The sequence below is a fragment of the Alsobacter sp. P4_H11 genome, from assembly GCF_056400925.1.
In genome coordinates this window covers 1-111,850 of sequence record NZ_JBFUKI010000014.1, presented here as the reverse complement: position 1 = coordinate 111,850, position 111,850 = coordinate 1, and the positions used below count along the sequence as shown (strand labels likewise).

100 protein-coding genes, 2 tRNA genes and 1 pseudogene (1 of these 103 cut by a window edge) are annotated in these 111,850 nt (G+C 68.3%); 51 read left to right on the top strand and 52 right to left on the bottom strand.

Annotated features, from left to right (window positions below; translation table 11 throughout):
• The 5 genes from AC1DSZ_RS21660 to argH all read right to left on the bottom strand — a co-directional run.
• Window positions 1-740: the 5' portion of a DMT family transporter gene (locus AC1DSZ_RS21660; RefSeq protein ID WP_476840403.1), read on the bottom strand. It extends 157 nt beyond the left edge of the window; the window shows 740 of its 897 coding nt (coding positions 1-740); it begins with the start codon at window positions 738-740; the stop codon falls past the left edge of the window.
• Window position 741: 1 nt separating this feature from the next.
• Entirely contained in the window at window positions 742-1,146 is a 405-nt protein-coding gene (locus tag AC1DSZ_RS21655) for a (deoxy)nucleoside triphosphate pyrophosphohydrolase (protein WP_476840402.1), read from the bottom strand.
• 119 nt (window positions 1,147-1,265) lie between these two features.
• A complete protein-coding gene (lysA, locus tag AC1DSZ_RS21650) occupies window positions 1,266-2,534 on the bottom strand; it encodes a diaminopimelate decarboxylase (RefSeq protein WP_476840401.1) in 1,269 nt (422 codons plus the stop codon).
• 44 nt (window positions 2,535-2,578) lie between these two features.
• The gene (gene lptM / locus AC1DSZ_RS21645) at window positions 2,579-2,860 is read right to left on the bottom strand and encodes an LPS translocon maturation chaperone LptM (protein ID WP_476840400.1); all 282 of its coding nucleotides are present in this window, start codon (window positions 2,858-2,860) and stop codon (window positions 2,579-2,581) included.
• 82 nt (window positions 2,861-2,942) lie between these two features.
• Window positions 2,943-4,358, bottom strand: a complete 1,416-nt coding sequence (gene argH / locus AC1DSZ_RS21640) for an argininosuccinate lyase (protein ID WP_476840399.1) — start codon at window positions 4,356-4,358, stop codon at window positions 2,943-2,945.
• 30 nt (window positions 4,359-4,388) lie between these two features.
• On the opposite strand from argH, the gene tlpA reads away from it, so the two are divergent.
• Entirely contained in the window at window positions 4,389-5,042 is a 654-nt protein-coding gene (gene tlpA, locus AC1DSZ_RS21635) for a thiol:disulfide interchange protein TlpA (RefSeq protein WP_476840398.1), read from the top strand.
• A 13-nt stretch (window positions 5,043-5,055) separates the two neighbouring features.
• Here tlpA and AC1DSZ_RS21630 read toward each other — a convergent pair whose 3' ends face one another.
• Window positions 5,056-6,438, bottom strand: a complete 1,383-nt coding sequence (locus AC1DSZ_RS21630; protein ID WP_476840397.1) for an amidase — start codon at window positions 6,436-6,438, stop codon at window positions 5,056-5,058.
• Between the two features lie 277 nt (window positions 6,439-6,715).
• Between AC1DSZ_RS21630 and AC1DSZ_RS21625 the strand changes: the two genes are divergently transcribed.
• The 10 genes from AC1DSZ_RS21625 to AC1DSZ_RS21580 all read left to right on the top strand — a co-directional run bounded on the left by AC1DSZ_RS21625 (window position 6,716) and on the right by AC1DSZ_RS21580 (window position 18,339).
• Entirely contained in the window at window positions 6,716-9,472 is a 2,757-nt protein-coding gene (locus AC1DSZ_RS21625; protein WP_476840396.1) for a TIGR02302 family protein, read from the top strand.
• Window positions 9,473-9,854: 382 nt separating this feature from the next.
• Entirely contained in the window at window positions 9,855-10,043 is a 189-nt protein-coding gene (locus AC1DSZ_RS21620) for a twin transmembrane helix small protein (RefSeq protein WP_476840395.1), read from the top strand.
• 139 nt (window positions 10,044-10,182) lie between these two features.
• On the top strand, window positions 10,183-10,773 hold the full coding sequence (locus AC1DSZ_RS21615; RefSeq protein ID WP_476840394.1) for an acyloxyacyl hydrolase: 591 nt from the start codon (window positions 10,183-10,185) through the stop codon (window positions 10,771-10,773).
• A 45-nt stretch (window positions 10,774-10,818) separates the two neighbouring features.
• Window positions 10,819-11,400 (top strand): cob(I)yrinic acid a,c-diamide adenosyltransferase, encoded by a 582-nt coding sequence (locus tag AC1DSZ_RS21610; protein ID WP_188519793.1) that lies wholly within the window; start codon window positions 10,819-10,821, stop codon window positions 11,398-11,400.
• A 230-nt stretch (window positions 11,401-11,630) separates the two neighbouring features.
• On the top strand, window positions 11,631-12,380 hold the full coding sequence (locus tag AC1DSZ_RS21605; RefSeq protein ID WP_476840393.1) for an electron transfer flavoprotein subunit beta/FixA family protein: 750 nt from the start codon (window positions 11,631-11,633) through the stop codon (window positions 12,378-12,380).
• Window positions 12,380-13,315: an electron transfer flavoprotein subunit alpha/FixB family protein gene (locus AC1DSZ_RS21600; RefSeq protein ID WP_476840392.1), complete on the top strand. Its 936-nt coding sequence runs from the start codon at window positions 12,380-12,382 to the stop codon at window positions 13,313-13,315. The genes AC1DSZ_RS21605 and AC1DSZ_RS21600 overlap by 1 nt, the downstream gene beginning before the upstream one ends.
• 159 nt (window positions 13,316-13,474) lie before the next feature.
• Window positions 13,475-14,356 carry a 3-hydroxybutyryl-CoA dehydrogenase gene (locus tag AC1DSZ_RS21595; protein ID WP_476840391.1) on the top strand — a complete coding sequence of 294 codons (882 nt, stop codon included), beginning with the start codon at window positions 13,475-13,477 and terminating at the stop codon, window positions 14,354-14,356.
• Window positions 14,357-14,474: 118 nt separating this feature from the next.
• On the top strand, window positions 14,475-14,678 hold the full coding sequence (locus AC1DSZ_RS21590) for a putative motility protein (RefSeq protein WP_476840390.1): 204 nt from the start codon (window positions 14,475-14,477) through the stop codon (window positions 14,676-14,678).
• A gap of 141 nt (window positions 14,679-14,819) precedes the next feature.
• Complete coding sequence (locus tag AC1DSZ_RS21585) at window positions 14,820-15,377, top strand: HNH endonuclease (RefSeq protein WP_188520281.1); 558 nt, start codon at window positions 14,820-14,822, stop codon at window positions 15,375-15,377.
• A gap of 580 nt (window positions 15,378-15,957) precedes the next feature.
• Window positions 15,958-18,339 carry a methyl-accepting chemotaxis protein gene (locus AC1DSZ_RS21580; RefSeq protein WP_476840389.1) on the top strand — a complete coding sequence of 794 codons (2,382 nt, stop codon included), beginning with the start codon at window positions 15,958-15,960 and terminating at the stop codon, window positions 18,337-18,339.
• A 51-nt stretch (window positions 18,340-18,390) separates the two neighbouring features.
• Here AC1DSZ_RS21580 and secA read toward each other — a convergent pair whose 3' ends face one another.
• The gene (gene secA, locus AC1DSZ_RS21575; protein WP_476840388.1) at window positions 18,391-21,198 is read right to left on the bottom strand and encodes a preprotein translocase subunit SecA; all 2,808 of its coding nucleotides are present in this window, start codon (window positions 21,196-21,198) and stop codon (window positions 18,391-18,393) included.
• Between the two features lie 328 nt (window positions 21,199-21,526).
• Here secA and AC1DSZ_RS21570 point away from each other — a divergent pair, with 328 nt between their 5' ends.
• The gene (locus AC1DSZ_RS21570) at window positions 21,527-22,429 is read left to right on the top strand and encodes a peptidylprolyl isomerase (RefSeq protein ID WP_476840387.1); all 903 of its coding nucleotides are present in this window, start codon (window positions 21,527-21,529) and stop codon (window positions 22,427-22,429) included.
• Window positions 22,430-22,548: 119 nt separating this feature from the next.
• Window positions 22,549-23,790: a bifunctional glutamate N-acetyltransferase/amino-acid acetyltransferase ArgJ gene (gene argJ, locus AC1DSZ_RS21565; RefSeq protein WP_476840386.1), complete on the top strand. Its 1,242-nt coding sequence runs from the start codon at window positions 22,549-22,551 to the stop codon at window positions 23,788-23,790.
• On the opposite strand, the gene AC1DSZ_RS21560 is transcribed toward argJ, so the two are convergent.
• On the bottom strand, window positions 23,778-24,161 hold the full coding sequence (locus AC1DSZ_RS21560) for a hypothetical protein (RefSeq protein WP_476840385.1): 384 nt from the start codon (window positions 24,159-24,161) through the stop codon (window positions 23,778-23,780). The two genes, argJ and AC1DSZ_RS21560, sit on opposite strands and share 13 nt — an antisense overlap.
• A gap of 159 nt (window positions 24,162-24,320) precedes the next feature.
• Here AC1DSZ_RS21560 and AC1DSZ_RS21555 point away from each other — a divergent pair, with 159 nt between their 5' ends.
• Entirely contained in the window at window positions 24,321-24,839 is a 519-nt protein-coding gene (locus tag AC1DSZ_RS21555) for a carboxypeptidase regulatory-like domain-containing protein (RefSeq protein WP_476840384.1), read from the top strand.
• A 48-nt stretch (window positions 24,840-24,887) separates the two neighbouring features.
• On the opposite strand, the gene AC1DSZ_RS21550 is transcribed toward AC1DSZ_RS21555, so the two are convergent.
• Window positions 24,888-27,398, bottom strand: a complete 2,511-nt coding sequence (locus AC1DSZ_RS21550) for a methyl-accepting chemotaxis protein (RefSeq protein WP_476840383.1) — start codon at window positions 27,396-27,398, stop codon at window positions 24,888-24,890.
• 250 nt (window positions 27,399-27,648) lie between these two features.
• Here AC1DSZ_RS21550 and zapE point away from each other — a divergent pair, with 250 nt between their 5' ends.
• A complete protein-coding gene (gene zapE, locus AC1DSZ_RS21545) occupies window positions 27,649-28,824 on the top strand; it encodes a cell division protein ZapE (RefSeq protein WP_476840382.1) in 1,176 nt (391 codons plus the stop codon).
• Window positions 28,825-28,840: 16 nt separating this feature from the next.
• Here the strand turns inward: zapE and AC1DSZ_RS21540 are convergent, their stop codons facing one another.
• On the bottom strand, window positions 28,841-30,130 hold the full coding sequence (locus tag AC1DSZ_RS21540; protein ID WP_476840381.1) for an Nramp family divalent metal transporter: 1,290 nt from the start codon (window positions 30,128-30,130) through the stop codon (window positions 28,841-28,843).
• Window positions 30,131-30,218: 88 nt separating this feature from the next.
• Between AC1DSZ_RS21540 and AC1DSZ_RS21535 the strand changes: the two genes are divergently transcribed.
• The 8 genes from AC1DSZ_RS21535 (at window position 30,219) to lpdA (ending at window position 40,466) form a co-directional block, all read left to right on the top strand.
• A complete protein-coding gene (locus AC1DSZ_RS21535) occupies window positions 30,219-30,833 on the top strand; it encodes a TetR/AcrR family transcriptional regulator (protein WP_476840380.1) in 615 nt (204 codons plus the stop codon).
• Window positions 30,834-31,110: 277 nt separating this feature from the next.
• On the top strand, window positions 31,111-32,073 hold the full coding sequence (gene mdh / locus AC1DSZ_RS21530) for a malate dehydrogenase (protein ID WP_476840379.1): 963 nt from the start codon (window positions 31,111-31,113) through the stop codon (window positions 32,071-32,073).
• 114 nt (window positions 32,074-32,187) lie between these two features.
• Complete coding sequence (gene sucC / locus AC1DSZ_RS21525) at window positions 32,188-33,381, top strand: ADP-forming succinate--CoA ligase subunit beta (protein WP_476840378.1); 1,194 nt, start codon at window positions 32,188-32,190, stop codon at window positions 33,379-33,381.
• 2 nt (window positions 33,382-33,383) lie between these two features.
• On the top strand, window positions 33,384-33,590 hold the full coding sequence (locus AC1DSZ_RS21520) for a tautomerase family protein (RefSeq protein ID WP_188519807.1): 207 nt from the start codon (window positions 33,384-33,386) through the stop codon (window positions 33,588-33,590).
• Window positions 33,590-34,474 (top strand): succinate--CoA ligase subunit alpha, encoded by an 885-nt coding sequence (sucD, locus tag AC1DSZ_RS21515; protein ID WP_476840377.1) that lies wholly within the window; start codon window positions 33,590-33,592, stop codon window positions 34,472-34,474. Before AC1DSZ_RS21520 ends, sucD begins: the two co-directional genes overlap by 1 nt.
• Window positions 34,475-34,659: 185 nt before the next feature.
• The gene (locus tag AC1DSZ_RS21510) at window positions 34,660-37,632 is read left to right on the top strand and encodes a 2-oxoglutarate dehydrogenase E1 component (protein WP_476840376.1); all 2,973 of its coding nucleotides are present in this window, start codon (window positions 34,660-34,662) and stop codon (window positions 37,630-37,632) included.
• A 69-nt stretch (window positions 37,633-37,701) separates the two neighbouring features.
• Complete coding sequence (gene odhB / locus AC1DSZ_RS21505) at window positions 37,702-38,967, top strand: 2-oxoglutarate dehydrogenase complex dihydrolipoyllysine-residue succinyltransferase (RefSeq protein WP_476840375.1); 1,266 nt, start codon at window positions 37,702-37,704, stop codon at window positions 38,965-38,967.
• Window positions 38,968-39,068: 101 nt separating this feature from the next.
• Window positions 39,069-40,466 (top strand): dihydrolipoyl dehydrogenase, encoded by a 1,398-nt coding sequence (gene lpdA, locus AC1DSZ_RS21500; protein ID WP_476840374.1) that lies wholly within the window; start codon window positions 39,069-39,071, stop codon window positions 40,464-40,466.
• 197 nt (window positions 40,467-40,663) lie between these two features.
• Here the strand turns inward: lpdA and AC1DSZ_RS21495 are convergent, their stop codons facing one another.
• Both AC1DSZ_RS21495 and AC1DSZ_RS21490 read right to left on the bottom strand, forming a co-directional pair.
• On the bottom strand, window positions 40,664-41,230 hold the full coding sequence (locus tag AC1DSZ_RS21495; protein ID WP_476840373.1) for a DUF4337 domain-containing protein: 567 nt from the start codon (window positions 41,228-41,230) through the stop codon (window positions 40,664-40,666).
• A 155-nt stretch (window positions 41,231-41,385) separates the two neighbouring features.
• Window positions 41,386-42,381 (bottom strand): TerC family protein, encoded by a 996-nt coding sequence (locus AC1DSZ_RS21490; protein WP_476840411.1) that lies wholly within the window; start codon window positions 42,379-42,381, stop codon window positions 41,386-41,388.
• Window positions 42,382-42,652: 271 nt separating this feature from the next.
• On the opposite strand from AC1DSZ_RS21490, the gene AC1DSZ_RS21485 reads away from it, so the two are divergent.
• A complete protein-coding gene (locus tag AC1DSZ_RS21485; protein WP_476840372.1) occupies window positions 42,653-43,684 on the top strand; it encodes an ABC transporter substrate-binding protein in 1,032 nt (343 codons plus the stop codon).
• Between the two features lie 25 nt (window positions 43,685-43,709).
• Here the strand turns inward: AC1DSZ_RS21485 and AC1DSZ_RS21480 are convergent, their stop codons facing one another.
• The 5 genes from AC1DSZ_RS21480 to AC1DSZ_RS21460 form a co-directional block, all read right to left on the bottom strand.
• Window positions 43,710-44,741 carry an esterase-like activity of phytase family protein gene (locus AC1DSZ_RS21480; RefSeq protein WP_476840371.1) on the bottom strand — a complete coding sequence of 344 codons (1,032 nt, stop codon included), beginning with the start codon at window positions 44,739-44,741 and terminating at the stop codon, window positions 43,710-43,712.
• A complete protein-coding gene (cobT, locus tag AC1DSZ_RS21475; RefSeq protein WP_476840370.1) occupies window positions 44,738-46,642 on the bottom strand; it encodes a cobaltochelatase subunit CobT in 1,905 nt (634 codons plus the stop codon). The genes AC1DSZ_RS21480 and cobT overlap by 4 nt, the downstream gene beginning before the upstream one ends.
• A gap of 12 nt (window positions 46,643-46,654) precedes the next feature.
• On the bottom strand, window positions 46,655-47,152 hold the full coding sequence (locus AC1DSZ_RS21470) for a DUF29 domain-containing protein (RefSeq protein ID WP_476840369.1): 498 nt from the start codon (window positions 47,150-47,152) through the stop codon (window positions 46,655-46,657).
• An 18-nt stretch (window positions 47,153-47,170) separates the two neighbouring features.
• A complete protein-coding gene (gene cobS / locus AC1DSZ_RS21465) occupies window positions 47,171-48,157 on the bottom strand; it encodes a cobaltochelatase subunit CobS (RefSeq protein WP_476840368.1) in 987 nt (328 codons plus the stop codon).
• Between the two features lie 166 nt (window positions 48,158-48,323).
• Window positions 48,324-48,956, bottom strand: coding sequence for a J domain-containing protein (locus tag AC1DSZ_RS21460; protein ID WP_476840367.1), 633 nt, complete (start codon window positions 48,954-48,956; stop codon window positions 48,324-48,326).
• Between the two features lie 135 nt (window positions 48,957-49,091).
• Between AC1DSZ_RS21460 and AC1DSZ_RS21455 the strand changes: the two genes are divergently transcribed.
• On the top strand, window positions 49,092-49,358 hold the full coding sequence (locus tag AC1DSZ_RS21455; protein WP_476840366.1) for a BolA family protein: 267 nt from the start codon (window positions 49,092-49,094) through the stop codon (window positions 49,356-49,358).
• 34 nt (window positions 49,359-49,392) lie between these two features.
• Here AC1DSZ_RS21455 and AC1DSZ_RS21450 read toward each other — a convergent pair whose 3' ends face one another.
• The gene (locus AC1DSZ_RS21450; protein ID WP_476840365.1) at window positions 49,393-50,559 is read right to left on the bottom strand and encodes an acetyl-CoA acetyltransferase; all 1,167 of its coding nucleotides are present in this window, start codon (window positions 50,557-50,559) and stop codon (window positions 49,393-49,395) included.
• A 212-nt stretch (window positions 50,560-50,771) separates the two neighbouring features.
• Between AC1DSZ_RS21450 and AC1DSZ_RS21445 the strand changes: the two genes are divergently transcribed.
• Window positions 50,772-51,203 (top strand): hypothetical protein, encoded by a 432-nt coding sequence (locus AC1DSZ_RS21445; protein ID WP_476840364.1) that lies wholly within the window; start codon window positions 50,772-50,774, stop codon window positions 51,201-51,203.
• Window positions 51,204-51,257: 54 nt separating this feature from the next.
• Here the strand turns inward: AC1DSZ_RS21445 and AC1DSZ_RS21440 are convergent, their stop codons facing one another.
• Window positions 51,258-52,160: a DMT family transporter gene (locus AC1DSZ_RS21440; RefSeq protein WP_476840363.1), complete on the bottom strand. Its 903-nt coding sequence runs from the start codon at window positions 52,158-52,160 to the stop codon at window positions 51,258-51,260.
• 252 nt (window positions 52,161-52,412) lie between these two features.
• Between AC1DSZ_RS21440 and AC1DSZ_RS21435 the strand changes: the two genes are divergently transcribed.
• The 3 genes from AC1DSZ_RS21435 to AC1DSZ_RS21425 are packed head-to-tail and all read left to right on the top strand — an operon-like array spanning window position 52,413 to window position 56,146.
• A complete protein-coding gene (locus AC1DSZ_RS21435; protein WP_476840362.1) occupies window positions 52,413-54,077 on the top strand; it encodes a D-alanyl-D-alanine carboxypeptidase family protein in 1,665 nt (554 codons plus the stop codon).
• 42 nt (window positions 54,078-54,119) lie between these two features.
• The gene (locus AC1DSZ_RS21430) at window positions 54,120-55,016 is read left to right on the top strand and encodes an EamA family transporter (protein ID WP_476840361.1); all 897 of its coding nucleotides are present in this window, start codon (window positions 54,120-54,122) and stop codon (window positions 55,014-55,016) included.
• 8 nt (window positions 55,017-55,024) lie between these two features.
• Entirely contained in the window at window positions 55,025-56,146 is a 1,122-nt protein-coding gene (locus AC1DSZ_RS21425) for a CobW family GTP-binding protein (RefSeq protein ID WP_476840360.1), read from the top strand.
• 6 nt (window positions 56,147-56,152) lie between these two features.
• Here the strand turns inward: AC1DSZ_RS21425 and AC1DSZ_RS21420 are convergent, their stop codons facing one another.
• Complete coding sequence (locus AC1DSZ_RS21420; RefSeq protein ID WP_476840359.1) at window positions 56,153-56,389, bottom strand: sulfurtransferase TusA family protein; 237 nt, start codon at window positions 56,387-56,389, stop codon at window positions 56,153-56,155.
• A gap of 70 nt (window positions 56,390-56,459) precedes the next feature.
• Here AC1DSZ_RS21420 and AC1DSZ_RS21415 point away from each other — a divergent pair, with 70 nt between their 5' ends.
• The gene (locus AC1DSZ_RS21415) at window positions 56,460-57,557 is read left to right on the top strand and encodes a GNAT family N-acetyltransferase (RefSeq protein WP_476840358.1); all 1,098 of its coding nucleotides are present in this window, start codon (window positions 56,460-56,462) and stop codon (window positions 57,555-57,557) included.
• Here AC1DSZ_RS21415 and AC1DSZ_RS21410 read toward each other — a convergent pair.
• Window positions 57,554-59,173, bottom strand: coding sequence for an acyl-CoA synthetase (locus tag AC1DSZ_RS21410; RefSeq protein ID WP_476840357.1), 1,620 nt, complete (start codon window positions 59,171-59,173; stop codon window positions 57,554-57,556). The genes AC1DSZ_RS21415 and AC1DSZ_RS21410 overlap by 4 nt on opposite strands.
• 296 nt (window positions 59,174-59,469) lie before the next feature.
• On the opposite strand from AC1DSZ_RS21410, the gene AC1DSZ_RS21405 reads away from it, so the two are divergent.
• On the top strand, window positions 59,470-60,402 hold the full coding sequence (locus tag AC1DSZ_RS21405) for a tyrosine recombinase XerC (RefSeq protein ID WP_476840356.1): 933 nt from the start codon (window positions 59,470-59,472) through the stop codon (window positions 60,400-60,402).
• A gap of 31 nt (window positions 60,403-60,433) precedes the next feature.
• Here the strand turns inward: AC1DSZ_RS21405 and AC1DSZ_RS21400 are convergent, their stop codons facing one another.
• Window positions 60,434-60,895: an Lrp/AsnC ligand binding domain-containing protein gene (locus AC1DSZ_RS21400; RefSeq protein ID WP_476840355.1), complete on the bottom strand. Its 462-nt coding sequence runs from the start codon at window positions 60,893-60,895 to the stop codon at window positions 60,434-60,436.
• Between the two features lie 133 nt (window positions 60,896-61,028).
• On the opposite strand from AC1DSZ_RS21400, the gene putA reads away from it, so the two are divergent.
• The gene (gene putA, locus AC1DSZ_RS21395; protein ID WP_476840354.1) at window positions 61,029-64,115 is read left to right on the top strand and encodes a bifunctional proline dehydrogenase/L-glutamate gamma-semialdehyde dehydrogenase PutA; all 3,087 of its coding nucleotides are present in this window, start codon (window positions 61,029-61,031) and stop codon (window positions 64,113-64,115) included.
• Between the two features lie 69 nt (window positions 64,116-64,184).
• On the opposite strand, the gene AC1DSZ_RS21390 is transcribed toward putA, so the two are convergent.
• Genes AC1DSZ_RS21390 through AC1DSZ_RS21370 form a run of 5 tightly spaced genes read right to left on the bottom strand, consistent with a single transcriptional unit; the run spans window position 64,185 to window position 69,138 of the window.
• Window positions 64,185-64,595 (bottom strand): F0F1 ATP synthase subunit epsilon, encoded by a 411-nt coding sequence (locus AC1DSZ_RS21390; RefSeq protein ID WP_188519832.1) that lies wholly within the window; start codon window positions 64,593-64,595, stop codon window positions 64,185-64,187.
• A gap of 60 nt (window positions 64,596-64,655) precedes the next feature.
• Window positions 64,656-66,095 carry a F0F1 ATP synthase subunit beta gene (gene atpD / locus AC1DSZ_RS21385; RefSeq protein WP_188519833.1) on the bottom strand — a complete coding sequence of 480 codons (1,440 nt, stop codon included), beginning with the start codon at window positions 66,093-66,095 and terminating at the stop codon, window positions 64,656-64,658.
• Between the two features lie 48 nt (window positions 66,096-66,143).
• Window positions 66,144-67,013, bottom strand: coding sequence for a F0F1 ATP synthase subunit gamma (locus AC1DSZ_RS21380; RefSeq protein WP_188519834.1), 870 nt, complete (start codon window positions 67,011-67,013; stop codon window positions 66,144-66,146).
• Between the two features lie 35 nt (window positions 67,014-67,048).
• Window positions 67,049-68,578: a F0F1 ATP synthase subunit alpha gene (gene atpA, locus AC1DSZ_RS21375; RefSeq protein WP_188519835.1), complete on the bottom strand. Its 1,530-nt coding sequence runs from the start codon at window positions 68,576-68,578 to the stop codon at window positions 67,049-67,051.
• Window positions 68,578-69,138: a F0F1 ATP synthase subunit delta gene (locus AC1DSZ_RS21370; protein ID WP_476840353.1), complete on the bottom strand. Its 561-nt coding sequence runs from the start codon at window positions 69,136-69,138 to the stop codon at window positions 68,578-68,580. The genes atpA and AC1DSZ_RS21370 overlap by 1 nt, the downstream gene beginning before the upstream one ends.
• Before the next feature lie 338 nt (window positions 69,139-69,476).
• Between AC1DSZ_RS21370 and AC1DSZ_RS21365 the strand changes: the two genes are divergently transcribed.
• Together AC1DSZ_RS21365 and AC1DSZ_RS21360 are read left to right on the top strand one after the other, a co-directional pair.
• Complete coding sequence (locus tag AC1DSZ_RS21365) at window positions 69,477-69,707, top strand: hypothetical protein (RefSeq protein WP_476840352.1); 231 nt, start codon at window positions 69,477-69,479, stop codon at window positions 69,705-69,707.
• Complete coding sequence (locus tag AC1DSZ_RS21360) at window positions 69,694-70,020, top strand: type II toxin-antitoxin system PemK/MazF family toxin (protein ID WP_476840351.1); 327 nt, start codon at window positions 69,694-69,696, stop codon at window positions 70,018-70,020. The genes AC1DSZ_RS21365 and AC1DSZ_RS21360 overlap by 14 nt, the downstream gene beginning before the upstream one ends.
• A gap of 15 nt (window positions 70,021-70,035) precedes the next feature.
• Here the strand turns inward: AC1DSZ_RS21360 and AC1DSZ_RS21355 are convergent, their stop codons facing one another.
• The 3 genes from AC1DSZ_RS21355 to rpmB form a co-directional block, all read right to left on the bottom strand.
• Window positions 70,036-72,243, bottom strand: a complete 2,208-nt coding sequence (locus AC1DSZ_RS21355; protein WP_476840350.1) for a primosomal protein N' — start codon at window positions 72,241-72,243, stop codon at window positions 70,036-70,038.
• A gap of 74 nt (window positions 72,244-72,317) precedes the next feature.
• Window positions 72,318-72,929: a queuosine precursor transporter gene (locus tag AC1DSZ_RS21350; protein ID WP_476840349.1), complete on the bottom strand. Its 612-nt coding sequence runs from the start codon at window positions 72,927-72,929 to the stop codon at window positions 72,318-72,320.
• 95 nt (window positions 72,930-73,024) lie between these two features.
• Window positions 73,025-73,345 carry a 50S ribosomal protein L28 gene (gene rpmB, locus AC1DSZ_RS21345; protein WP_476840348.1) on the bottom strand — a complete coding sequence of 107 codons (321 nt, stop codon included), beginning with the start codon at window positions 73,343-73,345 and terminating at the stop codon, window positions 73,025-73,027.
• Window positions 73,346-73,645: 300 nt separating this feature from the next.
• Between rpmB and AC1DSZ_RS21340 the strand changes: the two genes are divergently transcribed.
• The 5 genes from AC1DSZ_RS21340 to AC1DSZ_RS21320 all read left to right on the top strand — a co-directional run bounded on the left by AC1DSZ_RS21340 (window position 73,646) and on the right by AC1DSZ_RS21320 (window position 81,114).
• Window positions 73,646-74,533, top strand: coding sequence for a DUF3108 domain-containing protein (locus AC1DSZ_RS21340; RefSeq protein WP_476840347.1), 888 nt, complete (start codon window positions 73,646-73,648; stop codon window positions 74,531-74,533).
• Window positions 74,534-75,855: 1,322 nt separating this feature from the next.
• Window positions 75,856-79,332 carry a helicase-related protein gene (locus tag AC1DSZ_RS21335; protein ID WP_476840346.1) on the top strand — a complete coding sequence of 1,159 codons (3,477 nt, stop codon included), beginning with the start codon at window positions 75,856-75,858 and terminating at the stop codon, window positions 79,330-79,332.
• Between the two features lie 7 nt (window positions 79,333-79,339).
• Window positions 79,340-79,657, top strand: coding sequence for an RNA-binding S4 domain-containing protein (locus tag AC1DSZ_RS21330; protein WP_476840345.1), 318 nt, complete (start codon window positions 79,340-79,342; stop codon window positions 79,655-79,657).
• Between the two features lie 179 nt (window positions 79,658-79,836).
• Window positions 79,837-80,175: a ferredoxin FdxA gene (gene fdxA, locus AC1DSZ_RS21325; protein ID WP_188519842.1), complete on the top strand. Its 339-nt coding sequence runs from the start codon at window positions 79,837-79,839 to the stop codon at window positions 80,173-80,175.
• 330 nt (window positions 80,176-80,505) lie between these two features.
• Window positions 80,506-81,114, top strand: a complete 609-nt coding sequence (locus AC1DSZ_RS21320; RefSeq protein ID WP_476840344.1) for a CarD family transcriptional regulator — start codon at window positions 80,506-80,508, stop codon at window positions 81,112-81,114.
• 88 nt (window positions 81,115-81,202) lie between these two features.
• Here the strand turns inward: AC1DSZ_RS21320 and AC1DSZ_RS21315 are convergent, their stop codons facing one another.
• Window positions 81,203-82,069, bottom strand: a complete 867-nt coding sequence (locus tag AC1DSZ_RS21315; RefSeq protein WP_476840343.1) for a dienelactone hydrolase family protein — start codon at window positions 82,067-82,069, stop codon at window positions 81,203-81,205.
• Window positions 82,070-82,234: 165 nt separating this feature from the next.
• On the opposite strand from AC1DSZ_RS21315, the gene AC1DSZ_RS21310 reads away from it, so the two are divergent.
• Window positions 82,235-83,104, top strand: coding sequence for an RNA polymerase factor sigma-32 (locus AC1DSZ_RS21310; protein WP_188519845.1), 870 nt, complete (start codon window positions 82,235-82,237; stop codon window positions 83,102-83,104).
• A gap of 18 nt (window positions 83,105-83,122) precedes the next feature.
• Here the strand turns inward: AC1DSZ_RS21310 and AC1DSZ_RS21305 are convergent, their stop codons facing one another.
• Window positions 83,123-84,607, bottom strand: a complete 1,485-nt coding sequence (locus AC1DSZ_RS21305) for a M48 family metalloprotease (protein WP_476840342.1) — start codon at window positions 84,605-84,607, stop codon at window positions 83,123-83,125.
• Window positions 84,608-84,742: 135 nt separating this feature from the next.
• Window positions 84,743-85,423, bottom strand: a complete 681-nt coding sequence (locus AC1DSZ_RS21300) for a hypothetical protein (protein ID WP_476840341.1) — start codon at window positions 85,421-85,423, stop codon at window positions 84,743-84,745.
• Window positions 85,424-86,025: 602 nt separating this feature from the next.
• Between AC1DSZ_RS21300 and AC1DSZ_RS21295 the strand changes: the two genes are divergently transcribed.
• The 4 genes from AC1DSZ_RS21295 (at window position 86,026) to AC1DSZ_RS21280 (ending at window position 90,029) form a co-directional block, all read left to right on the top strand.
• Entirely contained in the window at window positions 86,026-86,526 is a 501-nt protein-coding gene (locus AC1DSZ_RS21295) for a YciE/YciF ferroxidase family protein (protein WP_188519848.1), read from the top strand.
• Between the two features lie 157 nt (window positions 86,527-86,683).
• On the top strand, window positions 86,684-87,709 hold the full coding sequence (locus tag AC1DSZ_RS21290) for an LLM class flavin-dependent oxidoreductase (RefSeq protein ID WP_476840340.1): 1,026 nt from the start codon (window positions 86,684-86,686) through the stop codon (window positions 87,707-87,709).
• A 186-nt stretch (window positions 87,710-87,895) separates the two neighbouring features.
• Window positions 87,896-88,858 (top strand): DMT family transporter, encoded by a 963-nt coding sequence (locus AC1DSZ_RS21285; protein WP_476840339.1) that lies wholly within the window; start codon window positions 87,896-87,898, stop codon window positions 88,856-88,858.
• A gap of 76 nt (window positions 88,859-88,934) precedes the next feature.
• Window positions 88,935-90,029, top strand: a complete 1,095-nt coding sequence (locus tag AC1DSZ_RS21280; RefSeq protein WP_476840338.1) for a glycosyltransferase family 4 protein — start codon at window positions 88,935-88,937, stop codon at window positions 90,027-90,029.
• A 9-nt stretch (window positions 90,030-90,038) separates the two neighbouring features.
• Here the strand turns inward: AC1DSZ_RS21280 and AC1DSZ_RS21275 are convergent, their stop codons facing one another.
• The 3 genes from AC1DSZ_RS21275 to AC1DSZ_RS21265 form a co-directional block, all read right to left on the bottom strand.
• The gene (locus tag AC1DSZ_RS21275) at window positions 90,039-90,845 is read right to left on the bottom strand and encodes a UDP-2,3-diacylglucosamine diphosphatase (RefSeq protein WP_476840337.1); all 807 of its coding nucleotides are present in this window, start codon (window positions 90,843-90,845) and stop codon (window positions 90,039-90,041) included.
• Window positions 90,846-90,981: 136 nt separating this feature from the next.
• Window positions 90,982-91,066, bottom strand: a tRNA-Leu gene (locus AC1DSZ_RS21270).
• A gap of 63 nt (window positions 91,067-91,129) precedes the next feature.
• A complete protein-coding gene (locus AC1DSZ_RS21265; RefSeq protein WP_476840336.1) occupies window positions 91,130-92,206 on the bottom strand; it encodes an AI-2E family transporter in 1,077 nt (358 codons plus the stop codon).
• Window positions 92,207-92,428: 222 nt separating this feature from the next.
• On the opposite strand from AC1DSZ_RS21265, the gene AC1DSZ_RS21260 reads away from it, so the two are divergent.
• The 3 genes from AC1DSZ_RS21260 to AC1DSZ_RS21250 all read left to right on the top strand — a co-directional run bounded on the left by AC1DSZ_RS21260 (window position 92,429) and on the right by AC1DSZ_RS21250 (window position 94,303).
• Complete coding sequence (locus AC1DSZ_RS21260; protein ID WP_188519853.1) at window positions 92,429-92,758, top strand: hypothetical protein; 330 nt, start codon at window positions 92,429-92,431, stop codon at window positions 92,756-92,758.
• Between the two features lie 150 nt (window positions 92,759-92,908).
• A complete protein-coding gene (locus AC1DSZ_RS21255; RefSeq protein ID WP_476840335.1) occupies window positions 92,909-93,247 on the top strand; it encodes a hypothetical protein in 339 nt (112 codons plus the stop codon).
• A 57-nt stretch (window positions 93,248-93,304) separates the two neighbouring features.
• On the top strand, window positions 93,305-94,303 hold the full coding sequence (locus AC1DSZ_RS21250) for a DMT family transporter (RefSeq protein ID WP_476840334.1): 999 nt from the start codon (window positions 93,305-93,307) through the stop codon (window positions 94,301-94,303).
• Here the strand turns inward: AC1DSZ_RS21250 and AC1DSZ_RS21245 are convergent.
• The 7 genes from AC1DSZ_RS21245 to AC1DSZ_RS21215 all read right to left on the bottom strand — a co-directional run bounded on the left by AC1DSZ_RS21245 (window position 94,245) and on the right by AC1DSZ_RS21215 (window position 100,655).
• A complete protein-coding gene (locus AC1DSZ_RS21245) occupies window positions 94,245-94,751 on the bottom strand; it encodes an RNA pyrophosphohydrolase (protein WP_476840333.1) in 507 nt (168 codons plus the stop codon). The genes AC1DSZ_RS21250 and AC1DSZ_RS21245 overlap by 59 nt on opposite strands.
• Before the next feature lie 37 nt (window positions 94,752-94,788).
• Window positions 94,789-95,988, bottom strand: a complete 1,200-nt coding sequence (locus AC1DSZ_RS21240) for a divergent polysaccharide deacetylase family protein (RefSeq protein ID WP_476840332.1) — start codon at window positions 95,986-95,988, stop codon at window positions 94,789-94,791.
• Window positions 95,989-96,171: 183 nt separating this feature from the next.
• A complete protein-coding gene (locus AC1DSZ_RS21235; RefSeq protein WP_188519858.1) occupies window positions 96,172-97,518 on the bottom strand; it encodes a S41 family peptidase in 1,347 nt (448 codons plus the stop codon).
• Window positions 97,518-98,909 (bottom strand): murein hydrolase activator EnvC family protein, encoded by a 1,392-nt coding sequence (locus AC1DSZ_RS21230; protein ID WP_476840331.1) that lies wholly within the window; start codon window positions 98,907-98,909, stop codon window positions 97,518-97,520. Before AC1DSZ_RS21230 ends, AC1DSZ_RS21235 begins: the two co-directional genes overlap by 1 nt.
• A 78-nt stretch (window positions 98,910-98,987) precedes the next feature.
• Window positions 98,988-99,476, bottom strand: a complete 489-nt coding sequence (gene rlmH / locus AC1DSZ_RS21225; RefSeq protein ID WP_476840330.1) for a 23S rRNA (pseudouridine(1915)-N(3))-methyltransferase RlmH — start codon at window positions 99,474-99,476, stop codon at window positions 98,988-98,990.
• A 21-nt stretch (window positions 99,477-99,497) separates the two neighbouring features.
• Complete coding sequence (gene rsfS / locus AC1DSZ_RS21220) at window positions 99,498-99,905, bottom strand: ribosome silencing factor (protein WP_188519861.1); 408 nt, start codon at window positions 99,903-99,905, stop codon at window positions 99,498-99,500.
• A gap of 102 nt (window positions 99,906-100,007) precedes the next feature.
• On the bottom strand, window positions 100,008-100,655 hold the full coding sequence (locus AC1DSZ_RS21215; RefSeq protein ID WP_476840410.1) for a nicotinate-nucleotide adenylyltransferase: 648 nt from the start codon (window positions 100,653-100,655) through the stop codon (window positions 100,008-100,010).
• Between the two features lie 109 nt (window positions 100,656-100,764).
• Here AC1DSZ_RS21215 and AC1DSZ_RS21210 point away from each other — a divergent pair, with 109 nt between their 5' ends.
• Together AC1DSZ_RS21210 and eutC are read left to right on the top strand one after the other, a co-directional pair.
• Window positions 100,765-102,150, top strand: coding sequence for an ethanolamine ammonia-lyase subunit EutB (locus AC1DSZ_RS21210; RefSeq protein WP_476840329.1), 1,386 nt, complete (start codon window positions 100,765-100,767; stop codon window positions 102,148-102,150).
• Entirely contained in the window at window positions 102,147-102,935 is a 789-nt protein-coding gene (gene eutC / locus AC1DSZ_RS21205) for an ethanolamine ammonia-lyase subunit EutC (protein WP_476840328.1), read from the top strand. Before AC1DSZ_RS21210 ends, eutC begins: the two co-directional genes overlap by 4 nt.
• 15 nt (window positions 102,936-102,950) lie before the next feature.
• Here eutC and AC1DSZ_RS21200 read toward each other — a convergent pair whose 3' ends face one another.
• The 7 genes from AC1DSZ_RS21200 to rplU form a co-directional block, all read right to left on the bottom strand.
• The gene (locus AC1DSZ_RS21200) at window positions 102,951-104,249 is read right to left on the bottom strand and encodes a glutamate-5-semialdehyde dehydrogenase (RefSeq protein WP_476840327.1); all 1,299 of its coding nucleotides are present in this window, start codon (window positions 104,247-104,249) and stop codon (window positions 102,951-102,953) included.
• Window positions 104,250-104,267: 18 nt separating this feature from the next.
• Window positions 104,268-105,431, bottom strand: a complete 1,164-nt coding sequence (gene proB, locus AC1DSZ_RS21195) for a glutamate 5-kinase (RefSeq protein ID WP_476840326.1) — start codon at window positions 105,429-105,431, stop codon at window positions 104,268-104,270.
• Window positions 105,428-106,474, bottom strand: coding sequence for a GTPase ObgE (gene obgE / locus AC1DSZ_RS21190; protein WP_188519867.1), 1,047 nt, complete (start codon window positions 106,472-106,474; stop codon window positions 105,428-105,430). Before obgE ends, proB begins: the two co-directional genes overlap by 4 nt.
• A gap of 324 nt (window positions 106,475-106,798) precedes the next feature.
• Window positions 106,799-107,347 (bottom strand): DUF3833 family protein, encoded by a 549-nt coding sequence (locus AC1DSZ_RS21185; protein ID WP_476840325.1) that lies wholly within the window; start codon window positions 107,345-107,347, stop codon window positions 106,799-106,801.
• Window positions 107,348-107,467: 120 nt separating this feature from the next.
• Window positions 107,468-108,109, bottom strand: coding sequence for a GNAT family N-acetyltransferase (locus AC1DSZ_RS21180; protein WP_476840324.1), 642 nt, complete (start codon window positions 108,107-108,109; stop codon window positions 107,468-107,470).
• A gap of 199 nt (window positions 108,110-108,308) precedes the next feature.
• Complete coding sequence (gene rpmA / locus AC1DSZ_RS21175; protein ID WP_476840323.1) at window positions 108,309-108,575, bottom strand: 50S ribosomal protein L27; 267 nt, start codon at window positions 108,573-108,575, stop codon at window positions 108,309-108,311.
• Window positions 108,576-108,685: 110 nt separating this feature from the next.
• On the bottom strand, window positions 108,686-109,090 hold the full coding sequence (gene rplU, locus AC1DSZ_RS21170) for a 50S ribosomal protein L21 (RefSeq protein ID WP_476840322.1): 405 nt from the start codon (window positions 109,088-109,090) through the stop codon (window positions 108,686-108,688).
• A gap of 394 nt (window positions 109,091-109,484) precedes the next feature.
• Between rplU and AC1DSZ_RS21165 the strand changes: the two genes are divergently transcribed.
• Window positions 109,485-109,574: transfer RNA gene (locus tag AC1DSZ_RS21165), tRNA-Ser, on the top strand.
• Between the two features lie 315 nt (window positions 109,575-109,889).
• Complete coding sequence (locus tag AC1DSZ_RS21160) at window positions 109,890-110,243, top strand: response regulator (protein WP_476840321.1); 354 nt, start codon at window positions 109,890-109,892, stop codon at window positions 110,241-110,243.
• A gap of 123 nt (window positions 110,244-110,366) precedes the next feature.
• On the opposite strand, the gene AC1DSZ_RS21155 is transcribed toward AC1DSZ_RS21160, so the two are convergent.
• Together AC1DSZ_RS21155 and AC1DSZ_RS21150 are read right to left on the bottom strand one after the other, a co-directional pair.
• On the bottom strand, window positions 110,367-110,750 hold the full coding sequence (locus AC1DSZ_RS21155; protein WP_476840320.1) for a response regulator: 384 nt from the start codon (window positions 110,748-110,750) through the stop codon (window positions 110,367-110,369).
• 375 nt (window positions 110,751-111,125) lie between these two features.
• A pseudogene (locus AC1DSZ_RS21150) lies at window positions 111,126-111,850 on the bottom strand (hypothetical protein); the annotation flags it as partial.

Sequence of the window (111,850 nt, the reverse complement as noted above, 5' to 3'; positions counted from 1 at the left end):
TTGGTGGGCCCGGCGGTGCGGATCAGCGTCATGAAGATCGTGATCGGCACGGCAGTCGCCACCAGCCCCAGCGCGGCCAGCACCGGCAGGTTGGCGGCGATCTGCCCCGGCGCCTCGGCGCGCACGAACAGGAGCGTCAGCGTCAGCGAGGCCAGCGCCGAGATGCTCTGCTGGCCCAGCGCCATGCGGGCCGGCTCCACGTGCCGCACCGTCTTGGCGTAAATGTTGCCGACCGCGTAGCTGAACGACACCGCCACCATGGCGAGAACGCCGAGCGCCCCGCCGCTCACGTCCAGAAACGCCGCGGGCCCCACCAGCACCGCCATGCCGACGAAGCCCACCGCGACGCCCAGCACGCGCCGGCGTGTCAGCCTCTCGTCCGCGAAGGCGAAATGCGCCAGCACGGCCACCATCAGCGGGCCGGACGCCTGGATCATAGCGCTGAGCCCGGCCGTGATCTGCGACAGCGCATAGGCGGTGAGCACGTTGGGCAACCAGCCGTTCAGTGTGCCGAGCACCAGCCAGGGCGCGGCCTCGTCGCGCCGCGGCAGCGGATTCTGGCCGCGCAGCAGAAACCACGCCGACAGCGCCACCGCCGCAACTGAGGCCCGGCTCGCCGCCGTTACGAAGGGGTGCACGGTTCCGGCGAGCTTCATGAACAGGAAGCCCGACGCCCACAGGAGCGAGCAGGCCAAAAGGCGCGCAATGACGACGCCGTTGGACGGTTGCGCGGCGATCACCTCAGCCGCCGAGCAGGTCGATCAGCGGCGGGATCAGCGGCTCGTCGGCGGGCGGCATCGGATAGTCGCGCAGCTTGTTCGGCCGCACCCATTTCAGAGCCTGGTGCTCCTTCTGGACCACCAGCCCCTCCCAGCGCTTGCAGATCCACAGCGGCATCAGCAGCTGGAAGGTCTCATAGGTGTGGCTCGCAAAGCTGAGCGGCGCCAGGCAGGCCTCCTTGACGGTGATGCCGAGTTCCTCGTGCAGCTCCCGGATCAGCGCATCCTCGGGCCGCTCGCCGGCCTCCACCTTGCCGCCTGGAAACTCCCAGAGCCCGGCCAACTGCTTTCCCTCCGGCCGCTGCGCGATCAGCACACGGCGATCGGCGTCCACGAGGGCGCATGCGGCGACGAGAACGAGCTTCACGGGATCACTCCGGCGGCAGGGGCCGGCTGCTTATAGCAAGCCTCGCCGCCGATGAAACGGGCGCCGGCGCTGCCGCACGCTCACGGCGCGCGGTGAAGTTGAGCGAGGCGGAAGCTCCCTCAGTCGGCCAGCCACTCCGGCAGGCGGTCGAGGCCGATCAGTTCTTCGTAGGTCTGGCGCGGGCGGACCACCGCGTATTCTGCGCCGGAGACCAGCACCTCGGGGATGAGGCGGCGGGAATTGTACGTGCCGGCCTGGGCGGCGCCATACGCGCCGGCCGTCATGACGGCCAGGAGGTCGCCCGGGCGGGGTTCGGCCATCTCGCGGTCCAGCGCCAGGTAGTCGCCGCTTTCGCAGACTGGCCCGACCAGATCGGCGGTGATGCGGGGGGCGTCCGGGTTCGGGACCACCGGCTTGATGTCGTGGTGGGCCTCGTAGAGCGTCGGCCGGATCAGGTCGTTCATGGCCGCGTCCGCGATCACGAAGAACTTTCCGTCGCCCTGCTTCACGTAGATCACCGACGTCACCAGGATGCCGGCGTTGCCGACGATCAGCCGGCCGGGCTCGAACACGAGCGTGCAATCGAGGTCGCGCGTGTGGCGCTTGACGATGGCGGCGTAGTCCAGCGGCAAGGGCGGGGGGTCGTTGTTCTCGCGATATGGGATGCCAAGGCCGCCGCCGAGGTCTACATGGTCGATGACGTGGCCGTCGGCGCGCAGCTCGCGCACGAAGTCGGCCAGCAGCGCGAAGGCGTCGTCGAAGGGCTGCATGTCGGTGATCTGCGAGCCGATATGCATGTCGACGCCCGACACCTTCAAGCCGGGCAGCTTGGCGGCGCGGGCGTAGACCTCCCGGGCGCGCGAGATCGGGATGCCGAACTTGTCGCCCGACTTGCCGGTCGAGATCTTGTGGTGGGTCTTGGCGTCGACGTCCGGGTTCACGCGCAGGGCGATATGGGCGGTCTTGCCCATCTGCGTGGCGACCGCCGACAGGGCCTCGAGCTCAGGCTCGGACTCGACGTTGAAGCAGAGGATCTCCTGCTCCAGCCCGTACGCCATCTCGCGCGGCGTCTTGCCGACGCCCGAGAAGGTGATGCGCGAGCCCGGCACGCCAGCCGCCCGGGCGCGGCGCAGCTCGCCCTCCGACACCACGTCCATGCCGGCGCCGAGCCGCGCCAGCGTCTTCAGAACCGCCTGGTTGGAATTCGCCTTCATGGCGTAGCAGACGAGCGAGGGCGCATCCGCGAAGGCTTCGGCGAACACGCGATAGTGCCGCTCCAGCGTGGCGGTGGAATAGCAATAGAACGGCGTGCCGACCTCGTCGGCGATGCGGCGGAGGTCCACGCCCTCGGCGTGCATGACGCCGTCGCGGTAATCGAAATGATGCATGACAATGGCCCTGCGGCGGGCCGAGATCGGCCCGGGGACGCGGTTTACAACAGCGGATCCAGGATGAACGGCTCCTTGGGAGCCGTGATCGGTTTGCCCTTGGCCTTCTGGTTGCCCGACGCAACGGGCGAAATGGAGGGCGCGATGGTGCGCGCAGCGTTCGGATCGGCGTCCGGCTGCTCCAACGGATCCGGCTTGGCGTTCACCGCGCCCGGCGGCGGCTCCAGCGGACCCTTGCGCCCGCAGGCGCCGAGTGAAACCAGCAGGACGGCGCCCAGAACCAGCGCGAGCGATCGCGACGCGAGCGAAACTGACGAGACAGGCACGGGCGAAACTCCGAGAAGCTGCGGCACTATAGCGAAAGCCGGGCCGCGCGAAAGCGCAGCCGGGAGACAGTGGCGCGCGATTTCAACGCGCCGGCGCGGCCGCTTCCTTGGCAAGGTCCTTGGCGAGCTTCGTCAGCCAGCGGCGGGCCTGCTTCTTCACCTCGGTCGGAGCCGTGCCGCCGTAGCTGACGCGGCTGCGCACCGAGCGCTCGACGCCCAGCACCGCGAACACGTCCTGCGTGATCGCGGGCTCCACGGCCTGCATCTCGGCCAGCGACAGCTTCTCCAGGCCGACGCCCTTGTCTGACGCGAGCCCGACGATGCGGCCGGTGACGTGGTGCGCCTGGCGGAACGGCATCTTGAGCGTGCGGACCAGCCAGTCGGCGAGGTCGGTCGCGGTGGCGTAGCCGAGGCCGGCGGCCTTTTTCATGGCCTTCAGCTCGGGCTCCATGTCGCGCACCATGCCGGCCATGGCGGCGATGCACAGCGACAGGGTCTGCAGGGCGTCGAAGGCGCCTTCCTTGTCCTCCTGCATGTCCTTGGCGTAGCTCATCGGCAGGCCCTTGATGACGACCAGGAGCGCCGTGAGCGCGCCGATCACGCGGCCCGTCTTGCCGCGAACCAGCTCGGCGGCGTCCGGGTTGCGCTTCTGCGGCATGATCGAGGAGCCGCTCGTGAACTTGTCCGAGAGCCGCACCAGCCCGAACTGGGGCGTAGTCCAGAGCACGATTTCCTCCGCGAACCGCGACAGGTGCACGGCGCAGATGGACGCGGCCGCGAGCGCCTCGAGCGCGAAGTCGCGGTCGGACACGCTGTCGAGCGAGTTCGCGGTGGGCCGGTCGAAGCCCAGCGCCTCGGCGGTCATGCGCCGGTCGATCGGGAACGAGGTGCCGGCCAGCGCCGCGGCCCCGAGCGGGCACTCGTTCATGCGCCGGCGCGCGTCCGCGAAGCGGCCCCGGTCGCGGCCCAGCATCTCCACATAGGCCAGCAGATGGTGCCCGAACGTGGTGGGTTGCGCCGACTGCAGATGCGTGAAGCCGGGCATCACCGCGCCCGCATGCGCGAGCGCCTTTTCGGCCAGGGCGGCCTGCAGGTCGGCCAGCTGGCCGTCGAGCTGGTCGACCGTATCGCGGACCCACAGCCGCATGTCGGTGGCGACCTGGTCGTTGCGCGAGCGCGCCGTGTGCAGCCGACCGGCCGCGGGACCGACGATCTCGGCCAGCCGCGACTCCACGTTCATATGGATGTCCTCGAGGGACCGCGAGAACGTGAAGTCACCTGCCTCGATTTCGGCATGCACGGCGGTTAAACCGTCCGCGATGGCTTTTGCGTCCGCGCTGGTGACGATTCCCTGCTTCGCCAGCATGGCCACATGGGCCTTCGACCCGCGGATGTCCTGGCGCCAGAGGGCCTTGTCAAAATCGATGGAGGCGTTGATCTCCTCCATGATGGCGTCGGGGCCGCTGTTGAAGCGGCCGCCCCACATCGTGTTGCTCATGCTCTCTCGGTTCCCAACGCAGGACGGCTCATGACGGACCAGGCATCTTCAACGGCGCGGCGCCGGCGCCTTTCGGCGGTGGGGGCGATCGCGACCGCGGCGGCGCTCGGGCTGGCGGTGCTATACGGGACGAACCGGGGTTGGGGCAACGCCGCCGACGCCGATTGCGGGCCTGCCGCGACCGTCGCACAGGCCATGCAGCCGCTGGCGCGCGGCGAGGTTGCGGCCGTGCAGGTCAACAAGGCCCCGAAGCTCCTGCCCGCGCTGGCCTTCAACGACGCCGCCGGCAAGCCGATGACGCTCGCGGACCTGCGCGGCAAGACCGTGCTGCTCAACCTCTGGGCGACATGGTGCGCGCCCTGCCGGCACGAAATGCCGGCGCTGGACGCCCTGCAGGGCAAGCTCGGCGGCGACGACTTCCAGGTGGTGGCCGTGAACATCGACACCCGCAACCTGGACAAGCCCCGGCAGTGGCTCGACGAAAACAAGATCACGCGGCTGGCCTACCACGCCGACCCGAGCGCCAAGATCTTCCAGGAGCTGAAATCCATCGGCAAGGCCTTCGGCATGCCCACCACCGTGATCGTGGACCGCAAGGGCTGCGAGCTCGCCAGCCTGGCGGGGCCGGCCGAATGGTCGAGCGAGGACGCCGTGAAGCTGCTGCAGGCGGCGGCCGGGAAGTAGGCGTGGCCACTGCCTAGACCGGCCACTGCATTTCTCCGCCCCGCATCTCCTCCCAGGCCTTGGCCATCGCGAGCACGCCGCGGTCGTCGAAGCGGCGGCCGACGATCTGGAGGCCGATGGGCAGGCCAGAGGACGTGAAGCCGGCGTTGATCGAGAGGGCCGGGTTCTCGGCCATGTTCCACACCACCGTGTAGCCGATGTGCTCGAAGGGGCGTGACGGGTCGTGCAGCGGCGACGCCCATTCGGCCGGGTAGGTCGGAACCGGAGCGGTGGGCGACAGCACGTAATCGAGATCGGCGAACAGCGCCGCCGCGCCCTTGCGCATCTCCATGGTGCGGTTGTAGCCGCGGATCACGTCGAGGCCGCTGCGGTGAGCGCCGGTTTCCGCCCAGTCGCGGATATAGGGCAGCACGCGGTCGCGACGCTCGTCCGGGAAGCGCGAGAGGTCGTCCCAGGCGCGCACGCGCCAGAAATCGTCGAGGCCGTCCAGCATCTCACGGGACAGGATCGCCGGAACGGGGCGCACGACGGCGCCGGCTTCTTCGAACAGGCGCGAAGCGCGCTCCACGGCGGCCGCGACCTCGGGGTCGAGCGGCAGCCCGGCCCCGATGTCGAACATCAGGCCGATCCGAAGGCCTCTCAATGGAATGAAATTGTCCGTCCAGTCGATCGCCTGTTCGGGCAGGCTCGTGCCGTCGCGCCCGTCGGGGCGGCTGAGAACGCTCATCATCAGGGCGGCGTCCGCAACCGTGCGGGTCATCGGGCCGGCGACGCGGCCCAGGAAAGGCGGGTCGATTGGCACGCGCCCGGCGCTGGGTTTGAGGCCGACGAGGCCGCACCAGCCGGCCGGCAGACGCACCGAGCCGCCGATGTCGGTGCCCAGATGCAGCGGGCCGTAGCCGGCCGCCCCGGCCGCCGCCGCGCCCGCGCTGGAGCCGCCGGGGTTGAGGCGCGTGTTCCACGGGTTGCGAGCGGTCTTGTGAAAGCTCGACAGCCCGGAGGAGAGCATGCCGTAGTCCGGCATGGTGGTCTTGGCGAGCAGGATCGCGCCCGCCTCGCGCAGCCGCGCGGCCGGCGGAGCGTCGACGGCGGCCGGCGTGAGTTCGGTCGCGGCGGTGCCGAGCGGAACCGGGATGCCCGCCGTGGCGATGTTCTCCTTGATGGTCACCGGGACGCCGTCCAGCGGACCGAGCGGCTCGCCGCGCATCCAACGGTCCGTGGCGGCGCGCGCCGCTTGCCGGGCCGACGCGGGATCGAAGGCGTAAAGCGCACACAACTCCGGCTCGCGGCGCTCGATCTGCGCGATCACGGCTTCTACGGCCTCGGACGGGCTGAGCGAGCGAGCGCGGTAGAGGTCGAGCAGTTCGCAGGCGGACAGAAGCGGAATGGCGGTCACGAGGCGGTCACCGTTGTTCGGACGTTTGCCCCAGCTTGGTCCATCGCCGCCGCCATTGCGAGCCGCAGGCGAAGCAATCCAGCCCGGCGGTCGACACTTAGGCTGGATTGCGTCGCTGGCGCACGCCATGACGGCGAGGGGCGTTGGCGAACAGCCATGCCCCGGCCCGCGAGATCGTGACCGGACGGAGCGGCCTGCGCCCGGCGGTCGCGGCCCTGGGGGGTAGCGACTTTTCGGGCGCATGTTAAGTTGGGGATCTGGGGCCAGTGGAGCCGCGATGAGCGAAGACGCGCCGGGCCAAGCGCCCGTCTCCAATGTCGACCGGGCCCGCACGGCGGCGGACCGGATCGGCCGTTTGGCCCGCCGGGCGTCCCTGACGCTCGTCTGGGAGCGGACCTGGCCTTGGCTGGCCGGGGCGCTCACCATCCTGGCGCTCTTCATCACCGTGTCTTGGCTCGGCTTATGGCTGGCGGTTCCCGCTTGGGGGCGCATGGCCGGCGTCGCCGTGACCGCGTTGTTGCTGCTGGGCGCGCTGGCGGGAGCCTTGCGCACGCCGCGGCCGAGCTGGCGCGAAAGCCTATCGCGGCTCGATCGGGATTCCGATCTCGCGCACCGGCCCGCCACGGCTCTGACCGACGAACTCGCGATCAACACCAATGACGCCGGAACCCGCGCGCTCTGGGAGGCGCACCGGGCGCGCGTGCTGGACGCCGCCGCGCGGATCCGCGTCGGCGCGCCGGCCCCGCGCCTGGCCGAGCGCGATCCCTGGGCGCTGCGCTTTGCGGGCGCGCTCGCGCTGATAGCGGCGTTCTTCTTTGCGGGCCCCGAGCGCGAGGCGCGGCTGCTGGCCGCCTTCGACTGGTCCGGGCAGACGGCCACCGGGCTGGCTTTCCGGCTGGACGGCTGGGTTGATCCGCCGCCCTACACGCAGTTTCCGCCCGTTTTGCTGGACCTGAAAACCGCCGATGGCTCGGCCGCCGCTCCGCGGGTGCGCGCTCCGGTGGGCTCGACTCTGGTGGTGCGGGCTTCACAGGCCAAGGGGCTGACGCTGACGCCCGCGGGTGGCATTGCGCCGCCCAAGGCGCCGGACGCGCCTGACGGAGCCGCCCAGAAGGCCGCGACTGCGCCGGCCACGGCGCCCAAGACCGACGTCAAGCCTGCCGCGCAGGCCGCGGCCGAACCGCCGCTCGAGAGCCGCTGGACGGTTTCGCGCGACGGCACCCTGACGGTGACGCGCGGCGCCACGACCCTGGCGACGATCGCCGTGACGGCCATTCCGGACCGGGCGCCGACAATCGAGCTCACGGCCGAGCCGCAGCCCGCGGAACGCGGCGGGCTGACGCTGGCCTATGAGGTCAAGGACGACTACGGCGTGGTCTCGGCCGAGGCCCGCTTTGGACGGCTGATCCGCAACGGCCAGCCGGTGGAGCCCCGGCGCGCGCCGTTGGTGCCCGCCCCGCAGGCGACGCTCGGACTCCCGGGCGGCGACAACCGCGACGGCGAAGCCCGCACCACCGTGGACCTCTCGGACCATCCCTGGGCTGGCGCGCGGGTGGAAATGACGCTCGTTGCGCGCGACGAGATTGGCCAGGAAGGGCAGAGCACCACCATCCAGGTGACGCTGCCGCAGCGGCCCTTCTCCAAGCCTCTCGCCAAGGCGCTGGTGGAGCAGCGGCGCGACCTCATCCTCGACCCGGCGAGCCGCCGGCGCGTCAACGAGGCGCTGTATGCGCTGATGATCTCCCCGCAGGTTTTCACGCCCGACACCTCGGTCTATCTCGGCCTGCGCACGGCGGCGACGCGTCTGCGCGGCGCCCGGGCCGACCAGGATCTCGTCAGCGTCGCCGACATGCTGTGGGAGATGGCGCTCAAGATCGAGGATGGCGACCTCAGCGACGCCGAGAAGGCGCTGCAACAGGCGCAGCAGAACCTCAAGGACGCGCTGGAGCGCGGGACTACCGACCAGGAGCTGAAGCGCCTGACGCAGGAGCTGAAGCAGGCGCTGGACCGCTACCTGCGCGAATACGCCGAGCAGATGCTCAAGAACCAGGATCCGAACCAGCAGCAGAGCCGGATGGATCCGAACACCCGCATGGTGACGCCGCGCGACCTGCAGAAGATGCTGGACCGCATGGAGGAGATGGCCCGCAAGGGCGACACCGAGAGCGCCCAGCGCATGCTTGAGCAGCTCAAGAACATGCTCAACAACCTGAAGACCGCCCGCCCGGGCCAGCGCCAGATGGACGGCGGCCAGCAGCAGATGGAGCAGGCGCTCGACGACCTCGACAAGATGACGCGCGAGCAGCAGGAGCTGCGCGACAAGACTTTCCGGGAAGGCCAGAAGCAGCGCCAGCAGGGCCAGCGCGGGCAGCAGCAGCGGCCCCAGCAGGGCCAGCAGCAGGGCCAGCGCGGCCAAAAGGGGCAGCGCGGCCAGCAGGGTCAGCAAGGGCAGCAGGGTGAACCCGGAGATCAGGGCGACGGCCAAGAGATGGGCCAGGGCGAGGGCGGCGAGCAGGAAGGCATGCAGGGGCTCGGCCAGCGCCAGCAGGCTCTGCGCGAGCGGCTACGCGAGTTGCAGCGCCAGATGCGCGAGAACGGCATGAATGGCGAGCAGGGTCTCTCGGAAGCCGAGGACGCCATGCGGCAGGCCGAAGGCGCGCTCGGGCAAGGCGAGGACGGCCAGGCCGTGGACCAGCAAGGCCGCGCGCTGGAAGGGCTACGCCGCGGCGCCCAGGGCCTCGCCCAGCAGATGCAGCAGGGCGACGGCAACCAACAGGCGGACGGCGACCCCAACGGCCCGGGCCAGCCCGGCAACCGGCGGGCGCAATCCTCCGAGCCCAACGACGATCCGCTCGGCAGGCCGACGCCCACCACCGAGGCGGGAGACCGCTCCAAGTTCCGCCAGGGCGGCAAGCGCGGCACGCTGGAAGAGCGCGCCCGCGAGGTGACCGAGGAACTGCGCCGCCGGCTGGGCGACCCCAACCGGCCGCAGGAGGAGCTGGATTATCTGCAGCGGCTGTTGCCGGTGAATTGAGGGGCTGCGGATTCTGCAGCTTTGTCGCCCGATCTCGTCGGGTGGCCCACACCAACGGCCCTCATCCTGAGGAGCGGCGCCTCTTGGCGCTGCGTCTCGAAGGACGAGGGGATCCAGAAGGCTGTAACCGTCGTGCAAGCTGGTATCCCTCGTCCTTCGAGACGCAGGCCGAAGACGGCCTGCTTCTCAGGATGAGGGTGTCGAGAGCGAGCGAACGACTTCTTGGCCAAGCCTCAGGCTGAGCGATTTCATTGCGGCGCGTGCTGAGCTACCGGCGTCCGGCAGGCAGGCGGCGAAACGCCGCCCTTGGCTGGGGCGGCCGTCAGGCCTAAATCACAGGCGAGCCGCGTCGAACGCGGCGGCGCCAGCGCAGGAGCAATTCGTGGCAGCCCTTCTCAACAACGCCGTGCCGTTCGCGATGGGCGGCGTCGTCCTCGTGCTGCTGATGGGCCTCATCAACATGTTCCGGGGCGGCAGCCCGAACACCTCGCAACGCCTGATGCGCTGGCGCGTGGGGCTGCAATTTCTCACGGTCGTGCTGGTGCTGGCTGTGATTTGGATGCGCGGCTGAGCATAAGCCGCAGGCGTGGCGCCAAAGTCATTGATTGCCGCGCCGATTCTCTTCCACCATAAGCGGAGTACGTTGGCGCCGGTTGTTTTTAACCGGTCGTTAACCATGGCAATGCTCCTGCTGGCGGCAGGGAGACAAGATGCGTCACGTTCGATCCACCCTTGCCGCAGCGCTTTTCGCAGGTTCGATGATCGTCTCGCCTTGGTCGCAGGCCGCCGATCTGGCGCAGCCGCAACCTGCAGGGGCGACCCAGAGAGTTTCGTTTCTGTCCGAGTTGCGCCTGGGCGTTTTCGCGCATGATCCCTGGAGCCCCGAGCGCGGGAGCGTGGACGTGAACGCCGAAGCGCTGTTCGCCAAGCCGTTCGACTTCACCGACCAGCTCGCCTCCGCCTTCGTTCCGCGCCCGCATATCGGCGCGACCTTCAACACGCGCGGCGACACGAGCCACGCCTATGTGGGGCTGGCCTGGACCTTCTCGCTCACCGAGCGGATCTTCCTGGAGGGCGCGCTTGGCGGCGCGCTGAACAATGGCGTGGCCGGCCCGGTAACGCCGGTCGGGCGGTCGGCGATGGGCTGCCATCTCGGTTTCCGCGAGGCGGCCTCGCTGGGCTACCGGTTCACGGACGCGATCAGCCTGATGGCCACCGTGGAGCACATCTCCAATGCGGGCGCCTGCAGCGACAATCGCGGGCTAACGAATGTCGGCATGAGGCTGGGCTACAGCTTCTAGGCCGCTATAACGCTTCCCGAACACTGCGCTGACGGGAGGCCCGCGATGGTCCGGCTCAACAAGATCTACACCCGCACGGGCGACGACGGCACGACCGGGCTCGGCACCGGCGAGCGTGTGCCGAAGTTCAGCCTGAGGGTGGACGCCTACGGCACCGTGGACGAGACCAACGCGGCCGTCGGCATGGCGCGCATGCACACCGGCGGCGCGCATCCGCTCGTCGACGAGATGCTGGCGCGCATCCAGAACGACCTGTTCGACCTCGGCGCCGACCTTTGCGCGCCCGACGGCGGCAAGCCCCTGCCCTATGAGCCGTTGCGCATCGTTGACGCGCAGGTGGAGCGGCTGGAGGCCGAGATCGACCAGTTGAACGAGTCGCTGTCGCCGCTCCGCTCCTTCGTGCTGCCCGGCGGATCTCCGGCCGCTGCGGCGCTGCATCTCGCCCGCACGGTGAGCCGGCGCGCAGAGCGGCTCATGGTGCAACTGGCGCAGACGCCCGGTGAGCCCGTGGGCGCGCCGGCCCTGCGCTACGTGAACCGGCTGTCGGATTTCTTTTTCGTCGCCTCCCGCTACGTCAACGATAAGGGCGAGGGCGACGTGCTGTGGATTCCGGGCAAGAACCGCTAGAGCGTCGCCATTCTCATGAGAACGATACTCGCCGAATGACGGAGACGCTCCGCGTTTCGGCGCGTTGACAAGGCTTCCGGCGCGCCTTTACGGTCCCGGCCTTGCAACGGAACGGCGCCAGCCGGGCTGATTGGTCGCTGCCGCGCATCTCTTGTGGCGCGGAGCGGCGTGATACTATTCGCGGCTTTCGAACGAGCGGGATGCGGCCGGCGCTCCCCGGAGGAGAAACGATGAAGATCCTCGTGCCCGTGAAGCGGGTGGTCGATTACAACGTGAAGATCCGCGTCAAGGCGGACGGGTCGGGCGTCGAGCTCGCCAACGTGAAGATGTCGATGAACCCCTTTGACGAGATCGCCGTCGAAGAGGCGCTGCGCCTCAAGGAAGCCGGCAAGGCGACCGAGGTCGTGGTGGTGTCGATCGGGCCCGCGCAGGCGTCCGAGACCATCCGCACCGGCCTCGCGATGGGAGCCGATCGCGGCATCCTGGTGAAGGTGGACGGGATCGTGGAGCCGCTGGCGGTGGCCAAGATCCTGAAGGGCGTGGTGGAAGCCGAGCAGCCCGGCCTCGTGATCCTCGGCAAGCAGGCCATCGACGACGACTGCAACCAGACCGGCCAGATGCTCGCCGCCCTCCTGGGCTGGGCGCAGGGCACCTTCGCGAGCAAGGTTTCGGTGGGCGGCGACGCCATCGAGGTGACCCGCGAGATCGACGGCGGGCTGCAGACCGTGGAGCTGAAGCTCCCCGCGATCGTGACCACCGATCTGCGCCTCAACGAGCCGCGCTACGCGTCGCTCCCCAACATCATGAAGGCCAAGAAAAAGCCGATCGACGAGAAGACCGCCGCGGACTTCGGCGTCGATACCGCGCCGCGCCTCAAGGTTCTCACCACGGCCGAGCCGGCGGGCCGCAAGGCCGGCGTCAAGGTGACGTCGGTGGAAGACCTCGTGGCCAAGCTCAGAAACGAAGCGGGAGTGATCTGATGCCGACCCTGCTCCTCGCAGACCATGACAACGCGTCCCTGAAGGACGTTACCGCCAAGGCGCTCACGGCCGCCAAGGCGCTGGGCGGTCCGGTGCATGTGCTGGTCGCCGGCTCCGGCGCGCAGGCCGCCGCCGATGCGGCCGCCAAGCTCGACGGCGTCGAGAAGGTGCTGCTCGCCGATGCGCCGGCCTACGCCAACGGCCTCGCCGAGCCGCTCGCGGCGCTGATCGTAAGCCTCGCCGGCTCGTATGACGCCATCGTGGGCTCCTCGACCTCCACGTCCAAGAACGTGCTGCCGCGCGTCGCCGCGTTGCTGGACGTCATGCAGGTGTCGGACGTCATCAAGGTGGTGTCGGCCGACACCTTCGAGCGGCCAATCTACGCAGGCAACGCCCTGCAGACCGTGCAGGCCACCGACGCCAAGAAGGTGATCACGGTGCGCACCGCTTCGTTCCAGGCGACGGGCGCGAGCGGCTCGGCTTCGGTCGAGAGCGTGGCGGCCGCCGCTGATCCGGCGCTTTCGACCCACAAGGGCGAGAGCCTGTCGAAGTCGGACCGGCCGGAGCTGACCTCCGCCAAGATCATCATCTCGGGCGGCCGCGCCATGCAGAACGCCGAGAACTTCAAGACCTATATCGAGCCGATCGCCGACAAGCTCGGGGCCGCCATGGGCGCCTCGCGCGCGGCGGTGGACGCCGGCTACGCCCCCAACGACTGGCAGGTCGGCCAGACCGGCAAGGTGGTGGCGCCGGACCTCTACATCGCGGTCGGCATCTCGGGCGCGATCCAGCATCTCGCCGGCATGAAGGACTCCAAGGTCATCGTCGCCATCAACAAGGACGAGGAGGCCCCGATCTTCCAGGTGGCCGACTATGGCCTCGTGGGCGACCTCTTCCAGCTGCTGCCGGCGCTGAAGGACGAATTGTCCAAGTAAGGACCCCGCACGCTCGCGCGCCGCCGGCTTTTGGCTTGCGGCGCGCGGGCGTCATAGACCATTGTCCGCCTCCACGCTGGCGCGCACTGGTCTAGATTGGACCCGGCCGCGCGCGGCGGGTTTCGCACGGTAGAGGACGGCCCCGGCCGCACAGCAAGCATGTCGATCGAAATTCGCAAGGTGGGCATCATCGGCGCCGGCCAGATGGGCAACGGCATCGCGCAGGTTTGCGTGCAGGCCGGCATCGACGTGATGTTGAACGACCTCAGCGAAGACCGGATCACGGCCGGCATCGCGGCCATCGACTCGAATCTCGGCAAGCTGGTGCAGAAAGGCTCGATGGACGACGCCGAGCACCGCACCGCGCTGGAGCGGGTGCAGCCGGCCCGCAGCTTCGACGATCTCGGCTCCTGCGACCTCGTGATCGAGGCCGCGACCGAGAACGAGGAGGTGAAGCGCAAGATCTTCGCCCAGCTCTGCGCCTCGCTGAAGCCGGACGCCATGGTGGCGTCCAACACGTCGTCGATCTCGATCACGCGGCTGGCCTCCGTGACGGACCGGCCCGAGCGCTTCATCGGCATTCATTTCATGAACCCGGTCCCGCGCATGCAGCTCGTGGAGCTGATCCGCGGCATCGCGACCGAGGACCCCACCTTCGAGGCCGCCAAGGACCTCATCGCCAAGCTCGGCAAGACCGTGACGGTGGCGGAGGATTTCCCGGCCTTCATCGTCAATCGCATCCTGCTGCCGATGATCAACGAGGCGATCTACACGCTCTACGAGGGCGTCGGCTCGGTGGACGCCATCGACACAGCCATGCGGCTCGGCGCCAACCACCCGATGGGCCCGCTGCAGCTCGCCGACTTCATCGGCCTCGATACGTGCCTCTCCGTGATGCAGGTGCTGCACGAGGGACTGGCCGACTCCAAGTACCGGCCCTGCCCGCTGCTGGTGAAATATGTCGAAGCCGGCTGGCTCGGCCGCAAGACCCGCCGCGGCTTCTACGACTACCGCGGCGAGAAGCCGATGCCGACCCGCTGAGGATCCGGTGAGCGCCCTTCTCCCCTGGGAGAAGGGGCACGCCAGAGCCCCCGATACCTGCCTGTTTCGCCGATCAGCTTAAAGCTCCGCAAAGAGTCTGCGGGTAAGGTTGCTCTCCATGAGCACGATCGGCCCCGTGGATCCGTTGTCCAGCATCGTCACCATGCAGCAGGACGCCCTGCAGCAGCAGGTCGGCATCGCGGTGATGAAGCAGCAGATCACGGCGGAGCGGTCGCTGCTGTCGATGCTCGACACCGCGTCGCAAAACGTCGAGGCCGCGCCGGCTCCCGGGACCGGAACCAAGGTCGACGTCCGGGCCTGACCCCGCGACCGCGCGTCACGCGACGTCCGCCGCACTTCACAAGAGCGTCACGACAGGCATAGACTATTCGGCAGAGCGGATTCGGTCCGCTCTGCGGAGTAGGAGGCGCTTTCGGTGACGATCCACGTTCACCAGCCCCACATCCATCATCCCGTGTCGCCGGAGGCGTGTCCGGCGCTGGTGCTCAATGCGGACTACAGGCCGCTCAGCTACTACCCGCTATCGTTGTGGAGCTGGCAGGACGCCATCAAGGCGGTGTTCCTGGACCGGGTGAACATCATCTCGCATTACGACAAGACGGTTCGAAGTCCCACCTTCGAGATGCAACTGCCCTCGGTCGTGTGCCTCAAGACCTACGTCAAGCCGTCCCGGCACCCCGCCTTTACACGCTTCAACGTCTTCCTGCGCGACCGCTTCACCTGCCAATATTGCGGCTCGCGCGACGACCTGACCTTCGACCACGTAATTCCCCGCTCCAAGGGCGGGCAGACGACCTGGGAGAACGTGGTCGCGGCCTGCTCCCCCTGCAACCTGCGCAAGGGCGACCGCATGCCCCGCCAGGTGGGCATGATCCCCCACCAAGCCCCCTACGCACCCTCCGTCAGCGACCTGCACCAGAATGGCCGGCTCTTCCCGCCGAACTACCTGCACGAGAGCTGGATGGATTACCTGTATTGGGATTCGGAGCTGGAGCCGTAGAGGCGAGGGTTCGTTCACTCATCGCGGTAGCCAATTCACATTCCGTCATCCCCGGCGGCGCGAAGCGCCGGGAAGGGGATCCAGGGGTGAGCGCCTTTGCCCCTGAATCCCCTTCCCGACCTGCCGCGCAGGTCGCCGGGGATGACGGGGAGGCGGATTGACCACCCTTCCGTCATTGCGAGCGGCAGCGCCGCAATCCAGCCTAACGCCTGGCTGTTAGACTGGATTGCTTCGCCTCCGGCTCGCAATGACGGTGGAGAGAGGCCTCGCTTGTTTGAAGCGCGGTCCCGAAGCCGCGATCAGCGCGACTTCTTGTAGAGCTTCTGGGCGATCTCGAACATTTCCAAAATCGGCCATAACGCCTCAGCGGCTCTGACCGCGTGCGCTTTTTGCGGGCTGCATGCCGTTCGAAGTTCTACGCGCCGGATTTACCGCTCGGACCCGAGGCAGCGCCGGAGTCATCGAACGACAAGAACAAAGCTCGCCAAAGACGTAATAAAACCATTCGTCAACTCGAGGTTGAACAAATTTTTAGAGTTTTCCCTCCTATGGTGTTCCGGCTGATGATTTGGGGTGCGATATGAGCTGGGCTATCGGAACGCTGCGCGTTAAGGCGGCCTTTGGGGCCATGGCGCTATGCGCGACTTTGGCGCTTGGAGGCATGGGACAGGTCTACTGGGACATGTCGCGCCAGAATGAGGCCGACTTGAGCAGCAAGGCCAAGGTCGCGAGCGCCGGCGCGGCTGACGTGCTGGCGAAGATCGGCGATCGTATGGTGACGCACGCGGCGCTGCTGGCCGCCAATCCCGAGTTCGCGGCCGCCGCGACCGGCGGCACCGACGCGGCTCGGGAGACGCTGTTTGTAAGCCAGTTCAAGGCGCTGTCGTCGCTGGACACCGTAGTGTCCACACTCGAGGCCACCGACGCCAAGGGCTTCGTGCTGATCCGGGGCCACAATCCGCAGAAGAAGGGCGACGACAAGAGCAAGGAGCGTACGATTGTGACAGCGCTGGGCGGCGCGCCCGCGCGCGCACTGGCGGTGTCGCCGACCTCAGGTCAGATTGCGGTCGATGCGGTCCGGCCCCTGCTAAAGGACGGAGCGGTTGTCGGAACCCTGAAGGTTGGGACCTATTTCCGCCAGCCGACCGCCGTGGAGATAAAAAGGCTGACGGATGCCGACATCCTGTTCGTTCATGGTGGAAAGGTGCTTGCCTCTACGCTCACCGAGGCCGAGACGCCGATCTTGCCACAGAGCGCGATGGACGAGGCCGCGAGCGGCAAAACCGCGTTGGTCCGCCTGGGCGCCGGGGGGCGCAGCTACCAGGCCGCGGTTAACAGCCTGCCCACCGACGCGGGCGACCGCCTGTTCCAGGTCGCGCTGCTGGACCGTGGACCCCTGGTCGCCGCATTGAACGGGATGATGCTGCGCTTCGCCTTGGAAGCGCTCGCATCGCTGACTTTGCTCGCGCCGTTGATCATGTTCCTGACGGGACGCGGGCTGCGACCGCTTGCCGAACTGGTCGAAGTCTTGCTCGCCCTGCGGCAGGGCGACCGGGCCGTGTCGGTCCCGCACACCGGGCAGATCGACGAAATCGGCGAAATCGCCCGCGCAATCGAGGAGTTCCGCGACAATGCCGCCCGCGTGGCCACCATGGAAGCCGAGGAGCGCCAGGCCGCGAGCGAACGGGCCCGTCGCGCCGACATGATGGTGGAGGTCGTCGGCGAAGTGGGCGAAGTGGTGCGCAGGGCCGCCGAAGGCGACTTCTCGGCCCGCCTGCAGGTCAGCACGGACGACGCCGAAATGCGCAAGCTCGTCGACGGCATCAACGAGATCAACCGCGTGGTGGACGCCGCCACGGCGGAGTTCGCCGACGCGCTGGGCGACATCGCCCGCAACGATCTCACCCGCACGATCTCGTCCCCCTACAGGGGCCGCTTCGGCGAGCTCAAGGACGCGTTGAACGCCACCGTGGAGCAGCTGTCCGGCACGGTGTCGGCCATCCAGGGGTCGGTCGTGGACGTCGAGGCCGCCGCAGCCGAGATCCGGACGGGCGCGACCGACCTTTCCAACCGAACCGAACAGCAGGCCTCCTCGCTGGAGGAGACGGCGGCCACGGCCGAGCAGCTCGCCGCTTCCGTAAAGGCGGCGGCGCTGTCGTCGCGGCAGGCCGTGGACCTCGCCCGCGAGGCGATGGGAGCGGCCTCGGAAGGCGGGACAGTGGTGACCGCGGCGGTGGAAGCCATGGCGCGCATCGAAGACGCTAGCAAGAAGATCTCCGACATCACGGGGGTCATCGACGAGATTGCGTTCCAGACCAACCTGCTCGCCTTGAACGCCGCCGTGGAGGCCGCCCGCGCGGGCGAAGCCGGCAAGGGCTTCGCCGTGGTGGCCGCCGAGGTGCGCACGCTGGCGCAGCGTTCGTCGGAAGCCGCCAAGGACATATCGGGGCTGATCACGTCGTCCAACACGGAGATCGGCCAGGGAGTGAAGCTGGTGCGCAGCACCGGCGTGGTGCTGGAACGCATCGTGACGGCCAGCAGCAAGGTCTGCGACACCGTATCGGACATCTCGTCGGCCACAACCGAGCAGGCCAATGGCATCGAGGAGCTGACCCAGGCGGTGTCGCACATGGATCAGATGACGCAGCAGAACGCCGCCCTGGCCGAACAGAGCGCGGCGTCCGCGACGTCGCTGGCCGAGCAGATCGGTTTGCTGAACGATGTCGCGGCGGCGTTCCACACCCGGGCCGGGGCCAGAGCGGCGCGGAACGATGCGCAGCAACCGCGGCGGGCGGCAGCCCCCGTGCGGGCGGGTGGCCCCACCAAGGCGCCCGTGAACGAAACCGCGAAACTGCGCCGGCTCGCGGCCGAGGCTTTTGCGAAATCCGGCCCGGGCCCGGCCCGGCGAGCGGAACCCGCGCCCCGCAAGGCCGCGTCCGCGGGCGGATGGGACGAGTTCTAGCCCTGAGCTAAACGACCGGGGTCGCGGCGCGAAGGCCGCGGCCCGTTTCGTTCAGGCGAACTGCCCGTGGCAGTGCTTGAACTTCTTGCCCGAGCCGCAGGGGCACGGCTCGTTGCGGCCGACGCGGCCCCAGGTCGAGGGATCGTTGGGATCGCGCTGGGCGGCCGGCACCACCTCGTCTGCCGAGAAGCCGAGCTGCGCGGCCGCACGGGTGGTGGGATCGCCCGCCATCGCCATCTCGTTCTCGCCCGTGAGCGGATCGATGTGGGTGGCGTGCATGGGCGGCAGCTGCGGCTGCTCGGGCTCCTGGAACATCACCTCGACGCGCATGAGCTGCGCAGTGACCTGCTCGCGGAGCTGGCCGATGAGGCCGTCGAAGAGCTCGAAAGCCTCCTGCTTGTACTCGTTCAGCGGGTCGCGCTGCGCCATGGAGCGCCAGCCCACCACCTGCCGCAGATGGTCGAGCGTCACGAGGTGCTCGCGCCAGAGGTGATCGAGCATCTGGAGAAGCACCTGCTTCTCCACATAGGTCATCACGTCCGGCGTGTTCTTCTCGATGCGCTCCGCATAGGCCTCGTCGGCCGCCGCCTTGATGCGCTCGCGGATTTCGTCGTCCGCGATGCCCTCTTCCTTGGCCCATTCGGCCACCGGCAGCTCGAGGTTGAGGAGGCGCAGCACCTCCTCGTCCAGGCCCGCGATGTCCCACTGCTCCGGATAGGCGCCCTCGGGGATGTGCTTGGCGACCAGATCGTCGACCACGCCGTGGCGCATGTCGTCGATGGTGGCGCGCACGCTCTCCTCGCCCATGAAATCGCGACGCTGCTCGAACACCACCTTGCGCTGGTCGTTCATGACGTCGTCGTATTTCAGGATGTTCTTGCGCATGTCGAAGTTGCGGGCTTCGACCTTCTGCTGCGCCTTCTCGATCGCCCGGTTGATCCAGGGATGGATGATCGCCTCATCCTCCTTGAGGCCGAGCTTCTGCAGCATGCCGTCCATGCGCTCGGACCCGAAGATGCGCATCAGGTCGTCCTGCAGGGACAGGTAGAACTTGGAGCGGCCTGGGTCGCCCTGGCGGCCGGAGCGGCCGCGCAACTGGTTGTCGATGCGCCGGCTCTCGTGGCGCTCGGTGCCGACCACGTAGAGGCCGCCGGCGGCCAGCGCCTTCTGCTTCAGCTCGGCCACCTCGGCCTTGATGGCGGCGATCTGGGCGTCGCGCTCCGGGCCTTCGGGAAGATCGGCGAGTTCGTGGCGCACGCGCATGTCGACGTTGCCGCCGAGCTGGATGTCGGTGCCGCGGCCGGCCATGTTGGTCGCGATCGTCACCGCGCCGGGCACGCCCGCCTGCGCGACGATGAAGGCTTCTTGCTCGTGGAAGCGGGCGTTCAGCACCGCGAAGGTCTTGGAAGGCACGCCCGTCTTGGCGGCCTGGTAGAGCGGCTCAAGCGCCTTCGGGCTGGTGAAGTCGATCAACGTGTAGCCCTGCTCGACCATGAAGTCGGCGAGCTGCTCGGACTTCTCGATCGAGGTGGTGCCGACCAGGATGGGCTGGCTCTTCTCGGCCGCCTCCTCGATCTCACGCACGATGCCCTTCAGCTTCTCGGCCTGAGTCCGGTAGACCTCGTCGTCCTCGTCGATGCGGGTGACGCCGATATTGGTCGGGATCTCGACCACCTCGAGCTTATAGATGTCGAGGAACTCGTCCGCCTCGGTGGCGGCCGTGCCGGTCATGCCGGCGAGCTTGCCGTAGAGCCGGAAGTAGTTCTGGAACGTGATGGACGCGAGCGTCTGGTTCTCGGGCTGAACCTGGACGTGTTCCTTGGCCTCCAGCGCCTGATGCAGGCCTTCCGAATAGCGGCGGCCCGGCATCATGCGGCCGGTGAACTCGTCGATGATCACCACTTCGTCGTTGCGGACGATGTAGTCCTTGTCGCGCTGGAACAGCGTGTGGGCGCGCAGCGCCTGGTTGACGTGGTGCACCAGCGTGGCGTTCACGCCGTCATAGAGCGAGCCTTCCTTCAGGAGGCCGGCCTCGGCGAGAAGCTCCTCGATGTGCTCGTTGCCCTGCTCGGTGAGCGACACGGCGCGCTGCTTCTCGTCGACCTCGTAGTCTCCCTTGGCGAGCTTGGGCAGCAGCAGGTCGATGGAGTTGTAGAGGTCGGACCGGTCGTCCAGCGGCCCCGAAATGATGAGCGGGGTGCGCGCTTCGTCGACCAGGATGGAGTCGACCTCGTCCACGATCGCGAAGTTGTGTCCGCGCTGGACCATCTGGCCGAGCTCGTACTTCATGTTGTCGCGCAGGTAATCGAAGCCGTACTCGTTGTTGGTGCCGTAGGTGATGTCGCACGCATAGGCCTCGGCGCGCTGCACGTCGTCGAGGCCGTGCACGATGATGCCGACCGAGAGGCCGAGGAAGCGGTAGACCTGGCCCATCCACTCGGCGTCGCGGCGGGCGAGGTAGTCGTTCACCGTCACGACGTGGACGCCCTTGCCGGCGAGCGCGTTCAGGTAGGTCGGCAGGGTGGCGACGAGCGTCTTGCCTTCGCCGGTCTTCATTTCGGCGATGGAGCCTTCATGCAGCACCATGCCGCCGATGAGCTGCACGTCGAAATGGCGTTGGCCGAGCACGCGTTTGGCGGCCTCGCGCACGGTCGCGAAGGCGGCCGGCAGGATGTCGTCGAGCGTCTTGCCGGCTGCGAGCTCCTGGCGGAACTGGTCGGTGCGGGCGCGCAGCTGATCGTCCGTAAGGGCCGAGACTTCCGGCTCCAGGGCGTTGATGGCCGCGATCTTGGGCTTGTACGTCTTGAGCCGGCGATCGTTGGCCGAACCGAACACCTTCTTGGCAAGTGCGCCGAACATCGAGAACCCTTCTCACGTCGAAAGGCGGCGCAGCAGGCCGAGGCCAGGCGCCGTAGAGGTTTTGTCGGAGGGGCTTATAGCGCCATCCGCGTCGGGACGCACGGCTGTTGTGGGCCTTGCGCGTGAGGAACCGCGACCCTGCCCACGGGGGGCGTTCCGCCCAAACGGGGCCGCGCCCTCGTCAAGATGGTGTCACGATCGGCTTTTTCAAAGGGCGGGCCGCACTGCGCGCCAAAGACGTCTTGCGCGCGGATGCGCGTTGCTCCACTTGTTCGCGCAACACCGCGCTTTGCCCTTGCGCTTCCGGGCGCCGACACGGATCTCGAGAATGACCATCGCTCACGCGTCCCACCTCCGTCCCGCCGCCATTCTGGCGGCCGCCGCCCTGGCGCTCGGCCTCTCCCTCGGCGCGGCCTCGGCCCAGACGGCCGGCGCCGGCGACAAGGTCGTCGCCACCGTCGACGGCATGAAGATCACCGAAAAGGACCTCGACCTCGCGGCCGACGATCTTGGGGCCAACATGCCGCAGATGCCGGAGCCGGCGAAACGCGACTACCTGGTGGGCTATCTGGCCGACCTGAAGCTCGGCGCACGCGCGGCCGCCACCGCCAAGGTGGACGCCAGCCCGGATTTCGCAGCCCGCGCCGCCTACCAGCGCGACAAGCTGATGCTGGATGAATATCTCAGCCAGGAGGCCAAGAAGGCCGTCACGGACGAGAAGATGAAGGCGCTTTACGCCGACACCGTGAAGGACTTGAAGCCCGAGGAGGAGGCGCATGCGCGCCACATCCTGGTGGAGGGTGAAGCCGAAGCCAAAGCGGCGGCCGAGCGGGTGAAGAAGGGCGAGGACTTCGCCAAGGTGGCGACCGAGCTCTCCAAGGATCCGGGGTCGGGCAAGGAGGGCGGCGATCTCGGCTGGTTCTCCAAGGACCGCATGGTGCCGGAATTCGCGGACGCGGCCTTCAAGCTGCAGCCCGGGCAGGTTTCCGAGCCGGTGAAGAGCCAGTTCGGCTGGCACGTCATCAAGCTCGAGGAGAAGCGCACGAAGCCGGTGCCTCCCTATGACGAGGTCAAGGAGCAGATCAGCCAGTATCTGACCCGCAAGGCCCAGACCGACGTCGTGCTGGCGCTGCGCTCCAAGGGCAAGGTCGAGAGGCTCGACAAGCCGGCCGACGCTGGCGCGGCGGCAGCGGCCGGCGCGACCCCGGCGGCCGAGCCCAAGAAGCCCTGATCCACAGGTTACCCACAGCCGGGGGCGGTTTTCTCCCCCGGCTTTTTCTTGCCTCTTCCACAGAAGCTGGCCGCTCCGGCCCTTGCTGACCCGTCCCGCCCGAACCGCCGAGGATCGCCATGGCGACCGCCGTTTCCCCGCTCGCGCCCGCCTCGTTTCCGGACCTGCCGCCCATCGCGGGCGTGAGCTTCGCGACCGCCGCGGCCGGCATCCGCTACAAGGGCCGCACCGACGTGCTGTTGCTGCGGCTGGCCGAGGGAACCACGGCCGCGGGCGTGTTCACGCGCTCGCGCTGCCCCTCCGCCCCGGTGGACTGGTGCCGCAAGGCGCTGCCGGGCGGCAAGGCGCGAGGGCTGGTGGTGAATTCCGGCAACGCCAACGCGTTCACGGGCAAGACCGGCTCTGCCGCCGTAAAGCTCACGGCCGACATCGCCGCCAAGGCGCTCGGCTGCAAGCCGGGCGAGATCTTCCTGGCCTCCACGGGCGTCATCGGCGAGCCGCTGGACGCCACCAAGTTCGAGGGCGTGCTGCAGGATTGCGCCGGCCGCGCCGCCGAGGGCCCCTGGATCGAGCCCGCCAAGGCGATCATGACCACCGACACCTACCCGAAGGGCGCCACCGCCAAGGCGACCATCGGGGGCGTCGAAGTCACCATCAACGGCGTCGCCAAGGGCGCGGGCATGATCGCGCCCGACATGGCGACCATGCTGTCATTCGTGTTCACGGATGCGCCGATCGCCGCCGAGGCCCTGCAGGCCATGCTGTCGCGCTCCGTGAAGGGCTCGTTCAACGCCATCACGGTGGATAGCGACACCTCGACGTCCGATACCCTGATGCTGTTCGCCACTGGCGCCGCCGAGGCGCGCGGCTGCCCGCGCATCACGGAGGCCTCCGACCGCCGGCTCGCGGGCTTCCGCAAGGCGCTGGACGCCGTGCTGCTCGATCTCGCCCACCAGGTGGTGAAGGACGGCGAGGGCGCGCGCCATTTCATCGGCGTCACCGTGGAGGGCGCGGTGAGCGCGACCTCGGCCAAGCGCATCGCCAAGTCGATCGCGGACTCGCCGCTGGTGAAAACCGCCATCGCGGGGCAGGACGCGAACTGGGGCCGCGTCGTGATGGCGGTCGGCAAGGCGGGAGAGCCCGCCGACCGTGACCGTCTGGCCATCTCGTTCGGCCCGCACCGGGTCGCCGTGAACGGCGCGCGGGACGGCGCTTATGACGAGAAGACCGTCTCCGACTACATGAAGGGCCAGGATATCGACATCCGCGTCGATCTTGGCATGGGCTCCGGCAAGGCGACCGTGTGGACGTGTGATCTCACGAAGGAATACGTGGAGATCAACGGGGATTACCGAAGCTGATCCGGAACGACGTCCACATCCATGTTGACCGTGAACTTCCCGTTTCGGCCGTAACGGTCAATGCCGTTGCGCGAGTAAGTGAAGGCATCTTTGCCGACATAGCCGCGCGCGGGTTCATAGAAGATCTTTTCCGTCGGTCCGACCCAAGCCTTGCCATGGCTCGGTTTCACGTCGATTGACGCGCCCGCGATGCCGGACGTCCCGGAATAAGGATTGAGGGCGCAGCGCTTGTCTTTCTGAACGTGCATGTAGCCGCTTGTTGTTTGGCCCATGAGACGCTTGGCATCCGCAACGCAGGTGCGGGCGCTAGCCGGAGATTGGCTCGCCATGAACGTCAACGCGGCAACGGCCAATGCTCGGTAGATCGACATGTTTTGCTCCCTGAAACATTCTGGGCATAATCAAATGCGTGATTTCGACGGGCTACTAACCTCTGGTTGTTTATTCATGCAAGCCAACATCGCAATACTTGCATTGCGCTGGTTAGAAAACTGTGGCTCGATCGTGTAGCGCGCCGTGGAATTGCTGCAATGCAAAATTTTTCTTTTGCGTATCTGTTCTCATTTTCTTTGGCGCTTTCGGCCTGCGTGCAGCATCAGAAGATCGAGTCGTCCTTCGACGACGCCATGGCGGCTCGCGCCAAGGCACAACTCGAGCCGGGCGAGGCCACCGTCAAGGGCAGCGCGTTTCTGCGCAAACCTTCAGGCAACTTCGCAACGGCGGGCGGCGAGTGGGTGTACCTGATCCCGGCCACGCCCTACGCGGAGGAGCGGTTCAGGAAGCTGTTCTCGGACGGTCGCTACAACAGCGCCGTTTTCGGCAACGGCATCGAGCCGGCGGACCCGCGCTACAGCGAATCGATGCGCAAGCTGAAGGCGCACAAGGACGGCTCGTTTCGCTTCGAGGACGTAAAGCCCGGGCGCTACTTCGTGTCCACCACGCTGACCTGGCTGCCCAAGGACGAGTACCTGCCGCACGGCGGAGCCATCTTCGACGAGGTCACCGTGAAGGGCGACGAGACCGCCGAGGTGATCTTGTCGGGCAAGTAGCCTCGGGAGTCTCGCGGGAGTTGCGTGATCGGCGTTGCTCTGCGGCGCTCAGGCCGCGCGGCGGCGGCCGGCGGCAGGACGCTCGGCTTCGATGCGGAAGCCCGAGACGAGGTGTTCCAGGTCCTGGATCTGCGTCGTCAGGGAGGCCGCCGAGGCGGCGCTTTCTTCCGCGAGAGCGGCGTTCTGCTGGGTGGCGGAGTCGAGCGTCGAGATCGCGGAGGCGATTTCGTCGATGCCGGTGGCCTGTTCGGCCGTCGAGGACGAAATCTCCGCGATGGTGTCGGCGACCTCGCGCGACGCCATGACGATCTGCTCCAGCGCGTCGCCGGCGGACTTCACCAGCTTCACGCCGGTCACCACCTCGTTGGTGGATGACGTAATCAGCCCGGTGATGTCCTTGGCGGCCTCGGACGAGCGCTGCGCCAGGGTGCGGACCTCGGAGGCCACCACCGCAAAGCCCTTGCCGGCCTCGCCTGCGCGGGCGGCTTCCACGGCGGCGTTCAGCGCCAGCAGGTTGGTCTGGAACGCGATGTCGTCGATCACCGACGTGATGTCGGCGATGCGGCGCGAGGATTCCTCGATCCGCGAGATGGCCGAAACGGCCTGAACCACGATGGCGCCGCCATCGGACGCGCTCTGCTTGGCCTTCTCGGCCATGGTGGCGGCCAGCCGGGCGGACTGGGCGCTCGCCTTGACGGAGGCAGCCAACTGCTCCGTCGTGGCGGCGTTTTCCTCCAGGCTGGCGGCCTGGTCCTCGGTGCGCTGGGCGAGATCGGTGGAGCCCATCTGGATCTCGGTCGCCGCGGTGGCGACCTCGGCGGCAGTGCGCTGAATGGTGCCCAGCGTTTCGGCCAGGCGCTCGATCGTGTGGTTGATGGATTCCTGCAGGCGCCCGAACACGCCGTCATACTGGTTGGCGACAGGGCGCGTGAGGTCGCCGGCCGCCAGGGCCGTAAGCGACGCCGCGAAGTCCGTGGTGGCGTTCTCGACCAGGTCCGCGAAGGCGTTCAGACCCAGCGCGATTTCGCGCGCCGTGCTCTTCTTACCTTCCAGGGCGACGCGGCGCGAGAAGTCGCCGTGGCCGGCCGACCCGACGATCTCGGCGATCTCGCGTTCGGCGGCGAGCTCGGAGGTGATGTCCGTCCAGGCGAGCACGCTGCCGACGCGGCGGCCGCTGGCGTCCTGCACGTTGCTCATGTCGACGTCGATCACGTGGCCGCCGACCTCGTAGCGCACGCGCCGCCGGCGGCCGTCATCCGAGATGAGCTCGCGCTTCAGGTTAGCGTTCGCGCCGTAATAGTCGATGTGCTCGCCATACATGGCGTTCACCGAGAAGTTTTCCTTGGCGGCGCGGAAATAGGGCTCCAGCTCCATGAACAGCTGCGTCAGGCCGTTGCTGAGGAACATGATCCGGTCCTCGGAATCCGTGATCATCAGCATCATGCCGGAGCCGTTGATGCCCGCCGTGGTCAGCGCCTGCTCGCCGCTCATGCCCTGCAGCTTGCGCAGCGCACGGGCGATTTCGCCGAATTCGTTGTTCAGGTCGGCATGCGGAACGGCGGACAGGAAGTCGCCGGCCTGGAAGCGGCCGATGGCGCCGAGCACGCCCGTGAGCGGTTTGCGGATCGAGCCGATCACCAGCACGAGCACCAAGGCGGCGAGCGCCAGCGCGGCGCCGACGATCGCCATTTTCTGCCAGCGGTCCGCCGCAAAGCCGTCGATGCGGGCCTGCAGGAGGCGCACGAGTTCGGACTCAGACCGCGTCCACAAGCCCCGCGTGGCGTTGGTCACGGACGTCAGCGCCCGCTCGAGATCGGCGGCGGGCGCACGCTCGGCCGATTCGGCCTTCAGCAACGTCGTGTCGATCAATCCGTCGGCATCCGCGGCCGCCTGCTCGAAGGTGGCGGTGGAGGATTTCAACGCTGTGCGGACGGCGCCGTCCGGATTGCCGTCCTGGGCGGCCGACAGGGACGAAACGGCGGCCGCGCGGGCCGCCTGGTAACGCGTGGCGGCGGCCACGAGGGCGCGCAGCGCCTTGCCGTTCGGCTTGGCCCCGGCGGCGCCGTAGGGCTTCAGTGCGTCCTTGAGAACGAAGATGGAGGTCGCCAGCTCGGGCAGCCGCACCGTGCTGGCGTCCATCAGGTAATAGGAGTCGAGATCGGGATCGAGCGTCAGGTTGGAGCCGTCGGCCACCTTGGAAATGGCGGTGCGGCCGGCTTCGGCGAGGTCGATGGCGGACTGGCCGGCTTTCCCGGCCGCCGCCGCGAAGGCGTCCACGGCTTCCTTGCTCTTGAACGCCTCGTCGGCCGACGCCGACCGGCGCCGCAGCTCCGCGCTGCGGGAGGCCTGGTCGCTCTCGGCGTCGACGAGGATGGGCCAAAGCGTCTCGATGTAACGCGATCCGTCTAGCTCCAGCTGTGCAAAGGCTATGTCTTTGCCGATCTGGTTGAGATAGAGCTTCGTCATGAGCGCGAACGGCGCCGCCAAGATCATGATGATCAGAATGATCTTGTTGCCGACCGAAATCTTGGTCCGGCGCAGGAGCGCGAGCGGGTTCATTGAGCCGATCCTTGTCAAACCTGGCGCGTGACCCCGGCCGTGCTGAAGCATCTGAACCGCCACGCCATGAGTGACATAGATCAAGCCAAGGCCCTTAAATTTCAGCTAATACCCAGGATTGTTTCGACGTCTTTCACACTTTTTCGTTCAAATTCGTCGTGCTCCCAAAGGCGTACTCCCGTGTGACGTTGCTCCGGGGCCGCTCTGGGGCTAAACGCTGCCGTCCCGTCCCGCCTGGAGCCCTCCTGTCTTGTCCGCGACCCTCGCAGAGCGCTACGCGGCCCTGCTGTCCTCCGGCGTGATCGAGGCGGACGGGGCCCAGAAGGCCGTAGTCGCCAAACTCGATCGCCTCGCGGCCGCGCTGGCGGAGCGCCATCTCGCCCGCAAGAGCAGCGCGCTCGGCTGGCTGTTCGGCAAGGCGAGCTCGGCCGAGCCGCTGCGCGGGCTCTATGTCTGGGGCTCGGTCGGGCGCGGCAAGACCATGCTGATGGACCTCTTCTACGAGGTCGCGCCCGTGCGGGCGAAGCGTCGCGCGCATTTCCTGTCGTTCATGGCGGACGTGCATGAGCGCATCCACGCGTTCCGCCAGCGGGTGAAGCGCGGCGAGGAGAAGGACGGCGACCCGATCCCGCCCGTGGCCGCCTCCATCGCGGCCGAGGCCTCGCTGCTGTGTTTCGACGAATTCACGGTGACGGACATCGCCGACGCGATGATCCTCGGCCGGCTATTCACGGCGTTGTTCGGCCAGGGCGTGACCGTGGTGGCCACCTCCAACGTGGAGCCCGACCGGCTCTACGAGGGCGGCCTGAACCGGGCCTTGTTCCTGCCCTTCATCGGGCTCCTGCAGGAGCGGATGGAGGTCGTGCGGCTGGACGCACGGACGGACTACCGGCTCGAAAAGCTCGCCGGCGCCGAGGTCTGGCACGTGCCCGCCGATGACGAGAGCCGGCGCTGGCTGGACCGGACCTTCGCGAGCCTGTCGGGCGTCCAGAAGGCGGGCGGCATGCGGCTGACCGTGAAGGGGCACCCTCTGGAGGTTCCGGCCGCCGCGCACGGCGTCGCGCGCTTCGGCTTCGAGGATCTCTGCGCCAAGCCGCTGGGCGGGGCCGATTACCTGGCGATCGCGGAGCGGTTCCACACCGTGCTGATCGACGGCGTGCCGGTGATGGGCATCGACCAGCGCAACGAGGCCAAGCGCTTCATCATGCTGGTCGACGCGCTCTACGACAGCTCCGTGAAGCTGGTCGCGAGCGCGCAGGCGCCCGCGCAGGAGCTCTACACGGCCAAGGAGGGCCGCGAGGCCTTCGAGTTCGACCGCACGGTGTCGCGGCTGATCGAGATGCGGTCCGAGCAGTATCTGGCGGCCCCGCACGGGCGCGGCGACCGCAATGTCAGCGGCAACACGACCGGCCTCGTCGAGACCTGAGCGCCCCCGAGCGCCTTCAGCCGACCGCCCAGGCGGCCAGCATGGCGACCACCACGAGCGCCATCACGCCTGTGGCCGCCCAGCCGCCGATCTTCAGCGCCGGGCCGGCCGCGCCGTCGCCGAGCGCCTTGCGGCTCGACACGATGCGCATCATCACGGCCATCACGGGCACGGCCACGACGCCGTTGATCACCGCCGTCCAGAACAGCATCTTGATGGGATCGAGCGGCGACAGCGCGATCAGGGCGCCGATCAGCGTCGAGCCCGCCACGATGGCGTAGAAGCCGCGCGCTTCAAGCGGCTTCAGCTCCAGCGACGAGCGCCAGCCGAAGGCCTCCGCGACCGCATAGGCGGCCGAGCCCGCCAGCACCGGCACGGCAAGGAGGCCGGTGCCCAGGATGCCGAGCGCGAACAGCAGGAACGCGAACTCGCCCGCCAGCGGCCGCAGCGCCTCGGCGGCCTGCGCGGAGGTCTGGATGTCGACGATGCCGCGCTGGTGCAGGGTCGCGGCCGTGGTGATCATGATGCAGGCCGCGATCGCGATCGAGAACCCCATGCCGAGCGCCGTGTCGATGCCGATCCGGCGCAGGACCGGGGCCGTGTGGGCGTGGTAGTCGCGCAGCGCCCGCACGTGCGGCGTCTGCTTCATCTCCTCGACCTCTTCGGCCGCCTGCCAGAAGAACACGTAGGGGCTGATGGTGGTGCCGAACACCGCCACCACGGTCACGATGGCGTCGGTGTTGAGCGCGAACTGCGGCAGCAGGGCTCCGCGCACGACCTCGCCCCACGACAGGTGGATGCTCAGCACCGTGCCGACATAAAAGAACAGCACCATCGTGAGCCCCTTCAGGAAGGGGGCGTAGCGCCGGTAGGGAACCATCACCTCCAGCACGGCGCAGAATGCGCCGAGCGCCAACGCGTAGAGCGCCGCGTGGCCGCCCACGACCAGCTTCAGCGCAGCCCCCATGGCGGCGAGGTCGGCGGCGATATTGATGGTGTTGGCGGCCAGCACCAGGAGGACGATCCACGCCATCGCCCAGCGCGGGAACACTTGGCGCATGTTGGCCACGATGCCGGCCCCGGTCGCGCGCCCGATGCGGGCGCTCACGACCTGGATCGCCACCATGAACGGGTAGGTAAGCACCACTGTCCACAGCAGGCCATAGCCGAACTGCGCGCCGGCCTGCGAATAGGTCGCGATGCCGGACGGATCGTCGTCCGCCGCGCCGGCAACGAGGCCGGGGCCGAGCAGCCGCAGAAGCGTGCGGCGGGGACGGGGCAGGCGCGCCTTGGCGTGGATCGACATTGACGGCTCCGCTGAAGGCCGGGACGCTAGGCCTTTGCGCTGCGCCGGGCAATGACGCCGCGACCCCGCCGCGCTATGGGTGGAGCCCATGCACGCCGCCTTCGCCCCGCCTGCCGACAGCGTCGACGCCCGCATCCTGGCGATCGCGGCAGACCATGTGCGCCGCTACGGCATGGCGCGCACCACCGTGACGGCGGTGGCGAAGGAAGCCGGCATGACGCACGCCAACGTCTACCGCTACTACGCTTCCAAGGTGGCGCTGGCCGACGCCATCACGGCCGCCTGGCTGCGCCCCATCGAGCAGCTCCTCGCCGAGGTCGTGGACGCGCCGGATCCGGCCGACGACAAGCTCGAGCGCATGATCCTGGCGCTCGCCGGCGCGCTGCGCGACAAGCTGGAGGCCGATCCCAACCTGTTCGAGCTCTATGTGGAGGCTTACGAGGCGGCCCGCGGCGTGGCCCGCAAGCATCGCAGCCGGGTTCGCATGCTCATCGACAGGGTGGTCGAGGAGGGCGTCGGCTCCGGCGTGTTCAACATCCGTCGGCCAGAGAAAGCCGTCACGCTGCTGCTGGACGTGGTGTTCCGCTTCGTTCATCCGGTCGCGATCCGGCTCGACCGGGAGGCGCCGCGTCGGGTGCTGGATGATCGCGTGGGGGTTGCGGTGCGGGTTGCGCTGCGGGCTTTCGCGAGCGGAATGACGTAATCACTTCACCTAAAAACATGTTACGAATGACAAATTTTGTAATTCGTAACGCCTGAAATTCAGGCATTAACCCTTGGCCTGGCCTACGCGTCCGCCGCGCCAGCCTGTTGTAAGTGCTTGGCAATCACGCCGCCAGACAGAACCCGGGGCGTAGGTCGCCGAGCCGATTCTGAGCCTTTCTGTTGACTTGATGCCGCCACGGGATGGGGCTATGGCCAACCCGTTCCCGGGCGGCTCTCGGCGGCCCGTGGCCCCAACTTTGTTCAAGGAACCCACCATGGCGCGCAAGAAGATCGCTCTGATCGGCTCCGGGCAGATCGGCGGCACCCTCGCCCATCTCGTCGGATTGAAGGAACTCGGCGACGTCGTCCTGTTCGACATTGCCGAAGGCGTCCCCCAGGGCAAGGGCCTGGACATCGCCGAATCCTCCCCGGTCGACGGCTTCGACGCCAAGTACACGGGCGCGAACTCGTATGAGGCGATCGCCGGCGCCGACGTGGTGATCGTCACCGCCGGCGTGCCGCGCAAGCCCGGCATGAGCCGCGACGACCTGCTCGGCATCAACCTCAAGGTGATGTCGCAGGTCGGCGAGGGCCTGAAGCAATACGCCCCCGACGCCTTCGTGATCTGCATCACCAACCCGCTCGACGCGATGGTGTGGGCCCTGCAGAAGGCCTCCGGCCTGCCGAAGAACAAGGTCGTCGGCATGGCGGGCGTGCTCGACTCGGCCCGCTTCCGCTACTTCCTGGCCGAGGAGCTCGGCGTGTCCGTGAAGGACGTGCACGCCATGACGCTCGGCGGCCACGGCGACGACATGGTGCCGCTGATCCGCTACTCCACGGTCGGCGGCGTGCCGCTGCCGGACCTCGTCAAGATGGGCTGGCTCACGCAGGGGAAGCTGGACGCCATCGTCAAGCGCACCCGCGGCGGCGGCGGCGAGATCGTCGCCCTGCTGAAGACCGGCTCGGCCTTCTACGCCCCTGCGGCGTCCGCGATCGCGATGGCGGAGAGCTACCTGCGCGACCAGAAGCGCGTGCTGCCCTGCGCGGCCTATCTCGATGGCCAGTACGGCGTCTCCGACATGTATGTCGGCGTCCCGGTGCTGATCGGCGAGAACGGCGTCGAGAAGATCGTCGAGATCGCCTTCGACGAGACCGAGAAGGAGATGTTCTCCAAATCGGTCGCGGCCGTGAAGGGCCTCGTCGACGCCTGCAAGACCATCAATCCCGCGTTTGCGTGATCGGGCGAGCGGCGAACGTGCCGGAGCGAGTGGAGCGCCAGTCGCTCCGTTTGCCCCCTGCTTCTCCGCTTGCTCCCCGCAATTCGCTTCTCGCTACTCGCTCTCGAGGTTCCCATGAACATCCATGAATACCAGGCCAAGGCGGTGCTGAAGGAATTCGGCGTGCCGGTCTCCAACGGACGGCCCGTGTTCAAGGCCGAGGAGGCGGAAGCCGCCGCCAAGGAGCTCGGGGGCCCGCTCTGGGTCGTGAAGTCGCAGATCCACGCCGGCGGCCGCGGCAAGGGCAAGTTCAAGGAGCCGGAGGCCGGTGAAAAGGGCGGCGTCCGCCTCGCCAAGTCGGTCGACGAGGTGAAGCAGTTCGTCGGCGAGATGCTCGGCAAGACGCTGGTCACCATCCAGACCGGCCCGGCCGGCAAGCAGGTCAATCGCCTCTACATCGAGGACGGCTCCGACATCGAGAAGGAGTTCTATCTCTCGATGCTGGTGGACCGCGAGACCTCCCGCATCGCCTTCGTGGTCTCCACCGAGGGCGGCATGAACATCGAGGACGTAGCGCACGACACGCCCGAGAAGATCGTCACCTTCTCGGTCGATCCCGCCACCGGCGTGATGGGCCACCACGGCCGCCGCGTCGCCAAGGCGCTGGGCTTGACGGGCGATCTCGCCAAGCAGGCCGAGAAGATCGTCTCGCAGCTCTATGCGGCGTTCGTCGCCAAGGACATGGAGATGCTGGAGATCAACCCGCTGATCGTCGGCCGCGACGGCAAGATCAAGGCTCTCGACGCCAAGGTCTCTTTCGACGGCAACGCCATGTACCGCCACCCGGACATCTTCGCCCTGCGCGACGAGACCGAGGAGGACGCCAAGGAGATCGAGGCCTCCAAGTACGACCTCAACTACATCACGCTGGACGGCACGATCGGCTGCATGGTCAACGGCGCCGGCCTCGCGATGGCGACGATGGACATCATCAAGCTCTACGGCGAGAGCCCGGCGAACTTCCTGGATGTCGGCGGCGGCGCGACCAAGGAGAAGGTCACGGCGGCGTTCAAGATCATCACCGCCGACCCGAACGTGCAGGGCATCCTGATCAACATCTTCGGCGGCATCATGCGCTGCGACGTCATCGCCGAGGGCGTGATCGCGGCCGTGAAGGAAGTCGGCCTCAAGGTGCCGCTGGTGGTTCGTCTGGAAGGCACCAACGTCGAGCTCGGCAAGGACATCATCGCCAAGTCCGGCCTCAACGTGATCTCGGCCGACGATCTCGACGACGCCGCGCAGAAGATCGTCAAGGCCGTGCGGGGCTGAGAATGCCCTTCGTGAACCTGAAGACCACGACCACCAACCTGACCCGGGAGACGAAAGCCCAGGTCGTGCGCGAGTTCAGCGAAACGCTCGTGCGCGTCCTGGGAAAGAAGCCGGAGAGCATCCATATCGTCATCGACGTCGTCGAGGACGAGAACTGGGGCCACGCCGGATCGCTCGTCGCCGACACCCGAAAACTTGCGAGGGACTGATGTCCGTTCTCATCGACGCCAACACGAAGGTCATCACCCAGGGTTTCACGGGCAAGAACGGCACCTTCCATTCCGAGCAGGCCATCGCCTACGGAACGAAGATGGTCGGCGGCACGTCGCCCGGTAAGGGTGGAACCACCCATCTCGGCCTGCCGGTGTTCGACACCGTCGTGGAGGCCCGCGAGGCCACCGGGGCCGACGCCTCCGTGATCTACGTTCCGCCGCCGGGCGCCGCGGATGCGATCTGCGAGGCCATCGCGGCCGAGATCCCGCTGATCGTGTGCATCACCGAGGGCATCCCGGTGCAGGACATGATCAAGGTGAAGCGCGCCCTGCAGGGCTCGAAGTCGCGTCTCGTGGGCCCGAACTGCCCCGGCGTGATGACGGCCGGCGAGTGCAAGATCGGCATCATGCCGGGCAACATCTTCAAGAAGGGCAATGTCGGCATCGTGTCGCGGTCCGGAACCCTGACCTACGAGGCCGTGTTCCAGACCACCCGCGAGGGCCTCGGCCAGACCACGGCCGTCGGCATCGGCGGCGACCCCGTGAAGGGCACCGAGTTCATCGAGGTCCTGGAGCTCTTCCTGGCCGATCCGACGACCGAGTCGATCATCATGATCGGCGAGATCGGCGGCTCTGCCGAGGAGGACGCCGCGCAGTTCCTGGCCGACGAGGCCAAGCGCGGCCGCCGCAAGCCCACCGTCGGCTTCATCGCCGGCCGCACGGCCCCTCCGGGCCGCCGCATGGGCCATGCCGGCGCGATCATCTCGGGCGGCAAGGGCGGCGCCGAGGACAAGATCGCCGCCATGGAAGCCGCCGGCATCCGCGTCTCGCCCTCGCCGGCGCGGCTCGGCAAGACGCTCGTGGAAGTGTTGAAGGGCTGACTGTTTCCCTTCGCCCCGGGCGCGCTTTGCGCGCCAGAACGGGGAGAAGGTGGCCGAGCGAAGCGAGGTCGGATGAGGGGAACCTGCCCCTCACCCCAGCCCTCTCCCCTTCCCGGGGAGAGGGGGTAGATGGCGGGGCCCCCGCCAAAGAATTCGACGGCGCCACGGCGGCGCGGGAGAGAAGCATGGCACGGCAGGACCAGAACGACGCCCTTCTGCAGACCTCGTTCCTGTATGGCGGCAACGCCGCCTATATCGAGGACCTGTACGCGAAGTACGAGCAGGACCCGAACTCGGTCGACGCCGAGTGGCAGGCCTTTTTCGGCGCGCTGCAGGACGACAAGGCGTCGGTGGAGAAGAGCGCCAAGGGCGCGTCCTGGAAGAAGCCGAACTGGCCGATCGCCGCCAATGGCGAGTTGGTGTCCGCGCTGGACGGCAACTGGGGCCAGGTCGAGAAGATCCTCGGCGACAAGCTGAAGGGCAAGGCCGAGAAGGCCGCGGCCGCCAAGGGCGGCGAGGTCTCGCAGGCCGATCTCATGCAGGCGACGCGCGATTCGGTTCGCGCCCTTATGATGATCCGCGCCTACCGCATGCGCGGTCATCTCCATGCAGAGCTCGACCCGCTCGCGATCGCGACCCGCACCGATCATGAGGAGCTCGATCCCTCCTCCTACGGCTTCACGGAGGCCGACTGGGACCGCCGGATCTTCATCGACCACGTGCTCGGGCTGGAGTTCGCGACGATCCGCGAGATGCTCGCGATCCTGAAGCGGACCTACTGCTCCACGATCGGCTACGAGTTCATGCACATCTCCAATCCGGCCGAAAAGGCCTGGATCCAGGAGCGCATCGAGGGCCTCAACAAGGAGATCGCCTTCACCCGCGAGGGCAAGCGCGCCATCCTGAACAAGCTGGTCGAGGCCGAGGGCTTCGAGAAGTTCATCGACGTCAAATACACGGGCACCAAGCGCTTCGGCCTGGATGGCGGCGAGTCGCTGATCCCCGCGCTGGAGCAGATCATCAAGCGCGGCGGCGCGCTGGGCGTGCGCGACATCGTGTTCGGCATGGCGCATCGCGGCCGCCTGAACGTGCTCACGCAGGTGCTCGGCAAGCCGCACCGCGCCCTGTTCCACGAGTTCAAGGGCGGCTCCTACGCGCCCGACGACGTGGAAGGCTCGGGCGACGTGAAGTACCACCTGGGCGCGTCCTCGGACCGCACCTTCGACGGCAACAACGTCCACCTGTCGCTCACCGCCAACCCGTCGCATCTCGAGATCGTCGACCCGGTCGTGCTCGGCAAAGTCCGCGCCAAGCAGGACCAGATGAACGACGTGGTGGAGCGCGCCAAGGTGCTTCCGCTGCTGCTGCACGGCGACGCCGCCTTCGCGGGCCAGGGCGTGGTGGCCGAGTGCCTGGGCCTGTCGGGCCTGAAGGGGCACCGCACCGGCGGTTCGGTCCACTTCATCATCAACAACCAGATCGGCTTCACCACCTATCCGCGCTACTCGCGCTCGTCGCCCTACCCGTCCGACGTCGCCAAGATGATCGAGGCGCCGATCTTCCACGTGAACGGGGACGATCCGGAGGCGGTGGTGTTCGCCGCCAAGGTGGCGATCGAGTTCCGCCAACAGTTCCACAAGCCGGTCGTGGTGGACATGTTCTGCTACCGCCGCTTCGGCCACAACGAGGGCGACGAGCCGGCCTTCACGCAGCCGCTGATGTACAAGAACATCCGGTCGCGCAAGTCGACGCTGGAGATCTACTCCGGCAAGCTGATCGCCGAGGGCGTCGTCACCGAGGGCGAGGTCGAGAAGATGCGGGCCGATTGGCGCGCGCGTCTCGAGGCCGAGTTCGAGGCCGGCCAGGCCTACAAGCCCAACAAGGCCGACTGGCTGGACGGCCGCTGGGCTGGCCTGAAGGCCGTGAAGGAAGAGGAAGAGGATCCGCGCCGCGGCCAGACCGGCCTGCAGCTCGAGACCCTGAAGACCATCGGCGAGCGGATCACCACCGCGCCGGAGGGCTTCAACGTCCACAAGACGATTCAGCGCTTCCTCGACAACCGCCGCAAGGCGATCGACACCGGCGAGGGCATCGACTGGGCGACCGGCGAGGCGCTGGCCTTCGGGTCGCTCGTGCTGGAAGGCCACCCGGTGCGCCTGAGCGGCCAGGATTGCGAGCGCGGCACCTTCTCTCAGCGCCACTCGGTGCTGATCGACCAGGAAAACGAGAGCCGCTTCACACCCCTGAACCACATCAAGGACGGGCAGGCGCGCTACGAGGTCATCAACTCGATGCTCTCCGAAGAGGCCGTGCTCGGCTTTGAATACGGCTACTCGCTGAGCGAGCCCAACGCCCTGACGCTGTGGGAGGCGCAGTTCGGCGACTTCGCCAACGGCGCGCAGGTGGTGTTCGACCAGTTCATCTCGTCCGGCGAGCGCAAGTGGCTGCGCATGTCTGGCCTCGTCTGCCTCTTGCCGCACGGCTATGAAGGCCAGGGTCCGGAGCACTCCTCCGCCCGCCTCGAGCGCTTCCTGCAGATGTGCGCCGAGGACAACATGCAGGTCGCCAACTGCACCACGCCGGCGAACTACTTCCACATCCTGCGCCGGCAGCTGAAGCGCGACTTCCGCAAGCCGCTGATCCTGATGACGCCGAAGTCGCTGCTGCGCCACAAGCGCGCCGTGTCGCGGCTCGACGAGATGGCGGCCGGCACCTCGTTCCACCGCCTCCTGTGGGACGACGCCCAGTACCTCAAGGGCGAGAAGATCAAGCTTGCCAAGGACAACAAGATCCGCCGCGTCGTGCTGTGCTCCGGCAAGGTCTATTACGACCTCTACGAGGAGCGCGAGAAGCGCGGGATCGACGACGTGTACCTGCTGCGCGTGGAGCAGCTCTACCCGTTCCCGATCAAGGCGCTGGCGGCCGAGCTGTCGCGTTTCAAGAACGCCGACGTGGTGTGGTGCCAGGAAGAGCCCAAGAACATGGGCTCCTGGACCTTCGTGGAGCCGTATCTGAGCTGGGTGCTGGCGCGCGTCGGCATGAAGAACAAGGAGCCGCGCTACGCCGGCCGCCCGGCCTCCGCCGCCACCGCGACGGGCCTGATGTCCAAGCACCTGCACCAGTTGCAGGCCTTCCTCGAGGAGGTCTTCGCGGCCTGATCGCCGCGCGGCCCCCCTCGCCCACCATTCCGTTCTTCAGGGCTCTCCGCCCGCATCCCAGTTGAGATCATGGCGACTGACATCCGCGTCCCGACCCTTGGCGAGTCGGTCACCGAGGCGACCATCGGCAAGTGGTTCAAGAAGCCGGGCGAGGCCGTGAAGGCCGACGAGCCCCTGGTCGAGCTCGAGACCGACAAGGTCACCCTCGAGGTGAACGCGCCGGCTTCCGGCGTGCTGGCCGAGATCACCGCCAAGGAAGGCGAGACGGTCGGCGTCGGCGCCCTGCTGGGCTCCATCGGGGCTGGCGCAGGCGCGGCTGCGGCTCCGGCCGCCGCCCCGGTCGCCGCCAAGGCGGCCGAGCAGCCCAAGCCGCAGGACACCCCGAAGGAGGCTCCGGCCGCGCCGGCTCCGGCCGCCGCCCCCGCCAAGGTGCTGCCCGCCGGCACGCCCCAGGCTCCCTCCGTGCAGCGTCTCGCCGCCGAGAACGGCGTCGACCCGGCCGGCGTCCCGGGCTCCGGCAAGGACGGCCGAGTCACCAAGGGCGACATGCTGGCCGCCATCGCGACCGGCGCGTCGGCTCCGGCCCCGGCCGCCGCTCCCGCGCAGGTTCGCGCCCCCTCGGGCGCCGGCGACGCCTCGCGCGAAGAGCGCGTGCGCATGACCAAGCTGCGCCAGACCATCGCGCGCCGCCTCAAGGACGCGCAGAACACCGCCGCCATGCTGACGACCTTCAACGAGGTCGACATGACCGAGGTGATGGCGCTGCGCGCGCGCTACAAGGACATCTTCGAGAAGAAGCACGGCAACAAGCTCGGCTTCATGGGCTTTTTCGTGAAGGCCTGCGTGCAGGCCCTGAAGGAGATCCCGGCCGTGAACGCCGAGATCGACGGCACGGACCTGATCTACAAGAACTACTATCACGTCGGCATCGCGGTCGGCACCGACAAGGGCCTCGTGGTCCCGGTGGTGCGCGACGCCGACCAGCTCTCCATCTCGGGCGTCGAGAAGACCATCGCGGATTTCGGCAAGCGCGCCCGTGACGGCCAGCTCAAGATCGACGAAATGCAGGGCGGCACCTTCACGATCACCAATGGCGGCATCTACGGCTCGCTGATGTCGACCCCGATCCTGAACGCTCCGCAATCCGGCATCCTGGGCATGCACAAGATCCAGGAACGCCCCATGGCGGTCGGAGGTAAGATCGAGATCCGCCCGATGATGTACCTGGCGCTCTCCTACGACCACCGCATCGTCGACGGCAAGGAAGCCGTGACCTTCCTGGTGCGCGTCAAGGAAGCCCTCGAGGACCCGGCGCGCCTCGTGCTGGATCTCTGAGACCCAACGTCATGCCCGGGCTCGCCCCGGGCATCCACGTCTAACCCGGCTGCGTGGATGGCCGGGGCAAGCCCGGCCATGACGGGCATGGAGCCAATCGCATGTCCTACGATCTCATCGTCATCGGCACCGGCCCCGGCGGCTATGTGTGCGCCATCCGGGCCGCGCAGCTGGGCCTCAAGACCGCCGTGGTCGAGAAGCGCAAGACGCATGGCGGCACCTGCCTGAACATCGGCTGCATTCCCTCCAAGGCGCTGCTGCACGCCTCCGACATGTTCGAGGAGGTCGCGCACGACTTCCCGGCGCTGGGCGTCAAGGTGGCCGGGGTCGAGCTCGACCTGCCCTCGATGATGAAGCACAAGGACGACACCGTGGCGGCCAACGTCAACGGCGTCGGCTTCCTGCTGAAGAAGAACAAGGTCGACGCCTTCCACGGCGCCGGCGTCATCACGGCTCCCGGCCAGGTCAAGGTCACGGCCGAGGACGGCTCCACGCAGACGCTGGAGACCAAGGCCATCGTGATCGCCACCGGCTCGGACGTCGCGCCGTTGCCGGGCGTCGCCATCGACGAAAAGGTGATCGTCTCCTCCACGGGCGCGATCGCGCTCGACAAGGTGCCGAACAAGCTGCTCGTGGTTGGCGGCGGCGTCATCGGCCTGGAGCTCGGCTCGGTGTGGCGCCGTCTCGGCGCCGAGGTCACCGTAGTGGAATTCCTCGATCGCATCCTGCCCGGCATGGACAACGAGGTCGCCAAGCAGTTCCAGCGCATCCTCGAGAAGCAGGGCGTCTCCTTCACGCTCGGCCACAAGGTCACCAAGGTCGAGACCAACCAGGGCGGCGCCAGCGTCACCATCGAGCCCGCGCAGGGCGGCGAGGCGAAGACCATCGACGCCGATGTGGTGCTGGTCGCCATCGGCCGCCGTCCCTACACGGAAGGCCTCGGCCTCGACGCCGTCGGGGTCGCGCTGGAGCGTGGCCGCGTCGTGATCGACGAGCATTTCCAGACCAACGTGCCGGGCATCTTCGCGATCGGCGACGTCGTGCGCGGCCCGATGCTGGCCCACAAGGCCGAGGACGAAGGCGTCGCCGTGGCCGAGATCCTGGCCGGCAAGGCCGGGCACGTGAACTACAACGTCATCCCGGGCGTGGTCTACACCATGCCGGAGGTCGCCTCAGTCGGCCAGACCGAGGAGGAGGTGAAAGCCTCCGGGGTCGCCTACAACGTGGGCAAGTTCCCGTTCACCGCCAACGGCCGCGCTCGCGCGATGCGCCACTCGGACGGCTTCGTGAAGGTGATCGCGGACGCCAACACGGACCGCGTTCTCGGCGTCCACATCATCGGCGCCAGCGCCGGCGAACTGATCCACGAGGCGGCCGTGCTGATGGAGTTCGGCGGCTCCTCCGAGGACCTCGCCCGCACCTGCCACGCCCATCCGACCCTGAGCGAAGCCGTCAAGGAAGCCGCCATGGCGGTGGAGAAGCGGGCGATCCATATTTGAGCGGGCGCTGAAGAACCGACGTTCCACCTCCCCGTCATTGCGAGGAGCGCAGCGACGAAACTCGCAATGACGGCTGGAGTGCGGCCGATGGACCGCGAGTCTCCGGCTCGCATGCTGCGTCTCCAGAAAAGATGCGAGCCGGAGGCTCGCGGTCCAAAACGCCGTTGCAGCGGTCGCCGCGTCGGCGTTCCGCACCGCTAGATCAAATGCACCGCCATGGGCGCAAATGCCGCGATGCCCATGAACACGGCTCCGATCACGCCGAGCCCTGCCGCGACCCAGATCAATGCCGCGATGCCGGTGATGATGGACGAGGACGCGATCACGATGGCGAGTTGCAGCGCGGCTGACGACACTTCGTAGTGATCGTGCTTGCGGGCCTGCACGTCCCGCTTGTCCTCGGCCGCCTTGGCGCGGGCGGCGAGTTCCTTGCGTCCCTCCTGGGTTTCGGGCTCGCTATCCCAGCGCGCCTGCGTGGCCTTCCACGCGTCGATGCGCTTCTGCGCGGCCGCCTTGCGGGCCGGGTCCGGGATTGCGTCGAGCTCGAATTCGAGCTGCTCGGCGGCGGTGCGCACCACGGTGCCGCGGATCGTCTTCGCCTGGAAGAACGCCCAGAGATTGGAGGCCTCCACGTTGGCGGCCAGCGAGTTGGTCTGCGCCTCGTTCCCGCCCTGCTCCGAGAAGGCCAGGAACAGCGCCAGGATGCCGATCAGCAACGCAATCTTCTTGTTTCCGCCCTCGATCGGGCCGGCGTCATGCGACATCGAACTCATTCCCCCAAAGATCGGCTGGCGACCTGTCGGCGCGGAGTTGAGTCGTGATTCGTGTCATCCGCAAGCGCGAACCCTCTTTCTCCGGCAGGAGAAAGAGGGCGCGTTCGACGCAGGCTAGAAACGAGGTCGAAACGAGGCCCGCGCGCTTACTCGGCGCCTTCCCGCGCGAGGGCGGGGGCGGCGTTGCGGGTCTTCCACAAGGACCAGGCCACGCCCGCCCCCAGGATCGCGAAAGTGGCGCCGAGCGAGATCGCGGGCGGAACCTTGGCGATGCCGAGCATGTCCGCCACCACGATCTTTGAGCCGATGAAGATCAGCACCGCCGCGAGCGCGTATTTCAGGTAGGCGAAGCGGTCGATCATGGCGGCCAGCGCGAAGTAAAGCGCGCGCAGGCCCAGGATGGCGAAGATATTCGACGTGAACACCAGGTAGGTGTCGGTCGTGATGGCGAAGATCGCCGGCACCGAGTCCACCGCGAAAATCACGTCCGCGACGTTCACGAGGATCAGCACGAGGAAGAGCGGCGTCAGCGCGGTCTCCATCTTGCCGGTGACCGGGTTGTGCTCCTTCACGACGAAGCGCTCGCCGCGCAGCTCGTCCGTCACCCGGAAGCGCTTGCGCATGAAGCGCAGGATCGGGTTGGACGCGACGTCGTATTCCTTGTCAGCGGCCCAGATCATCTTCACGCCGGTGATCACCAGGAAGGCCGCGAAAATATAGAGCACCCAGCTGAACTGCTGCACCAGCGCCGCGCCGACGCCGATCATTAGGCCGCGCAGCAGGATCACGGCGAGAATGCCCCAGAACAGCACCCGGTGCTGATAGGCGCGCGGGATGCCGAAATACCCGAAGATCATCGCAATGACGAAGATGTTGTCCATCGAGAGGCTTTTCTCGATGACGTAGCCGGTGAGGTATTCGAGGCCGGCCTGGGGCGAGATCTGCCACCATACGATCGCCCCGAAGGCGACGCCCATCACGATGTAGAAGGCCGAGAGCAGCAGGCTCTCGCGCACCGAGATCTCTTTCGACTCCTTGTGCAGAACGCCGAGATCGAACGCGAGCAGCGCCACCACGATGATGGCGAAGCCAAACCACATCCAGAGCGGCTTGGCCAAAACGGGTATGAGCAGGAATTCCAGCATGACGGGCCCATGGTTGAATGATCAACGATGGCGCCGACATCACGAGAGGTTCGGACTCTCGCCAGAGGGGCCCGGTCGCCAGATTGCCAAGTGGGGGCTGCGCATTTGCGTTTCAAGGCGTGAGGCTTGCCGAAATCTTCGTATCCTGGTCACCAAGCTTCGCATCCCGACTGGCCTGTGACGCCGATCGCCGTCATCATCACACCGAGATCATCGTTGACCATCCCGCAGCGGCGCGCCCCGGCTCGCCGCAACGGAGTTCGTCGTCATGTTCGTTTCCCCCCGCGGCCGCCTGGCCGTGCTTGCGCTTTCGATGCTGGCCCTGCTCGCCGCCCCCACGGCGGCCAGCGCGCAGACGGTCGTGCGCGTGCTGCTCGACTGGAAGCTCGACGCCATGGCGGCGCCCTTCCTGGTCGCGCAGGACAAGGGCTATTTCCGCGCCGAGGGGCTGGACGTTTCGATCGAGCCCGGGTCGGGCTCCCGCGACAGTGTGGCCAAGCTCGCGACCGGCGGGTTCCAGTTTGGCGTCGGCGACGTCAACACGCTGATCCGTTATCGCGACGAGAACCCTGGAACGGACCTCTCTGCCGTTCTGATGCTGCAGGACGCGCCGCCTTTCGCGATCATCGGCCGGCGAAGCCGCGGCATCACGGCCGAGCCCTCCAGCCTCGTCGGCAAGGCGATCGGCGCATCGTCGGCCGATGGCGCGGCGGCGCAGTGGCCCGTGTTCCGAAAGCTCACCAAACTGGAGGCTGGGGCGGCGCGGATTGAGACCGTCGGCCTCGCGGTGCGCGAGCCTATGCTGGCGTCAGGCGAGTTGGACGGCGTTTTCGGTTCGGCCGTATCCACCCTGGTGACGCTGAAAAGCCGCGGCGTGCCGGCCGACGACCTCATCGTTCTGGCGATGCGCGACTACGGCCTGGAGCTCTATGGCGACGCCGTGATCGTGCAGGGCGCATTCGCAAAGAGCGACCCGGCCGCCGTGAAGGGCTTTCTCCGCGCGCTGACGCGGGGCATGCGCGACGTGGTGGCGGAACCGGGCGCGGTGGTCGAGGCCGTCTTGCGCCGTAACGACCAGGCCCGCCGCGACGTCGAATTCGAGCGGCTCGCGCTGGCGCTGGAGCGCATCCAGCTCACGCCCTGGGTGAAGGAGCAGGGCTGGGGCGGGATCGACCGGGCCCGCTTCGAGCGCGCGATCGAACAGATCGGCTCCGCCTTCGCGTTTCGGGCGAAGCCGGAGGTGAAGGACATCTTCAACGACACATTCCTGCCGCCCGCCGAGGAGCGCCAGGTCGACTAAGTCGAGCCGCTGCCCGCGATCGTCGTCAGCCGACGACGCGGAATTGCAGAAACGTGGTGCGCTGGATGAACGAGAAATTGTCGTCCGAGATCAGGCTCAGGATCACGGCCCCGTCCGGCCCGCGGTGGATCGCGAGCCCTTCCATGTTGTCGATGTGCTGGCGCATGTCGAGGTCCACCAGCATGGGCCCGTCCAGCATCGCGCCGGGGCGAATGGACCCGCCCGGGACCCGGCGGATGCGCATGCCGACGCCGTCGAGCCAGTTGAACCGTCGCTCCAGCAGCAGCATGTCGCCGTCCGGCAGGAAAGCGAGGTCGGTGATGTCGAAATCGTCTCGCCGCGCGACCCGGAACTCGCCTCGCTGCGGGCCGGTGAGGATCCAGCCTTTGGTGGGCGCGTCAGGTCCACGCGTGGCTCGTTCGGCGATCACCAGGAGGCTGCCGGCCAGCGCGCCCGCGGTGGCGATCCCGATGGCCTCGAGGCTGCGGTTCTCCGGCAGGGTTCTGACAGCCGGCGGCACGGGCACGATCTGGCCGCGGGCCAGCAGGCCCTCGCGGCCGATGTCGAAGCGGCGCACCTCGTGAACGCGCTCGAAGCCCACATAGGCGACGCCTTCGTGCACGCAGAGGCTTTCGCTGTCCCACGCCCGCGTGCGCCATAGCGGAACGCCATCCGCGCCGAGCAGAGGCGCGATGGAGGCGTCCACGACCCCGGTGGGCGTCTGCTCCGTATAGGCGACGCGGGCCGACAGCCAGCTGCCGACATCGCTGACCGCCAGGATGCGCTGCCCATCGGCGCTGATCGACAGGCCCGACCAGCCGCCGAAGTTGCGATCCTCGCTGTCGAGATCCAGTCCGCCGATGAACTCGAGCGCGCCGAAACGCCGGACGTCCCCGCCCAGAATGGGCAGGCGCTCCACCGGGCGCGCCTTCACGCGGATCCCGGTTGGGACCGCAAGGCCGCCCTCGGGCCCCTGCGCGGCCATGGCCCGGCCGGCGGCGAGGCCGGCCGCCGTGGCGGCGAGGCCGCGCCCGAAGGCGCGTCGAGAGAGCCTCATCCCCGGCCGCCGGCGCGGCGCTGCGGCGCGATGATCTTGGGCGGCGTCGCGTTCTCGTCGAAGAGTTCCGCCAGCTTCTCGGTCATCGCGCCGCCAAGCTCCTCGGCGTCCACGATGGTGACGGCCCGGCGGTAGTATCGCGTGACGTCGTGCCCGATGCCGATCGCGATCAGCTCCACGGGCGAGCGCGTCTCGACCTCCTCGATCACCCAGCGCAGGTGCTTCTCGAGGTAGTTGCCGGGATTGACCGACAGGGTGGAATCGTCGACCGGCGCGCCGTCCGAGATCATCATCAGGATCTTGCGCTGTTCGGGACGCGCCAGCAGGCGCTTGTGCGCCCAGTCCAGCGCCTCGCCGTCGATGTTCTCCTTAAGCAGACCCTCGCGCATCATCAGGCCAAGATTCTTGCGCGCGCGCCGCCAAGGCGCGTCCGCGGCTTTGTAGACGATGTGGCGCAGATCGTTCAGGCGGCCCGGATTGGCGGGCTTGCCGGACTGCAGCCAGGTCTCGCGCGACTGCCCGCCCTTCCAGGCGCGGGTCGTGAATCCCAGGATCTCGGTCTTTACGCCGCAGCGCTCCAGCGTGCGGGCCAGGATGTCCGCGCAAGTCGCCGCCACCGTGATCGGCCGGCCCCGCATGGAGCCGGAATTGTCGATCAGCAGGGTCACGACCGTGTCGCGGAAATTCGTATCCTTCTCGCGCTTGAAGCTCAGCGGCTGGAAGGGATCGATCACGATGCGGGTCAGTCGCGCCGGGTCGAGCGCGCCCTCCTCGAGGTCGAACTCCCAGGCGCGGTTCTGCTGCGCCATGAGGCGGCGCTGCAGCCTGTTCGCCAGCCGGGCAACGACGCCCTGCAGGTGCCCGAGCTGCTTGTCGAGATAGCTGCGCAGGCGCGCGAGTTCATCGGCGTCGCAGAGCTCCTCGGCGGCGATCATCTCGTCGAACTTGGTCGTGAACGCCTTGTAGTCCGGCCCGCGCGCCTCGCGGGTGCTGGACACCGGCGGCCGCCAGGCCTCGGACGGCTCGTCGCCGTCGGCTTCGTCGGAGTCCTCCGGCATCTCGCCGGTGGGCCCCTCGGAGGTCTCGGACTGGCCGTCCTCCATCTCGTCGGTGGCTTCCTCGGAACGCTCCATCTCGGCCCGCTCGGCGGCGGACTGCTCCTCGGACTCGCCGTCCTGCTGCTCCTGGTTCTGGTTCTGGTCGTCGGACTGCTCGTCGTCGTCCGAATCCTCCGGATCCATGCTGGAGTCTTCGGCCATGTCGAGGCTGGCCAGCAACTCGCGCACCGAGCGTGAGAACTGCCGCTGGTCCTCCACGTTGGAGACCAGCTTGTCGAGGTTCGGGCCGGCCTTTTCCTCGATCCAGGGCCGCCAGAGGTCCACCACCTTCTGGGCGGCGGGCGGCGGCTTCAACCCGGTCAGGCGCTCGCGCACCATCATCGCGACGGCGTCTTCCAGCGGCGCATCGGCGCGATCGGAGATCTCGTGATAGGCGCCGCGATGGTAGCGGTCCTCCAGCATGGCGGTGATGTTGGTGGCGACGCCCGTCATGCGGTTCGAGCCGATGGACTCGACGCGCGACTGCTCCACCGCGTCATACACCGCCCGGGCCTGCTGGCCCTCGGGCGCGTGGCGGCGATGCACCGCCTGGTCGTGGCAGGCGAGGCGCAACGCCATGGAGTCGGCCTGCCCGCGCACGATGGCGGCGTCGGCGGCGCTCATCTTGCGCGGCGGCTCGGCCAGCCGGGCGCGCTCGCCGGTCAGCGCCGGCCGGTCGGACGCGAAGGTCACCTCCAGTTCGGGCTGGCGCGCGATGGCGCGCAGGCACCCGGCCACCGAGCGCTTGAACGGCTCGATAGGCGCTTCATTGGGCTGGGCGGGCTTGCGGTTGGATGAGCTCACGGGGTTCTCGTCTCACATCGCATCTGGCGGGTCGATCTCGAACTCGCGCTCCATGACGGTGCGCCACTCGTACGGAGCCGCAGCCGGGAACCGGCTTAACGGAAGCCCCGTCTCGCTGGCTGCCTCGTCACGACTGTCCTGGTAGGCGTCGGCCATGGCCTCGGCCACATACGGCGCCAGTCCCGGGCTCTTGTTCAGAACCCGCTGGATCCGGCGGCGGTGCTCACGAATGCTGAGAGCCCAACTCCGCGAGCGCCGCTCGGCCTGATGGTCCCATTTCAACATATGCAACAGAACGACACGAAGATTGCTTTCGAGCTTGTCGTATTCCGAATTGCCCACTTCGAGCAGCTCCTCAGCAATATTGAGGGCGTCCAGTCGTTCAAAATTGCCGGTCCGCAGCAGGTCGGCCTGCTGTCGGGTCCAGGTGTGAAAATCGAGATCGCGCGCCACGAGCGTGGCCGCGGAGTGATCGGCGGGACTGCGCTTGCCTTTGACGACCTGAGCCATTCCCGCTCTCCGCATTCCTCAGCTCAGTGCGACGTTCACGGCGCTCTCGGGCAGTTCCTGGCCAAAGGCGCGCTGGTAAAACTCGGCGACCAGCGGCCGCTCGAGTTCGTCGCACTTGTTCAGGAAGGTGAGCCGGAACGCGAAGCCGATATCCTTGAAGATGTCGGCGTTCTCGGCCCAGGTGATCACCGTGCGCGGGCTCATCACGGTCGAAAGGTCGCCGTTGATGAAGGCGTTGCGGGTGAGGTCGGCCACGCGCACCATCTTGTTGACGATGTCGCGGCCTTCCTTGCCGGTGTAGTGCTTGGCCTTGGCCAGCACGATGTCGACTTCCTTGTCGTGCGGCAGGTAGTTCAGCGTCGTGACGATCGACCAGCGGTCCATCTGGCCCTGGTTGATCTGCTGGGTGCCATGGTAGAGGCCCGACGTGTCGCCGAGCCCAACCGTGTTGGCGGTCGCGAACAGGCGGAAGGCCGGATGCGGGCGGATCACGCGCTTCTGGTCCAGGAGCGTCAGCTTGCCGGAAATTTCCAGGATGCGCTGGATCACGAACATCACGTCCGGTCGGCCCGCGTCATACTCGTCGAACACCAACGCGATGTTGTTCTGCAAGGCCCAGGGCAGGATGCCGTCCTGGAACTCGGTGATCTGCTTGCCCTCCTTCAGCACGATCGCGTCCTTGCCGACGAGGTCGACGCGGGAGACGTGGCTGTCGAGGTTGATGCGGATGCAGGGCCAGTTCAGGCGCGCCGCGACCTGCTCGATGTGGGTCGACTTGCCGGTGCCGTGATAGCCCGTGACCATCACGCGCCGGTTGCGCGCGAAGCCCGCCAGGATCGCCAGCGTGGTGTCGCGGTCGAACAGGTAGTCCTGGTCGAGATCGGGGACGTGGGCGTCCGGCTCCGAATAGGCGGGGACCTGCATATCGAGGTCGATGCCGAACAGCTTGCGGACGGACACGGTCGTGTCCGGCAACCCCGGCGCCAAGGCAGTCGTGGCAGACATGGATCCTCACTGACGAACGACGGGGCGCGCCCCGGGGGCTCCGGCCTGTGGCCCGGAGCCCTGTGCTTGTTTAGTGGCTGGCGCGACGCGACGCAATTCGCGACGGGCGCATCCCGGATGGGCCTTCATGCGCGGCGCGCGGGGCGGACCCGCATGAAGCGGCCGTTCAGCCCCGGCCGGCGGCTTTCAGCGTGTTGTAGGCGGTGATGATCTCGCGCAGCCGGTCCTCGTAGGACCGGTCGCCCCCGTTGGCGTCGGGGTGGTTCTGCTTCACCAATTCCTTGTAGCGAGCCTTGACGGTGACCGCATCGACGGTTTCGTCCAATCCCAGCGCGTCATAAGCCTTTTTAGCGACCGGCCCGACGCCCGGCTTGCGCTGCTCCGGCTCGTGCCGGCCCGCAAAGCCGCCGGCCTTGAACACGCCGAGCGGATCCTCGAACACGAAGTCGGTGCCCGGCTCCGCGCCGGCCTGCGACTTCTGGCCGCCCTTCACGCCCATCGACCAGGTCGGCCGATGCCCGACCAGCGCGTCCTTCTGGTACTTCTGCACGGCGTCGTCCGTCATGCCGGCGAAGTAGTTGTAGGAGGCGTTGTACTCGCGCACGTGCTCCATGCAGAACTGGAAGTACTGGCCCTCGTGCGTTCGGCCCTTGGGGGCGCGGAACTCCCCGCGCGCCTCGCATCCCGGATGGTCGCAACGCGGCCCGCTCACGGGCGCGCTCTGGGCTTTTGGCCGCGCTTGGGCCGCCCGACGGGGGCGGCTGCGAATCTTGTCGAAGATGGACGAGTTGAGATTCATGACCGGGTCATTATGAGGTGTCGGGCGGTCGGGGCAAGCCGGGTGCGACAAGGGAACGTCCGTCGCCGCACGCCGCGGCGCCGGGGCCACATAAATCCGTCGACCGCCGGCGGACTGCAGCGGAGAGGCTGACCCATGAGCATTAAGGATGCGATAACCTCCAAGCTCACGCAGGCGCTCTCGCCTGTCGAGCTGGCCGTCATCGACGAGTCGGATCACCATCGCGGGCACGGCGGCTGGCGCGAAGGCGGGGAAACTCACTTCAACGTCAAAGTGGTGTCGGACGCCTTCGCGGGCAAGACCCGCGTCGAGCGCCATCGCATGGTCAACGCGCTGCTGGCCGACGAACTCGCCGGCCGCGTCCACGCGCTCGCGCTCAGCGCCAAGGCCCCGGGGGAGTAGCGCCGGAAGAGGAACCCGACGCTCCTCGGGCCGCTTACCGCAGCCGCTCCAGGATGCTCACATAGTTGGCGACCGCGGCGCCGCCCATGTTGAAGATGCCGCCCAGCGTGGCGGCCGGGATCTGCATGTCGCCGGCTTCGCCCGCGAGCTGCATGGCCGTCATGGCGTGCATGGAGACGCCGGTAGCCCCGATGGGGTGGCCCTTGGCCTTGAGGCCGCCGGAGGGGTTCACGGGCAGGCGCCCGTCCTTCTGGGTCCAGCCTTCCTTGATCGCCACCGCGCCGCGGCCCTCAGGCGTGAGCCCCATGGCCTCGTATTCGATCAGTTCCGCCACCGTGAAGCAGTCATGCGTTTCCACGAAGGAAAGGTGGTCGAGGCTGACGCCCGCCTGCGCGAGCGCGCGCTTCCACGCTTCGGCGCAGCCGTCGAACTTCAGGATGTCGCGCTTGGACATCGGCAGGAAGTCCTGCACATGCGCGGCGGCCCGGAACGCGATGGCGCGCTTCATGCGCAGCGCCGTGTCCACGTCCGCGAGCACCAGAGCGGCCGCGCCGTCCGAAACCAGCGAGCAATCGGTGCGCTTCAGCGGACCGGCCACGAAGGGGTTCTTCTCGCTCTCGTGGCGGCAGAACTCGACCCCCAGATCCTTGCGCATCTGCGCGTAGGGATTGGAAACGCCGTTCTTGTGATTCTTGGCCGCGATCATCGCCAGCGCATCGGACTGGTCGCCGTGGCGCTGGAAATAACCCGCCGCGATCTGGCCGAAAACGCCCGCGAAGCCGCCGGGCGTGTCGCCGTCCTCGGGCAGGTAGGAGGCTTTCAGCAGGTTCTTGCCAATGTCTGCGCCCGGCGTCTTGGTCATCTGCTCGACGCCGACCACCAGGACGATCTTCGCCTGCTTGGCGGCGATGCTCTTCAGGCCGCTATGCACGGCGGCCGAGCCGGTCGCGCAGGCGTTCTCGACGCGCGTGGTCGGCTTGAATCGCAGGTCGTCGTCGGCCTGCAGCACCAGCGAGGCGGTGAAATCCTGGGCCGAGAAGCCGGCGTTGTAGTGGCCAAGCACGATCTCGTCGACATCCGACGCCGCGATCCCGGCGTGGTCCAGCGCCTCATTGGTGACGCGGACGATGAGGCTTTCGACGGTTTCGGCGTCCATCTTGCCGAAGGGCGTATGGGCCCAGCCCACGATGCAAGCGGTCATGGCTCGTGTTCCTCGCGTTTCCGCCGGGAGAATGGCGGTTGCGGGCGCGTCCGGCAAGGCGCGTCGCCGCACGGCTCGCGTGCAGGATCGCGCGGGCTGCATGGCTGTCTGGCGGGGGTCTGCACGTCCAACGATCCGCAAAGGTCAAGGCGGAACGGAACGGGCGGCTTGCCGCCCGCGTTGACGGCGCGAACCATCGAGGAGGAAAAACCATGTCCGCGAATTCGGCGACCTTGCTCGACGAGGCGGCGCGCCATGGCCAGGGCGACGCCCAGGCCGGCCTGCCCAAGCGCAGCCGCGACGATCTCGTCACGTTGTTGAGCCAGAATGGCGTTCGGGTCGGCGCGCGCGACAGCGACGCGGTGTTTGAACGCTATTCGGAAACCTACGACCAGAAGGAGCGGCAGGAGCAGCTCGTCGACGCCGGCTCCGAAATGTCGTTCCCGGCCAGCGATCCGCCGTCCTACATGGCGGGCGCTTCCGTGGCGGGCGGCCCGCCGGAGGGCAGCGAAACCCGAGAGGCGGCCAACACCAGCGCCGAGGACCCGGCCGAAGTGAAGAAGGTGGCGGAAACGGACGGCACCGGCGGTCAGAAAGCCGACCACAAGGGCGGCAAGGAAGCCGCCAACGCGTCCCGGCGCTGAAGCGACGCTCGACGTATCAGCCACAGTCCGGCCTTCGCCGGATTGGATGACGCTCTAGGGGCCGTGCGTCCAGAGCAGCAGCACGACGCCGCCCACGATCAACGCCATGCCGATGATCTCGCGGGCGGTGGTTTCCTGCGCGAAGAGGCGCTTCGAGACCGCCTGAGCGAGCAGGACTTCCACGAGCGCCAGCGTCCGCACATTCGCGGCGCTGGTGAGGGAAAAGCCCAGGAACCAGAACTGGGACGCGAAAGCGCCGGCGAAACCCGCCAGAAGCGACGGCCTCCAGGCGGTGAAGCTCTTCAGCAGGGCCGGCCGGTCAAACAAGCCGAGCCAGACCACGAGCAGCGCAGTCTGGATGCCCAGCGACCACGCCAGCGTGGTGGTGGAGCGCAGAACGAAGGAGCCGCTCTCCAGCGTCAGGATCGCACCGCGAAAGCCGATGGCCGAGAGGGCGAAAAACGCCCCCGCCACGATGCCAAGCACAGCGGGGCGCATTCCGGCAGCCGTCAGGCCGGGCGAGCCGGGCTTTACGGCCATCAGGACGACGCCGGCGGTCGCGACCACGATCGCGAGCGCGCCCCCCAAGGTGAGGTGATCGCCCAGAAACAGGATGCCGAAAATCGCGACCTGGACAGGCTCGGTCTTGATATAGGCGGTCGTCACCGCAAACGATCGCTCCCGCATTGCGGCGAGCATCAGCACTGTCGCGAGGATCTGCGTGATCGCGCCGCCCAGCACCCACGCGAGATACCGGCCGCTGGCCGCCGGAGCGGCCTCTCCGCCGATCTGCACGACCGCCAGCAGAAACAACAGCGCGAACGGGAATCCGTATAGAAAGCGGACCTGCGACGCCCCGACGGTGCCGAGCGTCTCGGTGAGGCTGCGCTGCATGGCGTTGCGCGCCGTCTGGGCCACCGACGCGATCAGCGTGGTGAGGATCCAAAGAGAGGCCATGCCGGGGAAGCCTTCCGCGTCCAGAGGCCGGCGTTCGCCCGAACGCGGCCATGATCGGCGCGTAGCACTCGCCGCCGCGCTAGGCAAATCGCGGGGCGCGGGGTAGGAATTGCTGTCCGCGTCAGGCAGCCTGCCCGGCAGCCGTGATCGCCAGAGCGCGCGAGGCCGACACTGTTCTGTCGCCGGCCGAACGAATGCATTGTCTAGGCCCGCCCGATCTCCCGTCGACTGGGCGCGAACCGGAACGATCTGATGACACGAGTGCCCCGCCGCGTATCTGTGCTCCCCCTCTTCTTCGGCTTTGCGTCCAGTCTTCGTCCCGCCGCGCTTGCGGGGCGGATCGCGATGGCGTTCTCGGCCGTGGCGATCGGGGCGGCGTCCGCCCAGGCGGCCGCGCCCTATGTGGTCGCGGACGTGAGCACCGGCCGGGTGCTGTTTTCCGAGGACGCCACGATGCCGTGGTATCCGGCCTCCGTCACCAAGCTGATGACCACCTATGTGGCGCTCAAGAAGGTGCGCGAGGGCAAGATCTCGTTCGACACCGCGATCCCGATCTCGGCCGCCGCGAACTCGGTTCCGCCATCCAAGATCGGCGCGAAGCCGGGCCTCGAGGTGACGCTCGAGAACGCCCTGAAGATGATGCTCGTGAAGTCCGCCAACGACATGGCGGTCGTGATCGCCGAGGGTGTCGGCGGCACGGTGGACGATTTCGCCGCGATGATGAACCAGGAAGCCGCGCGCCTGGGCATGCGCGAAAGCCACTTCGTCAACCCGAACGGGCTCTTCGCAGACGGCCAGCAGACCTCCGCGCGGGATCTCGCGATCCTCACCATCGCGCTGCTGCGCGACTTCCCCGACCATGCGGATCTGTTCCATATCGGCTCGGTGAAGCTCGGCAAGCGGGTGCTGAAGAACACCAACGGCCTGATCGGCCGATACCAGGGCATCGAGGGCATGAAGACGGGCTTCATCTGCCCGTCGGGCTTTAATCTCGTCGCGGTGGCGAGCCGTAACGGCCAGCGCCTCGTCGCGGTGGTGATGGGAGCGTCGTCCGGCTCTGACCGGACGCTGAAGGCCGCCCAGTTCCTCGACAAGGGTTTCAGCGGCGGCTATGGCGGCATCTTTGGCGGCGGCGGCGGATCGCTGCAGTCGTTGCCGCCGTCGTCCGTCGCCACGCCGCCGAACATGCGCGAGGACATCTGCGTCCACCGCAAGGGCGCGCCCGCCTCCGAGGAGGAGGCCGAGCCGCAGACCACCGTTCAGGCGCCCGGCGGCAACGAGGACGGCCGCGCCGCCCCGATGGCGATGGCCGCCGTGAGCCAGCAAAGCGGCATGGCGACCGGCCCGCGCACGTTGGGCCCGCGCGCCGCGCTGGACGTCCAGACGGTGTTCATCGGCCGGACCGAGCGCTCTGCCAGCGCGCCACAGGCCGCCAATGCGCTGTTCACGCCGGTGCTGACCGCCCGCAAGGCTCCCGAGAAGGGCGCGCCCAAAACGGCCGCCGCCTATGCGGACCCTGCCGCCGAGGCGACGCCGGACATCAAGGTTAAACCCGCCAACGTGAAGCCCCTAAAGGCCGGCGCGATCGCGCCCGGCGTCAAGGCCAGGGCCGCGCCACGCCATGGCGCGATCGGCAAGGCTCCGGCCGTGGCGGCGACGAAGCCCACCGACCTCAACGACGAGCAGGCCGAGCCCGCCAAGGCGCTGGAAGGCAAGACCGCCCGCCCGGCCGGCAAGCTCGTGTCGCCGACCCTGCGCAAAACCGCCACCGCCAAGGGCAAGCCCGCCGCGCACGCGAAAACGCCCGCCAAGCCCGCGCCCGCGAAGGCGAAGCTTGATCCCAAGGGCAAGCCTGTTCAGAAGAAGGTCTCGGCCGCCGCCCCGGATGCCGGTAAGGCGCCCGCCAGCGCCGAGTAACCCGAACCGGCTCCGCCGGCCCGCCCTGGAAGCCGCCGCCCCATGACCGCGCCACCCTCCGCCTCGGGCGGCTTCCTGCTGGCGCTGGCCGGGGCCGCGGCCTACGGCTTCAACATCACCTTCGCTCGCATCGCCGCCTTCGAGGGCGTGCAAGGGCCCTTGATGGTGGTGTTTCGCGTGGTCGTCATGCTGGCGCTCGCGGTCGGCATGGCGCTCGTGCTGCGCGGCGGCCTCTCGGTGGCGACGCGCGATCGCCCCGCGCTCGGCGTTCTCGGCGTCGCGAGCGCCGGGGTTGGCATCTGCTACCTCTCCTCCGTGGCCTTCATCCCGGTCACGGTCGCGGCCGTGGTGTTCTACACCTACCCGGTGCTGATCGTGCTGCTCAGCCCCTTCGTGGAAGGCAAGCGGCTCTCCCCGCCCCTGCTCGGCGTCGCCGCTCTGGCGTTTGTCGGCATCGTGCTGGTGCTGGGCCCGGCCTTCGACAGCCTCGACCCGCGCGGCCTCGCGCTCGCCTTCGGGGCAAGCCTGTCGGCGGTGGCGCAGTTCTTCGCCGCCACCCGCTGCGCCGGCGTCGGGGCGGCCCCGAAAGTATTCTGGGTGCATGTGATCTGCCTGCCCGCCGCGCTTGCGGCGGCGCTCGCCACCGGCGGGCTGCGCGGCCCTGAGGCGCTGCTGGCCGCCCCCTGGGCGGTGGCGCTGACGATCGGCGGCTTCGTGCTTGGCTTCGTGTTCCAGATGGCGGCGCTCGGGCGCGTCAGCGCGGTGGCGGGCGGGCTCGCCTTCTGCCTCGAACCCGTCGTGGCCGCCCTCACCTCCGCGCTGGTGCTGGGCGAGCGCCTCGCGCCGGTCCAATATGCCGGCGGCGCGCTGGTGATCGGGGCCATCATGGCCAACGTAGCCCTGCAGGGACGCCGGCCCGCCAAGCCCGCGATCGCGTGAGGACCAGCATGCAGGCTCCCATCCCGCTCACGATCCTGACCGGCTTCCTCGGCGCGGGCAAAACCACGCTGCTGAACCGCCTGCTGCAGGACCCCGCGCTCGCCGACACGGTGGTGATCGTCAACGAGTTCGGCGAGATCGGCCTCGACCACCTGTTCATCGAGGCCGTGGACGGCGACATGGTGCTCCTGTCGTCCGGCTGCCTGTGCTGCACGGTGCGGGGAGACCTCGTCGCCGCGCTGGAGGATCTTCTCACCAAGCGCGACTCCGGCGACGTCTCGCCGTTCCGCCGCGTGCTGGTGGAAACCACCGGCCTCGCCGACCCCGCCCCCATCCTGCAGGCCGCCCTGTCGCATCCCTACCTGGCGACCCGCTACGCCATCGACGGCGTCGTCACCGTGGTGGACGCCCTCACGGGCTTCGCCACGCTGGACGAGCATTCCGAGGCCGTGAAGCAGGCGGCGGTCGCGGACCGCATCGTGTTCACCAAGACCGACCTGCTCGACGACGCCACACGGCCTAACTTCGAGCGGCTCAAGGCGCGCATCCGCCGCCTCAACCCGGGCGCGCCGCTGCTGGACGCCGCCGCCGGAGAGGCCGACGCGGCCGCCCTGCTGGGCGCGGGCCCGTTCGATTTCGCCGGCAAGATCCCGGACGTCGCCGCCTGGCTGCGCGAGGAGGCCTACGCCGACGCGCAGCACGGCGCGCATGACCACACCCATGATGAGCGCGACCAGCACGCCCATGACGTGAACCGGCACGACGCCCGGATCCGGGCCTTTTGCCTCGCCACCGACAAGCCCGTCCCGATGGCCGCGCTGGACATGTTCCTGACGCTGCTGCCCTCCGCGCACGGGGCGAAACTGCTGCGCATGAAGGGCATCGTCCATCTCGCCGGCCAGCCGGAGCGGCCGCTGGTGATCCACGGCGTCCAGCACGTCATGCACCCGCCGGTGGCGCTTCCCGCCTGGCCGGACGCCGACCGCCGCACCCGCATCGTGTTCATCACGCGCGATCTGGACGAGAGCTTCGTCCGGCGCATGTGGGACGCCTTCACGGGCACGCCCGCCATCGACACGCCCGACCGCGCCGCCCTGATGGACAACCCGCTTTCGCTGCGCAACGGCTGAGGCCGCTCAGGTCTTCAGGATCGTGAACGCCAGCGCATCCCCCTCGCGCTCGCTGGCGAGCAGCAGGTCGCCGGTCTCGCGCAGCAGGTGCGGGATGTCGATCGCCGCCATCGGGTCGGTCGCGCTGGCGCGCAAAACCGCGCCGGGCTGCAGGCCCGCCAGCGCCTTGCGCACCCGCAGCGCCGGCAGCGGGCACTTCAGGCCGCGTAGGTCGAGATCGTGGATCGGCTCCGGCGTCGTCATGCGCGCCGTCTAGCATGGCGCACCCGCGCGGCGGAACGACGATTTAACGCTCGCGCCGTAGCGTGGCTCCATGAACCCGCCCGCCGCCGCCCTCACCTCCGTCCGCATTGCGGCGTTCGGCGGCGCCGACGCGGCCGCGCATGAGGCGGCCTGGCGCGACCTCGCCCGGCGCGGGCTGGATCGCAACCCGTTCTGGGAGCCCGCCTTCGCGATTGCAGCCGCAGCCCTGCCCGGCGTCCCGCCGCCACTCTTCGTGGCCGCCTGGCGGGGCGAATGCATGACGGCCCTGCTCGCGCTGACGCGGCCTCGGCTCGGCGCGCTGACGCCCTTGCTGCGCGGCTGGTCGCACGAGCAGGCGGTGCTGGGCGGGCCGCTGCTGGATCCGGACCACGGCGCCGAGGACCTGCGCGCCGTGATCGCCTGGCTGCGCGACCGGCACCGGCTCGCCGGAGCGCTGCTGCTGCGCTGGATCGACGAACTGTCGGAAGCCGCCACAGCCCTGGCCGCCGCCGGCCCCGCCCGGCTCCACCCGCACGAGCGCGCCGCTCTGCGGCCCGGCCCAAATGCCCTGGCGGGCATCGGGGGGAAGCGACGCAAGGAGTTCGGCCGGCTGCGTCGCCGCCTCGCCGAGCAGGGCCAGCTCGAGAGCCTGTCCGCCGCTAAGCCGGAGGCGATCGAGCAAGCCTGCGCGGCTTTCGCCGAACTCGAGGCGAAGGGCTGGAAAGGCCGTCGCGGCAGCGCCTTCACGCAGCATCCTGCCCGTCTCGCCTTTTTGCAGGGCGTCACGCGAGAGTTCGCCGCAGACGGCGATTGCCGCATCGATCGGCTCACGCTGGACGGCCAGACGATCGCGGCCGGCATCGTGCTCGGCGGCGGTCCGCGCGCGCTCTACTGGAAAACGACCTATGACGAGCACTACGGTGCGTTCTCGCCGGGCGTGCTGTTGACGCTGGACGTCACCGACCGCCAGATCGCCGACCCAACGGTCCTGCTCACGGATAGCTGCGCGGTGGCGGACCACCCCATGATCGACCGTCTCTGGGCCGACCGCATCCGCGTCGCCGACTGGTGGATCCCGCTCGGCCCTACGAGCCCGGCGCTGCTCGCCGCCGAGCGCGCGCGCAGGTCGCTGCGCGCAACCGCCAAACGCCTCCTCGGCCGAGGCTAACCGCGCGCCCGCAGCTCGCGGCGGATCACCTTGCCGGTGGTGGTCAGCGGCAGGTCCGACACGAAGGCGATCTCGCGCGGGTATTCGTGGGCCGACAATCGGTCCTTCACGAAGCGCTGGATTTCGGCGGCCAGTTCGGGCGTCTCCGAGACGCCGCGCTTCAGCACCACGAAAGCCTTTACGATTTCGGTGCGCAGCGCGTCCGGCTTGCCCACCGCCGCCGCGTTGGCGACGGCCGGGTGGCGGAGCAGACAGTCTTCGATCTCGGTCGGGCCGATGCGGTAGCCCGCCGATGTGATCACGTCGTCATCGCGGCCGACGAAGCGCACATAGCCGTCCGCGTCAGCCTCGCCCTGGTCGCCGGTCGTCATCCAGTCGCCGATGAACTTGTCGCGCGTGGCGTCGGGGCGGTTCCAGTAGCCGAGGAACATTACCGGGTCGGGCCGGCGCACCGCGATCTGGCCGAGTTCGCCGGGCGCGCAGAGCGATCCGTCCGGTCGGATCACCGCCACGTCGTGCCCCGGGATGGGCTTGCCGATGGAGCCCGGCCGCACCACGCCCAGCGCCGCGCAGGAGCCGAGCACGAGGTTGCACTCGGTCTGCCCATAGGCCTCGTTGATGGTGAGGCCCAGCGCCTCGCGGCCCCAGTTCAGAGTTTCGGCCCCCAGCGCCTCGCCGGCCGACGCCACCGTTCGAAGCGCCAGCTTGGGAAACCGGGCGCGCGGGTCCTCGACGGCGCGCAGCATGCGCAGCGCCGTGGGCGGCACGAAGATGTTGCGGACGCCAAGGTCCGCCATCAGCCCGAAGGCCTCCTCTGCGTCGAACTTCTCGAACTTCCGCGCCACGGCCGTAACGCCAAAATGCAGCGAGGGCAAAAGCCCGTTCAGGAGCCCGCCCGCCCAGGCCCAATCGGCCGGCGTCCACAGTCGATCGCCCGGCTGGGGAAAGAACTCGTGCACCAGCTCGAAGCAGGGCAGATGGCCGAGCAGCACCCGGTGGCCGTGCAGCGCGCCCTTGGGCGGGCCGGTGGTGCCCGACGTGTAGATCATCAGCGCCGGATCATCCGGCGTCGTGTCGAGCGGCGTGAATTCGGCGCTTTCGCGCGCGAGTTCCTCGTGAAAGCCGAGCGCGTCGCCGTCCGGCCCATCGACCGAGAGCAGCAACGACAATCGCGGCAGTTCGGTCCGCAGCGGCGCCACGCGCGACACGCCGGCCGCATTGGTGATCAGCGCCGAAACGCCCGCATCCGCCAGCCGGTAGGCCAGCGCGTCGGCGCCGAACAGCACCGCGAGCGGCAGCGCGATCGCGCCCATCTTGTAGGCCGCCACATGCGCGACCGCGACCTCGCTCGCCTGCGGCAGCAGGATGCCGACCCGGTCGCCCGGCTTCACGCCATGGCGCGCCAGCAGGTTCGCCAGGCGGTTGGAAGCGTCCCGCAAGGCGCCGAACGTCATCGGCGTCACCACGCCGGCCGGCGAGACGTCCAGCACGGCCTCACGCTCGGGATCGATGGCCGCCCACTTGTCGCAGACGTCCACGCCAATGTTGTAGCGGGCCGGGATGTCCCACCGGAACTCCGCCCGGAGCTGGTCGAAATCACGAATGGCGGGAAGCATGACAGGGCCCTGAACGCGAAAGCGCCGGGACGTTACGCGCTTTGTTGCGGTGCGAAAAGAGGGTGGTGGGCAGCGGTCAAAAAGGCGATCCGTTCTGGGACAAGCGCCAGGCGGAACCCTCTCCCGCGCAGCGGGGGAGGGCAGGGAGGGGGCGGTGGAGCGCCCCGACTGGTGCAACAGCGGACGACGCCGACCGCCCCCTCTGTCGGCTCCGCCGACATCTCCCCCGCTGGCGCGGGAGAGAGTCGCCCCGCCCTTTCACGTCGCGTTCACCTTCAGCCCCCCACTCTCCTCCCATGCACGCCGCCGACGATCTTCGCGCCGCCCTTAGGGTCTGGACCCGCCATCTCGCCTCCGAGAGGCGGCTGTCGCCCAAGACGCTGGAAGCCTATGAGCGCGACATGCGCCAATTCGTGGCGTTTCTGGCCGAGCGCGCCGAAGCGCCGGCCGGGATCGCCGAGGTGAAGCGGCTGCGTCCGGCGGACATCCGCACCTTTATGGCGGCGCGGCGCGCCGAGGGGGTGGGCAGCCGGTCGCTGATGCGGGCGCTCGCCTCAATCCGGTCGGGGCTGCGCTTTCTGGAGCGCGAAGGACTGGTCGACGCCTCGGCGCTGTCGGCGATCCGCGGCCCCAAGCTGCAAAAGAGCCTGCCGAAGCCGCTCTCGGCCCCCAATGCGCGCCGCCTGTCGGACGCGGACCTGCGCGCCGGGGAGGATCGCGAGACCTGGGTGCTGGTGCGCGACGCCGCCGTGCTGGCGCTGCTCTATGGATGCGGCCTGCGCATTTCCGAAGCGCTTGGGCTGAAGCGCAGCGAGGCGCCGGTCGGCGGGCAGGATATCGTCACGGTGACCGGCAAGGGCGGCAAGACCCGCATGGTCCCGGTGATCCCGGCCGTGTCGGCCGCCATCGCCGAATATCTCGAACTCTGCCCCTACACGCTGGCGCCCGGCGAGCCGCTGTTTCGCGGCCAGAAGGGTGGGCCGCTGTCGCCGCGCATCATCCAGCTCGCCATGGAGCGTCTGCGCGGCGCCATGGGGCTGCCCGACACCGCCACCCCGCACGCGTTGCGACACTCGTTCGCGACCCACCTGCTGGCGCGTGGCGGCGACCTGCGCGCCATTCAGGACCTGCTCGGCCACGCGTCGCTGTCCACCACGCAGATCTACACCGAGGTCGACACCTCCAGGCTGCTCGCCGCCTACAACGCCGCGCATCCGCGCGCCGGCTGAGCGCCGAAGCGGGCCGACGTCCCTCCCCGCCTCAGACCGGCAGGAGCCCGTCGGTCTTCACCTCCTCCATCACCGCATAGGTGCGGCTTTCCTTCACACCCGGCAGGGACAGGAGGATGTCGCCCAGGAAGTGCCGATAGGCGGCCATGTCGGCCACGCGCGTCTTCACCAGGTAGTCGAACCCGCCCGCCACCATATGGCACTCCAGCACTTCGGGGGACCGCCTGACCGCCTCGGCGAAACGCTCGAAGACGTCGGGCGTCGTCTTGTCGAGGCTGACCTCGATGAACACCAGGAGGCCGCGTCCCAACTTCTGAGGATCGAGAGTGGCGCGAAAACCCGTGACGAAGCGCTCGCGGAACAGGCGCTTCACGCGCTCGCTCGTGGCGGTCGGCGACAACCCAATCTTGTCGGACAGGTCGACGGTGGTGATGCGCCCGTCCTCCTGCAGGATCCTGAGAATCTTCCGGTCGGTGCGGTCCAGATCGTCCATGCGAGGCTTCCACTATGAAGGCTGAGCTTCATAGTGGCTTGCGCTAATATCTGGCAAGTCTTTGCCGTTCAGACGCGGCCAAATCCGAGGTATGTTGCCGAAATCGCCACCCTTCAGGTCGCAGGACGCCCCGATGCAAAGCTTGTCCCCGTTCCGCGCGGCCTATGCGGCCGACGACGTCGTGATCGCCCGCACGCTGCTTGCCGGCGCGACCCTTTCGGCCGATCGCGAAGCCCGCATCGACGCCACGGGCCGCAAGCTCGTCGTGGCGATACGCAGCAAGGGCGGCGGACTCGGCGGGGTGGAGGAACTCCTGCGCGAATATTCGCTCTCCAGCCGCGAAGGGCTGGCCCTCATGGTGCTCGCCGAGGCGTTGCTGCGCGTGCCGGACGGCAAGACGGCCGACAAGCTGATCGAGGACAAGCTCGGCCAAGGCGACTTCGCCAATCACGAGACGCGCTCCAACGCGCTCCTGGTGTCAGCCTCCTCCTGGGCGCTCGGCATCACGGCGCGCATCATCCAGCCGAACGAGACGCCCGAAAGCATCCTGGGCTCGCTGACCAAGCGCATCGGCCTGCCGGCGGTGCGCACCGCGACCCGCCAGGCCATGCGGGTGCTGGGCAGCCACTTTGTGCTCGGCCAGTCAATTGGCGAGGCGCTGGATAGGGCGCGCTCCGGGTCCGGGCGGCTGTTCCGCTACTCGTTCGACATGCTGGGCGAAGGCGCCCGCACGCAGGAGGACGCCGACCGCTACGCCGCCTCCTACGCATCCGCCATCGAGGCGATCGGCCGGGCGGCCGGCAACGAGCCGCTGCCCAACCGGCCCGGCATCTCGGTGAAGCTCTCGGCGCTGCACCCCCGCTATGACGCGCTCTCGCGCGACCGCGTGATGGCCGAGCTCGTGCCCGTCGTGGTGGGGTTGGCGCAGAAGGCCAAGAGCTTCGACCTGAACTTCACCGTCGACGCCGAGGAGGCCGACCGCCTCGAACTGTCCCTGGACGTGATCGCGGCCGTGCTGGCCGACCCGAGCCTCGCCGACTGGGACGGCTTCGGCCTCGCCATCCAGTCCTACCAGAAGCGCGCCCCCGAGGTGATCGACTGGATCGCCACGCTGGCCCGCCAGCACGGCCGCAAATTGATGGTGCGGCTCGTGAAAGGCGCCTATTGGGACACCGAGGTGAAGCGCGCGCAGGAGCGCGGCCTCGCCGACTACCCGGTCTTCACCCGCAAGGCGATGACGGACCTGAACTACGTCGCCTGCGCCGAAAAGCTGCTGTCCGCCCGGCCGGTGATCTACCCGCAATTCGCCACCCACAATGCGCTCACGGTCGCCACCATCCTGGAGCGCGCCGGCGACACGCAGGGGTTCGAATTCCAGCGCCTGCACGGCATGGGCGACGCGCTTTACGGCAAGCTGCTGGAAAGCGCGCCCGGCCTCGCCTGCCGCACCTATGCGCCGGTCGGCGGCCATCGCGACCTGCTCGCCTATCTGGTGCGCCGCCTGCTGGAGAACGGCGCGAACTCATCCTTCGTATCCGTGGCGGCCGACCCGAACGTGCCGGTCGAGACGCTGCTCACACGGCCGGCGACCATCATCGGCCACCCGAACGCGGCCCGGCATCCGCGTGTACCCTTGCCGAAGGATCTCTACGGCCCGGGCCGCCGCAACTCGGCCGGCGTGGAGCTGGGCCACGAGGCGAGCCTGCACGCGCTTGTCGCCGAGATCGAGGCGGCCCGCTCGACCAGCCTGGTCGCCGCCACGCTGATCGACGGCGCGCCCCAGCCCGGCGCCGAGCGCCCGGTTCTGTCGCCCGCCGATGGCGCGACCGCCGTTGGCCGCGTCCGCGAGGCCGACGAGGCCACGGCCGACCGGGCCGTCGACGCCGCCCAGCGCGGCTTCCGCGGCTGGGAGCGCACGCCCGCCGCCCAGCGCTCCGCCGCGCTCGAAAAGGCCGCGGACCTGCTGGAGGCGCGGCGCGGCCTGCTGCTCGGCCTGCTCCAGACTGAGGCCGGCAAGACGCTGGACGACGCCGTCGCAGAGCTGCGCGAGGCTGTCGATTTCCTGCGCTACTACGCCGCCCAGGCGCGCGGGCTGTTTGGCGAGGGCGAGGTCCTGCCCGGCCCGACCGGCGAGGACAACCGCCTGCTGCACCGCGGACGCGGCGTGTTCCTGTGCATCAGCCCATGGAATTTCCCGCTCGCGATCTTCCTCGGCCAGGTCTCGGCCGCGCTGGGGGCCGGCAACGCCGTGGTGGCCAAGCCGGCCGAGCAGACGCCTCTGGTCGCCCACGAGGCGGTCCGCATCCTGCACGAGGCCGGCGTGCCGGGCTCGGCCCTGCATCTCGTCACCGGCGACGGCCGCGTCGGCGCACGGCTGGTCGCGCATCGTCGCATCGCCGGCGTCGCCTTCACGGGCTCCACCGAGGTGGCGCGGCGCATCAACCAGACGCTCGCCGCCAAGGACGGCCCCATCGTGCCGCTGATCGCCGAGACGGGCGGGATCAACGCCATGATCGTGGACGCCACGGCCCTCCCCGAGCAGGTCTCGGACGACGTCGTGATGTCCGCCTTCCGCTCCGCCGGCCAGCGCTGCTCGGCCCTGCGCCTCCTTTGCGTGCAGGAGGACGTGGCCGACAAGATGATCGACATGATCGTCGGCGCCGCCCGCGAGCTGAAGCTCGGCGACCCGCGCGACCTCAGCGTGCAGGTCGGCCCGGTGATCGACGCCGAAGCGAAGCAGCGCCTCGAACAGCACATCGCCAAGCTGAAAGGCTCCGCTCGCGTGCATCTCGCGGCCGAGGCTCCTGCTACGGGCTATTTCGTCGGCCCGCACGTGTTCGAGCTGACGCGGCAGGGAGACCTCGCCGAGGAGGTGTTCGGCCCCGTGCTGCACGTGGTGCGCTGGAAGGCGGGCGAACTCGGCAAGGTTCTCGACGCCATCGAGGCAAGCGGCTACGGGCTGACGCTCGGGGTCCATTCACGCATCGACGGCACGATCGCCGAGGTCGTGTCGCGGCTCGACGTCGGCAACTGCTACGTCAACCGCAACATGATCGGCGCCGTGGTGGGCACCCAGCCCTTCGGCGGCTCCGGCCTCTCCGGCACTGGCCCCAAGGCGGGCGGCCCCAACTACCTGAAGCGCTTCGCCGTGGAGCAGACCGTGACGATCAACACCGCCGCGGCCGGCGGCAACGCCAACCTGATCGCGATGGGCGAATAGGCGGCCTCGCCTCCGCCAACGAAAAAGGGCCGCGCGAGCGGCCCTTTGCGTATCCGGTGAGGCTCGACCTCAGTGCGTCGGGTGCGACAGCGTCTGGCGCAGCGTCACGAGGTGCGACAGGCGGTCCGACGCGGCGCGGCGGCTGTCCTCGCTGCCGGCCTTGTCGAAATCGGCCTCGGCGGCCTTGATCTCGGCTGCCAGCACCTCGTCCGACACGTCCTCCACCGGAATGGCCTGCTCGGCCAGGATCGTGAGGCCGCGCGGGGACACTTCGGCGAAACCACCGCGCACGAACAGGCGCTGCGTGTTGTTCTGCGGGCCGGTGACCACGACCACGCCGGGGCGCAGCGTCGACATCAGCGGCGCATGGTCCTTCAGCACGCCGAAGTCGCCCTCGCTGCCGGGAACGACGACCTGCTCGACCTCGGCCGAGATCAGGAGCCGCTCGGGCGAGACGAGTTCGAACGGGAACGTGGCCATGGAAATCTCCAACCGGAACTAGCGGACCCGGCGACCGAGGCCGCCGGGATCAGCAAAGGCTTACGCGGCCTCGGCGGCCAGGCGCTGGGCCTTCTCGATCGCCTCCTCGATGGTGCCGACCATGTAGAAGGCGGCCTCCGGGAGGTGGTCGTACTTGCCTTCCACCAGGCCCTTGAAGCCCTTGATGGTGTCGGCCAGCGGCACGAGCTTGCCGGGCGCGCCGGTGAACACTTCCGCCACGAAGAAGGGCTGCGACAGGAAGCGCTCGACCTTGCGGGCGCGCGCCACCGTGGTCTTGTCCTCTTCGGAGAGCTCGTCCATGCCCAGGATGGCGATGATGTCCTGCAGCGCCTTGTAGCGCTGGAGCACCTGCTGCACCTGGCGGGCCACCGCATAGTGATCCTCGCCGACGACGAGCGGCGAGAGCATGCGCGAGGTGGAGTCGAGCGGATCCACGGCCGGGTAGATGCCCTTCTCGGCGATGGAGCGCGACAGCACGGTCGTGGCGTCGAGATGCGCGAAGGACGTGGCCGGGGCCGGGTCGGTCAAGTCGTCGGCCGGCACGTAGATGGCCTGCACGGACGTGATCGAGCCCTTGGTGGTGGTGGTGATGCGCTCCTGCAGGGCGCCCATGTCGGTCGCGAGCGTGGGCTGGTAGCCCACCGCCGACGGGATGCGGCCCAGAAGCGCCGACACCTCGGAGCCCGCCTGCGTGAAGCGGAAGATGTTGTCCACGAAGAACAGCACGTCCTGGCCCTTGTCGCGGAAGTTCTCCGCGATGGTCAGGCCGGTGAGCGCCACGCGGGCGCGGGCGCCCGGGGGCTCGTTCATCTGCCCGAACACGAGGGCGCACTTGGAGCCTTCGCCGCCGCCCTTCTTGTTCACGCCGGACTCGATGAACTCGTGGTAGAGGTCGTTGCCCTCGCGGGTGCGCTCGCCGACGCCGGCGAACACCGAGAAGCCGCCATGGGCCTTCGCGACGTTGTTGATCAGCTCCTGGATGAGCACGGTCTTGCCCACGCCCGCGCCGCCGAACAGGCCGATCTTGCCGCCCTTCGCGTAGGGAGCGAGCAGGTCCACGACCTTGATGCCCGTCTCGAGGATCTGCGCCTCGGTGGACTGCTCGGCGTAGCTCGGCGCCGGCGCATGGATCGGGCGGACGCCCTCATTGGCGACCGGGCCGCACTCGTCGATCGGCTCGCCGATGACGTTGATGATGCGGCCGAGCGTGCCGTCGCCCACCGGAACCTGGATCGGCGAGCCCGTGTCGGTCACCGGCTGGCCGCGGACCAGGCCCTCGGTCGTGTCCATCGAGATGCAGCGCACCGAGGATTCGCCGAGATGCTGGGCGACTTCGAGCACGAGGCGCGCGCCGTTGTTGGTGGTCTCGAGCGAGTTCAGGATCTCGGGCAGATGTCCGTCGAACTGGACGTCGACGACCGCGCCGATCACCTGGGTGACGTGTCCCGTCGCGACGCCTGCCTGGAAGGTGGTGGCCATGGTTTCAGTCCTTAGGTCTGGCGAGCGCTCGCGCGCCCGGGGTCTGGCTCAGAGCGCTTCCGCGCCCGAAATGATTTCGATGAGTTCCTTGGTGATCATCGCCTGACGAGTCCTGTTGTAGGTCATCGTCTGCTTCTTGATCATCTCGCCGGCGTTGCGGGTGGCGCTGTCCATGGCGCTCATCTGCGAGCCGTAGAAGGAGGCCTGGTTCTCGAGCAGCGCGCGCAGCACCTGCACGGAGATGTTCTGCGGCAGCAGCGTCGAGAGGATCTGGCTCTCGTCCGGCTCATACTCGTAGGAGGCCGTGGAGCCCCCCGCGGCCTGCGCCGGGATCTCGGCCGGGATGATCTGCTGCGCGGTCGGGATCTGGGCGATCACCGACTGGAAGCGCGAGAAGAAGATCGTCGCGACGTCGAATTCGCCGGCCTCGAACATGCCGATGATCTTCTTGCCGATCATGTCGGCCGTGTCGTAGCCCAGCGTCCGCACCGAGCGCAGCTCGATGAAGTCGACGATCAGGCTGGCGAACTGCCGGCGAAGAATGTCGTAGCCCTTCTTGCCGACGCACAGGATCTTCACCGTCTTGCCTTGCGCCTGAAGCGACAGGATGCGCTCGCGCGCCAGACGGGCGATCGACGAGTTGAACGCGCCCGCGAGGCCGCGCTCACCCGTGAACACGACGAGCAGTTGCACGTCGCTCTTGCCGTTGCCGGAGAGCAGCACCGGGCCGCCCGAGGTCACGCCGCCCGCCACGTTTGCGAGCACCGCCGACATGCGCTCCGCAAAGGGACGCGCGGCCTCGGCCGCCATCTGGGCGCGGCGCAGCTTAGCCGCCGCGACCATCTGCATGGCCTTGGTGATCTTCTGCGTCGCCTTCACGGAGGCGATGCGATTGCGCAGATCCTTCAGCGAAGCCATTGCCCGCCCTTCCTCGTATCAGCTCAGGCGATGCGTCAGGCGAACGACTTGGCGAACGAGTCCACCGCGTCCTTCAGCTTCTTGGCGCTGTCGTCCGACAGGTCCTTCGAGGTGCGGATCGCATCCAGAAGCTCCTTGTGGGACGTGTGCAGCAGCCCGAGCAGGCCGTCCTGGAACGCGCGGACGCGGTTCACGGGCAGCTGGTCGAGGTAGCCGTTCACGCCGGCGTAGATCACCGCGACCTGCTCTTCCATCTGCAGCGGCGAGAACTGCGGCTGCTTCAGGAGCTCGGTCAGGCGGGCGCCGCGGTTCAGCAGGCGCTGCGTGGTGGCGTCGAGATCGCCGCCGAACTGCGCGAAGGCCGCCATCTCGCGGTACTGCGCCAGCTCGCCCTTGATCTTGCCGGCGACCTTCTTCATCGCCTTCGTCTGGGCCGAGGAGCCCACGCGCGACACCGAGAGGCCGACGTTCACGGCCGGGCGGATGCCCTGGTAGAACAGGTCGGTCTCCAGGAAGATCTGGCCGTCCGTGATCGAGATCACGTTGGTGGGGATGTAGGCCGACACGTCGTTGGCCTGGGTCTCGATGACCGGCAGAGCCGTCAGCGAACCCGAACCCTGGTCCTTGTTCAGCTTGGCGGCGCGCTCGAGCAGACGCGAATGCAGGTAGAACACGTCGCCCGGGTAAGCCTCGCGGCCCGGCGGGCGGCGCAGCAGCAGGGACATCTGGCGGTAGGCGACGGCCTGCTTGGACAGATCGTCATAGATGATCACGGCGTGCATGCCGTTGTCGCGGAAATACTCGCCCATGGTGCAGCCGGTGAACGGCGCCAGGAACTGCATGGGGGCCGGATCCGACGCCGTGGCGGCGACGATGATCGAGTACTCCAGCGCGCCCTGCTCTTCGAGCACCTTCACGAACTGGGCGACCGTCGAGCGCTTCTGCCCGATCGCGACGTACACGCAGTAGAGCTTCTGGCTCTCGTCCGTGCCGGCGTTGATCGCCTTCTGGTTCAGGATCGTGTCGAGCGCGATCGCGGTCTTGCCGGTCTGGCGATCGCCGATGATCAGCTCGCGCTGGCCGCGGCCGATCGGGATCAGGGCGTCCACGGCCTTGAGGCCGGTCGCCATCGGCTCATGCACCGACTGGCGCGGAATGATGCCCGGAGCCTTCACGTCGACGCGCATGCGCTTGTCGGCCACGATCGGGCCCTTGCCGTCGATCGGGTTGCCGAGCGCGTCCACGACGCGGCCGAGCAGGCCCTTGCCGACGGGGGCGTCCACGATCGCGCCGGTGCGCTTGACCGTCTGGCCTTCCTTGATGTCGCGGTCGGAGCCGAAGATCACGATGCCGACATTGTCGGTCTCGAGGTTCAGCGCCATGCCGCGCACGCCGTTCTCGAACTCGACCATCTCGCCCGCCTGGACGTTGTCGAGCCCGTACGCGCGGGCGATGCCGTCACCGACGGACAGAACCTGCCCGACCTCGGTAACCTCTGCCTCGGAGCCGAAATTCTTGATCTGCTCCTTGAGGATCGCGGAGATTTCTGCGGCGCGGATATCCATCAGCCGACCTCTTTCATCGCAGTACGAATGCCGTTGAGTTTCGTGCGCAGGGAAGCATCGACCATCTTGGAGCCGAGCTTCACGACGATGCCGCCGATGATCGCCGGGTCGACCTTGACGTCGACCTCGACCTTCTCACCGGCCACATCCTTCAGGGCCTGCTTGATGTCGCCCAGCACCTTCTCGGAAGGCTGCTCGGCGACGGTGACTTGTGCGCGAACGACGCCCTTCTGCTTGTCCGCCAGGGTGCGGTAGGCCCGCACCATGTCGTGGACCGCAAAGAGGCGGCGCTTGGCCGCGACCAGCTTCAGGAAGTTGGCCGAAAGCCCGCTGATCTGGAGGTTCGCCAGGATCGGCACCATGGCCCGCTCCTGGTCTTCGGCCGAGAACACCGGGCTGCGCACGAAGCGCTCCATGTCGGGGTTCTGGCTGATCGCGGCGTCGAACCGGTCGAGCTCGCCGCCGATGGAATCGATGGCGTTCGCCTCCTGGGCGAGTTCGAAGAGCGCAGCCGCGTAGCGGCCCGCCACACCGGAAACGATCGTGTTCTCTTGAGCCACCGGCCGTCTCTCATCTGTCCGGACGCTTCGCGCCACGAACCTGCGCACGAAACGATCGGCGTAGGACTGTCGTGGGCGCCACGTCTCGGGTGGAACGGACCCGCATACAAAAACCGGCCGCGCTGCGCGCTGACCCGTCCCGACGCCGGTCCGAAAGGCGCGCGTGAACTAGCATGATGATCTTGGGTGCGCAACCCGAGCCGCGCCCCCTGCGTGCGCGACTTTCGGGGAGGAGTACGCTTTCGGCGTCGCGCCTATTGGCCCGCCGGGCGCCTGGTGAGAATCGAGCTTAAGGACCCATTGCGCTATGCATATATGCACGACGTAGGAGGACGACGATGCAGAAGAGAATGACAATCAGCATCGATGCCGCAGTCTACGATGGGCTGGTGCGCGTCGTCGGGCGCCGGAAGATGAGCCGGTTCATAGAGGATCTGGCTCGGCCTCACGTTCTTGGCGAGAGCCTTGAGGACGCATATGCGGCCATGGCGCGCGACCACCAGCGCGAGGCCGATGCTTTGGCTTGGAGCGAAGCGCTTATTGGCGACGCCGTCGATGCGACGCGCTGAAGTTTGGTGGGTTGATTTCGATCCGTCCGTTGGAGGAGAGATCCGCAAGACTCGGCCAGCCGTCATCGTGAGCAACAATGCCGCGAATGCAGCCCTGAACGGAGTTCAGGTCGCTCCCCTGACGAGCAACACGGGCCGGGTTTATCCCAGTGAAGCGGTCGTCTCCGTTGGGGAGACGAGCAGCAAGGTCATGGCGGACCAGCTGACGACAGTTTCGAAGCTGCGGCCTAAGACCAAGCTGGGAGCCCTCTCGGCGAGAGACATGAAAGCGGTCGAGCAAGCAATCCTGACCCAGCTCGGTTTGCCGCTTTAAGCCTGACTGCCGTGGCTACAAAAAGCTCATCGGGTCGACGTCCACCTGCACCCGCGTATTCCCGGTGATCTTCGGGGCTTCGCGCAGCCAGTGCCGGAGCCAGTCCTGCAGCGGGAACTCGCGGGCGGTTTTCACCAGCAGCCGGAAGCGGTGGCGGCCGCGCACTACCGCGATGGGGGCTTCGGCGGGGCCGAGCACCATGACGTCCGGGTGGTGTGGCGCGCAGCGGGCCAGCGCGCGGGCATGCGCCTCAGCCGGGCCGCGCTCGTCGGCCGACACGATCACGGCGGCAAGCCGGCCGAATGGCGGCAGGCCGGCCGCCTGCCGCATCGCGATCTCTTCCTTGTAGAAGCGCTCGGCGTCGCCCGAGAGCAGCGCCTTCAGCACCGGGTGGTCCGGCTGGAAGGTCTGCAGCAGCGCCCGGCCGGATGTCGCGCCGCGGCCGGCCCGGCCGGTGACCTGCTGAAGGATCTGGAACGTCCGCTCGCCGGCGCGCGGATCGCCTGAGGCCAGGCCGAGATCGGCGTCCACGACGCCTACCAGCGACAACATTGGGAAGTTGTGGCCCTTGGCCACGAGCTGCGTGCCGATGATGATCTGGAATTCGCCCTCGGCGACCGCCTCCAGCTCGCGCTTCAGCCGCTCGGTCCCGCCCGGAAAGTCGGAGGACAGCACCAGCGCGCGGGCCCCCGGAAATGTCTCGGCCACTTCCTCGGCGAGGCGCTCCACGCCCGGCCCGCATGCCGCAAGGCAATCCAGGGCCCCGCAGGACGGGCAGGCGTCGGGCCGCCGCTCCACATGGCCGCAATGGTGGCAGACCAGCGCCCGGCGAAACCGGTGCTCCACCAGCCAGGCCGTGCAGTTGGGGCACTGGAAGCGATGCCCGCAGGCATTGCACAGCGTCAGCGGCGCGTAGCCGCGGCGGTTCAAGTAGAGCAGCGACTGCTCGCCCCTCTCCAGCGTCTCGCGCACGGCGGTGACCAACCGAGGCGACAGCCAGCGCCCGCGCGGCGGCCCATCCTTGCGCATGTCGATGGCGGCGAGCTCCGGCATCGCGCGCCCACCGAAGCGCTCCGGCAGCCGGACATGGCGGTAGCGCCCGAGCTGGGCGTTGACGCGGCTCTCGATGGACGGCGTCGCCGAGGCCAGCACTACGGGCGCGCCCTCGATGCGGCCGCGCACCACCGCCATGTCGCGGGCGTGGTAGTGGACGCCGTCTTCCTGCTTGAAGGCGTGCTCGTGCTCCTCGTCGACGACCACGAGGCCGAGATCCCGGAACGGCAGGAACAGCGCCGAGCGCGCGCCCGCCACCACGAGCGCCTCGCCGGACGCCACCGCCGCATGCGTGCGCTCGCGCCGCCGCCCGGTCGCGCCCGAATGCCACTCGGCCGGCCGCACCCCGAAGCGCTGCTCGAAACGCTGGAGGAACTGCGCCGTCAGGGCGATCTCGGGCAGCATGATCAGCGTCTGCCGGCCGGCACGCACCGCCTCCGCGACGGCCTCGAAATAGACCTCGGTCTTGCCCGAGCCCGTAACGCCCTCCAGCAGGGTGACCGAGAAGGCCTTGGCCGTCACGGCCTCGCGCAGGATCGCGGCCGCATCGGCCTGCCCCGTCTCCAGCACGGGGTGCTGATGGTCCGGATCCGGCCGCGGCGCGATCGGCGGCGGCGGTATCCCGACCGTCTCCAGCGTGCCTTCGTCGATGAGGCCGTCGATCACGCCCACGCTCACGGCGGCCGCGTCCGCCAGCGCGCGCTTGGGCAGGGCGTAGCCGCCCTCGGCGGCCGCAAGCACGCGCGCACGCGCGGGAGTCATGCGCCCGGGAGGCGGGCCCGCGAGCCGCACGCCCGTGGTGATGCGCTCGGGCGTGGCGTCGGGCTCGGGCGCGCGCAGCGCCATGCGCAGCACCATGCCCTTGGGCGCGAGCGTGTAGCGCGCGACCCAGTCCACCAGCTTGCGCAGATTGTCGGGCAGGGGCGGGCAGGCGATCTTTGCGGCGATTTTCTTGAGGTTGGAGCCGGACGGCCGGCGGCGCAGCTCCCAGACCACGCCGACCGTCTCGCGCGGGCCAAACGGAACCTGCACGACGCAGCCCGGCTCGAGGTCGAGATGATCCGGCGCCACGTAGGAATAGGTCTGGTCCAGCGCGACGGGCGTCAGCACCTCGGCGATCAGCGCGCCTTGCGCTTGGGTGTTCGTGTCGGGAGCGTCCGCCATCGCCATGGGGCAGGCTTACCAGATTCGCCCGCCCGCGGCGCCGTGCGGGACGACCGGCAGCGCCGCGCCTGGGCCGGGGCTCAGCGAGCCGGCTGCGGCTCGGCCTTTTCCATGGGCAGGATCACGGCCATCAGCGCGCCATAGGGCAGCAGCGACAGAAGAGCGATCACGAGCTTCACGGCGAAATCGCTGATCGCCAGGCTCTGCCAGAGCGCCATCGGGTGCTGGCCGAGGAACGGGATCATCACGGACATCTCGGGGTCGCCCGCGAAAGCGATGGAGAAGAACAGCAGCGTATCGAGCGCCGAACCCACGACGCTGCCGACCAGCGGCGCGCGCCACCAGGTCTGCCGCCGCAGCTGGTTGAACACCGACACGTCGAGAAGCTGGCCGACCAGGAACGCCGTACCGGACGCAATCGCGATGCGGGGCGTCGCGAGCGCGACCGAAAGCACGACCGCGATCACGAAGCCGACGATCACGAGCTTGCGGGCGACGCCGACGCCATAGCGGCGATTGGTGAGGTCCGTCACCAGGAACGACACCGGATAGGTGAACGCCCCCCAGGTCAGGTAGTCGCCCAATCCCCAATACGCGAACGGGTGCTGCACCAGGATATTGGAAGCCACGACGACCAGCGTCATCGCGACAACGGGCAGTGCCAGGGTCCTGAAATCACGGATCGACAACATGGCGACGCTCCTGGGGCCTGAGCCCGTCCTATACGCGAAAAGCCCCGCCGCGGGGCGAGGCTTCAGGCGTGGCAATCCAAAGAGGATGAAGGCGCTTACTGCGCCGCCACGGACTCGTTGGCCACTGCCTGGTTCGAAACGGCCTTCTTGGCGATCTCGCGCTTCAGCTCGCGGGCGCCCTGCGACAGCGTCTCTTCCGAGGACTTCGCCAGGAACGCGTCGAGGCCGCCGCGGTGCTCCACGGAGCGCAGCGCATGAGCCGAAACGCGCATGCGCACGGCGCGCTGCAGCGAGTCCGACTGAAGCGTCACATGGAACAGGTTCGGCAGGAACCGCCGCTTGGTCTTGCGGTTCGAATGGCTCACCAGGTGGCCCGACTGCACACCCTTGCCCGTCAACTCACACCGACGCGCCATGGTCGATCGTCCTTCGTGTTCTGAGCCGCGGGTCTCACGACGATGGTGTCGCCGAAAAGCAGAAGGCGGCCGAGGCCGCCGCCGGAACCCACGCAGCAATCAAATGGTGGCTGCTCTATAGTGGCGAGCCGCAGCAGCGTCAACCGCCAAACCGGCGGTGAAAACGCGCGCCATCGCTCTCATTCGCCTGATAGCCCGCGAATCAGCCATGATCAACGCGCCACGAATCCGACGCTTTCGCGCGCGAAACAACCCCATCGTGCGGATCTGGCGAGGCCAGACCGGGAAACCATGATCGCCATGACCGAAAATCCCCCTCAAGGCTCGAAGGCTCGCCTCGCCGCTGCGGCCTCGATCGCGGCGACCGTCCTGGTGGCCGCCATCCCGGCTCGCGCCGACAACGTCGCCATCCAGTACGGCCTCACGCTGGCCGGCCTTCCGATCGGCACCGCTTCCATGACCGGGTCGGTGACGCGCGAGAGCTACAAGCTCGACGTCCAGGCCAAGATGACCGGGCTCGCCGGCATGCTGACCAGCGGGCGCGGCGCCGGCGTGGCGACGGGCGTCAATGCGGGCGGCAAGCTCCTCCCCGCCACCTACGCGCTCTCCTCCGGCGGCGGCAGCCAGGTCTATACCGTCCAGATGGCGCTCAAGGCCGGCGACGTCGCGGCCGTGGAGATCAACCCGCCCCTGGACGTCAAGGTCGACCGTGTGCCGGTGCTGGACAGCCACAAGCGCGGCGTGGTGGATCCCGTCAGCGCGCTCCTGTTCCCGGTGGCGGGCCGAGGGCCGCTGCTCGAGCCGGCTTCCTGCGATCGCACCATCCCGGTCTTCGACGGCGCAGGCCGCTTCGACGTCACGCTCAGCTATACGGGCAAGAAGGACGTGGACGTCCCCGGCTACAAGGGGCCGGTGGTCGTCTGCTCGGCGCGCTACACGCCGATCTCGGGCCATCGCACCGGCCGCAAGGCGACGCAGTTCATGGCCGACAACCGCGACATGGAGGCCTGGCTCGCGCCGGTGGAATCCGCGCACGCGCTGGTGCCGGTCCGGATCGCGGTGCGCACCATGGTGGGCTCCACCGTGATCGAGGCGACCAAGTTCAGCATCACCCGCACGGCCGACGCCGGCGGCGCGCCGACCACCACGGCGGCCCGGGCCGCGTCGGCCGAACAGCAGCGCAACTGACGGCCCTTCGCCCACCTCGCGACGCGCCAAAACGAAGCGCTCCGGTTAACGCCGGGGCGCTTTTTTGATGTGCATTTGGACGGTCAGAGAACGCGCAAGCGCCTGTCCGGATAGGGTTGCCGGTGATTCGTGCCCGTCCCGTTCCCGGTTACGGCCAATCGTAAAGGCGGGCGCCCCGCGTGGCTCCCGGAGTGCTTCACACTCTGTCCATCTTTCGGATTTCGCCGGCCCCTGCCGGGCGTTTCACGACGGACAAGCATCGAGTCCCGTACCGGGACGTCAGGTTAACGCCATGGCGTCGAACAGGTCGCGCCTCGGCGCGGGCCGGCGTTCGCGGCCCGAGGCGGGCGCTGGCGTCGCAGCGATTCGTGCCCGCTCCGTTCGGCGCTGTTCCGCTTCATGAACAAGGAACGAGCCACGGTCGCGGCGGATTGAAGCTGATCATTAACTCTTGGAGTCAACCGGGGCTCGTTGTCGCTGATCCCGCGTCGGGACAAATGTTAACGACCGCCCTCCTCCGGACCCCGCTGGCGCTCCATCCGAAAGCGCGCCGCTTGAGGCCGCAGAACAGCGCGCAGTGATTCGTGCCCGCTCTGTTCGGGCCTGTTCCGCTTTGTTAACTGGCGGCCAAAAACCCGCAGGCGCCACCGGGCTGAAGCAGCGTCCCGCGGCGGGATCGCGGATTAACGCCTGATGGCGCCGCGAGCCATCGGGAGTGGCCCGCAAGGCCCATGCACCGCCTCACGCACCAGCGATTCGTGCCCGCTCCGTTCTGGCTTCCGGCCTTTCGTAAATGCGGCGAGCCTTCGCGCGCCTCGGGTTCTCACTTCGGGACGAAGCCCTAACGCCAATCCGGTCGAGTGATCCCGACGTCCAAATCCAGCGCGCCGCACGATTGAGGCTGTGCTTGGGTTCGCAGTGATTCGGGCCCCCTCTGTTCGCGCCCTGGCCCAATTGCTAACGCCCACAGGAAAGATCCTGGCCGCAACTGAAAGAATCCGTTCACAAACGGAGAGTCTTGCCAGGACCGCTCGACTCCGGCGCGAATCCAGCCTGTTTGCCTGTTCGCGGTTGCCGGGGGCGAACAACGCAATTCACCTCGGCCAGACCCGGCCGCCCGGTTCGCACAACTTTCTGCGAGTCGCGGAAGACTCGCGCCGAAACGCCGATTCGACCCCGATTCGTTCGGGGCCCGTTCGCTTTATTTTGTGCCAGCGTCGCCCGGCTCCGTGCTAAACGACTGCACGAAACAACTCCCGACCTTGGCCAATGGCCGCGCCCATGCTCGCCGGCGCACCGGCCTCTCCCCATATCCAGGTCCGATGCTGCCACGCTCCCTTCCGCCTTCCATTCGCGCGCGCGGCGTCACGGCCGTGCTCGGGCCGACCAACACCGGCAAGACGCATCTGGCGATCGAGCGCATGGTGGCGCACGGCGGCGGGCTCATTGGCCTGCCGCTGCGCCTGCTCGCCCGCGAGGTCTACCAGCGCCTCGTCGAGCGAACCTCGGTGGACGCGGTCGCGCTCGTCACCGGCGAGGAGAAGATCAAGCCGCCGGGGGCCCGGTTCTGGGTCGCCACCGTGGAGGCGATGCCGCGCGATCTCGAGGTGCCGTTCGTGGCCATCGACGAGATCCAGCTCGCGGCCGACCGCGACCGCGGCCACGTCTTCACCGATCGCCTGCTGAACATGCGCGGCCGGTCCGAGACCCTGCTGATCGGCGCCGCCACCATGAAGCCGCTGATCGAACGGCTGCTGCCCGGCGCCAACATCGTGTCGCGACCCCGCCTGTCGCAGCTCACCTTCGCGGGCGAGAAGAAGCTCACCCGCCTCCCGCGGCGCAGCGCCATCGTGGCCTTCTCGGCCGAGGAGGTCTACGCGATCGCGGAGCTGATCCGCCGCCAGCGCGGGGGAGCCGCGGTCGTGATGGGCGCCTTGTCGCCCCGCACCCGCAACGCCCAGGTCGAGATGTACCAGTCGGGCGATGTCGACTACCTGATCGCCACTGACGCGATCGGGATGGGACTGAACCTCGATGTCGATCACGTCGCCTTCGCGGCCGACCGCAAGTTCGACGGCGCCATGCACCGGCGGCTCAATCCGGCCGAGTTCGGCCAGATCGCGGGCCGCGCCGGCCGGCACCTGCGCGACGGCACCTTCGGCACCACGGGCCGGTGCGAGCCCTTCGACACGGAGCTCGCGCGTTCGTTGGAGGACCACGTCTTCGACGCCGTGAAGGTGCTGCAATGGCGCAATCCCGAGCTCGATTTCGGCACGGTCGCGCGGCTCGTCGCTTCGCTGGACCGCAATCCCGCCGAACAGGGCCTCACCCGGGCGATCCCGGCCGATGACGTGATCGCGCTCGAGACGGTCGCGCACGATCCCGAACTCAAGGCCTTCGCGTCGAGCCCTGCCGCGGTGTCGCGGCTGTGGGACGTCTGCCAGGTGCCGGACTATCGCCGCGTGGCGCCGGCCGCCCATGCCGACCTGGTGGGCACGATCTACCGCCAGCTCATGCGCGACGGCCGCCTTTCGGAAGACTGGTTCGCGGCCCGGGTGGCCGAAGTGGACAGGACGGATGGCGACCTCGACACCCTGTCGAACCGCATCGCCCAAGGTCGCACCTGGACCTTCGTGGCCAACCGGCCGGACTGGCTTCGCGATCCTGAGCATTGGCAGCGCGTCACCCGTCAGGTAGAGGACAGGCTGTCCGACGCATTGCACGAGCGTTTGGCGCAACGATTTGTGGACCGCCGCACGAGCGTGCTCATGCGGCGCCTGAGAGAGAATGCGATGCTCGAGGCGGAAATCACGGCGGCGGGCGACGTGCTCGTCGAAGGCCACGCGGTCGGCCGGCTGCACGGATTCCAGTTTGCGCCGGATCCGCAGGCCGGCGGCCCTGAGGCCAAGGCGTTGCGCAATGCGGCCCTGAAGGCGCTTGCCAACGAGATCGACACGCGCGCTGCGCGGCTGTCGGGCGCGGGCGACGACGCCTTCGTGCTCGCCAATGACGGCGCTGTGCGCTGGCAGGGCGAGGTGGTCGCCAAGCTGACGGCCGGCGAAAAGCTGCTTGAGCCGCGCCTGCGCCTTCTGGCGGACGAGCAGCTCACCGGCGGATCGCGCGAGCAGGTCCAGGCCCGCCTCGATCTCTGGATCAAGGCGCATGTCGAAAAGCTGCTCGGACCGCTGCTGAAGCTCGAGAACGCCGAGACGCTGACCGGCATCGCGCGCGGCCTCGCGTTCCAGATCGCCGAGGCGCTGGGCGTGCTGGAGCGCTCCAAGGTCGCGGACGAGATGAAGCATCTCGACCAGGAAGGCCGCGGCGCGCTGCGCAATTTCGGCGTGCGCTTCGGCGCCTACCATCTCACCGTCCCGGCCCTGCTGAAGCCCGCCCCGCGCGGGCTGGCGGCCCAGCTCTGGGCGCTGAAGCATGGCGGTCCCGAGCCCAAGGGGCTCGACGACATCCTGCATCTGGCGGCTTCGGGCCGCACCTCCATCCCGGTCGACAAGGAAGTGGCGCGCGGCCTTTACCGCGCCGCCGGCTTCCGCGTTTGCGGCGAGCGCGCCGTGCGCGTCGACATTCTGGAGCGCCTGGCGGACCTGATCCGCCCGGCGATCCACTATCGCCCCGGCGTGACGCCCGGCGAGCCGCCGGCCGGAGCCGCCGATGGCGAAGGCTTCGTGGTCACCACCGCGATGACGTCGCTCTGCGGCTGCGCGGGCGAGGATTTCGCCTCGATCCTGCGGTCGCTCGGCTACCTCGTCGACCGTCGCCCGGGCCCGGCCATCACGGTCGCGCTCGCCCCGATGGCGCCGACCACGCCGGCCGTGCAGGCCGTTGCTCCGGCGGCCGATGCGCCTGCGGAAGCCTCCGCCACCGAGGCAGCCGCCACGGACGCGGGCGTCGCGGACGCGAGCGTCGCGGAAGCAGCCTCGACCGAAACGGTTACGGACGCCCCCGAGGGCGAAACGGCTGCGCCGGCGGAGGCCGCGACGGCCGATGTCGGCTCCGAAGCCTCCGAGCCCACGCCGCTCGACGCCATCGCGGCAGACTTCGCCGCCGGCGGGGTCGCCCCCGAGGCCGCAGACACGGCCGCTGCTCTCGACGCTGGGGATGCGGCTCAGCCCGCCACCGCGGAGGCGGTCGCCCAGCCGGCTTCGGCCGACGACTCCGAGACAGCCCTCACGGCCCAGCCGATGGTCGATGCGGCCGGCTCCGACGCCCCGGTCGACGCTCCGGCCGAAACCGCCGAGCCGGCAGCTCCCGCCGAGCCGATCCTGATCGAGGTCTGGCGCCAGCATCGCCACCAGGGTGGGCAGCGCCCCGCCCGCGATCGCAACGCGCGTGGCCAGGAGCGCAATGGCCAGGAGCGCAACGGCCAAGCGCGCAACGGTCATGCCCGCAACGGCGCAGCTCCGGGCGAAGCCCCGCAGGGCGAGCGCGGCCCCCGCCCCGATCGTGGTCCCCGGCCCGAGCGCGGACCACGCCCCCCGCGCCCCGAGGGCGGCGGCGAGAACCGACAGGACGCTCGGCCGGCCAGCCGGCCGGATCACCGCGGCGACAACCGTCCGCAGGGCGATCGTCCCGATCATCGCGGCCCGCGGCGTGACGACCGCTTCGGCAAGGGCGGCCCCAACCGCGGCGGCCCAGGCAAGTTCGGCGGCAAGCCGGGCGGCGGTGGAAAGCCCGCCGGCGGTTGGACCGATCGTCCGCCGCGCGAGAAGGCGCCCGATCCCAACTCGCCCTTCGCCAAGCTGCTCGCCCTGAAGGCCGAGCTCGAGTCCAAGCAAAAGGGCTGACGACCGCATGGCGCGCCGCCACGGGTCCGGGTCCTCGCAGGACCGTGAGCCGGAAGGCGGCGCAGCCGATCGCCAGCGCCTCGACAAGTGGCTGGTCTATGCGCGCTTCGCCAAGACCCGCACGGTCTCGTCGGAGCTGATCGAGAATGGCCGCGTCCGCGTGAACGGCGCGCGCGTCACCAACCCGGCGCGCGGGCTAGCGGTCGGCGACGTCCTGACGCTGGCCCTGCCGCACGCCGTGAGGGTTGTCCGCGTCACCGGCGTGGCCGAACGACGCGGCTCCTTTCCGGACGCGCAGACCCTCTATGAGGACGTGAGCGGCTGAGGCGCGACGGCGTGCGTATTGCCAGCGCTTTGCGTCTCGGCTAGGCATCCGACCGTGAGGGACCAACCCGACGCCTCTTCGCGATCGTGAAGGGCGGCGGATATTCGAAAGGACGTGGGCGCGCGGATCGCAGATCGCGCCTCGTCCTTGCGCCGGCGCTGCCGGCCCGGGAGTTCGCAATGACGTATGTCGTCGTCGAAAACTGCATCAAGTGCAAGTACATGGACTGCGTGGAAGTGTGTCCGGTGGACTGCTTCTACGAGGGCGAGAACATGCTCGTCATCCACCCCGACGAGTGCATCGACTGCGGCGTCTGCGAGCCGGAATGTCCCGCCGAGGCGATCAAGCCCGACACCGAGTCCGGCCTCGAGCCCTGGCTGAAGCTGAACGCCGAATACGCCAAGGGCTGGCCCAACATCACGGTGAAGCGCGACGCGCCTGGCGACGCAAAGGAGCATGACGGTGAACCCGGCAAGCTCGACAAATATTTCTCGCCGAACCCCGGCCAGGGCGACTGATTCCGCCGAGGGGTCGCCCCGCCGCAAGGGAGAGTCGCTGCCGCAACAGAGCGACAGCGGCTCGAAACCTTTGATTCACACACCCATTTGTGATAGGGTGTGTTTAGTCGATCACATCTGGCGCGCTCGCCCCTTACTCTGACCCAATCTTTGAGTGAAATGCCCCGCTAGTGGCTGAGCGGGACTGGCAAGCGTTTTCGATTTTTTCGGCTGAATCATGAGACGGCGTGAATATCCAATTCGCGCCGCGGGGTTATTCGTCGGCTTCGGCCGGCCTTCGCACGTGGCGGCTTGGCCCACTGGGCCCGGCCTCAGGGAGATGTCCTGAATATGACGACCGCTAAGAAGAGCGCCAATCGCCAAGGTTACAAGACGGGTGAATTCGTCGTCTATCCGGCGCACGGCGTCGGCCAGATCATGGCGATCGAGGAGCAGGAAGTCGCCGGCTTCAAGCTGGAGCTGTTCGTCATCTCCTTCGAGAAGGACAAGATGACCCTGCGGGTGCCGACCGCCAAGGCCACCTCGGTGGGCATGCGCAAGCTGGCCGAGAACACGCTGGTCACCAAGGCGCTTGAGACCATCACGGGCCGCGCCCGCATCAAGCGCACCATGTGGTCCCGCCGCGCGCAGGAGTACGAGGCGAAGATCAACTCGGGCGACCTGATCGCGATCGCCGAAGTGGTGCGCGACCTCCATCGTTCTGACGCCCAGCCTGAGCAGTCCTATTCCGAGCGCCAGCTCTACGAGGCCGCCCTCGACCGGATGGCCCGCGAAGTCGCGGCCGTGAACCGGCTGCACGAGACCGAGGCCCTGAAGCTGATCGAGTCGCAGTTGGCCAAGTCGCCGAAGCGCCTCAAGACCGCCGACGCGGATGCGGACGCCGAAGTCGAGCCGGAGGCCGCGAACGAGGCCGAGGACGACCAGGAAGAAGCCGCCTGATCGGCTCCTTCTCCGAGAATTCAAAGAGCCCGGCTTCGCGCCGGGCTCTTTCGTTCGGAAGACTGCGCCGCGCCGCCACGGGCGCAGGTCAAGAGGCGAGCTTTTCCTTGAAGAACGCCACCGTCCGGTCAAAGGCCAGCGTGGCGGCTTCCTGGTTGTAGCGCTCGGCGCTCGTGTCATTGTGGAAGGCGTGGTTGACGTCCTTGTAGATGAAGATCGTGTGTTGGACGCCCGCCTCCTTCAGGGCGGCGTCATAGCCCGGGATGCCGGCGTTCACACGGGTATCCAGTCCCGCATAATGCAGCATCATCGGCGCCTTGATGCGCGCCACGGCTTCGCTCGGCGGCGCGACGCCATAGAACGCGACCCCGGCGCCGAGGCGCGGCTCGCGCGTCGCCAGGATGTTGACCATGCCGCCGCCCCAGCAGAAGCCGACCGCCCCGACCTTTCCGCCGCCATTCGGATGGTCCTTGAGAAACGTCATCATTGCGCCGGCCTGGCTCACGACGCTCTCGCCCGTGAGTTTCGCGAACAGGTCGCGCGCTGCGTCGGCGTCCGGCGGCGTGCCCCCGAGCGGCAGCAGAAAGTCGCCCGCAAGGGTCAGGAACCCCGCGGCAGCGAGGCGACGCGCAACGTCCTCGATATGAGCATTGAGGCCCCGGTTCTCATGCAGCACGATCACGGCCGGGCGCCTGGCGTCGTCCTTCGGGCGGGCCAGGTAGCCGGCGATATCCACCCCCGCGACGTTGGTTCGCACCCGCTCGGCGACGATGCGCGGATCCGTCTCGGGAACCAGAGCCGCATGGGCGTAGTTCGGCTCCAACGCGACGAGGGCGGCGCTCGCCGCCGCCGACGAGCCCGCCAGGGCCGACAGGCGTTCGAGGAACGTTCTGCGGGCCAGGGGCTTGTGGGTGTACTCGTCGTAGAGTTCGATGATGCGTCGATCGAGCGCCATGCGGCGATGCTCCCTTTTGGCGTTGAACCGTACAGCCCCCTGCCGCTTCAGGGTGGCGGCGATCGTGGGGGATCACAAGGCCGGAACGGCCCTCGGGCGGGCCGCCGGTGATCCGGACCGATCACGAACGCGTAGAGACAATCAGGATCCGATACGGAGGCCGGCATGGGTGAGATCTCGGGTGTGCGACGCACCTTCGTGAAGGCGGCCATGGACGCCCCGTTCCTCTCGCGAGAAGAGGAACATGGCCTTGCGGTGCGTTGGAAGGATTGCAAGGACCAGGTGGCGCTTCACAAACTCGCCTCGGCGCATATGCGGCTGGTGATCGCGATTGCGGCCCGCTTCCGCCACTACGGCCTGCCGATGGCCGACCTGATCCAGGAAGGCCATGTCGGCCTGTTGGAGGCCGGCGCCCGTTTCGAGCCCGAGCGTGAGGTTCGCTTCTCCACTTACGCGACGTGGTGGATCAGGGCTTCGATCCAGGACTACATCCTGCGCAACTGGTCCATCGTCCGTGGCGGCACCAGCTCGGCCCAGAAGGCCCTGTTCTTCAATCTCCGGCGCATTCGCGCCCGACTGTCCCAGTCCGCAGCCGGCGACAGCACGATCGACGTCCACCAGGAGATCGCGACCGCGGTCGGCGTGTCGCGCAACGACGTCGCGCTGATGGAAGCGCGGCTGTCTGGTTCCGACATGTCGCTCAATGCGCCGCTGACCGACAACGATTCCGGCGCGGCCGAGCGCGTCGACTTCCTGGTCGACAACGCACCCTTGCCGGATGAGGCCGTCGGCGAGGCGATCGACTCCGAGCGCCGCGTAAAGTGGCTGCGGTCCGCCCTCACGGTGTTGTCAGAGCGCGAGCTCAACATCCTGCGGGAGCGTCGCCTCTCGGAGCAGACCGCCACGCTGGAGTCGCTGGGCGATCGGCTCGGCATCTCCAAGGAGCGTGTCCGCCAGATCGAAAGCCGCGCGCTGGAGAAGCTCCGCCGCGCCCTGCTGGAAAGCCACCCGGAACCGAGCGCGGTCCTGATCTGAACGGCGCGCGACGTAACCCTACTCGACGATGATCTTGTAGACTGTGCCGGGGCGAACCGGGCCGTTGCGCTCGATGCCGTTCAGCAGTTGGAAGCGCTCCACCGGCCGGTCTGTCGCCATCCGGGTCGCGAGCGTCTCCACCGTGTCGCCGGCCTGGGCGGTGACAAGCCCGACCTTGAGAGGCTTCACGCCGGACGCCTCCTCGGGGCTCATCAAATGCAGGCTTTCGATCGCCTGCCGGAAGGACCTGTCGGTCTCGGGCGTGTAGTTCTTGGCCGCCAGAATGAACCGGTAGGTCGCCTGCCCGGCCTGCACGGCCGCGAGCCGGAAGGTCCACTCCTCGCCCTTTGCCACCGTGGTGACGGCCGGCAGTCCGTTCACCGTGAGAGTCTCGACCGGCCCGACCTCGACGCCCTCGATCCAGCCCGACACGATGTAGGCCGGCAACGCGACGCCGTCCGGCATCTTGACGCTGTCGAAGCGCAGCGCCTGCGCGCCGCCTGGCGCGAGCCCCAGCACCGCCGACGCGGAGTTCTCCAAGACGAAGCTCGCCGGCGCGGTGAACGCGAAGCCGAGTTGCGGATGCATGAACCGGTTGCCCCGCACCACGCCCTCGGACGGGTCGTCGCCGAACGTCATGCCGGAGATCGCCTGCAGGTAGCGCTCGCGATCCGTTTCACCGATCCCGGGCGCACGGATCTGACGGGCGGCCGTCAGGGCCTGCGAGACGCGCTCCGGCGTGGACGGATGCGTGGACAGGAAGTTCGGCCCCTGCGAACCCTTTTCGCCCAGCATGGTGGCCCGCATGGCGGATTGGCGTCCCAGCGAAGCGAGGAAGCGCGCCGCCCCGAACGGATCGAACCCCGCCTTGGCGATCGTCCTGACGCCGATCTGGTCCGCCTCGAGTTCCTGCGACCGCGAGAAGCTCGCGAGCGTGAGCTTGCCGCGCGCCTGCACGACCTGCTGGGCGTCACGGTCGTTCAGGACCTCCGAAACAACCCGGCTGACGATCTCCGACCGGCGCTCCAACTCGGCCCGCTGCATGGCATGGCTCAGCGTTACATGCGCGACTTCGTGCGCCATCACGGCCGCGACCTCGGACGTGTCGTTCGCCAAAGCCAGCAGGCCGCGCGTCACGTAAAGGTTGCCGCTCGGCAGCGCGAAGGCGTTCACGACCGGGGAGTTCAGGATGGTGACCTGGTATTGCTGATCCGGCCGATCGGTCGCGGCCGCGACGCGCTTCATCACGTCGTTGAGCAGGCGCTCGGCCACCGGTGCGCGATATTCGCCGCCGAAATTGGCCACCAGCCGCTTGTGCTCGCGATTTCCGACCGGCTCCACGCCGGTGACCCGCGGCGCGGATGCGGGGAGGCTGGGCGCGGTGCCGGCCCCGAACCCGATCCGGTCTGACGCACAGCCCGCCAGCCCCAGCGCAAGCGCCAGCACGGCGGCGAAGGGGACCACGCGAACGCGGGCGCGAACAGCGACGCCTGTCAGGTTCATGCTCGGATGGGCGTGTCCGCCCCTACAGACTGGCAATCTCGACACACCCGCGATCAGCCGCAACCACGACGCCGTCGACGCCGAATCCGCATTTCCGGAGCTGAGCCCCCGTTCTCTCGCCGGCCGACATGAGCCTCATTCGATTCGCTCGATGTCCTCAGGAGCGTTGATCTCGATGACGGGACCGCCGCTTTCGGCCACGACCCCACGCACCCGCACGCGAAGCCCTTTCAGAGATGACCACCTCATGCCCGATGCTTCAATCCTGTTCAAGGAGCGTTTCGAAATCGTGACGGTGAAGTCCTCGCTCCAGTTCTCGCCGAAATTGAGGTAGGCGCGGGTTTTGCGCTCGCTGGTGCTCACCACTCGCCCTTCCACCACCGCGAAGCGTCCGACCTGCTGGAGGATGGCGGCCGGGTCGCCGGCGTCAAAGCGGGCTTGGGCCTGCGCCCAGGCGCCCCTTGCGCCGCGCCTTGCCTGCGCCTCCGCGTTGGCGAGCGCAGCCCCGCAACGCGCCGGCAACTCGGCCGGATTGGCGGAGGCGAGCCCCTCGCGCACCAGCGCCAGCGCGAGGTCGTCGCCCTGTTCCACTTTTGCGATCACCCCGGAAAGCCGGCCCCAGCGGTCGGGCCGACCGGCCACCGGATGGATCACGAAGGGCCCGGTCTCGATGAAGCGCCGCACCGCGTCCATCCGTCGCCGCTCCACGTCGGCGTCGCCGCCCGCCGCCGAGGCCGCGCCCGCAGCGATCCAGGTCCGCCCATCGGGCGACGCCAGATCTCCGTCATGATTGATCTTCAGGTCGGCGACCGCCACAGCGGTTCCCAGCCGGCAAGCCGCGACCTGGGCCTCGGACGCCGTACCGCCGCAAAGCAGCGTGGCGAGCATCGCGAAACCTCGCGAACAAGCAATGGATGGCCGCATGCGCATTCTGTGCATGGAGATCGCCTTCTGGCATTCGACAGTGCGGCTCACGCAAGTGCACGTCAACCGGGCGCGCCAGCAACCCTCCTCGAAGTATTTCCAGTAAAACCCTGTATTTCGCACAATCCACAAGAACGTTGTGCGACCTCGCGAATTGAGACTGCAAGCGAGGAGCATTCAGGATGGTTGATGAAGCAGAGGACGAATGGACCGGCGTTTCTCGCCCCGGTCTTCAGCATGTCGTCCCTGATCGCCGCGACTCCGCCTTGGAGCGGGTCGCACGGGGACTGAAGGGAGAACTTGGCAGAACCTTGCTCGAGCCGCTGCCGCCGGGTTGGCACGCCTTGCTCCGGCAGCTCGGCGAGGCCGAACAAGGCTCCCAGAACTGGGGCGCGACAGGCCCACACGCCTGATCCGGACAGAGCCGCAAGGCTTGGAACCGAACCCACGACGCCGGGTTGAGGGCGCAGTGAATTCATAATTTGGAGGACCGAATGGCCACGACCGCAAAGCAAAAAACCTTGAATGATCTTTTTCTGGAGACGCTCAAGGACATTTATTACGCAGAGAAGCAGATTCTCCGGAATCTGCCCAAGATGATGAAGGCCGCAAAGACTCCCGAATTGAAGCAGGCTTTCGAGCGTCACCGCGACGAGACGGAAGGCCAGGTCGAGCGCCTCGAGCAGATCTTCGAACAACTCGGCAAGCCCGCGCGCGGCAAGACCTGCCAGGCGATCATCGGCATCGTCGAGGAGAGCCAGGAAGTGATCGAGGAGTTCAAGGAGTCCGAGGCGCTGGACGCCGGGCTGCTCGCCGCCGCCCAGGCGGTCGAGCATTACGAGATCTCGCGCTACGGCACCCTGAAGACCTGGGCCGGCCAGCTCGGCATGAAGGACGCCGTGAAGCTGCTCGACCAGACGCTGCAGGAAGAAAAGAAGACCGACGAGCTGTTGAGCAAGCTCGCCGAGCAGCAGGTGAACCAGAAGGCCGCCTGACGCTCCAGCGTCTGTCTTCGGATCAACGAAGCCCCGGGTTCACCCCCGGGGCTTTTGCTTGCGCCGGTCCCCGGACGCCGCGCTGCCCTGCGCGACGCGGGGTTGCGGCTGCGCCCGGACGGCACACATTGGGGAGACCACCGCGCCGGAGCGCCCCATGCTGCCCTTGTCGATCCTCGATCTTTCGTTCGTGACGTCCGGCGCGTCCTGCGGGCAGGCGCTGCGCAACACCATCGACCTCGCCCGCATGGCCGACCAGGCCGGTTTCACGCGGTTCTGGGTGGCGGAGCATCACAACCTTCCTTCGGTCGCCAGCCCGGCGCCCGAGATCATGATCGGCCAGATCGGGGCCGTGACCGAGCGGATCCGCATCGGCTCGGGCGGCGTGATGCTGCCCAACCACGCGCCCCTGATGGTGGCCGAGCGCTTCAAGATGCTGGAGGCCCTGTTTCCCGGGCGGATCGACCTCGGCATCGGCCGCGCCCCCGGCACCGACCCGGTCGCCTCCTACGCGCTTCGGCGCCTGCAGGGCGACGTGCAGGCCGACGACTTTCCCCAGCGGCTCGAAGAACTGATCGCCTTCGGGGGAGCGGGTTTTCCGGCCAATCATCCGTTCAGCCGCATCACCGTAATGCCGTCCGACGTGCCGCTGCCTCCCATCCTGATGCTGGGATCCAGCGATTTTGGCGGCAAGCTGGCCGCCCAGCTTGGCGTCGGCTTCGCGTTTGCGCATCATTTCGCCAGCCATGACGCCGCCGATGCGCTCCTGACCTATCGGGCGCGCTTCGAGCCGGGCGCGCTCGCCAGGCCGCACGCCATCCTGGCGACCGCCGCCATCTGCGCCGAGACGGACGCCGAGGCCCAGCGCCTGGCGTCGGGCGCGGATCTCAGCGCGCTGCGCCGGGCGCGCGGCCATTACGGCCCGCTTCCAAGCCCCGAGGAGGCGGCCGCCGAAACCTACGACGCTCAGGACCTCGCCTTTATTCGCCGCAACCGCTCGCGCCTGTTCGTCGGAACGCCGGACGCTCTGCGGGACCGCCTCATGGATCTCGCCACGAGCGTGCAGGCCGACGAGGTGATGCTGACTTCGGCGATCCACGATCCTGCGGCGCGCAAGCGTTCGTTCCAGCTTTTGGCCGATGCTTTTGGCCTGAAGGCCGCATCCGCCTCGGCTGTTCTTTAACCTTCACGAAAGACCTGCGTCGGCATTGCGGCCGTAAACAGCGAAAACGGGGCTTTGCGTCCACAACTTGGCGGGATGCTGGAAACGGTCCTGCAACATTGCATGGGTATGCTTCCGAGATCGCGCTTCTGATCCCGGTCCGCGGAGCGCAAGAACAAGCGACCGACCCAAACCCGCGAGCCCGCCGTGAGCCCCCCGCCCATCGTCTCCGACGCCGTCGACCCCCGCAGCCTGGGCGTCGCCGCCTTTCCGGCCGCGCCCGCGCGCGCCCCGGCCGCCTCCGGCGACAACGTCGCGCTCGGCATCGCGTATATCGTCGGCTCCACGGTGTTCTTCTCGGCGGGCGACATCGCCGCCAAGATGCTGACGGCCACGATCCCGGCGGTCGAGATCGCGTGGATGCGCTACGTCGTGCTCTGCGCGCTCGTGCTCCCGGCCGTGTTCTGGATGGGCGGCGCCAAGCGGCTCGCCACCACCCGCATGCAGTTCCACATCCTGCGCGGGCTCGGCATGGTGATCTCGTCGCTGGTCTTCATGGTGGCGCTCGCCCATATGCCGGTCGCGGAAGCGACCGCCATCAACTTCGTCTCGCCCATCTTCATTACCGCGCTCTCCATCCCGCTCCTGGGCGAAAAGGTCGGCATGCGCCGCTGGATCGCGGCGGCGGTCGGCCTGACAGGCGTGATCATCGTCGTCCAGCCGGGCGGCGCCTCGTTCCAGCTCGCGGCGCTGCTGCCGGCGGCGTCCGCGGCGATCTGGGCCTTCACGGCCATCCTCACGCGCCTGATGAGCGACGAGCGGCCCGAGGCCACGCTGGCGTGGTCCGGCATTGTCGGCCTGGTCACCCTCTCGATGGCGCTTCCTTTCGCCTGGGTCACGCCCACCGGGGCCGAGATCGGCTACGCGCTTCTGATGGGCGTCGGCTCGACGGTTGGCCATTGGCTGCTGGTTCTGGGCTATCGCCGCGCCGGCGCGTCGCTGCTCGCGCCCTTCACCTATGTGCAGCTCCTGTGGGCCAGCGCGTTCGGCTTTCTGGTGTTCGGAGCGCTCCCGGGCGCCTCGACGCTGCTGGGCGGCTCCGTGATCGCGGCCAGCGGCCTCTACACGGCCCACCGCGAGCGCGTGCGCGCCAAGATGGCGAGAGCCTGAGCGGCGCTTGCGCGCTGTCATGAGAATGAAGCGCTGATGAGCTTTCGTGCGGGCAGGCCCGCCGGATGCTGCGCCCATGCTCGATCTCTCCCTCGTGTTCACGTCCGCGTTTGAGCGCCCGCCCGCCCGCCCCGCGCGCCGTCAGTCGCGACGTCCGTCGGGCGGCCCCTTCCGGGTCCTGATCGCGACCGACGCGTGGCGGCCGCAGGTCAACGGCGTGGTGCGCACCCTCGAGGGTCTCGTCGCCGAGGCCCCGAAGCTCGGCGCCGAGATCACGATCCTGGGCCCGGACCGCTTTGCGTCGGCGCCCATGCCGGGCTACCCCGACATCCGGCTGGCCGCCCCCTCCCCGCGGGCGATCGCGGCCGCCATCGAGAGCGCGCGGCCGGACGCCATCCACATCGCCACCGAAGGTCCGGTGGGCTTCATGACGCGGCGGCATTGCATCCGGCGCGGGCTGCCGTTCACGACCTGCTACCACACGCGCTTTCCCGAATACCTCGCCGCCCGCGCGCCGGTGCCGCTGGCCTGGTCCTATGCGGCGATGCGGCGCTTCCACGCGCCCGCGGTCGCCACCATGGCGGCCACGCCGGCGCTCGCGCGCGAGCTGGGGAGCCACGGTTTCGGGCGGCTTGTCCTGTGGACGCGCGGCGTCGACGTCCCGACATTTTCGGCAGGCCGGCCCGGAATGCTGCCGTTCCCCGGCCCGATCTTCCTGTGCGTCGCCCGCCTCGCCGTCGAGAAGAACATCGACGCGTTTCTGGCGCTCTACCTTCCAGGCTCCAAGGTGGTGGTCGGCGACGGCCCGGCCCGCGCCGACCTGGAGGCGCGCTATCCGGACGCTCGCTTCCTCGGCATGCTGAGCGGGCGCGAGCTGGCCGACACCTATGCGTCCGCCGACGTGTTCGTGTTCCCGAGCCGGACCGACACGTTCGGGCTCGTGATGCTGGAGGCGCTCGCCGCCGGAACGCCCGTCGCGGCTTTCCCGGTGACGGGCCCCCGGGACGTGCTCGGCTCCTCCGGATGCGGCGCTCTCGACGAGGACCTCCGCCGCGCCGCCCTGGCGGCCCTCTCCATCCCGCGCGATCGTTGCCGCGCCTACGCGCAGCGGGCCACGATGGCGGAAAGCTGCCGGAGCTTTCTGGACAATGTAAGCCTGGCGGCGCTCTGAGCGTCGCGGTCAGGCCGCCGGCGCGAGCGCGAGCTGCCGGGCGGGGGCGGACGCTTCGGCGTCAGCCCTGCTGTCGCGCTTTGTCCAGCGCACCAGTTCGAGCCGCCCGTCCATGTGCTCCAGAACCGCCGAGCAGGATTCCACCCAGTCGCCGGTGTTCACATACAGCACGTCGCCGATGGTCTCGACGGTCGGCTGGTGGATGTGGCCGCATAGCACGGCGTCGACGCCATGCCGCCGCGCATCTTCGACCACCGCGTCCTGGAATGCGCCGATGAAGTTCACGGCCGTTTTCACCTTGCCCTTGCTCCAGGCCGAGAACGACCAGTAGGGCAGGCCCATGCGCCGTCGCACGCGGCTGATATAGACGTTCAGGAACAGCGCGAGGTCGTAGGCCCAGTCGCCCAACAGGGCGAGCCACTTCACGTTGCGCACCACGATGTCGAACTTGTCGCCATGCAGGATCAGCATGCGCCGGCCATCCGCCGTCACATGCACGTGCTCCTCGACGATGTCGATGCCGCCGAAATTGGAGCCGACGTAGTCACGCAGGAACTCATCGTGGTTGCCCGGCAGGTAGACGAGCCGCGCGCCTTTGCGGACGGCCCTGAGCAGCTTCTGCACCACGTCATTGTGCGCCTGCGGCCAGTTCCAGCTCACCTTCAGCCGCCAGCCGTCGACGATGTCGCCGACGAGGAAGATCGTCTCGGCCTCATGGTGCTTCAGGAAATCGAGCAGCATGTCGGCCTGGCAGCCGCGCGTGCCGAGATGGATATCCGACAAAAACAGGGACCGGACCTTCGTGGCGCCGCTCATGTCAGCATCCTCCGCCTAGTTGCTCTCACGACAACAAGCGGATTCATGTCTCAGTTTGGTGACGGCGGCGCGGATCGCCAGCTCATCCGAGCGGCAGGCGGCTCGGTCCGGGACGCGGCGTTCGGCGCAAGCCTGATGGTGCCCCTGGCCGGAATCGAACCAGCACTCCTTGCGGAAACCGATTTTGAGTCGGTCGCGTCTACCAGTTCCGCCACAGGGGCCCGCCCTATCGGGAGGCGGCGCGGACTATAGCGGGCCGGAATCGCACGTCAATCTCCTCCCGTTCAGGCGACGTCGCCGGGCGCGGCGCCGCTGCCGTGCTCCGCGCCTTTTTCGCCCGGCACCGGCGTGGCCTCGCCCAACGTCTCGCGGACATAGAGCTTCTTCACGGCCACGAAGGCCACCACGGCCAGCGGCGCAGCCAGAAGCACGCCCAGCGCCCCGAAGAGCGCCCCGAACGCGATCACGGCGAACAGCAGCAGGGCGGGCGGGATCGCGACCGAGCGGCGGGTCACGACCGGCTGGATCAGGTTCGATTCCACCTGCTGGATGGCGATAAAGGCCGCCGCCGTCCACAGCACGGCCGGCAACCCCATTCCGGAGGCGACCAGCAGCGCCGGAACCGCACCCGCGAAAGGGCCGACGAGCGGGATGAACTCCAGCAGGCCGGCGATCAACCCCAGAGCGGCTGCGCTCGGCAGGCCGATCAGCGCCAGCGCACCCCAGGTGAGCGCGCCTGTCACCACCATGGCGAGAAGCTGGCCGAGGAGCCAAAGCCGGAGCGCCCGGCCGGCGACGACCATGGTCTCGTCCACGTGCTCGCGGGCCTGGGCGGGGAACAGCATCACGACGCCGCGGCGGTAAATCCTGGGATCGAGCGCCAGATAGACGCCGCCGAAGATCACCAGCACGAGGTCGGTCACGGCCCCGAGGGCCGAGACGCCGTAGGTCGTCACCTTGCCGATGAAGCTCTGGCCCGAGAGGATCTCCTTCGCGCGCCCGCTGATCTGGTTGGCGAGATCCGGTGCGCCGACCTTCTGCCCCAGCGCCTCCAGCGCCCCGGTGGCCGTTTGCCCCGCCGTCGCCAGTTGCGCGGCGACCTGCGCCTGAAACAGCCAGATCGCCACCCCGAGAGCGCCGAACACCAGGATGCCGGAGACCAGCAGGGCGAAGCCCGACGACAAGGGCGTGTGCTTCTCCAACCCGTCCGCGATCGAACGCAGCACCACGGCGATCAGAGCCGCCGCGAAGCCGAGCAGCAGCACGTCCAGCATCGCGTACAGAACCGCGAACAGCACCACGATCGCGCCGACCACCAGGGCGGTGATCGTCACCCTCCTGGCGAATTCGCTCTCGCTCATGGTCGACGCGGACCGGGATGCGTGGTCCGGGGCCGGGGTAGGGGCCGGCGTTGCAGGCAAGGTCGTGTCGATCGCCATCGCGGCCCCTTTTCTGGTCGGCATTGCAACGTGCCAGAGGGGCCTTCGTTCACTCTGCGCTGACCCTGTCGCCGCGCGTGCTTCGTGATGCGGAACAGCTTCGCCGTGACGGCGTTGCAGCTTCATCAAACGGAGGATCACACCATGAGGAATTTTGTTCTTGGCCTGGCGGCCGTCACCGCCGTCGTTCTCGCTCAGCCGGCTTTCGCCGATGACAGCGGCGCGGCCGCAGGCGTCGCCACGGGCGCGATCGCGGGCGGCGTGGCCGGCGGCCCCGTCGGCGCGGCGGTCGGCGCGGGCGTCGGCGGCGTCGTGGGCGGCGCGGTCACGGGCCCGAACAAGGAGCGGGTGATCGTCGAGCAGCGCGGCCCTGCGGTGGAGACCGGCACGATCTCCAACTGCTCCAGCAAGACGGTCCAGAAGGAGAACTCCTTCGGCGACACCAAGACCACCACCACGCAGTCCTGCGACTGATCGCAGAGCGCTCGCCAGAGCGTTAGCGAGGAGAAGCCCGCCCAAAAGGCGGGCTCTTTCGCGTCTTGTCTGGATCGACTAGCGTCTCCGTTAACGCCCTGGCGCGCAAAATCGCGACCGCGGTCGTGCGCAAGCGGAGGTTGATGGACGGTGCGAAAGGGTCGTAGCCTCGCGATGGCCTGCGCGGGCCTGATCTGCGCCGCCCAAGCGGCCGGCGCACAAGGCGCCGCGAACTCGTCCGCCACTCAGGCGCGCCCCGAAGCCTGCGCGGATCTCGGATCCTTTGCGGTGGTTGACCCGCCGGGCGGCGGCCGCGGCGCGCTGTCGGCGCAATCCTACACGCCCTGCGCCGATCTCGACGGCCGGCGCCGGGACGACTCCGTCCAGATCGGCGTGGACGTCATGCTCGGCGGCCAGAACTCCAACGCGTCCCAGCCCTCGCCGACCGGCGGGATGCAACCCGGCCAAACGCCTCGCCGGCGCCCGTAGCGGGATTCGGGTGGCGGCCCAGCCACGATCCTGCCAAGACGCCGGCAGAAGATGCCGATGTCCCTCGCTCAAAAATCCATGCGCCCGCGCGAATGGCTGATGCTGCTCGCGCTTTCGATGATCTGGGGCGGATCATTCCTTTTCGCCAAGCTGGCCGTCAGCGCCATACCCCCGTTCGGCGTGGTCGCAGGACGCGTTGCGATCGCATCGCTGTGCCTCGCGATAACGCTGGCGGCGCTTGGCGTCGGTTTCCCGCGCTCCGCTGCGACATGGCGGGCGTTTTTCGGTATGGGTCTCCTCAACAACGTAATCCCGTTCAGCCTCATCTTCTGGGGCCAGACCACGATCGGGGCAGGGATGGCGTCGATCTTGAACGCCACGACCCCGCTCTTCACCGTCCTGGCGGCGCATGGCTTGACCGGCGACGAGCGGCTGACCTGGAACCGCATCGTCGGCGTCCTGGTCGGCTTCACGGGCGTCGCCATGATGATCGGGCCCGAATTGCTGGAGGGGCTCGGATCGAACGCGGCCGCGCAGATCGCCTGCCTGGGTGGAGCGGTCTCCTATGCTTTCGCCGGCCTGTTCGGGCGGCGCTTCGCCCGAATGGGCGTTCCGCCGCTGCATGCCGCTTTCGGGCAGCTCACGGCGTCGAGCCTGATCGTCGTACCGCTGCTGCTGGCCTTCGGAAAACCATGGACGTGGACGATGCCCGGAGCAGCGGCCCTGGGCGCGCTCGTAGCCCTCGCCGTCCTGTGCACGGCTTTCGCCTATGTGCTGTTCTTCAGCATCCTTGGCAGCGCCGGCGCGACGAACATCTCGCTCGTGACGTTCCTCATCCCGCCAAGTGCGATCCTGCTCGGCGCCGTCTTTCTGGGCGAGCGTCTTGGCTGGACCGATTTCGCCGGCATGGGCCTCATCGTCATCGGGCTCGCGGCCATCGACCCGCGGGTCGCCACGCGTCTGGAACGCCGAGCGCGCACAACTCGGGCGGACGAACTCACCCCTCCGCGAGCGGCCGGAACGTCTCCACCACCCGCTCGTAAACCGGCCGCTTGAACGGGATGATCAGGTCCGGGAGACGATCCATCCTCTCCCAGCGCCACGCTTCGAACTCGGCCTTGTGGCCGCCCGCGGGGGCGTGAATGTCGATTTCTGAATCTTCGCCGACGAAGCGCAGCGCGAACCAGCGCTGCGTCTGGCCGCGATACTTACCCCGCCACGCACGGCCGGCCACCGGGCCGGGGAGGTCATACGCGAACCAGTCGGGCGCCTCGGCCAGCAGCTTTGTCGAGGTGACGTTGGTTTCCTCCTGCAGCTCGCGCAGCGCCGCCACATAGGGGTCCTCGCCGCGATCGATGCCGCCTTGCGGCATCTGCCAGGCGTGGCGGTCGTCGACGTGCTCGGGCCCGGCCTCGCGCTTGCGCTTGCCGATGAACACGAGGCCATCCCGGTTCAGCAGCATGATGCCCACACAGGGGCGGTACGGCAGTTTGGCGATGTCCATTCTTGCTACTCACCGGCGGGGGGGAAGCGCGATGATGTCAGACCCGCCCGGGCTTGGCGATGGCGGCGCTGAGCGGCACCAGCACGAAGCCCCGCGCCTCGAGGTTCTTGGCCCAGGCCGCGATCCGGTCGATGCTCACCGGCAGCGCGCTCGCAGTTCCGACCGATACGCCGCGCTCGCGGGCGATTGCCTCCAGGCGGGCGAGCTGGTCGTCGATGGCAGAGGCTTTCGGCGTCGCGTCGATCACCGTGTCGGCCTTAGCGGCCGGCAGCTTCAACCCGCCCGTCACTGCGGAAATCATGCTGCGAGCCGACGCGCCGTCGTCCAGCACCACCAGCCCGCGCGCGGCGAGCTCCTTCAGCACGGGCGTGAGCGCCGCCTCGCTGGCGGTGAACTTCGCCCCCATGTGGTTCATCACCCCGATATAGCCGCTGAAGCGGGACATCACCCAGAACAGGCGATCGAGGTTTTCCGGCGCGCCGTTCGCCAGCAGCGTATGCGGGCCGGGATCGTTGTCCGGGTAGTCGAACGGCTCCATGGGCGCCTGCAGCATCACCTCGTGTCCGTCCTCCCGGGCGCGCGCGACCTGCCGCTCCAGCTCCGCCCCATAGGGCGCGAACGCCAGCGTCACCTCGCCGGGCAGCCGGACGATGGAGTCGGACGTCGAGGACTGGCTCAGGCCCATGCCGCTCATCACGATCGCGATGCGCCCCACCGTCTTGGCGGGCAGCATCGGGGCCGGGCGGGCGTACACGTCGGCCGGACGGGCGCCGTCGGGACCGAGTTTCGGCAGTGCGCCGTGCCGTGACCGCTCGATCAGCCGCTTGTCGGGCGCGACCGCGAGCTTGATCGGCGTCTGCGGCACCTGGATCACGATCCCGCCGGCGCGCTCGCCATTGCCGCGCACCACGCGCACGCCGGTGGCCTTCTCGATGTCGGCGGCCGATCGGCCGTTCGGCGGGGCGATGTCGGGCGAGCCCTCGACCACCCGCGCCTGCGGCGGCGCGACGGCCTCAGCCGGCGGCGGCTCGACCTTGGCGCGCGTGATCGTCGCGACCGCATAAGGCTCGCCGCCATAGGGGTCCTTCACGACCACGATGTAACCCGCCAGCGCCAGCAGGAGCATCGCGACCGCCATCGCGAACAGGTTGCCGAGCGGCGCGGCCACGCGGCGACGCGGCCGACTGGCCGTTTCCATGCCCAATGGACGTGTGAGTTCGTCGTGGCCCAGCGTCACGCTTCGGTCTCGGAGGATGAAATGCACAAATCCGGAAACGGCGGGGCCGAACGCACCGGAACTTACGAATCATAGCTCAGATCGAATCGGTCGTCTGTCCGCATTGACCACGATACGAAAAAGCGGCGACGCCTGTGGCATCGCCGCTTCATTTCTACGCAGATCCGCCGTGTGGATCAGCGTTCAGTTCGGGGACTTCTGGGGCTTATCGGCCGCAGCCGGGGCGCTGGCCTTGCTTCCGGCGTCATTGACCTTCACGCCGCGCAGCAAGTCGTACGCATAGTTAAGCTGCTTGTCGTTCTTGGGATCCGGCGGAACGTAGGCCGAGCTGCCGCCCTGCTCCTCTTCGCCGTTCTTCAGATGGCCCTTGAGGCTCGCCTCGCCCTTGGTCTCGTCCTTGCCCTTGAGCTCGGCCGGCACCTCGTTCAGCACCTGCACGTCCGGATCGATGCCCTTGGCCTGGATCGAACGTCCCGACGGCGTGTAGTAGCGCGCCGTGGTGAGCCGCACCGCGCCGTTGGAGCCGAGCGGGATAATGGTCTGCACCGAGCCCTTGCCGAAGGAGCGGCTGCCGATGATGGTCGCGCGCTTGTGGTCCTGCAGCGCGCCGGCCACGATCTCGGAGGCCGAGGCGGAGCCGCCGTTGATCAGCACGATCACGGGCTTGCCCTTGGTGAGGTCGCCCGCCCGGGCGTTGTAGCGCTGCGTCTCGTCGGCGTTGCGGCCGCGCGTCGAGACGATCTCGCCGCGCTCCAGGAAGGCGTCGGACACCGCGATGGCCTGGTCCAGCAACCCGCCGGGGTTGTTGCGCAGGTCGATCACGTAGCCCTTCACCTTGTCGGCGCCGCCGAGGTCCTTGTTGATCGTGTCGATCGAGTTCTTCAGGCCCTCGAAGGTCTGCTCGTTGAACTGGGTGATGCGGACGTAGCCGACGTCCGTCTCGCTGCGCGAGCGCACGGACTTGATGCGGATCACGTCGCGCGTCAGCTTCAGCTCCAGCGGGTCGCTGTTGCCCTTGCGGGTGATCTTGAGCCGCACGGCCGAGTTCACCGCGCCGCGCATCTTGTCGACGGCCTGGTTCAGGCTGAGGCCCTGCACCGAATCATCGTCGATGGCCGTGATGATGTCGCCGGCCTGCACGCCCGCCCGCGAGGCCGGGGTGTCGTCGATGGGCGAGACGACCTTGATCAGGCCCTCCTCCATCGTGACCTCGATGCCGAGGCCGCCGAATTCGCCGCGGGTCTGCACCTGCATGTCCCGGAAGCTCTTGGCGTCCAGGTAGCTCGAATGCGGGTCGAGGCCAGAAAGCATGCCGTTGATGGCGCTCTCGATCAGCTTCGACTCGTCGGGCTTCTCGACATAGTCGGATCGGATCTTCTCAAACACGTCGCCGAACAGGTTCAGCTGCCGGTACGTGTCCGACGCAGCCGCAACCGCGCTGGTGGTCGACAGCAGGCGATCGTTCGTCGCCAGCGTGGAGGCGCCGGCCCCTAGGACGACACCGAGCATGAGCATAGGGAGCTTGCGCATTATCCGCGAACTTTCTCGTTCGTCGATGCCGCCCACCAGGGCGACGGATCGATCGATGTACCGTCCTTCCGGAACTCCACATAGAGCACCGGTTGCGATGTTTCGCTACCCACCGATGCGGCGGTCGCCTGCGACCCCTCGCCCATCACGGCGACCGGCTCGCCGGCGAGGACGAATTGGCCAAGGCTGACATTGCTTCGATCCATGCCGGCCAGAAGCAGATAGTACCCGCCACCGGCGTTGATGATCAAGAGTTGCCCGTAGGTTCGAAACGGTCCCGCATACGCGATCCAGCCGTCGCAGGGCGCCGTCACGACGGCCCCCGCCCGGGTGGCGTAAGCCATGCCCTTCAGACTACCCCCGACTGCGTCGGGAGCGTTGAAACGCTTCAACAATGAGCCGTTCACGGGCAACGGCAGCAGTCCCTTGGCTTCGGCGAAAGCGAGCTTCGGCGCAAGCCGCGCCGGGTCCTTGAAGGCCAGCGCGGCGAATTTGTCGCGGGTTTCCTTGACCTCGTTCTCGCGCTGCAGCCGCGCCTGTTCCTCGGCCGACAGCGCCGCCAGCCGGGCCGCCTCGGCGGCGCGCGCTGAAGCCTCGATCTCGGTCTCGAGACGCCCGATCAAATCCTTGAGAGTTTGCGCCTTTGCGGCGAGACCGGCGGCCTTCTCGGCCTCCTGCGCCACGGTTTTCTCAGTTCCGGCGATCTGCTGCTGGCGCGCCTCCACGAGGGCGGCCAGCCGCTGCCGGTCTTCCACCAGCGTGGCGACCTCGCCGCGCAGGCTCTCGCGCTCGGCGTTCGCGGCGGTGCGCAGGCGGATCATCTCGCCGAGATCCGACGCCAGAGCCTCCGTTTCCTGCCTGAGTTCGGGCAGCACCGCGCCCAGCAGCATCGAGGTCCGCACCGCCTGCAGCATGTCCTCGGGGCGCACCAGCACGGCCGGCGGAGGGCTGCGGCCAAGCCGCTGCAACGCCGCCAACACCTCGATGATCACGGTCTTGCGCCCATCCAGCGAGCGCCGGATGGCGTCCTCGGTCTGCCCCAGCGTAGTGAGGCGCTCCTCGATGGCGGTGATCCGGTTCTCGGTGGCGCGCAGGCGATTGGTGGTCTCGATCATGGTGGCGTTGAGCCGCGCCCGGTCGGAGCGCAGGCCCGCGGCTTCGCGTTCCAGCCGCTGCCGGTCCTGGCTGGTCGCCTCCAGGAATTTCTGGGTGGCGTCGAGCTCGAGCCGCCGGGTGGCCCGCTCGGCCGCCTTCGGGGCCATGTCGGGCGGCGCGGGTGCGGGCGCCTGTTCCTGCGCGGCGGGATCGAGCGCCACGGCCGGCCACGCCGCAAGCGCGGCGCAAGCCGCCACGGCGCCGAGCAGGATGGAACGGAAAAGGATCAGGCGCATCGGCCCCAGAGCGCCCCTGGCGATTCGGTCGTCTCGAGTGTGCCATGTTCGGGCAGCATTGCGGCAGCCTCGTGGGCGTCAGGCCCGATGATAGGGGTGGCCCGACAGGATCGTCATGGCCCGATAGAGCTGCTCGGCCGCCAGCACGCGGACGAGCTGGTGCGGCAGCGTCATGCGGCCAAACGAAATGCGCTCCTCGGCCTGGGCGGCCAGCGCGGGATCGAGCCCGTCCGCGCCGCCGATCAGCAGCGCAAGGCTTCGCCGGCCTGCATCCCGGCGGGAGGCGAGCGACTGGGCAAAAGCTTCGCTTGTCGGATTTGCGCCGCGTTCGTCGAGCGCGATCACGGCCGGATCGCCCAGGCCCGCGAGGCGGCTGCGGATCGCCGCTGCCTCCTCGGCCTTGCGGTCGGCGGGACGCGAGGCGCGGCTTTCGGCGAGTTCAAAGGCCTCGAAGCCCGTGAAGCCGAGCGCTCGCCCGGCAGCGCGCGCGCGCTCGTCGTAACGGGCGACGAGCTCCCGCTCCGGGCCGTCCTTGAGGCGGCCGACCGCGACTACGGCGATGCGCATCGCGTCAGCCCGATGGCGAGGTCAGGAGACCGCGCGCTCCGCGGGACGATCGCCGCCCCACATCTTCTCGAGGTTGTAGAAGTGCCGAACCTCCGGCCGGAACACGTGAACGATCACGTCGCCGGCGTCGATCAGCACCCAGTCGCAATGCGGCAGGCCTTCGACCCGCACGTCCTTGCGGCCGCGTTCCTTCAATCCCTCGATGACGCGATCGGCGATCGCCCCAACATGCCTGTTGGAGCGCCCGGAGGTCACGATCATGCTGTCTGCGAGAGAGGTTTTTCCCGTCAGGTCTATGGAGACCGTTTCCTCGGCCTTGGCGTCGTCCAGGAGCCCGAGGACCAGCGGGAGCGTCGCGTCGTCGTGCGGCTCGACCGAGCCGGTCGCGGCGAGGTGCGAAGTCGTTTCGACTTCGCGCGTGGTGGTCATTGTCAGCGGTCGACCCTCTTGCGGATCGCGCGCCAGTTGCGCGCTTGATCTCAATATAGTCGAACTGGGCCGAAGTTCCAACGACGACGCGGGGAGAACCTTTTAGAACTTCCGGACTGGCGCCTCGGCCGCCGCCGCCCGCAGCGCCGTGGAGGAGAGCGGGGAGCGTCGCCCGTGCAGAAAGGCCCAGGCGGGCGTCGGCGCGCCGGGCAGCAGCGCGGCGTCGCCTTCGTCCATCCGCCTGTCCGCCAGCGCGATCGCCGCGATGGAGCGCGTCGCCCGCAACGTAGAGCCCGGTCGGTCGATTACCGCGATCGGCATCATACGCGCGATGTCGCGCCACCGCCGCCAGCGATGAAAACCCGCCAGATTGTCGCCGCCCATGAGCCACACGAACTGCGCGCCGGGGCAGCGCCGCCGCAGATAAGCGAGCGTCTCGAACGTGTAGGGCGTGCCGATCGCGGCCTCGAACCCGGTGACGTCGATGCGCGGATCCCGCGCCAGCGCCCGCGCTTGCGCGATCCTGTGCGTCAGCGAGGGTAGCCCCGCATTGTTCTTCAGCGGGTTGCCGGGCGTCACGATCCACCACACGCGATCCAGCCCGAGCCGCCGCAGCGCCGTCTCGCTGACCAGCATGTGCCCGCCATGCGGCGGGTTGAAGCTGCCGCCGAGCAGCCCGATCCGCATGCCGGGCGCGAGGCGCGGCAGGGTCGGGACGGGCGAAGCGGGGAAGAAGGCGTCGGCGGGCATTGCGTGGACCATGGCGACTGCGTCGCCGCCGCGCAAGGCGAGCGCCCGGCCTGCCCATGCTTGCGAGGCGAAAAGCCAGCCCGCATAGTCGGCCCGAAGGCGAGGCCCCATGCCGTACCGCACCACCATCGGCGTCCATTCCTGGGTCTTTGGCGACCTCAAGGACCTCATGGCCAAGGCGACTCCGCCGCGCGCGGGCGATCGCCTGGCCGGCGTCGCGGCCGGCAGCGCCGAGGAGAGCGTCGCCGCCCGCATGGCGCTCGCGGATGTTCCCCTGAGGCAGATCCTCGCCGAGCCGCTGATCCCCTACGAGGACGACGACGTCACGCGGCTGATCATCGACACGCACGACGAAGTCGCCTTCGCCCCCATTGCGTCGCTGACGGTCGGGGAATTCCGGAACTGGCTCCTTTCGGACGCCGCCACGGCCGCAACGCTGGCCGGAATCGCCCCGGGCGTCACGCCCGAGATGGCGGCGGCCGTGTGCAAGCTCATGCGCAACCAGGACCTCATCCTGGTCGCCCGCAAGTGCCGGGTCGTCACGGCGCTGCGCAACACCATCGGGCTGCCCGGGACCATGGCGGTTCGCCTGCAGCCCAACCACCCCACCGACGACCCCAAGGGCGTGGCCGCCTCGGTGCTGGACGGCTTGCTGCTGGGCGCGGGCGACGCCTGCATCGGCATCAACCCGGCCAGCGACAACCTCGCGGTGATCGGCGACCTGATGCGCCTGCTGGACGGGATCATCGAACGCTTCGCCATTCCCACCCAGTCCTGCGTGCTCACCCACGTCACCACCACGCTGGAGCTGATCCGCCGGGGCGCGCCGGTGGACCTCGTGTTCCAGTCCGTCGCCGGCACCCAGGCGGCGAACCGCTCCTTCGGGGTCGAGCTCCCGATGCTGCGCGAAGCCCAGGAGGCCGCGTTGTCGCTCAACCGCGGCACGGTGGGCCGCAACGTCATGTATTTCGAGACCGGCCAGGGCTCGGCCCTGTCGGCCGGCGCGCATCATGGCGTCGACCAGCAGACCTGCGAGGCGCGCGCCTACGCGGTCGCGCGCGCGTTCGATCCGCTGCTGGTCAACAGCGTCGTGGGCTTCATCGGCCCCGAATACCTCTATGACGGCAAGGAGATCATCCGGGCCGGGCTGGAGGATCACTTCTGCGGTAAGCTCATGGGCCTGCCGCTGGGCGTGGACGTTTGCTACACCAACCACGCCGAGGCCGACCAGGACGACATGGACAGCCTGCTGACGCTGCTGGCCGCCGCCGGCGTCACCTACGTGATGGGCGTGCCCGGCGCCGACGACGTGATGCTGAATTATCAGTCCACCTCGTTTCACGATGCGCTCTATGTGCGCGAGCTCTTCGGCCTGAAACGCGCGCCCGAGTTCGAAGCCTGGCTCGCCCGCATGCGGCTGATTGGCGACGACGGCCGGCTCCTGGATGGCGCCGGCACACCTCTGCTGGCCGGCGCCCGCGAGATCGCGGCGTGAGCCGGGAGCTCTCGCCCGCCGAACTCATGCAGGCGCTGCGCCGCCTCACCCCGGCGCGCATCGGCCTCGCCCGCGCCGGCGCCAGCCTCGGCACCGACGAGGTGCTCCGCTTCGCCCTGGCGCACGCGCAGGCCCGCGACGCCGTCCACACCGCCTTCGACTCTGCGCCCATCGCGGCGGCGCTCACGGCGCTCGACCTGGACGTCATCGAGGTGCAAAGCGCGGCCGCTTCGCGCGACGTCTACCTGCGACGGCCGGACCTCGGCCGCACTTTGTCGAGCGATTCACGGGATCTGCTGAGCGCCGCGACGCCGAAAGGCCCGGACCTCGCCTTCGTGGTTGCGGACGGGCTCTCGGCCAGGGCCGTGCACGAGCACGCTGTCCCTTTCATCCAGGCGCTGCATCCCTTGCTGACGCGCGCCGGACTACGGGTAGGCCCCGCCGTTCTGGCGCGGGAGGCCCGCGTGGCGCTGGGCGACGAAGTGGGCGCACTGCTCGGAGCCCGTGCGGTGGCGGTGCTGATCGGCGAGCGCCCGGGCCTGTCGTCGCCCGATAGCCTTGGCCTCTATCTCACCTTCGCTCCTCGGCCGGGGCGCCATGACGCCGAGCGAAACTGCATCTCGAACATCCGCACCGCCGGGCTCTCCTACGCGGAGGCGGCCCACAAGGCGGCCTGGCTCATCAACGAAGCGCTGCGCCGCGGGCTGACCGGCGTGGACCTCAAGGACGAGAGCGGGCCCGCCCTCGCCATTCAGCCTGCAACAGAGCGGATCGGCCCGGCCTGACGCAAAAGCCTGCCCTCAGGGCCGCGTCTGGCCCGTGCCGCGCACCTGGTACTTGAAGCTCGTCAGCTGCTCCACGCCGACCGGCCCGCGCGCATGCATGCGGCCGGTCGCGATGCCGATCTCGGCCCCGAAACCGAACTCGCCGCCATCCGCGAACTGCGTCGAGGCGTTGTGCAGCACGATGGCCGAATCCACCTCGGCCAGGAACCGCGCGGCGGCGGCCTCGTCGGCCGTGACGATTGAATCCGTGTGGTGCGACCCATGCGTCTCGATGTGCAGGATTGCGTCGTCGAGCCCGTCCACCACCCGCACGGCGATGATGGCGTCGAGGTACTCCGTGCGCCAATCCTCTTCGGTCGCGGGCGTCACGCGCGGATCCACCGCCTGCGTGGCCGCGTCGCCCCGCACCGCGCAGCCGGCGTCCAGCAGCGCCGTCACGAGCGGCCGCAGATGCGTCTCCGCGCAGGCGCGGTCGACCAGCAGCGTCTCGGCCGAGCCGCAAACGCCTGTGCGCCGCAGCTTGGCGTTGAGCACTATGGTGCGGGCCATATCGAGATCCGCGGCCGCGTGCACGTAGACGTGGCAGATCCCTTCCAGATGCGCGAACACCGGGACCCGCGCCTCGCTCTGCACGCGCGCGACCAGGCTCTTGCCGCCGCGTGGCACGATCACGTCCACGTTGCCGTCGAGACCGGCTAGCATGAAGCCGACCGCCGCGCGATCGGCCGTGGGCACGAGCTGGATGGCGTCCTCGGGCAGGCCCGCCTGCGCCAGCCCCTGCCGCAGCGCCGCCGCGATCGCGCCGGACGTGCGCAGGCTCTCCGAGCCGCAACGCAGGATGGCGGCGTTTCCGGCCTTCACGCACAGCGCCCCGGCGTCCGCCGTCACGTTGGGGCGGCTCTCGAAAATGACGCCGATCACACCCAGGGGCGTCGCGACGCACTCGAACCGGAGGCCGTTCGGCCGCTCCCACTGCGCCAGCACGCGCCCGACCGGGTCGGCCAGTGCGGCGATCTCTTCCACCGCGACCGCGATCGCCTCCAGCCGGGCAGGATCGAGCACCAGCCGGTCGATGAACGAGCCCTTGGTTCCCCGCGCCTGCGCGTCCGCGACGTCCAGCGCATTGGCGGCCAGGATGGCCTCCGAATTCGCCCTCAGCGCCGCCGCGCCGGCCAGGAGCGCCTCGTTCTTCACCTGCGGGGCGCATGTCGCGAGCTTGCGGGCCGCCGCGCGGGCGCGACGCCCGACATCGGCCATCAACGCCGCCACCTCGGCGGCTTCCTGATCCTCGGCCTTGCGGATGCTCTGCAGCATGTTGAACTCCGAAGCCGCTTACTCGACGGCCAGCGCCATGTCGTCCCGGTGCACCATTTCGGCCCGGCCCGCATAGCCCAGAATAGCCTCGATGTCGCGCGAGGAGCGCCCTGCGATCGCAGCCGCGTGGCCGGCGTCGTAGGCCGCCAGCCCACGGCCGATCTCGCCGCCGTCAGGCCCGCGCATCACGATGGCGTCGCCACGCGAGAACTCGCCCTCAACGCGCGCCACGCCGGCCGGCAAAAGGCTCTTGCCCTGCCGGATCGCCCGGGCCGCGCCCTCGTCGAGATGCAGCACGCCACGCGCCTCCAGCGAGCCCGCGATCCACTTCTTGCGCGCCGCCACCGGGTTGGATGCGGTGAGGAACCAGGTGCAGCGCCCGCCGGCCGCAATCGCGCCGAGCGGGTTCTTCACCCGCCCGTTCGCGATCAGCATCGCGGCTCCGCCCGCCGTGGCGATCTTCGCGGCTTCCACCTTGGTGCGCATGCCGCCGCGCGAAAACTCCGAAGCCGCGCCGCCCGCCATGGCTTCGATCTCGGCCGTTATGCGCGGAACGACCGGGATGAGCTTCGCGCCGGGATCGTCCTGCGGCGGCGCCGTATAGAGCCCGTCGATGTCGGACAGCAGCACCAGCAGGTCCGCTCCCGCCATGGTGGCGACGCGCGCCGCCAGCCGGTCGTTGTCGCCGTAGCGGATTTCGGTAGTCGCCACCGTGTCGTTCTCGTTGACGACCGGCACGGCGCGCAGCTCCATCAACCGCCCCAGCGTCGCGCGGGCGTTGAGATAGCGGCGCCGCTCCTCGGTGTCCCCCAGAGTCACCAGGATCTGCGCCGTGGTGAGGCCCTGATGGCCGAGCGCCTCGGCCCAGCTTCGCGCCAGCGCGATCTGGCCGACGGCCGCGGCCGCCTGGCTCTCTTCCAACCGCAGCGGCCCGCGCGCCAGCTTCAGCACGCCGCGGCCAAGCGCGATGGCGCCGGACGACACCACCAGCACGTCCGTTCCGCGCGCATGCAATTGGCCGATATCCTCGGCCAGCGCGGCCAGCCAGGCGTGCTTCAGCCGTCCACGCTCCTGGTCCACCAACAGCGACGAGCCCACCTTCACGACCACCCGGCGGAACTGGTCCAACCGGGGCAACGCCGGGGCGCCGCTCTCCCCGTCCTGGACCAGCGCGCCGCTCACGGCCGCCACTCCGCGTTCTTCACCACGGTGGTCTCGCGCTCGGCCTCGCTGGCCCGCGCCTCGTCGATGATGCGCAGCAGCGCGTCCAGCACCTCGGAGACGCCCTGCCCGGTCGCGGCCGAGAGCAGCATGGGCTCGCGCTTGGCGGCCCGTTTCAGCCGCGCCTTCTGCTCCTTGATCTGCTCGGTCGTGAGCGCGTCGATCTTGGTCAGGGCCACGATCTCGGGCTTTTCGTCCAAACCGCCGCCGTAAGCCGAGAGCTCGCCGCGGATCACCTTGTAGCTTTGCCCCGCATGCTCCCCGGTGCCGTCCACCAGATGCAGCAGCACCTGGCAGCGCTCCACATGGCCGAGGAAGCGGTCGCCCAGCCCCAGCCCCTCATGCGCGCCTTCGATCAGGCCGGGAATGTCCGCAAGCACGAACTCGCGCCCGTGCACGCCCACCACGCCGAGGCCCGGATGCAGCGTCGTGAACGGGTAGTCGGCGATCTTGGGCTTGGCCGACGTCACGGTCGCCAGAAAAGTCGACTTGCCGGCGTTCGGCAGCCCGACGAGCCCGGCGTCCGCGATCAGCTTCAGCCGCAGCCAGATCGTGCGCTCCTCGCCGTCCTGGCCCGGATTGGCCCGGCGCGGCGCGCGATTGGTGGAGGTCGTGAAATAGGCGTTGCCGAAGCCTCCATTGCCGCCCTTGGCGAGGCGCACGCGCTGGCCGATCTCGGTGAGGTCGGCGATCAGCGTTTCGCCGTCCTCGTCCAGCACCTGCGTGCCTTTCGGCACCTTCAGCACGACGTCCGAGCCCTTGGCGCCGGCGCGGTTCTTGCCCATGCCGTGGACGCCGGACTGCGCCTTGAAATGCTGCTGGAAACGGTAGTCGATGAGCGTGTTCAGCCCCTCGACGCACTCCACCCAGACGTCGCCGCCCTTGCCGCCGTCGCCGCCGTCCGGCCCGCCGAACTCAATGAACTTTTCGCGCCGGAACGAGACGCATCCGGCGCCCCCGTTGCCGGAGCGAATATAGACCTTGGCCTGATCGAGAAATTTCATAGCGCTTCGATACCGGAGGGCAGCCCCGGGAGCAATGTCGAAGCGGGCGCGGCTCGCGGGCAGGGCTCGTGAGTCGAACAACTAGCAGCCGTCGCGTGCGGCCCGACTGCGCCAGCCGCGGTCATCCTGATATCAACACCCTCGATACCCTCATCCTGAGGAGCAGGCCGTCTTCGGCCTGCGTCTCGAAGGACGAGGGATTCCAGAGCGCACGACATTCGAGCTCGCTGGAGCCCCTCGTCCTTCGAGACGCATCGCCGAGGGGCGATGCTCCTCAGGATGAGGGGACTGCAACCCCCGCCAAATGCGGCATGTGCGGCCTCGTCACCGAAACGCGCGCCCCTTGCGGATGTGAAGCTCCACGTTCCCAACGGTGAAGAACAGGAACGACAGGTCGGCGGTGTTTAACACCTCGCGCGGGCCGGTCTTGCGCAGCAAGTCCGCGAAGCGGATGTCGTAGCTCGACCCGCCCTGCGTCTTCACCCGGGCCGTGTAGGACAACCGCACCGCGTCGCCGTCCTGGCGGATGTCGGCCGTGCCGATGACGTCCTCGCGGGTTCCCACATAGGTCCCCTCGCCCGTCTTGGTGAAGCGCCACGTCTTCACGTCACGCTCGCCGTCCGAGTACACGAAGTCCTCGCGCAGCGTCAGCGTGCGGCCGTCCCAGCGGCCATCCATCCGCACCTTGAGGCCGCGCTGCGTGCCGTCCCGCGTGTTGCGGAACACGCCCTGGGCGGTGAGCGGGCCCCGGAAGAACTCCTCCAGCACGAGCTTTTGCGGATGCGCGTCCCGCATCGGGCGTGCGTCGGCCGCGCCGGCCGTGAGCGGGGCGACGAAGATGGCGGCGAGCAAGGCGGCGGCGATGCGGGTCATGCGGAACTCCAGGCTGATCTCAGCCCCCGCAGCCCATACGGCCCCACCGCTGCTTCGGACCACGGCCGCGTCGAAACGCCCCCGGCGGGCGGCCGGGAGCATCGCGAGGCGTCGCGCCCGCTACGCGCAAGTCGCGCCTTCCAGCACGCCGCGTGTTTCCGGGTCGGTCTGCCGGAAGCGGGGCTCGCCCCAGCCCTTCAGGCTGCGCCAGACCTTGCGATCCAGGCGGAACCTGTCGACCGGAAACAACCCGCCGCGCGCCTTCATCTCGACGAGGCCGGAGCTCTCATACGAGAAGCCCGCCTTGCGCAGCACGCGCTGCGACGCCGGGTTGATGACCCGCGCCTGCGCGGTCACGGCTTCAGCGTCCGTGAGCGTGAACACGGCGTCCACCACCGGCTGGAGCGCCTCGGTGGCGTAGCCCTTGCCCCAGTGCTCCACCCCATAGGCGTAGCCCAGCACCACGCTGCCGTCCGGCTCCCACTTGGCCGACACGAAGCCGATCACGTCGCGTCCGCCCCGGTTCAGGGTGGCGACGAGCCCGAGCTGCGTTCCGGCCGTGTTGCGGGTGCGGGCGTCCAGGATCCAGGCATCCGCCGCGCCGGCCGGATAGGGATGGGCGATATTGGCCGTCATGTCCGCCACCTCTTTGCGGGCGGCGATTCGGGCTACGGCTTGCGCATCGTTCGCCCGTGGCCAGCGCAGCCAAAGGCGGCGCGTTTCGAGCCTGAAAACGTCGTCGCGGGTGATCTCTGGGAACATGACCGAGCCTCCGGTCCGAGTGAGAGTCACGCTGAATCGTGACCCGGATACGACGAAGGGGGAGCGGTTTTCCCACTCCCCCCGGCCAAATCCCAGGATTTCTCCTGGCACTCTCGGATTTCGGCTCGCTGTCGCGACTTCGAGAAATCCGCCGGGTCTCGTGGGATCCGGCGGAGGTCCTTCGTCTCGACCTACGCCGTCATTCTGCTGCTTCTTGGGCTCGTACGACCACGAACATGCGGTCGTTGGCTTTGGCCTGGAACTCGACGGTCCCGGCGGCGGTGGCGAAGAGCGTATGGTCTTTGCCCATGCCGACATTCGCGCCCGGATGCACTTTCGTGCCGCGCTGACGCATAATGATGTTGCCGGGAATGACGCGCTCGCCGCCGAACTTCTTTACGCCAAGGCGACGGCCAGCCGAATCGCGTCCGTTGCGCGAGGAACCGCCTGCTTTTTTGTGAGCCATGATGGTGCTCCGTAACCGTTGCGGGCTTTATACCCGAAAAATTCCGATGCGTCAGGCCCCGAAGGACCCGACAATCTCGCCGAGAAAAGACCTTTCGGCCCTGTCTCCAATCAGGCCTGCGCCGCCTCGGCGGCTTCGCCCTCGGCCTTCTTGGCCCGGGGAGCGCGCTTGGGCTTCTCCTCGCCGGCGTCCGCCTTGGGGGACGGCTGGGCCCCGCCGAGCAGGATCTCGGTGATCCGCACGACCGTGAGGTCCTGGCGATGGCCGCGCTTGCGCTTGGAGTTCTGGCGACGACGCTTCTTGAACGAGATCACCTTGGGGCCGCGGGTCTGCTCGACCACCTCGCCCGCCACGGTCGCGCCCGCGACGGTCGGCGCGCCGACCTCGCCGTCGACCATGAGAACCTGGTCGAACGAGATCATGGCGCCCGCCTCGACGGCGAGCTTCTCGATCGTGATGACGTCGTTGGCGGCAACCTTGTATTGCTTGCCGCCGGTCTTGATGACTGCGAACATCGTTTTGTCCTCGTGTTCATCCGGCTCTGCCCGCCTGTGCGAACGGCCGTCTTTTTTTCAGTTGTGACCCCGCTTGGATCATGCGCCGGCGAGAACGGCCTTTCAGCCAAACCCGCGCCAGCACGAAGCCGCGCGCAAGCCTTGCGGGCCGCGCGCGAAGCGGTCTGCCTACAGGCGGCCGGCCCGCATGTCAATCGCGGCCGGGCTCAATCCGGGCGCGAACGCGCCTCCCTCGCCGAACCCCGCAGAGGCCGCCGAACGCCCTTGCCACGCCGCCTACGGCTGTGTAGAACGCCCACGCTCGACCGGGCCAGTCCACCATGGCTGCCCGCCGAGCCGCGTCCGGGATCGCCAACCACGCCCCGAACGCCGCCGGTTTCACCCGGACCTCTGCGGAGAGGTGGCAGAGTGGTTGAATGCACCGCACTCGAAATGCGGCATGGGTGCAAGCCCATCGGGAGTTCGAATCTCCCCCTCTCCGCCAGTTCGCACTGATTTAGCATCAGAATTTCAGAAGCACAGAATGCAGTCCCCAAATCCGTACCCAAACGGGTAGCGCAGCGATCGATAGGCCATAAGCGCAGCCATAGGTTCTATTGCCACCAACTCATGCCGCCCGGCTTCGTCCAGCCCATGCTGGAGACGCTTACGATCGTGCTGCCGATCGGCACCGCATCTTGACTCCTGCTTTGCGTTCTCTGCGGCTCCTGCATCCTCGATCCTGACAACATGGTGCAACATTCGATCTGAGCGAAACGAAATAGCCGGGTGAGGATTGTAGCTGCGTTCGGAGGCCCCCATGCACGTCCTGATCATCGAAGACGAGTTTCTGATTGCGCTCGCCGTTCAGGAGTGCGTGGAGGAGCATTTCCCCCGTGCGACGATCGACGTCGTGAACAATCAACGTGAAGCTGTCGAGGCGGCTCAGGCCCGGTGCCCTAAGATCATTCTGGCCGACTATCGGCTCGGACACGGCACTGGTGTGCAAGCGGTCCAGGAAATCTGCACCAACGTGCGGCCCGAGATCCCCGTGATCTACGTAACGGGTAGCCCGGAGGAGGTTCAGTCAATCGATCCGTCCGCGACCGTTATCGCCAAGCCGTTCGATTGCACCAGTCTCGCAGGGGTAATTGCAGGCCAGCTCGCTGCATAACGCTCACCAGAGCATGGAACCGAACATTTGAGCTGCAAAGGTTCGCGAACGGCAGAATGAATTTCGCTGATTTCCTTTGATCGTGCCTCCAACGCCGAGCTGCGTGCAGGTTGGCATAAAAGGCTAGACGTCCGTTTTATTCAGCAGGTTCGAGACAGCGGTTATAATCTGAGCCGGAACAAACGGCTTTGGAACGAGAACGCTGTTTGGAACGCCATTGGCCGACCATTCGTGCGAACCTGCACCAGTGATGTAAATAATCGGCATCTCGGGATTGAGTTCACGCGCCTTGTGCGCAACCTGCCAACCGTCAGGCCCCTCACCGAGGTGGACGTCCGTTATCACAGCCCGGAAACGGGCTATGTCGTGCTCCAATTCGTTGATCGCCTCTCGACCGTTACGGGCGACAATCAGCCCGAACCCTGCTTCTGAGAGCGGTTCTTGAAGCGTCTCTTGGATGAGATATTCGTCCTCTACTAGCAGCAGTAACGTTTCTTGGCTGGTCATTGACTTCCACCCAGATCTCTAGCCCGTACGATGCCGAGGTCCGTGCGGTCCGTTGCTCTCCAACCGAGCTATGAGGCACGGTAGCATGATTAGCGCGGCATGCGGCCTTTAAGATGACCGAGGAACCTCCAGCCCCAGAGTGGGCGCAAGACATCGCCGACGTTTTCACCCGGACATTCGGCCATCTATCAGCTGAGGCCTTCAGTCGAAAGCTCACGCAGTACCTGGCGAGACGGTCGGATTCTGGAACAAACGAGACACTGCTGATCGCGATTGTCTCAATCTATGTCCAGCGGCGGGGCGGAAGTAGCTGCTGATGCCCCGACCTGAGTGGGCTCTGCGCATGCCCCAGACAATACGAAGATCACGTCGTCTTCAGCGCTCAACCACAACATATCCGCCTGTAGGGCCAACGCCGTTGGGCACCGGCACATTTGAGCTCTGGTAGTTGCTGTTCATCACGAGATTGGCTTTGTTTTTAATCTCCAGCTTGCGCGCGACCACGATGGTGTACGCAGATCCTCCGGAAATGGCGTTCGGGCTGTTGGCCGGGTCTGTGCCGGACGGTAGTGGCAGCAGCCCATCATTCTCGTCCGGATCCCCGTCATCGACCGCCGCCTTGCCGTCCGCGTCGTCCAGATCGACTTTCATGAAGCCTTGCTTCAGATAAATCGTGCCCAGGAGCTTTGTGACGCCCAAGCTGCTGACGAAATAGTTTTTGCGCGCTTTTCCCGATGGATCCTCAATGAACAGGAAGCCTGGATAGCTTCCGCCTGTGGGAGCCGACAGGCTCACGAATGAGCCAGCCAGGAAAGCGAATGTGCCCCCGTTCATGAAATAGAACGTCACTCCGTCGCCCGTGGGGGTCTCAAGGCGCCCGCCCTTCCTGACAATGAGGCCGTCCAACTTGCCAAAGCCCTTAGGCGGCGCTCCAAACGCAATCACGCCACCTCCACGGATGATCACGCGTCCCCCGCTCATTACCTCGATCCGCTTGTAACAGAGCGTCACCACGCCTGTGACGATCGTGACAACTTCCCCAGAGCGCACGCGAAGGTCATTGATGCAGGGCGGGGTGGAGGGAGCCGGAGCGCGAGCGG

What these genes read in the sequence shown, in the direction of transcription:
- lysA (WP_476840401.1), bottom strand. Translation starts at nt 2,534, where the DNA reads ATGCATCATTTCGATTACCGCGACGGCGTCATGCACGCCGAGGGCGTG.
- argH (WP_476840399.1), bottom strand. Translation starts at nt 4,358, where the DNA reads ATGAGCAACACGATGTGGGGCGGCCGCTTCAACAGCGGCCCCGACGCC.
- tlpA (WP_476840398.1), top strand. Translation starts at nt 4,389, where the DNA reads ATGACGGACCAGGCATCTTCAACGGCGCGGCGCCGGCGCCTTTCGGCG.
- AC1DSZ_RS21625 (WP_476840396.1), top strand. Translation starts at nt 6,716, where the DNA reads ATGAGCGAAGACGCGCCGGGCCAAGCGCCCGTCTCCAATGTCGACCGG.
- AC1DSZ_RS21615 (WP_476840394.1), top strand. Translation starts at nt 10,183, where the DNA reads ATGCGTCACGTTCGATCCACCCTTGCCGCAGCGCTTTTCGCAGGTTCG.
- AC1DSZ_RS21610 (WP_188519793.1), top strand. Translation starts at nt 10,819, where the DNA reads ATGGTCCGGCTCAACAAGATCTACACCCGCACGGGCGACGACGGCACG.
- AC1DSZ_RS21605 (WP_476840393.1), top strand. Translation starts at nt 11,631, where the DNA reads ATGAAGATCCTCGTGCCCGTGAAGCGGGTGGTCGATTACAACGTGAAG.
- AC1DSZ_RS21600 (WP_476840392.1), top strand. Translation starts at nt 12,380, where the DNA reads ATGCCGACCCTGCTCCTCGCAGACCATGACAACGCGTCCCTGAAGGAC.
- AC1DSZ_RS21595 (WP_476840391.1), top strand. Translation starts at nt 13,475, where the DNA reads ATGTCGATCGAAATTCGCAAGGTGGGCATCATCGGCGCCGGCCAGATG.
- AC1DSZ_RS21590 (WP_476840390.1), top strand. Translation starts at nt 14,475, where the DNA reads ATGAGCACGATCGGCCCCGTGGATCCGTTGTCCAGCATCGTCACCATG.
- AC1DSZ_RS21580 (WP_476840389.1), top strand. Translation starts at nt 15,958, where the DNA reads ATGAGCTGGGCTATCGGAACGCTGCGCGTTAAGGCGGCCTTTGGGGCC.
- secA (WP_476840388.1), bottom strand. Translation starts at nt 21,198, where the DNA reads ATGTTCGGCGCACTTGCCAAGAAGGTGTTCGGTTCGGCCAACGATCGC.
- AC1DSZ_RS21570 (WP_476840387.1), top strand. Translation starts at nt 21,527, where the DNA reads ATGACCATCGCTCACGCGTCCCACCTCCGTCCCGCCGCCATTCTGGCG.
- argJ (WP_476840386.1), top strand. Translation starts at nt 22,549, where the DNA reads ATGGCGACCGCCGTTTCCCCGCTCGCGCCCGCCTCGTTTCCGGACCTG.
- AC1DSZ_RS21560 (WP_476840385.1), bottom strand. Translation starts at nt 24,161, where the DNA reads ATGTCGATCTACCGAGCATTGGCCGTTGCCGCGTTGACGTTCATGGCG.
- AC1DSZ_RS21555 (WP_476840384.1), top strand. Translation starts at nt 24,321, where the DNA reads ATGCAAAATTTTTCTTTTGCGTATCTGTTCTCATTTTCTTTGGCGCTT.
- AC1DSZ_RS21550 (WP_476840383.1), bottom strand. Translation starts at nt 27,398, where the DNA reads ATGAACCCGCTCGCGCTCCTGCGCCGGACCAAGATTTCGGTCGGCAAC.
- AC1DSZ_RS21540 (WP_476840381.1), bottom strand. Translation starts at nt 30,130, where the DNA reads ATGTCGATCCACGCCAAGGCGCGCCTGCCCCGTCCCCGCCGCACGCTT.
- AC1DSZ_RS21535 (WP_476840380.1), top strand. Translation starts at nt 30,219, where the DNA reads ATGCACGCCGCCTTCGCCCCGCCTGCCGACAGCGTCGACGCCCGCATC.
- mdh (WP_476840379.1), top strand. Translation starts at nt 31,111, where the DNA reads ATGGCGCGCAAGAAGATCGCTCTGATCGGCTCCGGGCAGATCGGCGGC.
- sucC (WP_476840378.1), top strand. Translation starts at nt 32,188, where the DNA reads ATGAACATCCATGAATACCAGGCCAAGGCGGTGCTGAAGGAATTCGGC.
- AC1DSZ_RS21520 (WP_188519807.1), top strand. Translation starts at nt 33,384, where the DNA reads ATGCCCTTCGTGAACCTGAAGACCACGACCACCAACCTGACCCGGGAG.
- sucD (WP_476840377.1), top strand. Translation starts at nt 33,590, where the DNA reads ATGTCCGTTCTCATCGACGCCAACACGAAGGTCATCACCCAGGGTTTC.
- AC1DSZ_RS21510 (WP_476840376.1), top strand. Translation starts at nt 34,660, where the DNA reads ATGGCACGGCAGGACCAGAACGACGCCCTTCTGCAGACCTCGTTCCTG.
- odhB (WP_476840375.1), top strand. Translation starts at nt 37,702, where the DNA reads ATGGCGACTGACATCCGCGTCCCGACCCTTGGCGAGTCGGTCACCGAG.
- lpdA (WP_476840374.1), top strand. Translation starts at nt 39,069, where the DNA reads ATGTCCTACGATCTCATCGTCATCGGCACCGGCCCCGGCGGCTATGTG.
- AC1DSZ_RS21495 (WP_476840373.1), bottom strand. Translation starts at nt 41,230, where the DNA reads ATGTCGCATGACGCCGGCCCGATCGAGGGCGGAAACAAGAAGATTGCG.
- AC1DSZ_RS21485 (WP_476840372.1), top strand. Translation starts at nt 42,653, where the DNA reads ATGTTCGTTTCCCCCCGCGGCCGCCTGGCCGTGCTTGCGCTTTCGATG.
- AC1DSZ_RS21480 (WP_476840371.1), bottom strand. Translation starts at nt 44,741, where the DNA reads ATGAGGCTCTCTCGACGCGCCTTCGGGCGCGGCCTCGCCGCCACGGCG.
- AC1DSZ_RS21470 (WP_476840369.1), bottom strand. Translation starts at nt 47,152, where the DNA reads ATGGCTCAGGTCGTCAAAGGCAAGCGCAGTCCCGCCGATCACTCCGCG.
- cobS (WP_476840368.1), bottom strand. Translation starts at nt 48,157, where the DNA reads ATGTCTGCCACGACTGCCTTGGCGCCGGGGTTGCCGGACACGACCGTG.
- AC1DSZ_RS21460 (WP_476840367.1), bottom strand. Translation starts at nt 48,956, where the DNA reads ATGAATCTCAACTCGTCCATCTTCGACAAGATTCGCAGCCGCCCCCGT.
- AC1DSZ_RS21455 (WP_476840366.1), top strand. Translation starts at nt 49,092, where the DNA reads ATGAGCATTAAGGATGCGATAACCTCCAAGCTCACGCAGGCGCTCTCG.
- AC1DSZ_RS21450 (WP_476840365.1), bottom strand. Translation starts at nt 50,559, where the DNA reads ATGACCGCTTGCATCGTGGGCTGGGCCCATACGCCCTTCGGCAAGATG.
- AC1DSZ_RS21445 (WP_476840364.1), top strand. Translation starts at nt 50,772, where the DNA reads ATGTCCGCGAATTCGGCGACCTTGCTCGACGAGGCGGCGCGCCATGGC.
- AC1DSZ_RS21440 (WP_476840363.1), bottom strand. Translation starts at nt 52,160, where the DNA reads ATGGCCTCTCTTTGGATCCTCACCACGCTGATCGCGTCGGTGGCCCAG.
- AC1DSZ_RS21435 (WP_476840362.1), top strand. Translation starts at nt 52,413, where the DNA reads ATGACACGAGTGCCCCGCCGCGTATCTGTGCTCCCCCTCTTCTTCGGC.
- AC1DSZ_RS21430 (WP_476840361.1), top strand. Translation starts at nt 54,120, where the DNA reads ATGACCGCGCCACCCTCCGCCTCGGGCGGCTTCCTGCTGGCGCTGGCC.
- AC1DSZ_RS21425 (WP_476840360.1), top strand. Translation starts at nt 55,025, where the DNA reads ATGCAGGCTCCCATCCCGCTCACGATCCTGACCGGCTTCCTCGGCGCG.
- AC1DSZ_RS21420 (WP_476840359.1), bottom strand. Translation starts at nt 56,389, where the DNA reads ATGACGACGCCGGAGCCGATCCACGATCTCGACCTACGCGGCCTGAAG.
- AC1DSZ_RS21415 (WP_476840358.1), top strand. Translation starts at nt 56,460, where the DNA reads ATGAACCCGCCCGCCGCCGCCCTCACCTCCGTCCGCATTGCGGCGTTC.
- AC1DSZ_RS21410 (WP_476840357.1), bottom strand. Translation starts at nt 59,173, where the DNA reads ATGCTTCCCGCCATTCGTGATTTCGACCAGCTCCGGGCGGAGTTCCGG.
- AC1DSZ_RS21405 (WP_476840356.1), top strand. Translation starts at nt 59,470, where the DNA reads ATGCACGCCGCCGACGATCTTCGCGCCGCCCTTAGGGTCTGGACCCGC.
- AC1DSZ_RS21400 (WP_476840355.1), bottom strand. Translation starts at nt 60,895, where the DNA reads ATGGACGATCTGGACCGCACCGACCGGAAGATTCTCAGGATCCTGCAG.
- putA (WP_476840354.1), top strand. Translation starts at nt 61,029, where the DNA reads ATGCAAAGCTTGTCCCCGTTCCGCGCGGCCTATGCGGCCGACGACGTC.
- AC1DSZ_RS21390 (WP_188519832.1), bottom strand. Translation starts at nt 64,595, where the DNA reads ATGGCCACGTTCCCGTTCGAACTCGTCTCGCCCGAGCGGCTCCTGATC.
- atpD (WP_188519833.1), bottom strand. Translation starts at nt 66,095, where the DNA reads ATGGCCACCACCTTCCAGGCAGGCGTCGCGACGGGACACGTCACCCAG.
- AC1DSZ_RS21380 (WP_188519834.1), bottom strand. Translation starts at nt 67,013, where the DNA reads ATGGCTTCGCTGAAGGATCTGCGCAATCGCATCGCCTCCGTGAAGGCG.
- atpA (WP_188519835.1), bottom strand. Translation starts at nt 68,578, where the DNA reads ATGGATATCCGCGCCGCAGAAATCTCCGCGATCCTCAAGGAGCAGATC.
- AC1DSZ_RS21365 (WP_476840352.1), top strand. Translation starts at nt 69,477, where the DNA reads ATGCAGAAGAGAATGACAATCAGCATCGATGCCGCAGTCTACGATGGG.
- AC1DSZ_RS21360 (WP_476840351.1), top strand. Translation starts at nt 69,694, where the DNA reads ATGCGACGCGCTGAAGTTTGGTGGGTTGATTTCGATCCGTCCGTTGGA.
- AC1DSZ_RS21355 (WP_476840350.1), bottom strand. Translation starts at nt 72,243, where the DNA reads ATGGCGATGGCGGACGCTCCCGACACGAACACCCAAGCGCAAGGCGCG.
- AC1DSZ_RS21350 (WP_476840349.1), bottom strand. Translation starts at nt 72,929, where the DNA reads ATGTTGTCGATCCGTGATTTCAGGACCCTGGCACTGCCCGTTGTCGCG.
- rpmB (WP_476840348.1), bottom strand. Translation starts at nt 73,345, where the DNA reads ATGGCGCGTCGGTGTGAGTTGACGGGCAAGGGTGTGCAGTCGGGCCAC.
- AC1DSZ_RS21340 (WP_476840347.1), top strand. Translation starts at nt 73,646, where the DNA reads ATGACCGAAAATCCCCCTCAAGGCTCGAAGGCTCGCCTCGCCGCTGCG.
- AC1DSZ_RS21335 (WP_476840346.1), top strand. Translation starts at nt 75,856, where the DNA reads ATGCTGCCACGCTCCCTTCCGCCTTCCATTCGCGCGCGCGGCGTCACG.
- AC1DSZ_RS21330 (WP_476840345.1), top strand. Translation starts at nt 79,340, where the DNA reads ATGGCGCGCCGCCACGGGTCCGGGTCCTCGCAGGACCGTGAGCCGGAA.
- fdxA (WP_188519842.1), top strand. Translation starts at nt 79,837, where the DNA reads ATGACGTATGTCGTCGTCGAAAACTGCATCAAGTGCAAGTACATGGAC.
- AC1DSZ_RS21320 (WP_476840344.1), top strand. Translation starts at nt 80,506, where the DNA reads ATGACGACCGCTAAGAAGAGCGCCAATCGCCAAGGTTACAAGACGGGT.
- AC1DSZ_RS21315 (WP_476840343.1), bottom strand. Translation starts at nt 82,069, where the DNA reads ATGGCGCTCGATCGACGCATCATCGAACTCTACGACGAGTACACCCAC.
- AC1DSZ_RS21310 (WP_188519845.1), top strand. Translation starts at nt 82,235, where the DNA reads ATGGGTGAGATCTCGGGTGTGCGACGCACCTTCGTGAAGGCGGCCATG.
- AC1DSZ_RS21305 (WP_476840342.1), bottom strand. Translation starts at nt 84,607, where the DNA reads ATGAACCTGACAGGCGTCGCTGTTCGCGCCCGCGTTCGCGTGGTCCCC.
- AC1DSZ_RS21295 (WP_188519848.1), top strand. Translation starts at nt 86,026, where the DNA reads ATGGCCACGACCGCAAAGCAAAAAACCTTGAATGATCTTTTTCTGGAG.
- AC1DSZ_RS21290 (WP_476840340.1), top strand. Translation starts at nt 86,684, where the DNA reads ATGCTGCCCTTGTCGATCCTCGATCTTTCGTTCGTGACGTCCGGCGCG.
- AC1DSZ_RS21280 (WP_476840338.1), top strand. Translation starts at nt 88,935, where the DNA reads ATGCTCGATCTCTCCCTCGTGTTCACGTCCGCGTTTGAGCGCCCGCCC.
- AC1DSZ_RS21275 (WP_476840337.1), bottom strand. Translation starts at nt 90,845, where the DNA reads ATGAGCGGCGCCACGAAGGTCCGGTCCCTGTTTTTGTCGGATATCCAT.
- AC1DSZ_RS21265 (WP_476840336.1), bottom strand. Translation starts at nt 92,206, where the DNA reads ATGAGCGAGAGCGAATTCGCCAGGAGGGTGACGATCACCGCCCTGGTG.
- AC1DSZ_RS21260 (WP_188519853.1), top strand. Translation starts at nt 92,429, where the DNA reads ATGAGGAATTTTGTTCTTGGCCTGGCGGCCGTCACCGCCGTCGTTCTC.
- AC1DSZ_RS21250 (WP_476840334.1), top strand. Translation starts at nt 93,305, where the DNA reads ATGTCCCTCGCTCAAAAATCCATGCGCCCGCGCGAATGGCTGATGCTG.
- AC1DSZ_RS21245 (WP_476840333.1), bottom strand. Translation starts at nt 94,751, where the DNA reads ATGGACATCGCCAAACTGCCGTACCGCCCCTGTGTGGGCATCATGCTG.
- AC1DSZ_RS21235 (WP_188519858.1), bottom strand. Translation starts at nt 97,518, where the DNA reads ATGCGCAAGCTCCCTATGCTCATGCTCGGTGTCGTCCTAGGGGCCGGC.
- AC1DSZ_RS21230 (WP_476840331.1), bottom strand. Translation starts at nt 98,909, where the DNA reads ATGCGCCTGATCCTTTTCCGTTCCATCCTGCTCGGCGCCGTGGCGGCT.
- rlmH (WP_476840330.1), bottom strand. Translation starts at nt 99,476, where the DNA reads ATGCGCATCGCCGTAGTCGCGGTCGGCCGCCTCAAGGACGGCCCGGAG.
- rsfS (WP_188519861.1), bottom strand. Translation starts at nt 99,905, where the DNA reads ATGACCACCACGCGCGAAGTCGAAACGACTTCGCACCTCGCCGCGACC.
- AC1DSZ_RS21215 (WP_476840410.1), bottom strand. Translation starts at nt 100,655, where the DNA reads ATGCCCGCCGACGCCTTCTTCCCCGCTTCGCCCGTCCCGACCCTGCCG.
- AC1DSZ_RS21210 (WP_476840329.1), top strand. Translation starts at nt 100,765, where the DNA reads ATGCCGTACCGCACCACCATCGGCGTCCATTCCTGGGTCTTTGGCGAC.
- AC1DSZ_RS21200 (WP_476840327.1), bottom strand. Translation starts at nt 104,249, where the DNA reads ATGCTGCAGAGCATCCGCAAGGCCGAGGATCAGGAAGCCGCCGAGGTG.
- obgE (WP_188519867.1), bottom strand. Translation starts at nt 106,474, where the DNA reads ATGAAATTTCTCGATCAGGCCAAGGTCTATATTCGCTCCGGCAACGGG.
- AC1DSZ_RS21185 (WP_476840325.1), bottom strand. Translation starts at nt 107,347, where the DNA reads ATGACCCGCATCGCCGCCGCCTTGCTCGCCGCCATCTTCGTCGCCCCG.
- AC1DSZ_RS21180 (WP_476840324.1), bottom strand. Translation starts at nt 108,109, where the DNA reads ATGTTCCCAGAGATCACCCGCGACGACGTTTTCAGGCTCGAAACGCGC.
- rpmA (WP_476840323.1), bottom strand. Translation starts at nt 108,575, where the DNA reads ATGGCTCACAAAAAAGCAGGCGGTTCCTCGCGCAACGGACGCGATTCG.
- rplU (WP_476840322.1), bottom strand. Translation starts at nt 109,090, where the DNA reads ATGTTCGCAGTCATCAAGACCGGCGGCAAGCAATACAAGGTTGCCGCC.
- AC1DSZ_RS21160 (WP_476840321.1), top strand. Translation starts at nt 109,890, where the DNA reads ATGCACGTCCTGATCATCGAAGACGAGTTTCTGATTGCGCTCGCCGTT.
- AC1DSZ_RS21155 (WP_476840320.1), bottom strand. Translation starts at nt 110,750, where the DNA reads ATGACCAGCCAAGAAACGTTACTGCTGCTAGTAGAGGACGAATATCTC.